The organism is Blastococcus deserti, assembly GCF_042682525.1.
GTDB lineage: Bacteria > Actinomycetota > Actinomycetes > Mycobacteriales > Geodermatophilaceae > Blastococcus_B > Blastococcus_B deserti.
This window is the reverse complement of sequence record NZ_JBHUHP010000002.1, coordinates 59,845-143,396: the sequence shown is the minus strand read 5'-3', so window position 1 is coordinate 143,396 and position 83,552 is coordinate 59,845. Positions and strand designations below refer to the sequence as shown.

91 protein-coding genes and 1 other RNA gene are annotated in these 83,552 nt (G+C 73.2%); 76 read left to right on the top strand and 16 right to left on the bottom strand.

Features of this window, described 5'->3' with window-relative positions:
- Positions 1-15 precede the first annotated feature (15 nt).
- Positions 16-447, bottom strand: a complete 432-nt coding sequence (locus ACFSHS_RS04195; RefSeq protein ID WP_376872148.1) for a DUF4190 domain-containing protein — start codon at positions 445-447, stop codon at positions 16-18.
- Positions 448-591: 144 nt separating this feature from the next.
- Here ACFSHS_RS04195 and ACFSHS_RS04190 point away from each other — a divergent pair, with 144 nt between their 5' ends.
- The 8 genes from ACFSHS_RS04190 to ACFSHS_RS04155 all read left to right on the top strand — a co-directional run bounded on the left by ACFSHS_RS04190 (position 592) and on the right by ACFSHS_RS04155 (position 9,598).
- Positions 592-1,791 carry an acyl-CoA dehydrogenase family protein gene (locus ACFSHS_RS04190; protein ID WP_376872145.1) on the top strand — a complete coding sequence of 400 codons (1,200 nt, stop codon included), beginning with the start codon at positions 592-594 and terminating at the stop codon, positions 1,789-1,791.
- Between the two features lie 138 nt (positions 1,792-1,929).
- Positions 1,930-2,865, top strand: coding sequence for an NADP-dependent oxidoreductase (locus ACFSHS_RS04185; protein ID WP_376872142.1), 936 nt, complete (start codon positions 1,930-1,932; stop codon positions 2,863-2,865).
- Between the two features lie 82 nt (positions 2,866-2,947).
- Positions 2,948-3,259 carry an EthD family reductase gene (locus tag ACFSHS_RS04180; protein WP_376872140.1) on the top strand — a complete coding sequence of 104 codons (312 nt, stop codon included), beginning with the start codon at positions 2,948-2,950 and terminating at the stop codon, positions 3,257-3,259.
- A gap of 5 nt (positions 3,260-3,264) precedes the next feature.
- Positions 3,265-4,818 carry an acetolactate synthase large subunit gene (locus ACFSHS_RS04175; protein WP_376872138.1) on the top strand — a complete coding sequence of 518 codons (1,554 nt, stop codon included), beginning with the start codon at positions 3,265-3,267 and terminating at the stop codon, positions 4,816-4,818.
- 35 nt (positions 4,819-4,853) lie between these two features.
- Positions 4,854-6,974 carry an acyltransferase family protein gene (locus ACFSHS_RS04170; protein ID WP_376872136.1) on the top strand — a complete coding sequence of 707 codons (2,121 nt, stop codon included), beginning with the start codon at positions 4,854-4,856 and terminating at the stop codon, positions 6,972-6,974.
- A gap of 105 nt (positions 6,975-7,079) precedes the next feature.
- Positions 7,080-7,772: a hypothetical protein gene (locus ACFSHS_RS04165; protein ID WP_376872133.1), complete on the top strand. Its 693-nt coding sequence runs from the start codon at positions 7,080-7,082 to the stop codon at positions 7,770-7,772.
- Between the two features lie 21 nt (positions 7,773-7,793).
- Complete coding sequence (locus ACFSHS_RS04160; protein WP_376872131.1) at positions 7,794-8,930, top strand: sensor histidine kinase; 1,137 nt, start codon at positions 7,794-7,796, stop codon at positions 8,928-8,930.
- Positions 8,927-9,598, top strand: a complete 672-nt coding sequence (locus ACFSHS_RS04155; RefSeq protein ID WP_376872129.1) for a response regulator — start codon at positions 8,927-8,929, stop codon at positions 9,596-9,598. The genes ACFSHS_RS04160 and ACFSHS_RS04155 overlap by 4 nt, the downstream gene beginning before the upstream one ends.
- Before the next feature lie 13 nt (positions 9,599-9,611).
- On the opposite strand, the gene ACFSHS_RS04150 is transcribed toward ACFSHS_RS04155, so the two are convergent.
- The 3 genes from ACFSHS_RS04150 to ACFSHS_RS04140 all read right to left on the bottom strand — a co-directional run bounded on the left by ACFSHS_RS04150 (position 9,612) and on the right by ACFSHS_RS04140 (position 11,800).
- On the bottom strand, positions 9,612-9,758 hold the full coding sequence (locus ACFSHS_RS04150; protein WP_376872127.1) for a hypothetical protein: 147 nt from the start codon (positions 9,756-9,758) through the stop codon (positions 9,612-9,614).
- Positions 9,759-9,908: 150 nt separating this feature from the next.
- Positions 9,909-10,904 carry a MaoC family dehydratase gene (locus tag ACFSHS_RS04145; RefSeq protein WP_376872124.1) on the bottom strand — a complete coding sequence of 332 codons (996 nt, stop codon included), beginning with the start codon at positions 10,902-10,904 and terminating at the stop codon, positions 9,909-9,911.
- A complete protein-coding gene (locus tag ACFSHS_RS04140; protein WP_376872122.1) occupies positions 10,901-11,800 on the bottom strand; it encodes an HpcH/HpaI aldolase/citrate lyase family protein in 900 nt (299 codons plus the stop codon). Before ACFSHS_RS04140 ends, ACFSHS_RS04145 begins: the two co-directional genes overlap by 4 nt.
- A gap of 18 nt (positions 11,801-11,818) precedes the next feature.
- On the opposite strand from ACFSHS_RS04140, the gene ACFSHS_RS04135 reads away from it, so the two are divergent.
- From ACFSHS_RS04135 to ACFSHS_RS04120, 4 genes are read left to right on the top strand one after another with little or no spacing between them, the layout of a single operon-like run.
- Positions 11,819-12,646: a GntR family transcriptional regulator gene (locus ACFSHS_RS04135; RefSeq protein WP_376872120.1), complete on the top strand. Its 828-nt coding sequence runs from the start codon at positions 11,819-11,821 to the stop codon at positions 12,644-12,646.
- A 25-nt stretch (positions 12,647-12,671) separates the two neighbouring features.
- Entirely contained in the window at positions 12,672-12,854 is a 183-nt protein-coding gene (locus tag ACFSHS_RS04130) for a hypothetical protein (RefSeq protein WP_376872118.1), read from the top strand.
- Positions 12,851-14,038: a CaiB/BaiF CoA transferase family protein gene (locus ACFSHS_RS04125; protein ID WP_376872115.1), complete on the top strand. Its 1,188-nt coding sequence runs from the start codon at positions 12,851-12,853 to the stop codon at positions 14,036-14,038. Before ACFSHS_RS04130 ends, ACFSHS_RS04125 begins: the two co-directional genes overlap by 4 nt.
- A gap of 14 nt (positions 14,039-14,052) precedes the next feature.
- Positions 14,053-15,204 (top strand): acyl-CoA dehydrogenase family protein, encoded by a 1,152-nt coding sequence (locus tag ACFSHS_RS04120; protein WP_376872112.1) that lies wholly within the window; start codon positions 14,053-14,055, stop codon positions 15,202-15,204.
- Positions 15,205-15,251: 47 nt separating this feature from the next.
- Here the strand turns inward: ACFSHS_RS04120 and ACFSHS_RS04115 are convergent, their stop codons facing one another.
- The 3 genes from ACFSHS_RS04115 to ACFSHS_RS04105 all read right to left on the bottom strand — a co-directional run bounded on the left by ACFSHS_RS04115 (position 15,252) and on the right by ACFSHS_RS04105 (position 17,638).
- Entirely contained in the window at positions 15,252-15,863 is a 612-nt protein-coding gene (locus tag ACFSHS_RS04115) for a TetR/AcrR family transcriptional regulator (RefSeq protein WP_376872109.1), read from the bottom strand.
- Positions 15,864-15,983: 120 nt separating this feature from the next.
- Positions 15,984-16,826: an alpha/beta fold hydrolase gene (locus ACFSHS_RS04110; RefSeq protein ID WP_376872106.1), complete on the bottom strand. Its 843-nt coding sequence runs from the start codon at positions 16,824-16,826 to the stop codon at positions 15,984-15,986.
- A complete protein-coding gene (locus tag ACFSHS_RS04105) occupies positions 16,823-17,638 on the bottom strand; it encodes a hypothetical protein (RefSeq protein ID WP_376872104.1) in 816 nt (271 codons plus the stop codon). Before ACFSHS_RS04105 ends, ACFSHS_RS04110 begins: the two co-directional genes overlap by 4 nt.
- Before the next feature lie 303 nt (positions 17,639-17,941).
- Here ACFSHS_RS04105 and ACFSHS_RS04100 point away from each other — a divergent pair, with 303 nt between their 5' ends.
- The 17 genes from ACFSHS_RS04100 to ACFSHS_RS04020 all read left to right on the top strand — a co-directional run bounded on the left by ACFSHS_RS04100 (position 17,942) and on the right by ACFSHS_RS04020 (position 33,977).
- Positions 17,942-19,123: an ABC transporter substrate-binding protein gene (locus tag ACFSHS_RS04100; RefSeq protein WP_376872102.1), complete on the top strand. Its 1,182-nt coding sequence runs from the start codon at positions 17,942-17,944 to the stop codon at positions 19,121-19,123.
- A 48-nt stretch (positions 19,124-19,171) separates the two neighbouring features.
- Complete coding sequence (locus ACFSHS_RS04095) at positions 19,172-20,059, top strand: branched-chain amino acid ABC transporter permease (protein ID WP_376872099.1); 888 nt, start codon at positions 19,172-19,174, stop codon at positions 20,057-20,059.
- The gene (locus tag ACFSHS_RS04090) at positions 20,056-20,985 is read left to right on the top strand and encodes a branched-chain amino acid ABC transporter permease (protein ID WP_376872096.1); all 930 of its coding nucleotides are present in this window, start codon (positions 20,056-20,058) and stop codon (positions 20,983-20,985) included. Before ACFSHS_RS04095 ends, ACFSHS_RS04090 begins: the two co-directional genes overlap by 4 nt.
- Positions 20,975-21,730: an ABC transporter ATP-binding protein gene (locus ACFSHS_RS04085; protein WP_376872093.1), complete on the top strand. Its 756-nt coding sequence runs from the start codon at positions 20,975-20,977 to the stop codon at positions 21,728-21,730. Before ACFSHS_RS04090 ends, ACFSHS_RS04085 begins: the two co-directional genes overlap by 11 nt.
- Positions 21,711-22,454 (top strand): ABC transporter ATP-binding protein, encoded by a 744-nt coding sequence (locus ACFSHS_RS04080; protein WP_376872090.1) that lies wholly within the window; start codon positions 21,711-21,713, stop codon positions 22,452-22,454. The genes ACFSHS_RS04085 and ACFSHS_RS04080 overlap by 20 nt, the downstream gene beginning before the upstream one ends.
- A 41-nt stretch (positions 22,455-22,495) precedes the next feature.
- Positions 22,496-24,094, top strand: coding sequence for an AMP-binding protein (locus tag ACFSHS_RS04075; RefSeq protein ID WP_376872087.1), 1,599 nt, complete (start codon positions 22,496-22,498; stop codon positions 24,092-24,094).
- 5 nt (positions 24,095-24,099) lie between these two features.
- A complete protein-coding gene (locus ACFSHS_RS04070) occupies positions 24,100-25,137 on the top strand; it encodes an alcohol dehydrogenase catalytic domain-containing protein (RefSeq protein ID WP_376872238.1) in 1,038 nt (345 codons plus the stop codon).
- Complete coding sequence (locus ACFSHS_RS04065) at positions 25,130-25,519, top strand: Zn-ribbon domain-containing OB-fold protein (RefSeq protein ID WP_376872084.1); 390 nt, start codon at positions 25,130-25,132, stop codon at positions 25,517-25,519. The genes ACFSHS_RS04070 and ACFSHS_RS04065 overlap by 8 nt, the downstream gene beginning before the upstream one ends.
- Positions 25,516-26,664 carry an acetyl-CoA acetyltransferase gene (locus ACFSHS_RS04060; RefSeq protein ID WP_376872081.1) on the top strand — a complete coding sequence of 383 codons (1,149 nt, stop codon included), beginning with the start codon at positions 25,516-25,518 and terminating at the stop codon, positions 26,662-26,664. Before ACFSHS_RS04065 ends, ACFSHS_RS04060 begins: the two co-directional genes overlap by 4 nt.
- Before the next feature lie 16 nt (positions 26,665-26,680).
- Complete coding sequence (locus ACFSHS_RS04055) at positions 26,681-27,136, top strand: MaoC/PaaZ C-terminal domain-containing protein (RefSeq protein WP_376872078.1); 456 nt, start codon at positions 26,681-26,683, stop codon at positions 27,134-27,136.
- Positions 27,133-27,864: a 3-oxoacyl-ACP reductase FabG gene (gene fabG, locus ACFSHS_RS04050; RefSeq protein WP_376872075.1), complete on the top strand. Its 732-nt coding sequence runs from the start codon at positions 27,133-27,135 to the stop codon at positions 27,862-27,864. The genes ACFSHS_RS04055 and fabG overlap by 4 nt, the downstream gene beginning before the upstream one ends.
- Complete coding sequence (locus tag ACFSHS_RS04045; protein WP_376872072.1) at positions 27,861-29,048, top strand: acyl-CoA dehydrogenase family protein; 1,188 nt, start codon at positions 27,861-27,863, stop codon at positions 29,046-29,048. The genes fabG and ACFSHS_RS04045 overlap by 4 nt, the downstream gene beginning before the upstream one ends.
- Complete coding sequence (locus ACFSHS_RS04040; RefSeq protein ID WP_376872069.1) at positions 29,045-29,818, top strand: enoyl-CoA hydratase/isomerase family protein; 774 nt, start codon at positions 29,045-29,047, stop codon at positions 29,816-29,818. The genes ACFSHS_RS04045 and ACFSHS_RS04040 overlap by 4 nt, the downstream gene beginning before the upstream one ends.
- Positions 29,819-29,846: 28 nt before the next feature.
- Positions 29,847-31,079, top strand: a complete 1,233-nt coding sequence (locus tag ACFSHS_RS04035; protein ID WP_376872066.1) for a CoA transferase — start codon at positions 29,847-29,849, stop codon at positions 31,077-31,079.
- A 52-nt stretch (positions 31,080-31,131) separates the two neighbouring features.
- Positions 31,132-32,346, top strand: a complete 1,215-nt coding sequence (locus ACFSHS_RS04030; protein ID WP_376872063.1) for an acetyl-CoA C-acetyltransferase — start codon at positions 31,132-31,134, stop codon at positions 32,344-32,346.
- Positions 32,347-32,420: 74 nt separating this feature from the next.
- A complete protein-coding gene (locus ACFSHS_RS04025) occupies positions 32,421-33,077 on the top strand; it encodes a flavin reductase family protein (protein WP_376872060.1) in 657 nt (218 codons plus the stop codon).
- Positions 33,078-33,167: 90 nt separating this feature from the next.
- A complete protein-coding gene (locus ACFSHS_RS04020) occupies positions 33,168-33,977 on the top strand; it encodes an alpha/beta hydrolase (protein WP_376872057.1) in 810 nt (269 codons plus the stop codon).
- Between the two features lie 7 nt (positions 33,978-33,984).
- Here ACFSHS_RS04020 and codB read toward each other — a convergent pair whose 3' ends face one another.
- Positions 33,985-35,283 (bottom strand): cytosine permease, encoded by a 1,299-nt coding sequence (gene codB, locus ACFSHS_RS04015; protein WP_376872055.1) that lies wholly within the window; start codon positions 35,281-35,283, stop codon positions 33,985-33,987.
- Complete coding sequence (locus tag ACFSHS_RS04010; protein ID WP_376872052.1) at positions 35,280-35,768, bottom strand: nucleoside deaminase; 489 nt, start codon at positions 35,766-35,768, stop codon at positions 35,280-35,282. Before ACFSHS_RS04010 ends, codB begins: the two co-directional genes overlap by 4 nt.
- Positions 35,769-35,930: 162 nt before the next feature.
- Between ACFSHS_RS04010 and ACFSHS_RS04005 the strand changes: the two genes are divergently transcribed.
- The 3 genes from ACFSHS_RS04005 (at position 35,931) to ACFSHS_RS03995 (ending at position 37,582) form a co-directional block, all read left to right on the top strand.
- A complete protein-coding gene (locus ACFSHS_RS04005; RefSeq protein WP_376872049.1) occupies positions 35,931-36,293 on the top strand; it encodes a hypothetical protein in 363 nt (120 codons plus the stop codon).
- A gap of 78 nt (positions 36,294-36,371) precedes the next feature.
- On the top strand, positions 36,372-37,022 hold the full coding sequence (locus ACFSHS_RS04000) for a hypothetical protein (RefSeq protein ID WP_376872046.1): 651 nt from the start codon (positions 36,372-36,374) through the stop codon (positions 37,020-37,022).
- Positions 37,019-37,582, top strand: a complete 564-nt coding sequence (locus ACFSHS_RS03995) for a hypothetical protein (RefSeq protein ID WP_376872043.1) — start codon at positions 37,019-37,021, stop codon at positions 37,580-37,582. Before ACFSHS_RS04000 ends, ACFSHS_RS03995 begins: the two co-directional genes overlap by 4 nt.
- Here ACFSHS_RS03995 and ACFSHS_RS03990 read toward each other — a convergent pair.
- The gene (locus tag ACFSHS_RS03990) at positions 37,579-38,253 is read right to left on the bottom strand and encodes a hypothetical protein (RefSeq protein WP_376872040.1); all 675 of its coding nucleotides are present in this window, start codon (positions 38,251-38,253) and stop codon (positions 37,579-37,581) included. The two genes, ACFSHS_RS03995 and ACFSHS_RS03990, sit on opposite strands and share 4 nt — an antisense overlap.
- A gap of 177 nt (positions 38,254-38,430) precedes the next feature.
- Positions 38,431-38,940: a MarR family winged helix-turn-helix transcriptional regulator gene (locus ACFSHS_RS03985; RefSeq protein WP_376872037.1), complete on the bottom strand. Its 510-nt coding sequence runs from the start codon at positions 38,938-38,940 to the stop codon at positions 38,431-38,433.
- A gap of 75 nt (positions 38,941-39,015) precedes the next feature.
- Here ACFSHS_RS03985 and ACFSHS_RS03980 point away from each other — a divergent pair, with 75 nt between their 5' ends.
- Positions 39,016-39,579 (top strand): NADPH-dependent FMN reductase, encoded by a 564-nt coding sequence (locus ACFSHS_RS03980; protein WP_376872034.1) that lies wholly within the window; start codon positions 39,016-39,018, stop codon positions 39,577-39,579.
- 30 nt (positions 39,580-39,609) lie between these two features.
- Positions 39,610-39,918 (top strand): hypothetical protein, encoded by a 309-nt coding sequence (locus ACFSHS_RS03975; protein ID WP_376872031.1) that lies wholly within the window; start codon positions 39,610-39,612, stop codon positions 39,916-39,918.
- Between the two features lie 623 nt (positions 39,919-40,541).
- Here the strand turns inward: ACFSHS_RS03975 and ACFSHS_RS03970 are convergent.
- Both ACFSHS_RS03970 and ACFSHS_RS03965 read right to left on the bottom strand, forming a co-directional pair.
- Positions 40,542-41,186, bottom strand: a complete 645-nt coding sequence (locus ACFSHS_RS03970; RefSeq protein WP_376872028.1) for a hypothetical protein — start codon at positions 41,184-41,186, stop codon at positions 40,542-40,544.
- 1,112 nt (positions 41,187-42,298) lie between these two features.
- A complete protein-coding gene (locus ACFSHS_RS03965) occupies positions 42,299-42,679 on the bottom strand; it encodes a hypothetical protein (RefSeq protein ID WP_376872026.1) in 381 nt (126 codons plus the stop codon).
- 495 nt (positions 42,680-43,174) lie between these two features.
- On the opposite strand from ACFSHS_RS03965, the gene ACFSHS_RS03960 reads away from it, so the two are divergent.
- From ACFSHS_RS03960 to ACFSHS_RS03860, 21 genes are all read left to right on the top strand, one after another.
- Positions 43,175-44,395 carry a CpaF family protein gene (locus ACFSHS_RS03960; protein WP_376872023.1) on the top strand — a complete coding sequence of 407 codons (1,221 nt, stop codon included), beginning with the start codon at positions 43,175-43,177 and terminating at the stop codon, positions 44,393-44,395.
- Complete coding sequence (locus tag ACFSHS_RS03955) at positions 44,392-45,255, top strand: type II secretion system F family protein (protein WP_376872020.1); 864 nt, start codon at positions 44,392-44,394, stop codon at positions 45,253-45,255. The genes ACFSHS_RS03960 and ACFSHS_RS03955 overlap by 4 nt, the downstream gene beginning before the upstream one ends.
- A complete protein-coding gene (locus ACFSHS_RS03950; RefSeq protein ID WP_376872018.1) occupies positions 45,252-46,193 on the top strand; it encodes a type II secretion system F family protein in 942 nt (313 codons plus the stop codon). Before ACFSHS_RS03955 ends, ACFSHS_RS03950 begins: the two co-directional genes overlap by 4 nt.
- Before the next feature lie 23 nt (positions 46,194-46,216).
- Positions 46,217-46,423 carry a hypothetical protein gene (locus ACFSHS_RS03945; RefSeq protein ID WP_376872016.1) on the top strand — a complete coding sequence of 69 codons (207 nt, stop codon included), beginning with the start codon at positions 46,217-46,219 and terminating at the stop codon, positions 46,421-46,423.
- The gene (locus ACFSHS_RS03940) at positions 46,416-46,829 is read left to right on the top strand and encodes a TadE family protein (RefSeq protein ID WP_376872014.1); all 414 of its coding nucleotides are present in this window, start codon (positions 46,416-46,418) and stop codon (positions 46,827-46,829) included. Before ACFSHS_RS03945 ends, ACFSHS_RS03940 begins: the two co-directional genes overlap by 8 nt.
- Positions 46,826-47,287 carry a hypothetical protein gene (locus tag ACFSHS_RS03935; protein WP_376872012.1) on the top strand — a complete coding sequence of 154 codons (462 nt, stop codon included), beginning with the start codon at positions 46,826-46,828 and terminating at the stop codon, positions 47,285-47,287. The genes ACFSHS_RS03940 and ACFSHS_RS03935 overlap by 4 nt, the downstream gene beginning before the upstream one ends.
- A 189-nt stretch (positions 47,288-47,476) precedes the next feature.
- Positions 47,477-48,484 (top strand): DUF2278 family protein, encoded by a 1,008-nt coding sequence (locus ACFSHS_RS03930; protein WP_376872009.1) that lies wholly within the window; start codon positions 47,477-47,479, stop codon positions 48,482-48,484.
- A gap of 100 nt (positions 48,485-48,584) precedes the next feature.
- Positions 48,585-49,400 carry an SRPBCC family protein gene (locus ACFSHS_RS03925; protein ID WP_376872006.1) on the top strand — a complete coding sequence of 272 codons (816 nt, stop codon included), beginning with the start codon at positions 48,585-48,587 and terminating at the stop codon, positions 49,398-49,400.
- A 163-nt stretch (positions 49,401-49,563) separates the two neighbouring features.
- Positions 49,564-50,292 carry a hypothetical protein gene (locus ACFSHS_RS03920; RefSeq protein ID WP_376872004.1) on the top strand — a complete coding sequence of 243 codons (729 nt, stop codon included), beginning with the start codon at positions 49,564-49,566 and terminating at the stop codon, positions 50,290-50,292.
- Between the two features lie 75 nt (positions 50,293-50,367).
- Positions 50,368-50,826 (top strand): hypothetical protein, encoded by a 459-nt coding sequence (locus tag ACFSHS_RS03915; protein WP_376872002.1) that lies wholly within the window; start codon positions 50,368-50,370, stop codon positions 50,824-50,826.
- Positions 50,827-50,963: 137 nt separating this feature from the next.
- Positions 50,964-51,626 (top strand): DUF4142 domain-containing protein, encoded by a 663-nt coding sequence (locus ACFSHS_RS03910; RefSeq protein ID WP_376871999.1) that lies wholly within the window; start codon positions 50,964-50,966, stop codon positions 51,624-51,626.
- 7 nt (positions 51,627-51,633) lie between these two features.
- A complete protein-coding gene (locus ACFSHS_RS03905) occupies positions 51,634-52,311 on the top strand; it encodes a class F sortase (protein WP_376871997.1) in 678 nt (225 codons plus the stop codon).
- A 407-nt stretch (positions 52,312-52,718) separates the two neighbouring features.
- On the top strand, positions 52,719-53,513 hold the full coding sequence (locus ACFSHS_RS03900; protein WP_376871994.1) for a CHRD domain-containing protein: 795 nt from the start codon (positions 52,719-52,721) through the stop codon (positions 53,511-53,513).
- Positions 53,513-54,259, top strand: coding sequence for a class F sortase (locus ACFSHS_RS03895; RefSeq protein ID WP_376871992.1), 747 nt, complete (start codon positions 53,513-53,515; stop codon positions 54,257-54,259). Before ACFSHS_RS03900 ends, ACFSHS_RS03895 begins: the two co-directional genes overlap by 1 nt.
- Positions 54,260-54,372: 113 nt before the next feature.
- Positions 54,373-55,860 (top strand): ferritin-like domain-containing protein, encoded by a 1,488-nt coding sequence (locus ACFSHS_RS03890; protein WP_376871988.1) that lies wholly within the window; start codon positions 54,373-54,375, stop codon positions 55,858-55,860.
- Positions 55,857-57,191 (top strand): hypothetical protein, encoded by a 1,335-nt coding sequence (locus ACFSHS_RS03885; RefSeq protein ID WP_376871985.1) that lies wholly within the window; start codon positions 55,857-55,859, stop codon positions 57,189-57,191. Before ACFSHS_RS03890 ends, ACFSHS_RS03885 begins: the two co-directional genes overlap by 4 nt.
- The gene (locus ACFSHS_RS03880) at positions 57,188-57,934 is read left to right on the top strand and encodes a hypothetical protein (RefSeq protein WP_376871983.1); all 747 of its coding nucleotides are present in this window, start codon (positions 57,188-57,190) and stop codon (positions 57,932-57,934) included. The genes ACFSHS_RS03885 and ACFSHS_RS03880 overlap by 4 nt, the downstream gene beginning before the upstream one ends.
- Positions 57,927-59,243, top strand: a complete 1,317-nt coding sequence (locus ACFSHS_RS03875; RefSeq protein ID WP_376871981.1) for a radical SAM protein — start codon at positions 57,927-57,929, stop codon at positions 59,241-59,243. The genes ACFSHS_RS03880 and ACFSHS_RS03875 overlap by 8 nt, the downstream gene beginning before the upstream one ends.
- Positions 59,240-60,652: a flavin-dependent monooxygenase QhpG gene (gene qhpG / locus ACFSHS_RS03870; RefSeq protein ID WP_376871979.1), complete on the top strand. Its 1,413-nt coding sequence runs from the start codon at positions 59,240-59,242 to the stop codon at positions 60,650-60,652. The genes ACFSHS_RS03875 and qhpG overlap by 4 nt, the downstream gene beginning before the upstream one ends.
- Positions 60,653-60,759: 107 nt before the next feature.
- On the top strand, positions 60,760-61,218 hold the full coding sequence (locus ACFSHS_RS03865; RefSeq protein ID WP_376871977.1) for a hypothetical protein: 459 nt from the start codon (positions 60,760-60,762) through the stop codon (positions 61,216-61,218).
- Positions 61,215-62,297, top strand: coding sequence for a hypothetical protein (locus tag ACFSHS_RS03860; protein ID WP_376871975.1), 1,083 nt, complete (start codon positions 61,215-61,217; stop codon positions 62,295-62,297). The genes ACFSHS_RS03865 and ACFSHS_RS03860 overlap by 4 nt, the downstream gene beginning before the upstream one ends.
- Before the next feature lie 104 nt (positions 62,298-62,401).
- On the opposite strand, the gene ACFSHS_RS03855 is transcribed toward ACFSHS_RS03860, so the two are convergent.
- On the bottom strand, positions 62,402-62,638 hold the full coding sequence (locus tag ACFSHS_RS03855; RefSeq protein ID WP_376871972.1) for a hypothetical protein: 237 nt from the start codon (positions 62,636-62,638) through the stop codon (positions 62,402-62,404).
- Positions 62,639-62,694: 56 nt separating this feature from the next.
- Here ACFSHS_RS03855 and cutA point away from each other — a divergent pair, with 56 nt between their 5' ends.
- Positions 62,695-63,030 (top strand): divalent-cation tolerance protein CutA, encoded by a 336-nt coding sequence (cutA, locus tag ACFSHS_RS03850; RefSeq protein WP_376871970.1) that lies wholly within the window; start codon positions 62,695-62,697, stop codon positions 63,028-63,030.
- A 104-nt stretch (positions 63,031-63,134) separates the two neighbouring features.
- Complete coding sequence (locus ACFSHS_RS03845) at positions 63,135-64,922, top strand: putative bifunctional diguanylate cyclase/phosphodiesterase (RefSeq protein ID WP_376871967.1); 1,788 nt, start codon at positions 63,135-63,137, stop codon at positions 64,920-64,922.
- 70 nt (positions 64,923-64,992) lie between these two features.
- On the opposite strand, the gene ACFSHS_RS03840 is transcribed toward ACFSHS_RS03845, so the two are convergent.
- Positions 64,993-65,280, bottom strand: coding sequence for a DUF6343 family protein (locus tag ACFSHS_RS03840; RefSeq protein ID WP_376871964.1), 288 nt, complete (start codon positions 65,278-65,280; stop codon positions 64,993-64,995).
- Between the two features lie 46 nt (positions 65,281-65,326).
- Here ACFSHS_RS03840 and prfB point away from each other — a divergent pair, with 46 nt between their 5' ends.
- The 13 genes from prfB to ssrA all read left to right on the top strand — a co-directional run bounded on the left by prfB (position 65,327) and on the right by ssrA (position 77,079).
- Entirely contained in the window at positions 65,327-66,439 is a 1,113-nt protein-coding gene (gene prfB / locus ACFSHS_RS03835; RefSeq protein ID WP_376871962.1) for a peptide chain release factor 2, read from the top strand.
- Positions 66,440-66,634: 195 nt separating this feature from the next.
- Entirely contained in the window at positions 66,635-67,324 is a 690-nt protein-coding gene (gene ftsE, locus ACFSHS_RS03830; RefSeq protein ID WP_376871960.1) for a cell division ATP-binding protein FtsE, read from the top strand.
- A 60-nt stretch (positions 67,325-67,384) separates the two neighbouring features.
- Positions 67,385-68,269, top strand: coding sequence for a permease-like cell division protein FtsX (gene ftsX / locus ACFSHS_RS03825; RefSeq protein WP_376871957.1), 885 nt, complete (start codon positions 67,385-67,387; stop codon positions 68,267-68,269).
- A 105-nt stretch (positions 68,270-68,374) separates the two neighbouring features.
- Positions 68,375-68,851: an SsrA-binding protein SmpB gene (gene smpB / locus ACFSHS_RS03820; protein ID WP_376871954.1), complete on the top strand. Its 477-nt coding sequence runs from the start codon at positions 68,375-68,377 to the stop codon at positions 68,849-68,851.
- Between the two features lie 49 nt (positions 68,852-68,900).
- Positions 68,901-69,824 carry an NADP-dependent oxidoreductase gene (locus tag ACFSHS_RS03815; RefSeq protein ID WP_376871951.1) on the top strand — a complete coding sequence of 308 codons (924 nt, stop codon included), beginning with the start codon at positions 68,901-68,903 and terminating at the stop codon, positions 69,822-69,824.
- On the top strand, positions 69,821-70,720 hold the full coding sequence (locus ACFSHS_RS03810) for an amidohydrolase family protein (protein WP_376871948.1): 900 nt from the start codon (positions 69,821-69,823) through the stop codon (positions 70,718-70,720). Before ACFSHS_RS03815 ends, ACFSHS_RS03810 begins: the two co-directional genes overlap by 4 nt.
- Positions 70,717-71,097, top strand: coding sequence for a VOC family protein (locus ACFSHS_RS03805; RefSeq protein WP_376871945.1), 381 nt, complete (start codon positions 70,717-70,719; stop codon positions 71,095-71,097). The genes ACFSHS_RS03810 and ACFSHS_RS03805 overlap by 4 nt, the downstream gene beginning before the upstream one ends.
- Positions 71,098-71,141: 44 nt before the next feature.
- Positions 71,142-72,149, top strand: a complete 1,008-nt coding sequence (locus ACFSHS_RS03800) for a GNAT family N-acetyltransferase (RefSeq protein ID WP_376871942.1) — start codon at positions 71,142-71,144, stop codon at positions 72,147-72,149.
- Positions 72,150-72,159: 10 nt separating this feature from the next.
- A complete protein-coding gene (locus tag ACFSHS_RS03795) occupies positions 72,160-73,029 on the top strand; it encodes an SCO6745 family protein (RefSeq protein ID WP_376871939.1) in 870 nt (289 codons plus the stop codon).
- 89 nt (positions 73,030-73,118) lie between these two features.
- Positions 73,119-74,738, top strand: coding sequence for an SLC13 family permease (locus ACFSHS_RS03790; RefSeq protein WP_376871936.1), 1,620 nt, complete (start codon positions 73,119-73,121; stop codon positions 74,736-74,738).
- 258 nt (positions 74,739-74,996) lie between these two features.
- The gene (locus tag ACFSHS_RS03785) at positions 74,997-76,136 is read left to right on the top strand and encodes a magnesium and cobalt transport protein CorA (protein ID WP_376871933.1); all 1,140 of its coding nucleotides are present in this window, start codon (positions 74,997-74,999) and stop codon (positions 76,134-76,136) included.
- Between the two features lie 81 nt (positions 76,137-76,217).
- Entirely contained in the window at positions 76,218-76,634 is a 417-nt protein-coding gene (locus ACFSHS_RS03780) for a protein-tyrosine phosphatase family protein (protein ID WP_376871931.1), read from the top strand.
- Positions 76,635-76,704: 70 nt separating this feature from the next.
- Positions 76,705-77,079: a transfer-messenger RNA gene (gene ssrA / locus ACFSHS_RS03775) on the top strand.
- A 373-nt stretch (positions 77,080-77,452) separates the two neighbouring features.
- On the opposite strand, the gene ACFSHS_RS03770 is transcribed toward ssrA, so the two are convergent.
- Positions 77,453-77,638, bottom strand: coding sequence for a hypothetical protein (locus tag ACFSHS_RS03770; protein WP_376871929.1), 186 nt, complete (start codon positions 77,636-77,638; stop codon positions 77,453-77,455).
- A gap of 221 nt (positions 77,639-77,859) precedes the next feature.
- Between ACFSHS_RS03770 and ACFSHS_RS03765 the strand changes: the two genes are divergently transcribed.
- The 6 genes from ACFSHS_RS03765 to ACFSHS_RS03740 all read left to right on the top strand — a co-directional run bounded on the left by ACFSHS_RS03765 (position 77,860) and on the right by ACFSHS_RS03740 (position 83,499).
- Positions 77,860-79,098 (top strand): four-carbon acid sugar kinase family protein, encoded by a 1,239-nt coding sequence (locus ACFSHS_RS03765; protein WP_376871927.1) that lies wholly within the window; start codon positions 77,860-77,862, stop codon positions 79,096-79,098.
- Between the two features lie 35 nt (positions 79,099-79,133).
- Positions 79,134-80,177, top strand: coding sequence for a 4-hydroxythreonine-4-phosphate dehydrogenase PdxA (pdxA, locus tag ACFSHS_RS03760; protein ID WP_376871924.1), 1,044 nt, complete (start codon positions 79,134-79,136; stop codon positions 80,175-80,177).
- 28 nt (positions 80,178-80,205) lie between these two features.
- Positions 80,206-81,045, top strand: coding sequence for a DeoR/GlpR family DNA-binding transcription regulator (locus ACFSHS_RS03755; protein WP_376871922.1), 840 nt, complete (start codon positions 80,206-80,208; stop codon positions 81,043-81,045).
- A 326-nt stretch (positions 81,046-81,371) separates the two neighbouring features.
- Complete coding sequence (locus ACFSHS_RS03750; protein ID WP_376871920.1) at positions 81,372-81,881, top strand: LysR family transcriptional regulator; 510 nt, start codon at positions 81,372-81,374, stop codon at positions 81,879-81,881.
- A gap of 68 nt (positions 81,882-81,949) precedes the next feature.
- Entirely contained in the window at positions 81,950-82,315 is a 366-nt protein-coding gene (locus ACFSHS_RS03745) for a LysR substrate-binding domain-containing protein (RefSeq protein ID WP_376871917.1), read from the top strand.
- 65 nt (positions 82,316-82,380) lie between these two features.
- Positions 82,381-83,499, top strand: a complete 1,119-nt coding sequence (locus ACFSHS_RS03740) for a tartrate dehydrogenase (protein WP_376871915.1) — start codon at positions 82,381-82,383, stop codon at positions 83,497-83,499.
- Positions 83,500-83,552: the final 53 nt, after the last annotated feature.

Below are 83,552 nucleotides of genomic sequence, written 5' to 3'. Positions count from 1 at the left end.
CGTGGTGAGCGGAGGTCAGTAGCCGTAGCTCGAGGCGGCGCCGAACGCCGCGATCATGAGCACGAGCATGAGGACGAACAGCGCCGTCGCGATGCCGCCGACGATGATCCCGGCCAGCGCCAGGCCCTCGCCGTCCTCACCGGTCTGACGGATCTGCCGACGGGCGACGATGCCGAGCACCAGGCCGGCCGGGGGGAAGACGAAGGCCAGCACGAGGGCGAGGATCGCCATCGTGTTGGTCGGCCGGCCGTAGACCGGTGGATATCCCGGCGGGCCGTAACCGGCCGGCGGATATCCGGGGTGCCCGTGACCGGGCGGCGCGTAGCCCGGTCCCGGGGGATACGGGGCGACCGGCTGACCCGGTGCACCCGGGCCGGCCGGAGGCCCCCACGGCGGCGGAGCCGAGGGGGGCTCGCCCCGGTAGAGGTTCTCGTCACTGCTGCTCATGCGTTCCTCCTGTCCGGCGCGCGCCGGTCGCAGAACTCCACCATGCGCGCGCCGGCGGAGTGACCAGGCACACGCCGGACGTCGCCCGACCGTGGCTCATACTCACCGGCAACTCGGACACCGGAGTCCCGAAGGAGTGGACCGTTGACCCGCTTGGCCCAGACCGCCGATCTGACCGACGTCCAGCGCGAGATCCTGTCGACGGTCAGGAGCTTCGTCGACAAGGAGATCATCCCGCACGCGCAGGAGCTCGAGCACGGCGACATCTATCCGCAGGAGATCGTCGACGGGCTCAGGGAGCTGGGGATCTTCGGGCTGATGATCCCCGAGGAGTACGGCGGCCTGGGGGAGTCGCTGCTGACCTACGCGCTGGTGGTCGAGGAGATCGCCCGCGGGTGGATGAGCGTCTCAGGCGTCATCAACACCCACTTCATCGTCGCCTACATGCTGCTCCAGCACGGCACGGCCGAGCAGAAGGAGCGCCTGCTGCCGCGCATGGCCACCGGCGAGGTCCGCGGCGCCTTCTCGATGTCCGAGCCGGGCCTGGGGTCCGACGTCGCCGGCATCCGCACCAAGGCCACCCGCCAGGCCGACGGCACCTACGTCATCGACGGCCAGAAGATGTGGCTGACCAACGGCGGCAGCTCGACGCTGGTCGCCGCGCTGGTGCGCACCGACGAGGGCGCCGAGAAGGCCCACCAGAACCTCACGACCTTCCTGGTCGAGAAGCCGGCCGGCTTCGGCGAGGTCGTTCCCGGGGTCACGATCCCCGGAAAGATCGACAAGATGGGCTACAAGGGCGTCGACACCACCGAGCTGGTGTTCGACGGCTACCGGGCGAAGGCCGAGGACATCCTCGGCGGCGCGCCGGGCCGCGGCTTCGCGCAGATGATGGACGGCGTCGAGGTCGGCCGGGTGAACGTGGCGGCGCGCGGCTGCGGCATCGCCATCCGCGCCTTCGAGCTGGCCATCGCCTACGCGCAGCAGCGGGAGACCTTCGGCAAGCCCATCGCCGCGCACCAGGCGATCGCCTTCAAGCTCGCCGAGATGGCCACCAAGGTCGAGGCCGCCCACGCGATGATGGTGCGGGCCGCGCGGCTGAAGGACGCAGGCTCGCGCAACGACGTCGAGGCCGGCATGGCCAAGCTGCTGGCCAGCGAGTTCGCCGCCGAGGTGACGCAGGACTCGTTCCGCATCCACGGCGGCTACGGCTACTCCAAGGAGTACGAGATCGAGCGGCTCATGCGCGAGGCGCCGTTCCTGCTCATCGGCGAGGGCACCAGCGAGATCCAGAAGACGATCATCAGCCGCGGCCTGCTCAAGACCTACGAGCTCAAGCGCTGACGTCGTCGCCCGGCCGCGTCCCCTGGGCGTGACGGGGGTGTCCGGACGCTCCGCCTCTGCCCTCCACGGTGGGCAGAGGCAGAGCGTCCGGAACAGGGCCTCGGCAGGAGCCGGTGACCGGCCGTGTAGGCAGGAGCCATGCGCGCTGTCGGAGTGACCGAGTTCGGCGGGCCGGAGGCCCTGCACGTCGTCGACGTCCCGCCGGAACCGCTCGGCCCGGGTCAGGTGCGGTTGCGGGTGCAGGCGGCCGCGATCAGCCCGACCGACACCCACCTGCGATCCGGTGCCTACGCCGGGCGGGACCCGGTCAAGACCCCGCCCTGGGTCCCGGGCATGGACGTCGCCGGCGTCGTCACGGAGGTCGGCGAGGGCGTCGACCACCTCACGGTGAGGGACACCGCGATGGGGATCGTCCTCCCGTTCGGCTCCCACGGGGCCTACCGCGAGGACAAGGTGCTGCCGGGCGACTCCGTCGTCCGCGCACCCGAGGGCGCCGACGCCGTGGCCGCCTGCACCCTGCCGATGAACGGGCTCACCGCCCGGCTCGCCCTCGACCTGATAGGTCTGTCCGCCGGGCAGGTGCTGGCGGTGACGGGCGCCGCGGGCGCGTTCGGCGGCTACGTCGTGCAACTGGCCAAGGCCGACGGGCTCACCGTGGTCGCGGACGCCTCCGAGGCCGACGAGCAGCTGGTCCGCGACCTGGGCGCCGACGTGGTGGTCCGGCGGGGGGACGACGTCGCCGACCGCGTCCGGGAGCACTTCCCGGACGGCGTCGACGGGCTGGCCGACGGATCCGTGCAGGACGCGCTCGTCCTGCCCGCGGTGAAGGACGGCGGCGCCGTGGCGACCGTCCGCGGCTATCGCGGCGACGGGCAGCGCGGACTGCGGGTGCACCCCACGCTGGTGCGGCGGGTCGCCGAGGACCGCCCGGCGCTCGACCGCCTCCGCCGGCAGGCCGAGGAGGGCGTGCTGACGCTGCGGGTCGCGCGGACGTTCCCCGCCGAGGAGGCGGCCGAGGCGCATCGGGTGCTGGAGCGGGGCGGGGTGCGCGGCCGGCTGGTGCTCACCTTCTGAGGTCGCGGCGCCCACCGCACACCTGATTGGGTGCAGGGACGGTTGCGGGCAGTGGAGCCCGCCGATGCGGGAGGTCGGCCAGATGGTGCACAGGCTCGTGGTCAGCTACGGACAGCCGGAGGATCCCGCCGCGTTCGACGCCCACTACCGCGACACCCATGCCGCGCTGGCCCGGCAGATGCCCGGGTTGGTGCGCTACACCTACGGCCACGCGCGGAGCACGGACCCGGCGCAACCGGCCCCCTACCTCGTCGCGGAGCTGGACTTCGACTCGGAACAGGCCATGACCGAGGCGTTCGGCTCCGCTCAGGGGCAGGCCGCCGCCGCCGACGTCGCCACGTTCGCCAGCGGTGGCGCGACCATGGCCCACTTCGACGTGCGAACGGTGAGCTGACCCCGGTGAACGGCGCGCAGGCACTGATCCGCACCCTCGTCGGGGCGGGCGTCGACGTCTGCTTCGCCAACCCCGGCACCTCCGAGATGCACTTCGTCGCGGCCCTCGACGACGTCCCGGAGATGCGCGCGGTGCTCACGCTCTTCGAGGGCGTCGCCACCGGCGCGGCCGACGGCTACGCCCGCATGGCCGGCCGCCCGGCCGCGACGCTGCTGCACCTCGGCCCGGGCATGGGCAACGGCCTGGCGAACCTGCACAACGCCCGGCGGGCGCGGACGCCGATGGTCAACGTCGTCGGTGACCACGCGCGGTCGCACAAGCGGCTCGACGCCCCGTTGGAGTCCGACATCGACGCCCTCGCCGGCACCTTCTCCGGCTGGGTGCGGCGGTCCCTGTCGCCGGCCGACGTCGCCGCCGATGCCGCCGTCGCGGTGGCGGCCGCCGCGTCGTCGCCGGGCTCGATCGCGACGCTGATCCTGCCGGCGGACGTGTCCTGGGAGGACGGCGCCGACGTGGCCGCGCCGGTGCGGGTACGGCCGGCCCCGCGTGTGCCCTCGTCGGTGGTGGACGACGTGGCGGCGGTCCTGTCCTCCGGCGAGCCGGCCGTGCTGTTCCTCGGCGGCGACGCCATGGGGGAGGAGGGGCAGTTGGCCGCGGCCCGGGTGGCCGCCGGTACCGGCGCCCGGCTGATGTCGGAGACCTTCCCCGCCCGGGCTGCCCGCGGCGCCGGTCTGCCCGACCTCACCCGCCTCCCGTACCCGCCGGAGATGGCCCTGGCGGCGCTGGCCGGCACCCGGCACCTGTTGCTCGCAGGCGCCGAGGCCCCCGTGCACTTCTTCGGCTATCCGGGCCTGCCCGGGCACCCGGTGCCCGACGGCTGCACCGTGCACGTGCTCAGCGCACCGGGGGAGGACGCCGTCACCGCGCTGCGGGACCTGGCCCAGCGGGCCGCCGCCGACGCCGAGCCGGAGCTGCTGGAGGCGTCCCGCCCGGAGCTGCCGACCGGTGAGCTGACCCCGCGCGCGATGGCGGCGGTGATCGGCGCCCTGCTGCCCGAGCGGGCCATCGTCGTCGACGAGGCGCTCACCTCCGGCGTCGGGCTGATGGAACTGACCTCGGGCTCTCCGCGCCACGACTGGCTGGCGTTGACCGGTGGGGCGATCGGCGACGGGCTGCCGATGGCGCTCGGCGCGGCGGTGGCGTGCCCGGACCGCCCGGTCATCGGCATCCAGGCCGACGGCAGCGCCATGTACACGATCTCGGCGCTGTGGAGCCACGCCCGCGAGCAGCTCGACATCACCACGATCGTCTGCGACAACGGCTCGTACGCGATCCTCGAGCACGAGTTGTCGCGGGTCGGGGCGCAGGGGGACGGCAAGCGCGCCGCCCGGTTGCTCGACCTCGGCGGGCCCGGCCTCGACTTCGTGGCCATCGCCTCGGGCATGGGCGTGCCGGCGACCCGGGCGACCACGGCCGAGGAGCTGGCCGACCAGCTGGGGCGAGCCCTCGTCGAGCCGGGCCCGCACCTGATCGACGCCGTGCTGCCACGGCGAGGTTGACCGGCGCGACGGCGGTGCCTTCGTAACCTGGGCGGGTGACGGAGACGGGCACGCGGACCGGTTTCCGGCCTGACATCGAGGGGCTGCGCGCGGTCGCCGTGCTGGCCGTCGTCCTCTTCCACGCGGGGGTGCCGGGCCTGCCCGGCGGCTTCGTCGGCGTGGACGTCTTCTTCGTCGTCTCGGGCTTCCTCATCACCGGCCTGCTGTGGCGCGAGGTCCAGGCCACCGGCACGGTCCGGCTCGCGCGGTTCTACGGCGCACGGGCCCGGCGTCTCCTGCCCGCGGGCATCGTCGTGCTGCTCGCGACCGCGGCCGCGTCGGCGTGGCTGTTGCCACCGCTGCAGGCGCGGGCGGTCCTGGGCGACGCGGTGGCCAGCGCCCTCTACGCGGGCAACTACCGCTTCGCGGTCCAGGGGACCGACTACCTGGCGTCGGACACCCCGCCCTCGCCCTTCCAGCACTACTGGTCCCTCGGCGTGGAGGAGCAGTTCTACCTGGTGTGGCCGGCGCTGCTCATCCTGACCGCCTGGGCCCTGGTCCGGCGGCGCAGGGGCGCTCCGTCGTCCGTGGTCCCGTTCGTCGTGGTGCTCGGCCTGGTGGCGGCGGCGTCGTTCGCGGTCTCCTACCTCTGGACGGCGACCCTCCCGTCCTGGGCCTTCTTCTCCCTGCCCTCGCGGGCCTGGGAGCTCGCCGTCGGCGGGCTGGTCGCCCTCACCGTCGGCCGGTGGCGTCGGCTGCCCTCGTGGGCGGCGGCCGCGGCGGGCTGGACCGGCCTCGGGCTGGTCGTCGTGGGCTGCGTCCGGCTGGGGGAGTCCACCGCCTATCCCGGCACGGCCGCGCTGCTGCCGGTGCTCGGCACGGCCCTGGTGGTGGGTGCCGGCGCCGGCGGGTCCCGCTGGGGTGCCGGTGCCCTGCTCTCGGTGGCCCCGATGCGGGCGGTCGGGCGGCTCTCCTACTCCTGGTACCTGTGGCACTGGCCGGTGCTGCTGCTGGCTCCGTACGTGGTCGAGGGGTCCCTCGGCCTGGCCGGCCGGCTGGCGACCGCCGTCCTCGCCGCGGGGCTGGCGATGCTGACCCTGCAGTTCGTGGAGAACCCCGTCCGGTTCGCCGCTCCGCTCCGGCGCTCGGCCGGCCGCAGCCTGATCCTGGGCGGGAGCGTGACGGCGGCCGGGGTCGCCGCCGGGCTGGTCCTGCTGGCGGTGGTCCCGGTCCCGGTCGGGCGGGGCGCGGCCGCCGCCGAGCCGACGATCGAGGTCGCCGAGCCCCCGGCCGCGCCGGTCGTGGATCCGCAGGAGGCGGCCGTCCAGGCCCTCACCGCGCAGGTCCAGGCCGCCGTCGCCGCGGCCGCGGGCGTGCGGGCGGTGCCCTCCAACCTGAGCCCTCCGCTGGCCGAGGCGCCGGCAGCCAAGCCGGCCGTGTTCGTCAACGGGTGCACGCGGTCGTGGCTGGGCACCGGGCAGGACGAGTGCGCCTCCGGCGACCTCGCGGCGGGCCGCACCATGGCGCTCGTCGGCGACTCGCACGCGGCCATGTGGCAGCCGGGGCTGGAGACGGTCGCGGCCCAGCAGGGCTGGCGGCTGGAGACCATGGCCAAGGTGCTGTGCCCGATGCTGGACCTGCCGACGCAGAGCCCGTACCTGGGCCGCGAGTACACCGAGTGCCACCAGTGGCGGGCCGAGATCATGGACCGGCTGCGCGCGGAGCGCCCGGCGCTGATCGTCGTCGACATGGTCCGCCGGTACACGCCCGACTACGGCTTCACCGTCTACGGCCCGGAGTGGCTGGCCGCCGTGACCCGGACGGTCGCGGAGCTGCGGTCGACCGGCGCCGTCGTCCTCGTGCTCGGGCCGGTGCCCGATCCGCACGGGAACGTGCCGACCTGCCTGTCCGACCACCTCGACTCCGCCATGGCCTGTGCACCGGCGCGCGCCGTCGGGATGGACGACGCCGGCATCGCGGCCGAGGCGGAGGCCACCGCGGCCGGCGGTGGTCAGTACGCCACCGTCACCGACCTCTTCTGCACGCCGGCGGTGTGCCCGGTCGTCGTCGGCAACCAGCTGGTGTTCCGCGACGACAACCACCTGTCGATCGACTACGCGCGGTTCCTCGCGCCCGTGCTCGCCGCTCTGGTCGACCGGGCCATGACGGGGGCCTGAGCCGCGATCACCCGCTCGGCCGAGGCGCGGATCGTCGGATCGGCCGATGCGGCGGGCGCGGTCACCGCGGGACGCTGCAACCCCGTCCCGAAGGAGGCAGTTCCCGTGACCGAGACCAGTACCGCAGCACCCCTCCACAGCGGTCCGGTGGTCGGTGACCACGAGGTGGGGCGCTCGGCGCGCGCCGTGCGCCGGTGGGTCCTGATCGTTGCCCCGACCGCGGCCGGCGTCCTCGCCATCGGAGGCGCGATCGCCGATCCGGCCGTCGGCCTGGAGGGCCGCGAGGTCTACGAGCTGTACGCGGCGAATCCCGAACCGCTGCAGTGGAAGTCGGTGCTCTACCACTTCTCGTACGCCCTCTGGGGGCTGGCCGCCCTCATGCTCGCCGGCCTCGTCCGCCGACGGGGCAGCTGGCCGGCCAACGTCGCCGGTCTGCTCGGGCTGCTGGGTATCAGCAGCGTCCCGGGGTTCCTGATGTTCGACTTCTACGACTCGGCGGTCGGGCAGGTGCACGGCGTGGACGGTCTGCTCGCCGTCAACGAGGCCATGGAGCCCATGTGGGGTGTCGGCGTCATGGGTGCCACCGGCTTGGTCGGCTTCCTGCTGTGCCTCCCGGTGGCGGTACTGGCCGCCTGGCGCGCCGGTCTGCTGCGCTGGTGGGGGGCCCTGACGCCGATCACGGGGCTGGCTGTCGGCCTGATGCTGATCGGCGCCACCGTGCCCGGATGGGCCGTGGTAACCGTCGGGTACGCCGTCCTCTCCGTCGACCTGGCTCGCGGCGTCCCGCACGACGCCTGATCAGCGCTACCGTCCGCGGACATGGCCACCGTTCTCGGGCGCCACCCCCGGCTGCTGGACGTCGGCATCGCCGCCACGCTGGTGGCCGGGGGGCTCGTCGAGGGCGTCGTCGGTGAGATCAGCCGGCCGCTCTGGCTGCACCAGACGCTCGTCGTCCTGGTGATGGGGGCGGTCGCGTTCCGGCGCGTCGTCCCGCTGGCCACCCTCGGGTTCGTCGTGGTCGGCATGATGGTCGTCAACCTGGACGGCCAGCTGTCGGTCTTCGCCGCCCTGGTCATCGTCAGCTTCACCGCCGGCCTCGAGCTCGACCCGCCGCGGTCGTACTGGGGCCTCTTCCTCGCGACGGTGCCGTTCTACGTCGGGTTCGCCTTCCACGATCCGCTGGTCAGCGACTACATCGCGATCACGGTGCTGTACGGCGGCAGCTGGGCCGTGGGGCAGATGGTCCGCCAGCGCACCCGCGAGGCGGCCGAGCACGCCGCTCGGGCCGACCGGGCCGAACGCGAGCGGGAGGAGCGGGCGGCGCGCGCGGTCGCCGAGGAGCGCGCCCGGATCGCCCGGGAGCTGCACGACGTGGTCGCGCACTCGATCAGCGTCATCGCCGTCCAGACGCAGGCCGTCCGGCGCCGGCTCGGGCCCGACTCCGCGCGCGAGGCCGACGACCTGCGGGCCGTGGAATCGACCGCGCGGCAGGCGATGGCCGAGATGCGCCGGCTGTTCGGCGTGCTGCGGGCCGACGGCGAACGGGCGTCGCTGGCCCCGCAGCCGGGCCTCGACCAGCTCGACTCCCTGATCGAGGACACCCGCGGCGCGGCGGTCGACGTGTCGCTGGCCGTGGAGGGGGAGCGGTGCCCCCTGCCGCCGGGGCTCGACCTCACGGCCTACCGCATCGTGCAGGAGGCGCTGACCAACACGCGCAAGCACGCACCGGGCGGGCAGGTGACGGTGCGCCTGCGGTACGGCGACCGCGACCTCGACGTCCTGGTCGAGGACAGCGGGGGAGCGCGGGACGGCGCGGCCGACGGCGGCGGCTACGGCCTGGTCGGCATGCGGGAGCGGGTGACCCTCTACGGCGGCACCCTCGAGGCCGGGCCCCGGCCGGGCGGAGGCTTCGCCGTCCGGGCGCGGCTGCCCTTCCGCGAGGCGGCCCCGGCGTGAGCACGACGGTGGTGATCGCCGACGACCAGCCGATGGTGCGCGCCGGGCTGCGCTCCCTGATCGAGGGCGAGGAGGGGATCGTCGTCCTCGCCGAGGCGGTCGACGGCCGGGAGGCCCTCGACGCCGTCCGCAGCCACCGGCCCGACGTCGTCCTCATGGACATCCGGATGCCGAACCTCGACGGCCTGGAGGCGACCCGGCGGCTCGTCGCGGAGGGCTCTCCGGCCCGGGTGCTGGTGCTGACCACGTTCGACCTGGACGAGTACGTCTTCGCCGCCCTGCGGGCCGGGGCGAGCGGCTTCCTGCTCAAGGACGCCACGGCGGAGGAGCTGGTCTCCGCCGTCCGGACCCTGGCCGCCGGCGACGCCGTGCTGTCGCCGGGCGTCACCCGGCGGGTGATCGAGGCGTTCGGCGCGGTTCCCGCGGCGGACCCGGAGGCAGCGCGGCGGCTGGCGGCGCTGAGCGCCCGGGAGGTCGAGGTGCTCCGGCTGCTGGCCCGAGGGCGGTCGAACGCCGAGATCGCCCGCGAGCTGTTCGTCAGCGACGCGACGGCCAAGACGCACGTGAGCAACCTGCTCACCAAGCTGGGCCTGCGCGACCGGGTGCAGGCGGTGATCTTCGCCTTCGAGAGCGGCCTCGTCCGGCCCGGTGACCGACCGTCGGGCTAGGCGTCGCGACAGCTCAGGACCGGGACTTGCGCTCGGCCGTCAGCCGGGCCATCTGCGACTCCGTCATCTGTTCCTTCGCCTTGCGCTCGGCCCGCTTCTCCTTGATCGACTTGGCCGACTTCTTGGAGTGGTGGTTGTCGTGCGGTGACTTGTCGCCCATGGCGACCTCCCTCGTCGAGGGCGGACCGGCTCGATGCCCGGACGTTACGCCGGTGAGGGTGTCTGCGGGAGGCCCGATCCGCGGCGAGGACGTCGGTCGACCTGGGGGACCTCGCCCTGGGTCGACGGAGCGACCTCCCGGCCTGCCGGCTCACGGCAGCAGAACGACGTAGCGCCAGTCGAGCACGCCCCGGGATTCGTCGCCCGGGCCACTGCGGGCCGTCACCAGGGAGCGGAGGTGCGCCAGCCGGCTGCCGTCCGGTCCGGGTTCGACGCCCTGGGCTTCGACCGTGCTCGTGAGCGTGTCACCCTCCCGTACCGGCCCGGTGTGATCGCATCCGTGCCAGGCCAGCACCGTCAGCATCTCGGGCAGGACGCGTACCGCCTGGGTCAGCGCCAGTCCGATCGTGTGGCCTCCGTAGACCAGGCGGGTCCCGGCTTCGTCGTCGTGGTGGGTGCGGGCGATGTTGAGCGTGAGCCTCGCCAGCTCCGGGGCGCTGGAGACCACGTCCCCTCCCACCAGGCGCCAGCGGGTGTCCGCGACGAGGTTTCTCCTCAGCGAGGGCGGGAGCGACTCCCGGAACGGCTCCAGCCGCCACCCGGCCACCAGGGCGGCGGGGTCCTCGATGCCCCGGCCCACGCGGCTCAGGTCGTCGGCATGGCCGGTCCGCGCCGAGGGATCGCGCATCGGCAGCATGGCGCAGCGCCAGAAGTCGAGCACCGTGCGGTCGGCCTGGTCGACGGTCGTGATCCGCAGGGCGACGAGCCCGGTCGGCGCGCGGTCCGGCCGGGGCGCGTTCTGCCGGAGCCCCACCACCTCGGTGCGGGTCCGGAGGGTGTCGCCGAGGGCGGGGGCGCGACGAAACGCCAGGCCCCGGTAGAAGAGATTGGCCCGGACGTGGTGGGTCACCGGCGTCGACTGCCCGATGGCCAGATCCCACACCAGCGACGGCGGGGCCAGCGGCGCCGCCTCACCGGTCACCCGTCGGCTCAGGTCATGGTCGAGCGCCAGCCGTAGGCGTTCACCGACGATGGCGCCGTGAACGGCCGCCGCTGCCTCGGTCAGGGTGGCCGGGGGCGCGGTGTCGAAGACGTCACCGAGGGAGAGGTCGTCGAAGTACGGCCCTTCGGCCAGCAGCTCGTTCACAGGTCCAGCCCTGCCCGTGCGAGGACGCGACGAGCGGCGACGGCCACTGCCTCGTCGAGCATCTGACCGTCCAGAGCCACTGCGCCGGCCGCGTGCTCCCGGGCCGCCCGGGCCAGCGCAGCGAGGACGTCGCGGGCGTGTCGGACCTGGTCGTCGGTGGGCGTGAACGTCGCGTTGAGCTCCTCGACCTGTCGCGGGTGGATCGCCCATTTCCCGTCGTAGCCGACGTCCCGTGCGCGCGCGGCGCCGGCCAGGAAGCCCTCGTCGACGTGCACGCCGAGGTGTGGTCCGTCGAGTGCCTGCAGCCCCGCGTCGCGGGCCGCGACGAGGACGGCGGACTGGGCAGGGAGCCACAGGTCCAGGTGCGCGCCCACCGGGGCGGCGCGGCCGAGCGAGGCCGCGAGGTCGGCGTAGCCGAGGACGAGCGCTTCCAGGCGCCGGCTGCTGCGTGCGATGTCGGCGATCCGGGTGAGCCCCGCGGCCGTCTCGATGAGGGCGTGGACGGAGAGCGGACGCGTGCGGCCCGATCGCGCCTCCACGCCGTCGAGCAGCCGGTCGAGGAAGGCGAGGTCCTCGGGGCCGTCGACCTTCGGGAGGACGACCGCGCCTGGGGCGACGGGCAGGTCGGTCAGCGCCGCGACGTCGAGGTGGCACCACGGCGAGCCGGGCGGATTGACCCGGACGGCGACGCGTTCGGCGTCCGCCTCCGCCACGTCGCGGAGCACCTCGGCCAGCAGGGCACGGGCTCGGTCCTTGCTGGAGGGGTCCACCGCGTCCTCGAGATCTATGACGACGGCATCCGCGCGGCTGCCCAGGGCCTTGGCCATCTTGCGTGCGTCGCTTGCTGGCGCGACGAGTACCGAGCGCCGGCGGAGGGCAGAGGCGTTGTCGGACACGAGCGCTCCCGTCGTCGCTTGACCTGGACCGGCCAAAGTCCCAATATTGGCCGTACTAATGGGGGGACCGTACTCGGCCCTGGTCGAGGAGACACCATCTCTGTTCCGCGGGCGTCCGAGGAGAGCGCGTACCGCGCGCTGGCTCGGGAGCTGCGCACCGCGGTGCGCGCGGGTCGCTACGGCGCGGACAACCGCTTGCCGACCGACGCCGAACTCGCCGCCACCCGGGGCTTGAGCCGGCAGACCGTGCGTCGGGCCATGCAGGAGCTGGTCAACGAGGGGCTGGTGTTCCGGGTCCCCGGCCGCGGCACGTTCCCCGTCGCCCGGGACAGCCGCTACCTGCGGCAGTTCGGCTCGATCGAGGATCTCATCGGGTTGTCGCAGGACACCCTGCTGGAGCTGGTGGAGCCGCTGCAGCGACGGCTCGACCTGGCCGCGGCCGGCCGACTGGGCCTGGACACCGATGTCGTCTCCAGCGTCAGCTTCCGGCGGCTGCACGAGGGGCTACCGCTCTGCTTCACGACCGTGGCGCTGCCGCCGGCTGCCGGGCGGTTGCTCGCCGACGTCCCCGAGCTGCACGAGACCGGCGCGACCACGACGGCCACCGTCCTCGGTCTGCTCGATGCGCGCATGGACGTGGATGTGGTCGAGGCCGACCAGAGCATCAGCGTGGCGCCGCTGCCGGCCGGTGGCGCAGTACCGCTCCGGCTCGAGCCCGGACGACCAGTGCTGCGCATCGACCGCCTCTACTCCGACGTCCACCGCCGCCCGGTCGAGCTGGCGGTCAACTGGTTCCACCCGGACCACTACTCCTACCGCGTCCGCCTCCGCCGCTCCGGCAGCTGAGCTCCCCTGTCCCGAACGGAGACCCGTGCCGCCTCCCGCACTCGACGTCGCCCCCTGGGCCGTCGTCCTCTTCCCGACGGACGACGGCCGGGCCCTCACCGGGTGGGCGCTGACCGCCCCCCTGGCCGTCGCCGTGGCGGCCGTGCATCACGAGCGGGCGCCGAAGGTCGCCGCCCGCCTCGAGGCCACGCGGGCGGCCGCCCCATGACACCGCTCCGGCCGCTGGAGGGCATCACGGTCGTCAGCGTCGAGCAGGCGGTGGCGGCCCCCTTCGCCACCCGCCAGCTCGCCGACCTGGGCGCCCGCGTCATCAAGGTCGAGCGCCCCGGGGACGGTGACTTCGCCCGCGGCTACGACGAGTCGATCCAGGGACAGTCCAGCTACTTCGTGTGGCTCAACCGCTCGAAGGAGTCGCTCACCTGCGACCTGAAGTCGCCCGAGGGCCGGGAGGTGGTCGACCAGCTGCTGGGGGGAGCCGACGTGTTCGTCCAGAACCTGGCCCCGGGCGCGGCCGATCGTCTGGGTCTCGACGCTGCCACGCTCCAGCGCCGCCACCCCCGGCTGATCGTCTGCAGCGTCACGGGGTTCGGCAGCACCGGACCGTGGTCGGACCAGAAGGCCTACGACCTGCTCGTGCAGTGCGAAGCCGGCCTCGTGTCGCTGACCGGCACGCCCGAGGTCTCGGCCAAGGCCGGCATCTCAGTCGCCGACATCGCCGCGGGGATGTACGCCTTCTCCGGAATCCTCACCGCGCTCCTGCAACGAGCCACGACCGGGGTAGCGCCGGCGCTCGAGGTCTCGCTCTTCGAGGCGCTCGCCGAGTGGATGGGGTCGCCGATGTACTACACGGCGGGCCTGGGGCGTCAACCCGCCAGGGCCGGCATCGAGCACGCCACCATCGCTCCCTATGGTCCCTACTCGACCCAGGAGGGCACCGTCGTCCTCGTCGCCGTCCAGAACGACCGCGAGTGGCGCGCCTTCTGCCGGACCGTCCTGGCAGCCGCAGAGGTGGCCGACGATCCACGCTTCGTGCGGAACTCCGACCGCGTGGCACATCGCGGCGAGCTCAACGAACTCATCTCCGCCCGGTTCGGCCACCTGAGCCAGGAGGAGGCGAGGCGCCTGCTTGCCGAAGCTGACATCGCCCACGCCCGGATCAACCAGGTACAGGGCCTGCTCGACCACGAGGTCCTGGCCGGACGCGACCGCTGGCGGCACGTGCAGACGCCCGGTGGGCCGGTCCCGGCCCTGCTCCCTCCGTTCTCGATCAGCGGCGTGGAGCCGCGCATGGACCCCGTGCCCGCCGTGGGCGAGCACACCGACGCCATCCTCGCCGCCCTCGGGCACGGCGAGGCACGGATTGCCGAGCTGCGCCGCACGGGCGCGGTGTGAACCCGGGAGAGACCATGACGCAGCTGAGCACCGAGGAGCAAGCGATCGTCGACCTGGTCCGCGACTTCGTCGACCGCGAGGTCAAGCCGGTCGCCCGCGAGCTCGAGCACGCCAACGAATACCCTGAGGCCCTCATCGAGCAGATGAAGGAGCTCGGTGTCTTCGGGTTGGCCATCCCGGAGCCGTACGGCGACGCGGCCGTCTCGACGCCGTGCTACGCCAAGGTCACCGAGGAGCTCGCCCGGGGCTGGATGAGCCTCGCGGGGGCCATGGGCGGACACACCGTCGTGGCCAAGCTGCTGCTCGCGCACGGCACAGCGGAGCAGAAGGACCGGTACCTGCCCGGGATGGCGACCGGACGGATCCGGGCGACCATGGCCCTCACCGAGCCCGGGGGCGGGTCGGACCTGCAGGCGCTGCGCACGACCGCCCGCGCGGACGGGGACGAGTACGTCGTCAACGGAACGAAGACCTGGATCACGAACGCGCGTCGCTCGCAAGTGATCGCGCTGCTGGTGCGCACCGATCCGGATGCGCGCCCGGCGCACCGCGGCATGAGCATCCTGCTGTGCGAGAAGGGCCCGGGCCTCGAGGTCTCGCGCGACCTGCCCAAGCTCGGTTACAAGGGGGTCGAGAGCTGCGAGCTGTCCTTCAGCGACTACCGGACGCCCCGGTCGTCGATCCTCGGCGGCGAGGAAGGCAGAGGCTTCGGCCAGTTCATGCAAGGGCTGGAGGTCGGCCGGATCCAGGTCGCGTCGCGCGCCACCGGCGTGGCGCGTGCCGCTCTCGAGGACGCCCTCCGGTACGCACAGGAACGGGAGAGCTTCGGCAAGCCGATCTGGCAGCACCAGTCGGTCGGCAACCTGCTCGCGGACATGGCAACGAAGCTGTCGGCGGCGCAGCAGCTGGTCCAGCACGCGGCCCGCACCTACGACTCCGGCGTCCGGTCGGACATGGAGGCCGGCATGGCCAAACTGTTCGCCTCCGAGGCGGCTGCCCAGATCACCCTCGACGCGATCCGGGTGCACGGCGGATACGGCTACTCGACCGAGTTCGACGTCGAGCGCTACTTCCGCGATGCGCCGCTCATGATCGTGGGGGAGGGCACGAACGAGATCCAGCGCAACGTCATCGCGGCTCAGTTGGTGAAGCGGGGCGGCTTGTAACGTCCGCCGGCCGGCTGCTCCCGTCGACGGCGGCCCTCAGCGGCCGCTCACGCGGGCATGGCGGTAGACGCCGGCTGCTGCGCCGTGACCGTGGCCGCCTCGAGCATCGCGAGGACGTACCGGACGTGGACGTCGGCGAGTTCGGACAGGGACAGCGGGCCGTCGGGTCGGTACCACGTCGGGACCGCAGCGCAGATGGAGACGATCGCCCGGGTCGCCCCGTCCGGGTAGGGGGTGCGGAACTCCCCGGTGCCGACCCCGTCGGCGATGACGCCGCGGAAGATGCTCTCGGTGGTGTCGCGCGCCTGCACGACCGCTTCGCGGCCCTCGCCGCGCAGATAGCGGAACTCGCTCAAGGACAGCACCGCCGCCGTCTGGCACTCTCCGGAGAACGTCACGTAGGCGCGGACGGCGGCGGCCATGCGTTCGGTCGCGCTCGGACCTGCCGTGTCGAGTTCCGCGCGGATCCGGCGCAGCAAGTCGTCGTTGGCGTCGCGCAGGAGGGCGACGAGGACGTCGGACTTGGACGCGAAATGGTTGTAGAGGTTGGACAGGCTCGTCTCGGCGGCACGAGCGATGTCCCGCATCGAGGTCCCGTTGAAGCCGTCGGCGGCCATGAGGTCCAGTGCCGCGGCCAGGTAGCGCGTGCGGGCGCTCACGTGCGCACCGTCGCTCGTCCGCCGCGGAGGTGCCGCGGTGACCGGCCGGCCCGCCTCATCGCGCCGGCCTGTCGTGCCTGAAGATCAAGATCCCGCGCGTGCCGCGCCGTGCCATCCTGCTCACTCCTCTGCGCGCGTGCTGCCATGCCCCGATGTGGCGGTCCGGCCGACAGCGAGCTCCACCAGCCAGCCGTGGAGGAGGTCCGCGAAGTCCTCGATCTCCTCCATCGGGTAGTGCCCGATGCCCTCCAGCACGGTCACTGCGCCGTGCGGGATCTGCTGTGCAGTCCACACCACGTCGGCCACATCGAGCCACAGATCGTCGTCACCGACGACGAGGTGCGTCGGGCAGGCGATCCGGTGCACCGACGCGCGCAGGTCGTGCGTCGCCCAGCCGAGCAGGTCGGAGGTGGACACCAGGGGGTCCTCGCGCCGATGCATCGTCGCGATGAGCTCGGCGCGCTCCGGCGGCACGCTGCGTCCGACGACGGCGAGGGTGCCGAAGTACGTGCGGTCGCTCCGGCTGGGCGCGGCGGCATCCTCCAGTTCGCGCCGCAGACCCGACACGCTCGTCCGGCTGTTCCGGGCGTCGGCCGCCATGGCGACGACTCCGGCCAGCCCTTCGCCAGCCCGTACACCGACGTCCAGTGCGATCTTGCCGCCGATCGAGCAGCCCACGACGAACGGCTCGTGCACGTCGAGGAGCTCCAGCAGCTCGAGGCACCACTGGGCGTAGTCCCCCAGGTCGCGTACCGGGCCCCCGGTGGCCGGTTCCGACCGTCCGTGGCCGGGAAGGTCGGGCACGATCACCCGGTAGCCGAGCCCAGCGAGTCGTTCCGTCGTCTGCCGCCACTGCACTCCGCTCTGGCCGGCGGTGTGCAGGCAGAGAACCGGGCGACCGCTTCCGCTCTGCTCGACGTAGGCCAGGGCGCCTCGGACGGTGAGGTAGCCGGCCTGGATCATGCTCGGGTTCCTGTGGCCAGTGCGCGAGCGGCGTCGATGAGCGCCATCAGCGCCTTGGACATCCGCAGGTACTCGTAGGCGTTGCCGGTCACGGTGAACGAATCCCCGCTCATGGCCCGCCGGAAGAAATCGTTGGACGGCCCGGTCATCAAGTCCGTCCAGACCTGCCCGGGGGCCTCGAGCGTGAAGGTCGCCCCGAGGGGGGTGCGTCCGGCGACCTCGATGACGCGTCCCCGGTAGACGCGCAGCTGGACCTGGTCCGTCCCGGCACGCAGGCCGATGGTCCCGTCCCAGGTCGCCGTCGCCGACCGGAATGCCTCGTCGTCGGCCAGTCGTCGGGCCAGGGCTTCCCCCCAGGGACGGCTGCAGAAGGCACGCTCCGTCGGGTCGGCCGCCCCGTCGGCTCCCGACCGCGCGGGCAGGAGGACCTCGATGCTCCCCTCCTGGACCGTGCGCCCCTGTCGGTCACGCACCTGCGCGTGCCACTGCACCGAGCCCGCATGCTCGGCGAGGACCCGCCGGCAGCCGATCACCGTGAACGTGGCTTCGACGGGTCCGTCGGTCGGCACGGGGGCGAAGTTCTGCCACCGGGTCTCCAGCACACGCAGCAACGAGGCGGGAAGCAGGCCACCGTCCGTGACGAGCCCGAGGAAGGTGGTCGCGCCGGCCGTGGCCGTTGCCGTGCCGGAGCCGTCCGGCTCCAGAGGCCGGCGCGCCGCCGTGGCGATGCGCTGACCGACCGAGAAGTCCTCGAAGTGCGGGCCCGATGGCGGCGCGCCTGAGCTGTCGCGCTGCTGCGCCTCCACGCTCATGTGCAACCTCTCCCCTGGAAGTGCGTCGCCCGGCGTTGCCGGGCGGCGAGGGTGTGGGGCGCCCCGGTCGCGTGCCTGCCGAGACGGACGCCGGGACGCGTACGAACGATCGTTCACCCCAGGAAAGCGTCCGGGCTCCGCCTCGTCAAGGGGTGCTGAGTCGTCGTGGGAGAACCTGCGAGGACCCCTTGACGTGTGACTGCCCTCACTCGTACGTTCCGGCGGAACGAACGATCGTTCGTGCGGTGACGTCGCTCGCCGACCGGTCGAGAGCCGGGACACCGATCCAGGACGGAGAAGCACATGCGGGTGCAGACGAGGAACCGACTGGTCGCCACGGTGGCCACTGCCACGGCCGCGGTCGTCATGACCGGTTGCGGGACGAGCAGCGGATCCGGTGGAGGGTCGGCGGCGGGCGGCGGTGGGACCGGGGAGGGCTACGCCTGCGACGCCGACGAGGTGACCATCGGTGGCCTCTGGGCCCAGAGCGGTCCCCAGGCGGCCTACGGCGAGTGGTTCGCCAACGGCACCGAGATGGCCGTCGAGCACATCAACGCCGACGGCGGGATCGGTGGGCGGACCCAGATCCGGCTGCAGGTCGAGGACACCCGCGCGCTCCCGGAGCCCGCCGTGGTGGCCTTCCAGGGCATGGTCTCCGACGGCATCCAGTACGTGCTGAGCTCCTTCTCCAGCCAGACGCTCGCGCTCGCGCCGATCGCGGCCAACGAGGAGGTCGTCCTCATCAACGGGGGCGCGCAGAGCGACGCCCTCGGCGAGCAGGGCCCCTTCCTGTTCAACACCATCCCGCTCCTCCGGAACGAGAGCGTGGCCCTGGCCGAGAAGCTCTACGAGGACGGCGTCCAGAGTGCGGCGATCATCTACACCAGCGACGACGGTGGAGAGGCGGCCCGCGAGAACTTCGAGGAGGCCTTCACCGAGCTGGGCGGTGAGATCACCGGGGTCGAGAGCGGCGAGTTCGGCGGGACGGACTTCCGCTCCCAGCTGACGAAGCTGCGCTCGACCGATCCCGAGGTCCTGCTCCTCGGCGCCTTCGGCCAGGACTCGGCCAACATCATCAACCAGGTTCGCGAGATCGGCTGGGACGTCCCGCTGGCCAACACCTCCTGGGTGGCGATCCCGGCCGTGCTGGAGAACCCGGCGGCCGAGGGCCTGCGGCTGACCACCATCCCGTTCGAGCCGAGCGAGGAGTTCCAGCAGGAGTACCAGCAGAAGTACGGCGAGGCCCCGACGAGCGCCTTCATCGGCAACTACTACGACGGCGTCAAGATCTTCGCCGAGGCCTTCGAGCACGTCTGCGACTCCGGTGCCGAGACGGTGAGCGGTGCTGCGCTGGCCGACGCCATCCGGGAGATCGAGACGTTCGACTCCGTGTACGGCTCGGAGCTGACCTTCGAGGAGGGCACGGCCAGCCGCCCGATCGATCTCGCCGTCATCCGGGGTGGCGCCGTCACGCCCGTCGAGTAACCGGGCAACGGCCGGCCGGGTCGCCGCACTCATCACCGAAGGATTCGCATGGACCTCTTCGTCCAGTTGCTGCTCAACGGGCTCGTCGCTGGCAGCCTGTACGCGCTCGTGGCGGTCGGCTTCGCGCTGATCTTCGCGGCGACCCGGCACTTCCACATCGCACACGCCGCGGTCTTCGCCGCGGGCGGCTACTTCGCCTACTTCCTGGCCGACCTGCTCCCCGTAGGGTCGGCCATCGCCGCCGCGGTGCTGCTGTCCGTGGTGCTGGGTGTGCTGCTCGTGGTGTTCCTCTACCGGCCGCTGGAACGGCGAGGCGGCGCAGGGTTCGTCCTGTTCCTGGTCTCCCTCGGCGCGCTGATCGTGATCGACAACATCTTCACGGTGGGGCTCGGGGCCCGGCCGGCCCGCCTCGACGCGGGCGGCTGGTTCTCGACCACGGTCGACATCGGGCGATGGTCGCTGATCGCCGGCCAGGTGGCGCTCATCGTGGTCGCCTTCGTGCTCTTCGGCGGGCTGGTCACCCTCCTCGCCAGGACGCGGATGGGCAAGCTCGTCCAGGCGTTCTCCGGCAATCCGGAGTTCGTCCAGATCGTCGGCCGCAAGCCGCAGGTGGTCCTGGTCGTGGTCTACGCGCTGGGGTCGCTGCTCGCCGCGGTCGCCGGGGTCTACGTCGCGGCCGACACGGGGATGCAGCCGGGGCTCGGCGAGACGTTCTTCATCGTCTCGGTCATGGCGGTCATCATCGGCGGGATCGGCAGCATCACCGGAGCGTTCGTCGCCGCGATGCTCCTGGGACTGCTGGAGAACATCCTGCTCCTGGTCATGGGCGCGGAGTGGACGCTCGCAGCGATCTTCGTCCTCTTCCTGGTCCTCATCACGGTGAGCCCGGAGGGGCTGGCCAAGATCAACCTCCGGAGGGCTCGGGCCTCGGCATGAGCGAATACATCCTCTCCGTCGCGACGCTCATCGCGATCTACGCGATCCTGTCCGTGTCGCTGAGCCTGCTCGTGGGCCACACCGGCATCTTCTCGATGGCGCACGCCGCGCTGTTCGGCGTCGGGGCCTACACCTACGCGGTGCTGACCGTCCAGTTCGGCTGGGGGCCCGGTCCGGCGCTGATCGTGGCGCTGCTGGCCGCCGCGCTGGCCGGCGCGGTGATGGCCATCCCGTCGCTCCGGGTGTCCGGCGACTACTTCCTGGTGGCGTCCTTCGCACTACAGGTCGTGGCCGCCAGTGTGTTCGAGAACTGGACGTCGGTCACCGGTGGCACCGGGGGAATACCCGGGATCCAGCGGCCCACCATGGGGCCGCTCGACTTCGGCGACAGCACCGCCTTCCTCGGGCTCGCGGTGGGCGTGGCGGTGCTCGTCGTCGCCGTCTCCCTGTGGATCGTCCGCTCGCCGTACGGACGGATGCTGCACGTGGTCCGGGACGACGAGGTCGTCGCCGCCACGCTGGGCAAGCCGGTCCGCTTCGCCAAGGTCTCGATCACCGTCCTGTCAGGCGCTTTCGCCGGGCTGGCGGGCGTCCTCTACGCCCAGTACCTCCTGTACCTCAGCCCCGGCACCTTCGAGGTGGCCACGTCCGTGTCGGTCATCACGATGGTGGTCCTGGGCGGCATGACCTCGGTGCTGGGCTCGGTGATCGGAGCCGCGGTCATCGTCCTCATCCCGCAGGGCCTGCGGCAGCTCGACATCGCCAGTTCGGCGGCCGGCCCGCTCGAGCAGGTCTTCTTCGGCCTGCTGCTCATCCTGCTGATGTTCGTGCGGCCCCAAGGCCTGCTGGGCGGGTCGCGGCGCCCGGCCGCGGCGAGAGGCGACGTCGGCGACGCCGCGAAGGGGGCGACGGTCCATGCTGCTTGAGGTAGAGAACGTCTCGAAGAGCTTCGGCGGCCTGCAGGCGGTCAAGAACGCCACGTTCGAGGTCCCGGAGGCCCAAGTCACCGGGCTCGTCGGCCCGAACGGCGCCGGCAAGACGACGTTGTTCAACATGATCTCCGGGACCATCCGGGCCGACGCCGGGGCCATCAGGTACCGCGACATGGAGATCACCGGGCTCACTCCCCAGGCCCGGATCGGCCGAGGGATCGCCCGGTCCTTCCAGGACGTGCGCCTGCTGCCCAGGCTCACCGTCCTGGAGAACGTCGTGGTCGGCGTGCAGGGTCAGCCGGGCGAGCGGTTGCGCAACGTCTTCACCCGCCCGCGGCACGCCGTCCGGAGCGAGAAGGAGAACCTCCGACGGGCGGCCGAGTGCCTGGACTACGTGGGCATGCCGGTGTCGGTCCACCACGAGCTCGCGGGTGGCCTGTCCTACGGGGAGCAGAAGCTCGTCTCCATCGCCCGGCTGCTCGCCACGGGTGCCGATCTGCTCCTGCTAGACGAGCCGACCTCCGGCCTGGACGAAGGGTCCCTGGACGAGTTCCGGACGGTGCTGCGGCGGCTCATCGCCGAGGGCCGCACCGTCCTGCTCGTCGAGCACAACATGCTGCTGGTGCGAGAGCTGTGCGACCGGGCGGTGTTCCTCAGCACCGGCGAGGTGCTGGCGATCGACACCCCCGGCCGGCTGATGGAGAACGAGGAGCTGCGCAATGTCTACTTCGGTGCCTGACAGCGGCGTGGCCCCGGCCGCGCGACCGTCGTCCACACCGGCGTTGCTGCGTCTCGACGGGGTCCACGCCGAAGTCGCCGGCCAGCCGGTCCTGCGCGGGATCACCCTGGACGTGGCGGAGGGCGAGTTCGTCGCCGTCCTCGGCCACAACGGTGCGGGCAAGAGCACGCTGCTGCGCACCGTCCTCGGTCTCGTGCCGGTGCGCCGCGGTCAGGTCCGGTTCAGCGGGGACGACATCACCCGCTCCCCGACGCCGCAGATCGTGCGCAAGGGGGTGAGCCTGGTCCCGCAGCAGCGCGGCTACTTCGAGAACCTGTCCGTCGCCGACAACCTGGCCTTCGGGGCCCGCACCGACGGCCGGATCGGACTGGACGAGATCTACGAGCTCTTCCCGATCCTGCGCGAGCGGCGGGGGCAGCTGGTCGGCACGATGAGCGGCGGCCAGCGGCAGATGGTCGCCATCTCGATCGCGCTCATGTCCAGCCCGCGCCTGCTGATGCTCGACGAGCCGTCCGTCGGGTTGCAGCCGAACCTCGTCGCGCGGGTCATGGAGGTCGCGACGCAGGTCAACACGGAGTTCGGCATCACGGTGATCCTCGTGGAGCAGAACATCGAGAAGGTGCTGCAGGTGGCCCGGCGGGTAGTCGTCATCAACCAGGGCCTCGTCCAGTTGGACGAACCCGTGGCCGAGGTGACCGCGGACCACATCTGGCAGTTGCTGTGACGGCCGCGTCGACGAACGGTGCGGGCGCGATCCCGCACGAGATGACTCTCCCCGCCATGCTGGAGTGGCTCGCCGCCGAGCACGGGGACGCCACCTGCCTCGTCGACGGCGACCTCCAGACGTCCTTCGCCGAGCTCGACGACAGGTCACGGCGGCTGGCGGCCGGGCTGGCCCGGCTCGGTGTGCGGCGTGGCGACGTGGTCGCCATCTGGCTGCCCAACACCACCGCGTGGGTCGAGCTGGAGTTCGCGGCCGGGCGCCTGGGAGCTCTCGTGCTGAGCGTGAACACCAAGCTCCGCTCGCACGACGTGCGTCAGTTGCTGACCCAGGGCCGGGCGAACGTCCTGGTGCTCTGGCCCTCGTTCCACGGGATCGACTTCCTGGGCATGCTCGGCCACCTCGCGGAGGACCCCCCCGACTCACTGCGGCACGTGCTCCTGGTCGGCGACCCTGTCGAACCCGACCGCGTCCCGCCGGGGCTCCGGGGCCTGACCCGGCCGTACGCGGAGCTGTTCGGGCCCGAGCGGCACGAGGAGTCGTCAGCCGCGCCGGACTTGTTGTCCAACGCGTTCTCGTCCTCGGGCACCACGTCGGCTCCCAAGCTCGTCGGTCATGTCCAGCAAGCACTGGTCGGCCACGCGCACGCGGTGGCGGACGCCTTCGGGTACCGGTCGCCTGACGCCGTGGTGCTCGGCATGCTGCCGTTCTGCGGGGTCTTCGGGTTCAACACGCTGATCGCGACCATGGCGGCCGGCCGCCCACTCGTCGTCCAGGCGGTGTTCGACGGCGTGGAGGCCGCGGGGCTCATCGAGCGCCATGGGGTCACGCACACCACCGGAGCCGACGAGATGCTGCGCCGGATCCTGGCGGCGGGGGATCCTCCCGCCCGCATCGGCTCTCTGCGCGAGGCCGCGTTCGCGAGCTTCGGCGGCGACCCGCAGGCCCTCGTCAGCGCGGCCGAGGCGCGGGGGATGACCTTCTTCCAGACCTACGGGTCCAGCGAGGTGCAGGCCCTGATGTCGTATCCGCCGCCCGGTGCGGACGTCGCGCGGCGCAGTCTCGGCGGCGGCGTCCCGGTGAACCCGGACATCTCCGTGCGGATCCGCGACACCGCCACCGGGGAGCTGGTCGCCGAGGGGCAGGGCGAGGGCGAGATCGAGATCGCCGGGCCCAACGTGAGCGTCGGTTACCTGCACCAGCCCGACGCCACCGCCGCCAGCCGCACCGATGACGGCTACTTCCGGACCGGGGATCTCGGCCGGCTGCAGCCGGGACGGGACATGGTCTACCTCGCCCGCATGGGCGACGCCCTGCGACTGGGCGGCTACCTGGTGGCGCCGGGGGAGATCGAGTCCTACCTGGAGACGCTGCCCGGCGTCGGGACGGCGCAGGTGGTCGGGGTGCGCCGTCCGGAGGGCGACGTCGCGGTCGCCTTCGTCCTCGCCGACGGGTCCCGCGACCTCGTCGAGGACGAGCTGCTCGCCTCCTGCCGGGCCGAGTTGGCCCGGTTCAAGGTGCCTCGGCGAGTGCTCGTCGTGGACGAGTTCCCGACCACCCGCAGCGCCAACGGCGACAAGATCCAGCGCGTGCGCCTGCGGGAGACCGCGGCTGCCGTGCTCGACGAGGAGGTATCGCAGTGACGCTGATGCGCGCCATCCGCATGCACCAGTTCGGGGGCCCCGACGTGCTGGCCGAGGAACAGGTCCCCGTCCCGACGCCGGAGCCGGGTCAGCTGCTGATCGAGGTCGCCTACTGCGGCATCTGCCGGCACGACCTGCTCACCCGCGCGGGTGCGTTCCCCTCCATCTCGCTGCCACTGACGCTCGGGCACCAGGTGAGCGGCCGGGTGGTCGAGATGGGCCCGGCGGCGGACGGCTTCGCCGTCGGCGACCGTGTCATGACCATGATCTACACCGGCTGCGGCGGCTGTCCGAGCTGCCAGGAGGGCAACGACGCGCTCTGCACCCGGACCCGGCCGCAGTTCCTGGGGGAGGACCGCGACGGGGGTTACGCCCAGTTCGTGGCCGTGGACGCCCGGGTGACCGTGCCGCTGCCCGACGCCGTTTCGCTGCCCGAGGCCGCCATCGCCACCTGCACCCTGGGCACCGCCTACCACGCGATCGCCACCCGCGGCGCGCTGCAGTCCGGTGAGACCGTCGCGATCACCGGTGCCAGCGGCGGGGTGGGCGTCCACGCCGTCCGGATCGCCCGCATGCTCGGCGCGACGGTCGTCGGCATCGTGTCGAGCGAGGAGAAGGCCCGGTCGGTCGAGGAGGCCGGCGCGGACCACGTCCTGGTGTCCCCGACGCGCACCTTCGCGCGGGAACTGCGCAGCCGGCTCGGCCGGCAGGTCGACCTGGTGGCGGACGTCGTCGGCGCGCCCACCCTCCGCGAGTCGCTGCACGCCGTCCGGCCCGGTGGCCGGGTCGTCGTCGTGGGCAACGTCGAGGGCAAGGAGGTCTCGATCCCGCCCGCGTACCTGATCCTCAAGGAGGTCGCGCTGCTCGGGACGAAGTCCTGCACGACCGGGGAGATGACCGCGCTGCTCGACGCCGTGGCGAGCGGGAAGCTCACCGCCGAGGTGACCGAGATCGTCCCGCTCGCCGGTGCACGTGAGGTGCACGAGGACATGGAGGCCGGGCGCGGGAGCGGCCGCTCCATCCTGGAGGTGGCCGGTGGCTGACCCGGCCGCGACCGAAGACGTCGGCCCGACCCGTCGTTACCTGGAGGCGCTGCGCGAGGGCCGGTTGGTCTACCAGCGGTGCGGGCAGTGCACCGCGGCGGTCTTCCCGCCCCGGGTGCTCTGCTCGGTGTGCAGTGCCGACGCGCTGGACTGGCAGCCGAGCGAGGGCGCGGGGACCGTCTACTCCGCCAGCACGCTGACCCCGCGCGACGAGGATCCCTACACCGTCGTCCTCGTCGACCTGGACGAGGGTTTCCGGGTCATGAGCGCGGTGGCGGGGACCAGCGCACCGCTCGGTTCGAGGGTGCAGTTGGTCCCCCAGCCGGCGGACGACCCCGCGGGTGAGCCGCGGCTCGTCGCCGTCCTCGAGGGTGCCGGATGAGCGAGCTGCGGGGCCGCACCGCGGTCGTCGGTGTCGGGGAGGACGGCGTCGGCGTGGCGGTGCCCGGGAGCACGCCTCTGGACCTGGTGGCCAGGTCCACCCGGGCGGCCTTGGACGACGCGGGGCTGGCCATGTCCGACGTCGACGGGCTGTTCACCGCCTCCGCGTACTACCAGCTGCCGGCGTTGAACGTCGGCGAGTACCTCGGGGTACGGCCGCGCTACACCGACACCACGGCACTGGGCGGCAGCTCGTCCGTGGCCCACGTCGGGCACGCGGCCGCCGCCATCGACGCGGGACTGTGCGATGTCGCGCTGGTCGTCTACGGCAGCACGCAGCGGTCGGACTCAGGCCGGCTGGTCTCGCAGTCGGAGGCATCCCCGCACGAGCGCCCGTACCGGCCGCGGTATCCGGTGACGTCGTACGCACTGGCCGCCGCCCGGCACATGCACGAGTACGGGACCACCCGTGAGCAGCTGGCCGCCGTCGCAGTGGCGGCCCGTCAGTGGGCGCAGTTGAACCCGGCGGCGTTCGCGCGTGATCCGCTGACGGTGGACGACGTGCTCTCGTCGAGGATGGTGTCCTCGCCGCTGACCGTGCGCGACTGCTGCCTGGTCACCGACGGGGGCGGCGCCCTGATCGTCACGTCGGCGGAGCGCGCCGCGGACCTGCGCCGGCCGCCGGTGTACCTGCTCGGGTACGGCGAGGCGCAGTGGCACCGGAACATCACCCACATGCCCGACCTCACGGTCACCGCTGCCGTGGACTCAGGTCGCCGGGCCTACGACCAGGCCGGTCTGTCGCCGACGGACGTCGACCTGATCGAGCTCTACGACGCCTTCACCATCAACCCCGTCCTCTTCCTGGAGGACCTCGGCTTCTGCGCGAAGGGGGAGGGCGGCGAGTTCGTCGCCTCCGGCGCCATCGCGCCGGGCGGCCGGCTCCCCGTGAACACCAACGGCGGGGGCCTCTCCTACTGCCATCCGGGCATGTACGGGATCTTCGCGCTCGTCGAGGCGGTGCGGCAGCTCCGCGGCGAGGCGGGGGAGCGGCAGGTGCCCGGCGACGTGGCCCTCGTCCACGGCAACGGCGGCGTCCTGTCCAGCCAGGTGACCGCCATCTTCGGCACGTCCGCGACCCGATGAGAGGGAAGGATCCCCAGTGAGCCTGTTCTACGACGACCTCGAGGTCGGTCAGGTGTTCCGCACGCCGGCCCGGACGGTGACCGAGACGGATCTGGTCACCTTCTCCATGGTGTCGGGTGACTGGGCCGCCATCCACAGCGATGCGGAGTTCGCCCGGGACACCTTCTACGGCCAGCGCGTCGTCCACGGGCTGTTCGGCCTCTCGATGCTGACCGGGCTCATGGAACGCGCCGGGTGGTTCTCCGAGTCGGCGCTGGCGATGCTCGACATCGAGCGGTGGGCCTTCCGGAAGCCGATCTTCGTGGGCGACACGCTGCGCGGGGAGATGGAGATCGTCTCCAAGCGGGTCACCAGCGCCGGCGACCGCGGGATCGTGGGACGTCGCTTCACGCTGCTCAACCAGCGGGACGAGGTCGTCCAGACAGGCGACCTGGGGATGATGATCAAGATGTCGCCGGAGGTGGCGGCATGAAGCTGCTCGAGGGGCGCAACGCGATCGTCACGGGCGGCGCACAGGGCATCGGCCGGGCCACCGCTCTGATGCTCGCCGAACACGGAGCCCGGGTGGTCGTCGCCGATCTCGACGAGCGGACCGCGCAGGCCGTGGTCGACGGACTGCCGCAGGGCGGCGCGGCGGTGCGCTGCGACGTCCGCGACCCGGACGACGCCCGTGCAGCGGTGGCCGCCTGCCAGGACCTGGGGTCCGTCGACGTGGTCGTCAACAACGCCGGCATCACGCGGGACGCGACGCTGCGCAAGCTGACCATGGCGGACTGGGACGCCGTCCTGGACGTGCACCTCAAGGGTGCGTTCCTGATGAGCCAGGCCGCCGCGGCCGTCATGCGGGAGCAGGGCAGGGGGGCGATCGTCAACATCTCCTCGATCTCGGGCAAGGTCGGGATGATCGGCCAGGCCAACTACAGCGCCGCCAAGGCCGGGATGGTCGGGCTGACGAAGGCGACCGCCAAGGAACTGGCCCACCGCGGGGTGCGGGTCAACGCCGTGCAGCCCGGCCTGATCCGGACAGCGATGACCGAGGCGCTTCGGCAGGACGTGTGGGACCAGAAGATGTCGGAGATCCCGATGGGGCGCGCAGGGGAGCCCGAGGAGGTCGCCAAGGTCGTTCTCTTCCTGGCCAGCGACCTGTCCAGCTACCTGACGGGCACGGTCCTCGAGGTCACCGGCGGGCGGTTCATGTGATCGGCTTCGACCTCGACGACGAGCAGCGCGAGCTGCAGGAGCAGGCCCGCAGGGTGGGCCAGGCCGTCCGGCCCATGGCCCGGCGCTGGGACGAGGAGGAGACCTTCCCGGAGGCCTCGTTCGACGTGCTCCGCTCCTCGGGCCTGCTGGATCTCACGGTGCCGGTCGAGCACGGGGGGCGCGGAAAGGGCGTCTTCGAGGCCTGCCTGGTGCTCGAGGAGATCGCGGCCGGGTGCATGGCGACCGCGATCGTGGCGCAGATGTTCTTCAACGGTCCACCGCGTGCCATCGCCGTCCTCGGCACCGACGAGCAGCGTGCCCGGCTGCTGCCCGAGGTGGCCCGCGGCGAGCGGTACTTCGCCATCGCCATGACCGAGCCCGGCGCCGGATCCAGCGGGACCGAGCTCACCACTCAGCTCGCCCGTGGGGCCGACGGCGTGCTGCGGCTGAACGGGACCAAGTGCTACATCACCGGCGGCGACCGGGCCGACACCCTGCTCGTCTTCTGCCGTGCGGCCGGCACGTCGGGCTCCCGCGGCATCGGTGCCGTCGTGGTGCAGCGCGGTCAGCCGGGTTTCGACGTCGTCGACACGTCGCCGAAGATGGGCAGCCGCGGCGTCGCGGAGGCCACCCTCCGCTTCGAGGACGTCGAGATCGACGACGACCAGGTGGTGATCCCGCCGGACTCGGAGTCGAGCGCCGGCGCAAGGCTCCTGCTGCGCCAGTTCAATCCCGAGCGTTGCGGCAACGCGGCGATGTGCATCGGGGTGGCGCGCGCCGCCCTGGAGGACTCCATCGCGTACACCGCACAGCGGGAGCAGTTCGGCCGTCCGATCGTGGAATTCCAGGGCCTGCAGTGGAAGCTCGCCGACATGGCGGTCCGGCTCGAGAGCGCCCGGCTGCTGCTGTGGCGTGCGGCGATGTCGTCGGAGGACGGCTTCCCCGTGCTGCGGGACACGGCGATGGCCAAGCTCGTCGCGAACGAGACGGCGCAGTACGTGACCAACGAGGCGATCCAGCTGCACGGCCACCGGGGCTACACCCGCGACGTGCCCGTGGAGCGGTACTTCCGGGACGTCCGCGGCATGGCCCTGGGCGGTGGCACGTCGGAGATCCTGCGCAACGTCATCGCCGAGGACGTCGCCGGAAGACGGTTCGAGCAGCGGCCACGGAGCGCCCGGTGACCGGTGTGCGCACCCGCGTCGACGGCGGGGTCGCCGTCGTGACCCTCGACCGGCCGGAGGTGCGCAACGCGCTGGACTGGGCGGCCTGGGAGGCGCTGGGGCGCGCGGTGGAGGAGTGCGATCGCGACGACGTGCGCGCGGTGGTGCTCACCGGCGGCGACCGCTGGTTCTCCGCCGGCGGCGACGTCTCGTCCATGGGGCAGGGGGCGGACGGCGGGGTCGCCGCACCGGCGGCCCGGGTGCGGGTCGCCCACCGCGCCGTCCGGGCGCTCACGCGGTGCCGCGTGCCGGTCGTGGCGGCGGTCGAGGGGTTCGCCGTCGGGGCCGCGTGGGGGCTGGTGCTCGCCTGCGACCTGGTCGTCGCCAGCCGGGAGGCGTTCTTCGCCGCCCCCTTCAACGAGCGTGGCCTCGTCGCTGACGCCGGCCTGGCCTGGTCGCTGCCCCGGCACCTGGGCCACCAGCGGGCGGCGGAGCTGCTGCTGCTCGGTGAGCGGTTGCCGGCGCCGAGGGCGCACGAGTTGGGCCTGGTCACCCGGCTGGCGGAGCCGGGTCAGGCCGGGAACCAGGCGCTGGCGCTGGCCGCTCGTCTGGCGGCGGGGCCCGCGGACGCGGTCCGACTGACCAAGGGGCTGCTCAACCGGGCCCCGACCTCGTCGCTGGACGCCTTCCTGGACGACGAGTACGTGCACGTGGCGCTCAACGGCCACAGTCCCGACGTCGCTGAAGGACGGCAGGCGTTCCTCGACAAGCGACCGCCCCGCTTCCGGTGACGGCGCCGACCCGCAGGAGGAGCACCCGATGACCGGCTCCGACCCGGCCGCCCGCCGGCCACTGGGCGATCTGTGCGTCGTCGAGTTCGCCTCGTTCGTCGCCGGCCCGTCCGCGGGCATGGGACTGGCCCAGCTCGGTGCCGAGGTGGTCCGCATCGACCCCCTGGGCGGGGGCAACGACCACCTCCGCTGGCCCGTGGCAGCCAACGGGGCGAGCCTCTACTGGGCGTCCCTGAACAAGGGCAAGCGCTCGGTGACCGTGGACGTCCGCTCGGCAGCCGGGCGGGAGCTGGTGACCGCACTGGCGACCGCGGGCAGCGGGATCTTCCTCGACAACGCCGTGGGCCAGCGGTGGCTGTCCTACGAGGTGCTCTCGGCTCGACGTCCCGACCTGGTCCACGTCCGTGTGCAGGGGCACCGGGACGGACGTCCGGCCGTCGACTACACGGTGAATGCCGAGGTGGGCGTGCCCCAACTGACCGGGCCGGAGTCGATGGAGGCGCCGGTGAACCACGTGCTGCCCGCGTGGGATCTGCTCACCGGGGCGACGGCGGCGGTCGGGCTCCTGTCCGCCGTGCACGAGCGGTCGGTCACCGGCCGCGGCGCCCACCTGGAGATCGCGCTCGCCGACGTGGCGCTGGCCGGGGTGGCCAACCTGGGCTGGCTGGCGGACGCGGAGCTGACCGGCCGGGACCGGCCGCGACTGGGCAATCACGTCTACGGCAGCTTCGGCACCGACTTCGCCACGGCCGACGGCCAACGGCTCATGGTGGTCGCGCTCACCGAGAAGCAGTGGCGCGCTCTGTGCCGCGTGACCGCCACCGAGGAGGTGTTCCGGGCGCTGGAGGTCGCTCTGGACGCCGACCTGGACAGCGAGTCGGAGCGCTACCGGCTGCGCGAGACGATCGTCGCGGTGCTGCGCCCGTGGTTCGCCGCCCGCACGCTGGACGAGCTGGCCGACCAGCTCGACGTCGCCCGCGTGCTGTGGAGCCCTTACCGCACCATGCGCCAGGCCGCGGCCCGGTTCGCCTCGGACGAGGACGAGGTCGTGCGGCACGTCGACCAGCCCGGCATCGGGCGGATGCTGGCCGCCGGCTCGCCGCTGCGCTGGTCGGGCGGTGGCCTGCCGCCGCAGGCAGCGCCTCGGCTGGGAGCGGACACGGCGGAGGTCCTGTCCTCGCTCCTCGGACTCACCGATGCCGATCTCGGCCGGCTGCACGACGAGGGGGTCATCCGGCTCGAGAACCGGATGACCGCATGAACGGCGGGATCCGACCGATTCCCGCGCCCGCGGGGGGCGAAGAGAGGGAAACATGCGCGAGGCAGTGATCTGTGAACCGGTCCGGACGCCCGTGGGGCGGTACGGCGGCGTGTTCCGGGATGTTCCGGTCCACGACCTCGGGTCGACGGTGGTCCGCGGCCTGCTCGAGCGGACCGGTCTGGCGCCGGAGCGGGTCCAGGAGGTGATCTTCGGCAACGTGTACCCGACCAGCGAGGCGCCGGCCCTGGGACGCTTGGTGGCGCTCGACGCCGGACTGCCCGTCGAGGTCACGGGCTACCAGATCGACCGGCGGTGCGGTTCGGGCCTGCAGGCGGTGATCGACGCGGCGATGCAGGTGCAGACCGGCGCCCGGGACGTCGTCGTCGCCGGGGGCGCGGAGAGCATGAGCGGTGCCGTCTACTACTCGACCGACATGCGGTGGGGGGCGCGTGGCGAGGCGTCGGCGATGCACGACGCGCTGGCCCGTGGTCGGGTCACCGCCGGCGGGAAGGACTACCCCGTTCCGGGCGGCATGCTGGAGACCGCGGAGAACCTCCGCCGCGAGTACGCCATCCCGCGCGAGGAGCAGGACCGCCTCGCCGTCCTCTCGCACCAGCGCGCCGTCCAGGCGCAGGAGGCCGGCGTGTTCGCCGAGGAGATCATCCCGGTGACCGTGCGGACCCGGAAGGGCAAGCAGGTCGTGGGCACCGACGAGCACCCCCGTGCCGACGCCTCCATGGCGAGCCTGGGGCGGCTCCGGCCCATCAGGCAGTCCGTCGACCCGGAGGCCACCGTGACCGCCGGCAACGCCAGCGGCCAGAACGACGGCGCCTCGGCGTGCATCGTCACGACTCCCGAGGAAGCCGAGCGGCTGGGGCTGCGCCCGCTCGTGCGGCTGGTCTCCTGGGCCGCGGCCGGTGTGCCTCCGCGAACCATGGGCATCGGCCCGGTGCCGTCCACCACGAGCGCGCTCGACCGAGCCGGGCTGCGGCTCGCGGACATGGACCTCATCGAGCTCAACGAGGCCTTCGCCGCGCAGGCGCTGGCGGTGACCCGCGAGTGGGGCTTCGGCGAGGGCGACTTCGAGCGGCTCAACGTCCACGGCTCGGGCATCTCGCTCGGGCACCCGGTGGGCGCCACCGGGGGCCGGATCCTCGCCACGCTGGCTCGGGAGATGGACCGGCGCGAGGCCCGGTACGGCCTGGAGACGATGTGCATCGGCGGGGGACAGGGCCTGACGGCGGTGTTCGAGCGCTGGGCGTCGTAGCAGCTCCTGCGATCCCCTGCAGCAGGCGCAGCGGGGCACGTCGCCTGTCTCCGACCACGACGGTGAGGACCGGGATGTACTACGACAGCGAGCGGCGCGTCGGCGGCGACGGGGATCCGGGGTTGCCCTGGAACCCGTTCAAGGCACTGGTCGCCCCCCGGCCGATAGGCTGGATCTCGAGCCTCACGCGGACCGGTGTCGTCAACCTCGCCCCGTTCAGCTTCTTCCAGGCGGTGGCTGACCGGCCCGATGTGGTCATGTTCAGCACGGAGGTGGAGACGCCGGCGTCGAGCGGGCCCGGCGGACCGGACGGGGAACGGAAGGACTCGCACGAGAACGCCACCGTGCTGGGTGAGTTCGTCTGCAACCTCGTCTCCTGGAACATGCGCGAGGCCATGAACACCACCTCCCTGCGGCTGCCCCCCGATCAGAGCGAGGCGGAGCACGCGGGGCTCCAGCTGGCGCCGTCGCGGCGGGTCGGCCCTCCGCGCGTGGTCGGGGCGCCGGCCGCCCTCGAGTGCCTGGTGGTCGACAGCCGGCAGGTCGTCCACCGCCACGGCCTGCACCGGTTCCACATGATCTTCGGTGAGGTCGTCGGCATCCACATCGACGACCGGTTCGTCCGGGAGGGCCGCGTCGACACCGTCGCGATGCAGTTGATCGGCCGGCTCGGCTACGACGAGTACTCGGTGCTGGACCGGACGTTCCGGATGACCCGGCCCGACGTCTGATCCCGCCTGACGGCCCGTTCTCCGGGGTGCTCCAGATCTCGATCTCGGGGTGCCAGCATGTGCGCCCGTTCCCGGGGAAGGACTCGTCATGTGGTGCGTGCGGTGGCCGTCAGCGCCGGAGTCGCCGTCCTGCTGCTCGCCGCTGTGACCGGGCTGCTGTGGGCGTTCCAGCGGTCGCTGATCTACCTGCCCGGCGGGGCCCCCCACCAGCCGGCGGGCTCGGTGCTCCCGGGGGCGCGGGACGTCGTCCTCCGGACCGGCGACGGCCTCGAGCTCGCCGCGTGGTTCCTCCCCGGCCCCGGGCCGGAGGCGCCCGCGGTCCTGGTGGCCAACGGCAACGCCGGGCACCGCGGGCTCCGGGCACCGCTCGCCCGCGCGGTGAACGAGGCAGGTCTGGCGGTACTGCTCTTCGACTACCGCGGCTACGCCGGCAACCCCGGCAGCCCCACCGAGGCCGGCCTGGCGCTGGACGTGCGCGCCGCGCGCGAGTTCCTGGTCTCCGAGGCGGCGGTGCCGCCCGATCGCCTGGTCTACTTCGGCGAGAGCCTGGGTGCCGCCGTCGTGACCGAGCTGGCGACCGAGCACCCGCCGGCCGGGCTGGTGCTGCGCTCGCCGTTCGTCGACCTCGCCTCGGTCGCGCGCGTCCACTACCCACTGGTGCCGGCGCGGGCGCTGCTGCGCGACCGGTTCCCGGTGGCCGAGCGGGTGGCGCGCGTCGACGTGCCGACGACGGTGGTCTACGGCAGCGCCGACTCCATCGTGCCGCCCGGCCAGAGCCGCGCGGTGGCGGAGGCCGCGGCCCGGCTGCACCGGCTGGTCGAGGTGCCCGGCGCCGACCACAACGACCGGGTCCTGCTCGACGGCGACGCGCTCGTGAAGGCCGTCGTCGAGCTGGCCTGACCCGTCCTCAGGAGGCGACCGCGGCGGGACGCCGTCCCCACTGCAGCGCGAGCACCCCGGCGACGGCGACCACGACGCCGACCACCGGCGGGATGGACCACCCGGCCTCGCTGCTCCACCAGGCGGCGACGGACGCGACCACGTAGACGGCCAGGTTGCGCCACTCGACGGCCGGCAGCGCCGACGTCCCCGGCATGCCGCCGCGCCAGCGGGCCAGGAAGTCGCCGATGACGACGCCGCCCAGCGGCGGGATGAGGATGCCCAGCCACACCAGGTACTCGATGAGGTTGTCGTAGATACCGGTGATCGCGAGCAGGGTCCCGAGGATCACCCCGCCGATGACGAACGGCTTCTTCGACCGCGAGTTCGCGATCTCGGCGCCGGCGACGCCGAAGTTGTAGGCGGTGTTGTCGTTGGTGGTCCAGAGGTTGGCGACGAGGAAGACCAGGCCCCAGCCGACCAGGCCCAGCTGGTAGAGGACGAGGACGAAGTCGCCCTCGCCGAAGGCCAGGGCGCCGATGGCACCGAAGCCGAGCATGAGCAGCTCGCCGACGAGGAAGGCCACGACGCAGGCCCAGAAGCCGGTCGAGGGGGTGCGGGAGAAGCGGGTCCAGTTCGGCGCCTGCGTGCCGCCGGAGGCGAAGGTGCCGACCACGATCGTCACCGCGACGGCGATCGGCATCGTCTCGGTGGGCTCGATGGCGGTCAGGCCGCTCCACCCGCCGACCTCCTCCAGCGAGCGCCAGGTGACCCAGCCGGCCAGCACGAGCAGCAGCGGCACGGAGACGACCGAGAGCGCGTACATGCCCTTGTAGCCGTAGTAGGCGGTGACGCCCATGACGGCGCCGCCGGCGACCATGAGCGCGATCTCGGTGCCCCGGCCGGACCAGTCCAGCGCGCCGGCGGTGAGGCCGGCGAGGGTGGCGACGGTGACGCCGTACCAGCCGATCTGCGTGCCGCCCAGCAGCACCGAGGCCAGCTTCGCGCCGCGCGTGCCCAGCGCGTAGCGGCACATCATCACCGTGGTGAGCCCGGTGATGGCCCCGATGCCGCCGATGATCGCGACGTACACGCCGAGGACGGCGCTGCCCAGGAGCAGCACCCACAGCAGCGTCGTGACGTCGAAGGCCGCGCCGATCTGCGCGCCGGCCAGCATGGTGGGGGTGAAGAAGGTGAAGCCCAGGAGCACGATCGCCACGGAGAACAGCGACTGCCGGGCGTGCGGCGGAACCGGGTCGATCGGGTAGTCCGGATCGACGTCGGCCGGCGTGAGCGGAACGTCCTGACGACTGCTGGTGCTGCTCATCTGCCCGCCTCCGCGGTCTCGTCGTCCTCGCCGATGTCCTCGTTCCAGATCTCGGGGTGGGCGGCGATGAACTGCTCCATCAGCCGCACCCCCTCGGCGTCGTCGAGCACCAGCACCTCGACGCCGTTCTCGGCCAGCCAGTCGTGCCCGCCGTGGAAGGTGCGCGCCTCGCCGATGACCAGGCGGGAGATGCCGAACTGGCGGACGAGGCCGCTGCAGTACCAGCAGGGCGAGAGGGTGGTGACCATCGTGGTGCCGCGGTAGGTGCGCTGGCGGCCGGCGTTGCGGAAGGCGTCGGTCTCCCCGTGCACGGAGGGGTCGTCGTCCTGCACCCGTCGGTTGCGCCCGCGGCCGAGCACCGTGCCGTCCGGGCCGATGAGCGCGGCCCCGATCGGGATGCCCCCCTCGGCGAGCCCGGCGCGGGCCTCCTCCAGCGCGATGGCCAGCCATTCCCGGGCTGTCGACTCGTCCAGCGGCACCGTCATCCGGCGTCCTCTCCCCGTCGAGCACTGCGTATGGCGCTCCTGCGCCGACCCTGGCAGAGATCGTTCCGCCGCGTCGATCCCCGGTGCGTCTCCGTCCGGTCACGTTTCCGCGTCCCGACGGCACACTGGTGTCTCCCGACGCGGCTGTCGAGCCTCTCTCCGGTGACGAACGGTCCGGCGCCGGCCGGACCGCCCTCCCGGGAGGTGATCGTCATGGCCGGTGGCAGCGCACCGACGTACGGGCAGCTGTTGCAGGAGGCGCTCGAACTGGGCCGCGCCGACGGTCTGTTCGCCGCCGCGTTCGAGTCCCCGGGGGCCACGTCGGGACGGCCCGACCGCTGTCTCGGCCGGACTCCCGCCGAGTTCGCCCGAATGCTGTGGGGGCCCTCGGGAACACCGCCGATCGGTCTCGAGGTGAATGCGCCGCTCTGGTACGCGACCGGCTACCGGGAGGGGCTCCGGGCGGGTGCCGCGACGGGCCGGGGGACGACGGCGACCCTGCTGCTGCGCCGGGTGTTCACCTGAGCAGGCCCTGGCCGTGATGGCCGTGATCGGCCACACTCCCGGGTCGACAGCGACCCGAGGAGTGAGGGGATCGAACCGTTGACCAGGGTGTCAGTCGCGACAGCAGCACTGCTGGGCGGCGCGGTGTGGACGGTCCATGCGCTGGTCCTCGCCGGCAGGCCGACGGGGTGCGTGCGCGATGCGTGCTTCGTCGCCGGGGCGTCGAGCCGGCCGAGCGAGGACCTGGCGCCGGTGTTCCTGCTGGCCGTCGTCCTGCTGGCCGTGGCGGCCACGACGCTGGGACGCGGGGACCGGCAGCGGGGCCGGGGTCTCACGCGGACCGGAGCGCTCCTGCTCTGGGCGGGCGCCGCGCTCCTGGTCCTGGGCCTGGTGGTCAACGCGGCGATCGACGGGGACTCTCCGCTGTGGTGGCTGCACGACACGGACTCGCTCGGGCGGCTGGCTCCGGTGACCGGGTCCTTCCTCGTCGGCATGGGCCTGTTGTGGCGGAGGTCGGACCCGTCCTGGCTGGGGCCGGCGCTGGCCGTGGCCGCCCTGGTGTCCGTGCCGTTCAACGCCCAGGACGACCGGGTCCTGCTGAACGTGCCGCTCGGTCTGGTGTGGGCGGTCGCCGGCTCCTGGTGGCTCCTGCAGTGGAGGAGGGCGCAGAACGTGTCCCTGGCGACCGCGTCGCCGAGGACGTCCCCGCTGCACGCACCGTCGGACCGGACGGGACGAGGCGCATCGTGACCGCCGGCACGGGCGTGTCCGCCGAACGGGCGGCGGATCGCGGACGGCTCCGCGCCGCGACCGCCGGTGGACTGTGCGGGCTGGTGGCCGGGGCCTGCTGGATCGGCAAGGGCGCTGCCGTGCTCGTGACCGGCTGGCAGCCGCCGGTGCTGTTCGAGGTGGCGCCGCTGCTCATGGCGATGGCGGTGTGGGGCCTGGCGCGGCAGCTGCCGCCGTCCCGGGGACGGACCCTGGGCTCCGCCGCGGGCGCGCTGGGGGTGGCGGCTGCCCTTCCCGTCGTCGTCGGGGAGGTGACGTCCGTGCCCACGGCCGTCACCGGGACCGGGATGGCCGTCGCGCACCTCGCGGTCCTCGCCGGGCTGACCAGGGTGGGGGTGGAGCTGCGTCGGCAGCGGGGCGACGTGCTGCCGCTCGTGCTGGCGGTGGTGACCGTTCCGGCGGTCGCAGCCGGGGGAGCGCTGTCGGCGCTCGCCGGTGAGCGCGCCCTGGAGGTGCCGATCGTGGCGCTGGGGTTCTGCTGGGCCGTGCTCGGCGTCCGCCTGCTACGGCAGACCTCCTAGCGGGCGGGCGCCTCGCTCGCGATGAGGCTCGCGATGAGGAGGGAGGCCACCAGAACCCACAGCCCGCCGAAGAGGAAGCCCAGCAACCCTGACGGCCCGACGGGAGTGAGGGCGACGACCAGGGGCACCAGCATCGCCACGCTGAACCAGCGGAACCAGCGGGGGAAGAGCCCGTAGCCGAAGCCGGCGATCACCGCCGCGGTGACCATGACCAGCGACGGCACGGCGGCGATCCGTGCGCTCTCCCAGCCGGTGGTCAGGAGCACCTGCGCCGTGACGCCGTCATCGAGGTCTGCCGCCGTGGCGAGACCGATGCCGTCGGCGGCGAAGGAGAGCCACTGGGCGGCGGCCAGGACGGCCCCCGCCGCCCCGATGACGGCGACCCAGTCGGAGGCCCCCCGCAACCGGCGCCAGAGCGGGCCGGCGAAGACGGCGGCGAGCACGGCGCCCAGGGAGATCAACGCCGCTCCCGCGCGCAGCGCGCCGGCGTGCTCCTGGATTCCTCGGACGATCGCCTCGGGGGCCATGGTGGGGTCGATGCCCTTGCCGCCCAGGTCGCCCAGCGAGACGCCCGCGTAGGCGACGACGATGGAGGCGGCGCCCGCCAGTGCCGCGACGCGTTCCAGGACGCCGGTCCGGGGGCTCTGGGCCCGGACGCTTCCCATGGTCATGCCGGCTCCCGGTTCTCGTGTCCACTCGGTCGGCAGCACTGTGGAGCACCGGTCAGCGCTCCACAAGGATCGCGGGCACCTCCCCTCGCCGGTGTGTCGACCGTCGGGTCGCTTCCAGAGGGGAGGGCGGCCGGACGGACGCCGGTCGGTTGACCGGGAAGTCGACCGGTGGCCCCGTCAGCCGATGGGGCGCTCGTCGGCCAGGACGCGGGACGTGAGGTCGCCGAGCAGGACCAGCTCGTCGTGCGTGAGTCGCGAGAACAACCGCTCCTCCAGGCCCCGGTGATGGGTGGGCTGCGCCTGCCGCAGCACCTGCAACCCCTCGTCGGTGAGGGACACGACCACGACCCGGGAGTCCCGCTCGTCGCCGGTCCGCCGCACCAGACCGCGCGTCTCGAGCTCGGCCACCAGCCGCGAGAGCCGGCTCTGACTCAAGGGCGTCTGGCGGGTCAGGGTCGTCATCGTCGTGTGGCGGTCCTGTGCGAAAGCGGCCAGGTGGAGCAGCACCTCGTAGCCCCGCAGACCGATCCCGTGCGCTGCCCGCAGGTCTGCGTCCAGGAGCCGGTCGAGCTGCTCACCGGCCCGGATCAGGCCCAGGAAGGCGCGGGCGTAGGTCTTCGACGGGAAGGCGATGCCCGAGGGCAGCGAGACGAACACCGGTTCCCGGTCTGACTCGTCCGTCCGCACGGGCAGAGTCTACCGGAATATCTATGCGGAAGCATGGTTCTGATGTATGCTCACGCATAGATCGAGGAGGCGGACATGGAACTGCTGGTGATCTCGGGCTCGACCCGACGGGGTTCGTTCAACACGCGGCTGGCGCGGCTCGTCCGCGACGTCCGTCCCGACGATCAGGTGACCGTCGTCAGCGACCTGGCAGCTCTGCCGTTCTACGACGCCGACGTGGAGGCGACGGGCATCCCCTCGGCCGTGACCGCCCTGCGAGGTGCCGTGGCTGTCGCGGACGTGGTGGTGTTCGTGACGCCCGAGTACAACGGCACGGTGCCGGGCGTACTCGGCAATGCCGTCGACTGGCTCTCCCGCCCGCACGGGGAGTCGGTGCTGCAGCGCAAGCCGGTGCTGGTCCTGTCGGCGTCGCCCAGTCGATTCGGCGCCGTCCGGGCCGCCGACCACCTGCGCACGGTGCTCCACCGGATCGGTGCCCAGGTTCTGCCGGCCGGGCTGTCCGTCGCCGGGGCGCACCGGCGCCTGGCCGAGCCGGTGGACCCGGAGGTCGTGGGGCAGCTCGCCGACGTGCTCGGCTCCGTGCTCGACGTCCGCACCGCACCTTCGGGATCGGCGGAGCCCGACCTGCTGCCGGCCTGACCCGCCGACCGATCAGGAGAGGAGACAGCGATGTACGCAATCCTGCGGGTCAACACCTACGACCCCGAGAAGCTCGCCGCCGCGGCCGACCGCCTGGAGGAGTTCGACCAGTTGCACGCCGCCCAGCCCGGAGCGGAGGGGAGCATCGGCGTCGACCTCGGTGAGGGGCGGCGATTCGTGCTGAACCTCTGGGACGGCGTCGAGTCCAGCCGCGCGGGCCAACGGGTGCTGGTCCCGCACCTGCAGCGGCTGCTCGTGCCGCTGATGTCCCAGCCCTCCCAGTTCCTCGGCGCGGGCCCGGTCATCACCTGGCAGATGGCACCGTCTGTCGGCGGCTGAGAAAGCGGGACAGGCTCCCCAGGGCGTGGGAACCGGGCCAGGACGACGGTCGCTCCGCCGCGGCCTTCAACCGCGGGTGCGGATGCCGGGCGCAGCGGGGGCGGCGGCGCTCCGGCGTGGCGGTCCACGTGCACGTGTGGAACGTGGTGACGGCCGGCGCCCGGACCAGTTCCCGCTGCGCCGCCAGTGCCGACGTCCGATCGCGCTGGGTTCTGCTGGGCCGTGCTCGGCGTCCGCCTGTTACGGCAGACCTCCTACCGGGCGGGAAGCCCAGCCACCCTGACGGCCCGACGGGAGTGAGGGCGACGACCAGGGGCACAGCATCGCCGCGCTGAACCAGCGGAACCAGCGGGGGAAGGAGCCCGTAGCCGATGCCGGCGATCACCGCCGCAGTGACCATGACCAGCGAAGGCACGGCGGCGCTCCGTTCACCCCCGCCGTCGACCCGCATCCGGGAAAGAACGCGGAGGCGATGTCGGCGAGGGCCGACCGCGCCACACCAGGCAGCGCCCCGGAGGACGTCGTCGTCCACCGGGGCGCTGCCCGTGCCAGCCCGCCGCACGCGCCGGTCCCCCCGTTGCAGGAAGTTGATCCGTGCGATCGGCACTGAGGCGGCTGGGCTGTCAGTGGCCCACGAAACGTCCGTCCAGTTCGCCGCAGGCGACCGGCAGTTCGGCCTCGATCGGCACGCCCAGGGCCGTGGTGCGCCCGCCGTACTGCCCGTCACCGTCGACGTCGGCACCGTGGACGACGATGTGCAGGTCGTCCAGGTTCTGCCGAACGTCCGTGGGGATCGGGATGTTGCGGGAGTAGACGAGGGTCCCCCCCTGGTTGGCCACCGGGGCACGGTCCAGTGCGAGGGCCGAGGCCGGGCTGGTGTCACCTCGGGTGCTGAAGGTGACATCGATCGGCCCGTAGTCGTCCAGGCCTTCGGCCGTCTCGATCAGCCCGTCGGCGACCAGGTCGTCCCTGGCCTCCGGGCCGGGGCACTCGTTGTGCGCCTGCAGGTCACCGTGGATGTGCATGACATGCGGGAGGTTGGGGCTGAGTCCCCGGGCGGTCACGACGACCGTGGCCCGGTCGTCCACCGTGATCACCCGGGCATGGCCGCTGACCTCGGAGCCGGCGTCGGCCGATGGGTCGTGGGGTACCGGGGCGAGTACCGCTCCGAAGTTCCCGATGGTGGGCGCTGCACCGAGCGCTGGGGTGGCGAAGGCCGGCAGCAGCGCTGCACCGGCCAGTGTGACGAGGAGGGTTCGGGTCCGCATGGTGTGCTCCTACGAGAGGTGGACGTTCGTCCGGAGGGCCACACACCTGGGCTCGATGTGCACCATCCGTTCGGCGTCCACCGGATTGCGGTTCACCCATTCGGATAATCTTTCGAGACTTCGGCGTGTCCGTCTCCCAGTGCGGTCGCGTCCTCTCTGCACGTCGAGTGCGTCGTACCCGTCGGGCGGCGACGATCCGCCCACACGGCTGCAGGGAGCGACGGCGTCCCTTCCGCATTCCGGAGGCGGTGCTGGTGCGCGACGTCGTCGTCGACTGCTCCGAGCGCTCGCTGATTTCGGTGCTGCCGCCGATCGCTGATCCGGAGTCCGTCGTCCGCAGCAGGGCGATGCCGTGGTCGCCCAGTGGTCTCGAACTGCCGGCCGTGCAATGCCGGTCGGCGCACGCTTATCTCGTCATAGGACAGCGGCGGTTCGTCGAGCGGCAGCAGGAGCAGGTTCCGCTGTCGATCCGTCAGCTCGGCCAGGGCCGCGAGCAGCGCGTCCCGCCGCTCCGCCTCCAGGAGGTCGCTGTCCAGAGCGGCGTCCGCGCCCCCCCGGGCGGAGCCATCTCGTTGCGATCGGTGGGGGAGAACAGCCGGCGGGCCTTGAGCAGGTGCGGGCACTCGCGGCGCGTCGTCGTCACTGTCCAGCCGGGAGGTGCTGCCTGTGGGCGTCGCTGCGGCCGTGACCGCTCGAGCCTCGGCTGGGCAGTTCCGCCAGCCGCCGTATCCGCCGACGACGCCGACCGTGGGTCCTCGCGACCTGCCGTGAGCTCGCCCGCTACTGCGCCGTCGGCGAGGGGACCGGTCGCTCTGTCCGGTCGAGCACGGCGTCTGCAGTCATCCGCGTTAGCTGCGGCGGCGGATCCGGCGGTGGAGTCCAGCCGGAGGTCGATGTCACCGACCTCCGGCCGGCCTGCGCGCCGGCCGGTGCCGAGTGCGAGACCAGCGGTGGCTGCCCGCCGACGCTGGCACCGGGGGAGGAGCGCCACCGTGACCGCGTGGATCCCGCTGCTCCCGGAGTTCGTCGACGCCAACACCGCGACCGGACGGTTCGTCGTCGAGCGCGACCACTACGTCGACGGCTGAGCGCCCGACGGCCGAGACGAGGACTCAGTCCTCCAGCGAGCGGACGGCGAAGGCCAGGGCGGCGAAGACGCCGCTGGTCGCCGCGGCCCGACCCGCGGTGGTCATACCCGTGGCGCGCGCCGCTGCGAGTGCGGTCAGCACGTCGACGAGGTTCACCGCCGCCGCGACGGTCAGCACCCGGTCGGTCTCCTCCTTCGTCCGCGCGGTGAAGGACCACGCGGCGATGGCCAGCATCCGGCTGCCGAACAGGCGCAGCAGCTGCGTGGTGTACGGCGACGGGGGGACGGCGTAGGTCACCTCCAGGGCCCGAGGCGCCAGGAGGCCGGTGACCCCGAACAGGGCAGCGCTCCCGGTCAGCACGTTCACCAGCGCCTGCTTCGACATCCCCAGCGCGGCCTTGGCCATATCCGTCTCCTCGCAACGCAGCGTCCGGCTCTGTGCATGCGGCAGGGTCCTCTGGACGGCGCCGGTCGTACAGATGCTCCGTTGCGAGGCCGGAGGGCGCTGGTCGCGCGAGCCCGGCGTCGGAAGTAGCCGGCTCCGGGGAGTAGCTCGCCCGGCGTGCTATCAATCCCGGGACACCGCCTCGTCGACGTAGGCGCCGATGACGGGCGCAGCCGCCGGTCCCCCCTCCGGGATCCGCGCGGCAACGTGACCGTCGGCCCGCGTGTCGACATGCCCTGGCGTCGGGAGGTGACGTCATGTCGCCGCGGGCGTCGGTCGTCCCTGTTCCTGGGCTGGGCCGTCGCGCCGGGTGGGTGTTCACCCGACCGAGTGGTCGTGGTGGTCACGCAGGGTCGCGTTGTCCACAGAAGGGCTGTTCCGGGCTTCGCGGACCCCTCCGTTTCCTTACAGTCGCCAGCGATCTGCCGATCATGAACCGGGCTCGACGGGGGTGCTGTGCCGACCGCTCTGGACGTCGTGGACGGCGAGGTCCGTGAGCTCATCCGGCGTCGGGGTCTGGATCCGTTCACCGATCCCGGGCCGGTTCGGGTGCTGGTGCGCGACGTCGTCGCCGACTACTCCGAGCGCTCGCTGACCTCGGCGCTGCCGCCGATCGCCGACCCCGAGTCCGTCGTCCGCGACGTGCTCGCCCGGGTGGCCGGGTTCGGTCCGCTGCAGCGCTACCTCGACGACCCGGAGATCGAGGAGATCTGGGTGAACGAGCCGGGCCGGGTGTTCGTCGCCCGGCGCGGCCGGTCGGAGCTGACCACGACGATCCTCGCGCCCGGCGAGCTGGCCGACCTGGTGGAGCGGATGCTGCGCACGTCGGGACGGCGGATCGACATGTCCACCCCGTTCGTCGACGCGACGCTGCCCGACGGGTCCCGGCTGCACGTCGTCATCCCCGACATCACCCGCCGCCACATGGCGGTCAACATCCGCAAGTTCGTGCTGCAGGCGCACTCGCTCGACGAGCTCGTGGGCCTCGGCACGATCACCGCCCAGGCGGCCCGCTTCCTGGAGGCCGCGGTCGCCTCCGGGCTCAACGTGCTGGTCTCCGGCGGCACCCAGGCCGGGAAGACCACGCTGCTGAACTGCCTGTGCGCGGCGGTCCCGGCGCGCGAGCGGGTCATCACCTGCGAGGAGGTCTTCGAGCTGCGGGTGCCGCTGCCCGACGTCGTCTCGATGCAGACCCGGCAGGCCAACCTGGAGGGCGCCGGCGAGATACCGCTGCGCCGGCTCGTCAAGGAGGCGCTGCGGATGCGGCCCTCGCGCATCGTGGTGGGCGAGGTGCGCCAGGAGGAGTGCCTGGACCTGCTCATCGCGCTGAACTCCGGGCTGCCGGGCATGTGCACGCTGCACGCCAACAGCGCCCGCGAGGCCGTGGTGAAGATGTGCACCCTGCCGCTGCTGGCCGGCGAGAACATCGGCACCGCGTTCGTCGTCCCGACGGTGGCCGCCAGCGTCGACCTCGTCGTGCACGTGGGCACCGACGCCGACGGCCGGCGGCGCGTGCGCGAGATCGTGGCGCTGCCGGGCCGCGCGGAGAACGGCGTCATCGAGACCGCCGACGTGTTCACCACCCATGAGGGGCGGCTGGTGCGGGCCGAGGGCTATCCGCCCCACCCCGACCGGTTCGCCGCCGCCGGCTTCGACCTCGCCGGGCTGCTGTCGTGATCGGTTCGGGTGCGCTGCTGGGACTGCTCCTGGGCGTGGGTCTGCTGCTGATCTGGCGCAGCGGGTCGCGGGCGCCCCGGCGGCGGACCGATCCCCGGCGCCCGGGGCGACGCGCGCTCCTGCTGGCCGAGGCGGGGCTGACCGGCATCAACGCCGCGCAGCTGCTGGCCCTGCAGGTCGGGCTCGGGCTGCTCGTGCTGGTCGTCGTCCTGCTCAGCACGAGCACGGTCACGGTGAGCCTGGTCTTCGGGCTGTTCGGCTTCGCCCTGCCCCACGTGCAGGTGCGCCGGCTGGCCGCCCGCCGCAAGGCCGACCTCCGCGAGGTGTGGCCGGAGGTGGTCGACAACCTGGCGTCGGCCGTCCGCGCGGGCATGTCGCTGCCCGAGGCGCTGTCGACGCTGTCCACCCGGGGACCGGACGTGCTGCGGCCGCCTTTCGCCCGGTTCGCCGCCGAGTACCGTTCCACCGGCCGGTTCAGCGCCTGTCTCGACCGGCTCAAGGACGACCTCGCCGACCCGGTCGGCGACCGGATCGTCGAGACGCTGCGGGTCGCGCGCGAGGTGGGCGGCACCGACCTGGGGCGGGTGCTGCGGACGCTCGCGACCTTCCTCCGCGAGGACGCCCGCGCGCGGGCCGAGCTGGAGACCCGGCAGGGCTGGGTCGTGTCCGCGGCGCGGCTGGCCGTTGCGGCGCCATGGGTGGTCCTGCTCCTGCTGGCCACGCAGTCGACGACGCTGGCCGCCTACGACTCGCCGCTCGGCACCGCGATCCTGCTCGTCGGGGGAGCGGTCTGCGTGGTCGCCTACCGGCTCATGCTGCGGATCGGGCGGCTGCCCGAGGACGTGCGGGTGCTGCAGTGAGTGCCGGGCTGACGGGGATGCTGCTCGGGCTGGTCGCGGCGACCGGTCTGGTGCTGGTGCTGACCTACGCGCCGCCGTTTCGCTCAGTGCGGCTGGTCGACCGGCTCGCCCCCTACGTCCACGACACCCCACCGCCGTCGCGGCTGCTGGGCACGGCGACCGAGCCCGGCCTGCTGGCCGCCGTCCGCCGCGTGTTCGGGCCGGCGATGGGCGACGGCGCGCGGCTGGTCGACCGGATGCTCGGCGGGCGGGCCGCCGTCCGTCGGCGGCTGGACGCGCTGGGCGGCGACGCCACGGTCGAGGACTTCCGCGTCGAGCAGGTGGTGTGGGGCGGGCTCGGGCTGCTCGGCGCCGCGGTGGTGGCGGCGGTCGGCTCGGTCGCCGCAGGCGGCGTGAACGTGCTGTCGGCCGGGTTGCTGTGCGTGGCCGGTCTGCTGGGCGGCGTGCTCGGGCGGGACTGGTGGCTCACCCAGCAGGTGCAGCGCCGTGAGGAGCTGCTGCTGGCCGAGTTCCCCGTCGTCGCCGAGCTGCTCGCCCTCGCCGTCACCGCGGGGGAGAGCCCCACCGCCGCGATCGCCCGGGTGACACGGCTCTCCGGCGGTGAGCTGGCCGGCGAGCTCGGCGACGCGCTGGGCCGCGCCCGCGCGGGCGTGCCGCTGGTCGACGCGCTCCAGGAGGTCGCCGACCGGACGTCGCTGGACGCCCTGGCCCGGTTCGTCGACGGCCTCCTGGTCGCCATCGAGCGCGGCACGCCACTGGCCGAGGTGCTGCGCGCCCAGGCCGCCGACGTCCGCGAGGCCGGCAAGCGCCGGCTGCTGGAGGCCGGCGGCCGGAAGGAGATCGCCATGATGGTGCCGGTCGTCTTCCTGGTCCTCCCGGTCACCGTTCTCTTCGCCCTGTTCCCGGGGCTGATCAGCATCGTCTCGCTGGCGCAGTGAGACGACCGATGGAAGGACGATCGATGCGCGGGTTCGCGTACCTGACCGCCGCACTGGCGGCCTTCGCGGCGCGGGTGCGCGGCGAGGATCCGGAACGGGGCGACGTCCCCGGCTGGGTGATGATCACGGTGATGACGGCGGCCCTCGTGCTGGCCATCTTGATCCCGTTCCGTGAGGCGATCGTGGCCGCGGTGACCAACGCCCTCACCTCCGTCACGAGCGGTGGCTAGACGACCGGTCCGGATCGACGACGACAGCGAGCGGGGCAGCGCCGTCGTCGACTTCGTCCTGGTGTCGGTGCTGATCGTGACGCTCCTGCTGGCGGTGCTGCAGGTGGCGGTCTACGTGCACGTGCGCAACGTGGTGACGGCGAGCGCGCAGGCCGGCGCGCGGTACGCCGCCAACGCCGATGTCGACTCCGCGGCCGGGGCGGGGCACACGGTGGAGATCGTCGCCCGGGCGACCTCGGTGCAGACCGCCGAGGGGCTGGCGTGCAGCTCGGCCGAGGAGGTCGACGCCACCGGGCTGACGCTGGTCGTGGTGCGCTGCACCGGCGCGGTGCCCGCGCTGCTGGCGGCGCTGGGCAACCTGCTGCCGCTGGAGGTCACCGGCCGCGCGGTGAAGGAGGCCGCGTGAGCTGGCTGCGGACCCGGTTGGGCGGCGACGAGCGGGGTTCGGCGCTGGTGGAGTTCGTGTTCGTCGCGCTGGTCGTCTTCGTGCCGCTGGTCTACATCGTCGCGGGCTTCTCGGCGGTGCAGCGCGGTGTGTTCGCCTCCACGGCCGCAGCCCGGGAGGCCGGGCGAGCGATCGCCACCGCCCCGGACCCGGTGATCGGTCAGGAGCGGGCGCTGAGGGCGGCGGAGCTGGCGGTGGAGGACCAGTCGGTCGACGTCGCCGACCTGCGGCTGGCCTACGCGCCGGCCGGTGCGGACTGCGAGACCGCGGACGGCTATTCGCCGACGCTGGCGCCGGGGGAGGAGTTCTCCGTGTGCGTCACCGTGACCGTGCGGATACCGCTGCTCCCGGAGTTCGTCGACGCCAACACCGCCACGGGCCAGTACGTCGTCGAAAGGGACCGCTACACCGACAGCTGACGTCGACGCCCGTCGGTGCAGCGCCGAAGACGCCGCCCCGCGGTGACGCCGCGGTGACGCCCGGGTGACCCGCGCCCGCCGACACTGACCGCCGCGGCCGCCTGCGCTTTCCAGCCGAGTTGCATCCTGTGCGCTCACGCTGATCTTCCGGTGACCGCGAAGGCCAGCCGAGGGGAAGGGATCGCTGCGATGCCGCTGCGTTCGTACGGCGTCCTGTCCGGCCAGGTGCGTGACACTCGCCGGGAAGGGGCGACCGACACCCCGCACTACCAGATCCACCTCGTCGACGACGCCGGCACGAGCTATCGCGCGGCGGTGAACGTGCAGTCCCAGCAGTCCCCGTCGGAGCTGCTCTTCCTGGTGGTGGAGGACTTCCGCCATCCGCTGACCGACGCACTGCCCGCGCCCGGCTCGGGATGGACGCCGCTCGCGTCGCGACCCGGCGGGCCGAGCCTCGACTACATCCGGGCCAACCTGTTCGACCCGTCGGCGATGCGGCTCCTGCCGCCCGACGTCACGGGCCCGGACAACGACCTCGCCGACCTCTTCGACCACTACGTGCGCCGGGCCGCGGGGGACCCGCAGGTCGTCGGCTTCGTGTTCGGCGAACGGTGGGGCCCCGAGCCCGCGACCCCGGACGAGGTCTTCGGATTCCTCCCCGGCAACGGCGTGCACGACGTGCACATGAATCAGGGCAACAGTGCCCGGTTCCGCCCTGACGACGGCGTGTGGCAGGACGGCGGTCTGCTGCTGCACTTCCCGGCGGAGTCGCGGTGGGTGGCCATCTTCCTGGCGTTCCAGAGCCAGGCGTGGCACACCGACGACACGACCGGACACGCGATCGAAGCTGCACAGGCCCGGCCGGAGCGCGGACTCGAAGCCGTGCGCATCGTCGCCGCTCTGGTCAACCCCGTCGGTCCCGCACCGGAGGCCGAGACCATCACGTTGCTGAACGCCTCACCGGCGCCGGTCGACCTCACCGGATGGCAGATCGCCGACCGCGCGAAACGGACGTGCCCGGTGCCCGCCGGACCGCTCGACGCCGGCGCCACCCTGGTGATGACGCCCAGCAACGGTGTCGTCCTCGGCAACGACGGCGGGGCCATCACCCTCCTCGATCCACAGGGCCTGAAGGTGCACGGGGTCTCCTACACCGCCGAGCAGGCCCGCGAGGAGGGCCGCTCCGTCGTGTTCTGACCACCGCGTGCGCGTGCGTGGTGTGCATCGCAGGACGGGAGCCGGGGTAGCGCGCGGGATGCGCCACTCAGCGGGTGTCCTGTGACGAGGGAGAGAAGCGATGACCACCAAGGTGGAGAAGTCGATCCAGGTCGACGTGCCGGTGAACCAGGCCTACAACCAGTGGACCCAGTTCGAGGACTTCCCGCACTTCATGGGCGGGGTCAAGGAGGTCCACCAGCACGACGACCAGCGCCTGCACTGGACGGCCGAGATCGCGGGTGTGCGGCGCGAGTGGGAGGCCGCCATCCTCGAGCAGGTGCCCGACCAGAAGATCGCGTGGGCGGCCACGGAGGGGGCGACGAACGCCGGAGCCGTCCGGTTCGAGCCGGTGGGGCCGTCGTCGACGCTGGTCTACCTGACGCTCGAGTACGAGCCGGAGGGCCTCGTCGAACAGGCCGGCGACAAGCTCGGCATCGTGGAGCGGCAGGTGACGTCGGACCTGCAGCGGTTCAAGGAGCTCATCGAGAGCGAGGGCTACGCCACCGGCGCGTGGCGGGGCTCCATCAACGAGGGACTGAACGTCGGCACCCCGGGCGTGGAGACCGCGCAGATGACCCGCGGCGACAGCGGCAAGGCGGGCGTGTCCGCGACGACCGTCGCCGCCGGTGCCGCGGCCGCCGTCGCGGGCGTCGCGGCGGCCGCCGGCGCTGCCGTCGCCGCGTCGAAGAGCGGACAGGAGACCGAGCAGGCCCAGCCGGAGCAGGAGGTCGCCGTCGTGCCGCAGCCACCGGCGGGCGAGGTCCGGCAGGACGTGCTCGTCGAGGGGACGAACCCCGAGGGCTACGCCGCGAGGCCGTCCACGGAGGGTGTCGAGACCGGCATGACCGACCCCGAGGGCGGCGACGACCCCATGATCGGGGGCGGCAACCGCTGACCTGCAGCGATCGGCGGAGGAGGCCCCTGCCTCCTCCGCCGACGACCACGCCGCCACCGGTAGGACACGCTCCGGAACAGCTGGCCCACGGTCCGACGATGCCCTAACGTCCGCCCCCTGCGCGGCTCACGGGGGGCCGACGGGGGGCCGGAGGAGCGGGGTCATGCGCGGACGACGACCCGCTGGCGTTGCGCTGGGCGTCCTGGCCACCGCTTCGGTGCTGGCCGCCTGCTCGTCGGGCGACACGGCGGGATCGGGAAGGGCGTCCGACACGCCTGCGGACAGCGCTCCGGCGACGTCGCCGGCCGGTCCGCCGCCCGTGGGCCAGCTCGTCCTCGCCGACGAGATGGACGACGACCGCAACGGCTGGGGCACCGGCCTGGGGCTGTCCTTCGCCGCGGGCGACTACGTCGTCGCGGGTGTCACGCCGATCGGCGTCGTGACCTACCCCGATGCGCTCATGGATCCGCCGGAGTCCGCCGTCGTGACCGCCCGGTTCAGCGCGCCGGTGGGCACCCCGTTCGTCGCCGTGACGTGCAGCATCTCCCCGGACGGCGGATCGTTCTACGCGCTCGGTGTGGGACGGGACGTGATGGCGATCAGCCGGGTCTCGGGCAACGCGGAGACGCCCCTGGACGCGGGGGTCCTCGCGCGCGCCGACACCGGTGTCGACCTCACCGCGCCGCACGACGTGCAGGGGACGTGCGTGCGCGGCCGCGACGGGATGGAGCTGTGGCTGAGCGTCGACGGCGCCGTGGTCCTGTCGGCGGTCGACCCCGAGCCCCTCGACGCCGGGCGGCCCGGCCTCCTGATGGTGCCGGCGCCCGGCACCCCCGAGGGCAGCGAACTGCAGGCGCGGGTCGCCAGCTGGTCCGTGGCCCGCCTGGGCTGACTCCCGGACCGGCCGGGGTGCCGCGCCGCGCGCGGAGACGCCACACGGAGCGCCCAGCCGGCGCATCGTTGCGGCATGGCCCGGCTGCCGCCCGACGACCTGCCGCCCGAGCGCGGACCCACCTCCGAGGTGGATGCCCTCGTCGCGGCCGGTCCGCCCGGCCCCGACAACCCGGTGACCGTCGGGGCCGTCTTCTGGACGGCGGTCACCGAGCCCGAGGGCCCCGACCTGACCATCCTCGACATCGTCGTCACGCCCGAGAGCTGGCCGGGGTGGGGCGGCTTCCGCCGGGCCGCCGCACTCCTGCCGGACTACGGCATGGCCCATCAGGCGACACCGTCGGTCGACGACCCCGACGTCGTCTACGTGCGGTTCCTGCGGGACACGGGTGAGACCCACCGCGCCCCCTCCGACGCGGTCCTCGTCGGCGACATCGTCATCGCGACCTTGGTGCGCCGACCGCGCCTCGGCGGCTGGCGCGTCCACGCCCTCGGCGACTACGTGCGGCCCGAGCACGTGCCGCACGACCGGTGACCGGGCGACGCCGGCCGCCCGGTCACGCGCGACCGGATGGCATGGTCTCGTATCCCGGGGGTAGAGGGGCGCTACCTGCAACGGCGCCGGGAAGCAGCCCCCGGGGTCTGCACCCGCACGACCTCCGGAGTTCCCGCATGCGCATGCTGTCCCGGCTCGCCCTCGTCCCGGCCGCGGTGCTCGCCACCGTCGCCCTCACCGCCGCCCCCGCCCTCGCCGCGCCGTCCAGCCAGGACGTCGCCTGGATGCAGGCCGCCCACCAGAGCAACCTCGCCGAGATCGCCGCGGGCAACGCCGCGCAGCAGGCGGCCACCACGCCGGAGGTGAAGAACCTCGGGGCGATGTTCGTGCAGATGCACACCGAGCTCGACACCGCCCTCACCCAGGCGGCGCAGCAGCTCGGCGTCCAGCTGCCCGGCGGCCCCAGCCCGGAACAGCAGCAGCAGCTGGCCGCCGTGCAGGCCAACCAGGGGCGCGCGTTCGACACCGCCTGGATCGCCCAGCAGATCGGTTCCCACGCGACCTCCCTCGCGGCGACCCAGAAGGAGCTGGCCTCCGGCTCCGACCCGACCGTGCTGAACCTGGCCCGCACGGCCACGCCCGTCATCGAGCAGCACCTCGCCGAGCTCCGGGCCGTGGCCCGTCAGTACGGCGTCCCCACGTCGGTGCCGGGCGGCACGGGCGGTCAGGTCGCCGACGGCGGGCTCGGGACGCTGGGCTGGGGTCTCGCCGGGCTCGGCGCGCTCGCGGTGGTCGCCGGCACGGCCGGGCTGATCCGCCGCCGCGCGACCGCTGCGTGAGACATCCGTGAAGGCCCCGCGCGTCCGGCACCTCCTGGTGCTGGTCGTCGCGGGGCTGCTCCTCGTCGGCTCGGGGCTCGCGCTGGCACTCGCGACGCCCCGGGCCGACGCCGACGACATCGGCCGGCCGCCGGCCGTGACGACGCCGTCGGACGTCCCCGACCCGCCGTCCCCGTCGTCGGCCGCGACGCCGACCGCGCCGGCACCGTCACCGGCACCTCCGCCGCCGCCCGCGGGTCCGCCCGCGCCGGTGACCATCTCCCTGCCGGCCACCCCAGGCCCCGTGCCCCTGGTGCCGGTCGGCGTCCTCGACTCGGGAGCGCTGCAGCTCCCGGAGCGGCCGACGGAACTCGGCTGGTACGCCGCCGGGGCGATACCGGGTGATCCGGCCGGCACCGCGGTGATCGCCGGTCACATCGACTCCGCGCAGTTCGGTGCCGGACCGCTGGAGACCCTGCTGGAGCTGCGCCTGGATGACGTCGTCGAGGTGACCGACGCAGCGGGCGGCCTCCACCGGTACACGGTCCGGTCGCGGACGTCCCACCCCAAGTCGGCCCTGCCGCCGGATTTGTTCCGCACCGACGGACCCGCGCAGCTGGCCCTGGTCACCTGCGGCGGCGCCTTCGACGAACGCACCGGCCAGTACGCCGACAACCTCGTGGTCATCGCCCTCCCCGTTCCTTGACACTCGGCGCCGCGGGAGTGCGCTCCGGCTGGCGACCGTGTGCCGCGACGCGTGACCCGTCGTCCGCACGGAGCATGTTCCGCACGACAGAGAGCGGCGGAACCGTGCGAGGCCGCCGTCCGCCTCCCCCCGAATCCGCGCAGGAAAAACCCGGGGCCTGGGCAATCCGTCCACCGGCCTGCATCCGAACGCCTGCTGCGAGCCCCTCGAACGAGGGATGCGTGAGCACGTCACTCCTCTGGGTGAACCCGCCGAATCGCGGTTGGTCCACCTCCGGCCGGGGCATGTGCCACGCAACCAGATTGCACCCAACCAATGCAGTCGGGCTCAGGGGGAGCGAAGAACCCTGACACGGCCCAGACCAGTGGCCCGCAGGGACAACCGATTGGGGAAAGACCTTGAGAACCATGACGCGCACCGCCGTCGCTGCGCCGGCTCTCGGCTTCGCGGCCCTGCTGGCCTTGGCCGGCCCCGCCGCAGCCGCGGACGGCTCCGTCCAGGGCAACCTGGCACCCGTCGCGGTCAACGGTGTGAACGGCTCCGGCCAGGCGATGGCCGAGATCTCCGGGACCACGCTGTCCTTCACCCTGGCGGCCCAGGGCCTGCTGAACGGTGCGCCCCACGCGGCGCACATCCACTTCGGCCAGGACGCACGCCACGAGTGCCCGACCGCTGCGGACAACAACGCCGCCCCGCTCAGTGGCGAGACCATGCCCGAGGAGCACCTCACCACGACCGAGGGCGCCCCGGCCTACGGCGAGATCGTCGTGTCGCTGACCAAGTCCGGGGACACCTCGCCCGAGTCCGGCCTGGCCGTCGACCGGTTCGCCTCCGAGGGCAGCTTCGAGTACTCCCGCGGTGACGTCCAGGTGTCGGCGGAGGTCGCGCAGGCGATCCTCTCCGGCCAGTCGGTCGTCGTCGTCCACGGTGTGGACCACGACGGCAACGGCACCTACAACCCCGAGGGTCGTGGTGCGTCGGACCTCATGCCGGAACTGCCCGGGGAGGCCACCGACCCGGCTCTGTGCGGCGTGCTCGGCGCCTCTCAGATGGGCAGCATGCCGAAGGGCGGCGTCGAGACCGGTGCCGGTTCCACCGCCGGTGTCGAGAACGTCGGCCGGATCGGTGCCGGTGTGGGTGCGGTCGCCGCCGCCGGTGGGGTCGCGCTGTACGCCCGTCGTCGCTTCTCCACCGACAGCTGATGACCGGCGACGCCGGGCCCGGGAGCACCTCCCGGGCCCGGCGTCCTGGCCACCTGATCCTGCTCGTCGCCGCGGTCCTGCTGCTCCTCGGTGGCGGGACCGCGGTGGCGGTCGGGGTCGCCGGTCAGGACGCCGCTCCGCCCACGCCCGCCGCGTCGACGTCCGCCGGTGACGATGCGGACGCGGTTCCCGGACCCCGTACCGGCGCCGGCCCCGAGAACCGGTCCGAGGGCAGTGCAGCGCCCGGGAACTCCGCCCCGGCGCCGCCGACCAGCGCGGCCGCGGCGCCAGTCGCGCTGCCGGTGTCGGTGAGCATCCCGGCCATCGGCGTGCAGTCGGAGCTCATCACGCTGGGCCTCAACCCCGACGGCACGCTCGCGGTGCCCCAGCCCGGCCCGGACTACGACAAGGCCGCGTGGTTCGACGGCTCACCCCGCCCCGGCGACCCCGGTCCGGCCGTCATCGAGGGGCACGTCGACAGCGCCGCCAACGGCCCGTCGGTCTTCTACTCGCTGGGCGAGCTCGTGGCCGGTGACCGGATCGAGGTCACCCGCGAGGACGGCAGCGTGGTCGCGTTCCTCGTGGACGAGGTCCGCCTGGTGCCCAAGGACGACTTCCCGACCCTCGACGTCTACGGCAACACCGACGGCCCCGAGCTCCGGCTGATCACCTGCGGCGGCCCCTTCGACAGCGCCGCCCGCAGCTACGAGGACAACGTCGTGGTCTTCGCCAGCCTGTCGGCCTGACACCGGCGCGTCGCCGGGCGTCACGAGACGAGGGGGTTCCGGGCGGTCCGGCGCTGCGCTAGCTTGGCCGCCTCCTCGCTCGTCTGGCGCGGGCGACGGCGCTGGGGGACACCGTGCGCGCACGCATCAGCCGGCATCTCGGTCCTGTGCTCACCGCTCCACCGCGGGCGGTCGCGCCACCCTCGTTCGACGACGCCCTCGAGGTCGACCGCGTCCTCCCCGGGCGGGGGCCGTTCCTCGGCCCGGGTCCCGCCGACGCCTTCGGGGTCGAGGTGCCGCCGGAGTTCAACGGCCGCGACTACGTCGTGTTCCTGCTGCGGGTCGCCGCCGAGATCGAGCACTCCCTCATGGCGCAGTACCTCTTCGCCGCCTACTCCCTCGGCGGGCCGAACGTGCCGGCGGAGCGGGCCGCGGACGTGCGGGCCTGGCAGGAGACGATCCTCGGCGTCGCCAAGGAGGAGATGGGTCACCTCATCACCGTCCAGAACCTGCTCACCGTCCTGGGCGCCCCGCGGCAGTTCGACCGCGACGACTATCCCTACGTCAGCCCGCTGTACCCCTTCGGGTTCCGGCTGGAGCCGCTGACCCTCGACTCGCTGGCGACCTACGTCTGCGCGGAGAGCCCCGCCCAGTGGGACGACGACGAGGCCCGGCGGATCAAGGAGCGGGCGCAGGCCACCACCGGTGAGGTCGTCAACCGGGTGGGCGAGCTGTTCGACCAGCTGATCGGCCTGATGGACCGGCCGAACGTCGTGCCCGACTCGGCGTTCCAGGCGCGCACCGTGCCGTTCCAGGCCTCCTGGGACGAGTGGGGCCGCGGCTACCGGGAGGGCCAGCGGGGCGCCGAGGCGATGAGCATCCTCGACCTGCCGGCCCCCGAGCTGGTGATCCTGCGGGCCGGCTCGCGCGCCGAGGCGCTCACCGCGCTCCGGGCGGTCGCCGAGCAGGGCGAGGGGTTCGAGACCCCGCCCGACGAGAACGACTCGCACTTCCGCCGGTTCCTCACCGTCTACCGGGCGCTGGAGGCGCTCGGCGACGGCCTCGGCGACGTCGTCCGGCCCCTGGCGCGCAACCCCACCACCGGCGACGTCGACGGCGGCGACGCCGAGGACCCCGACACCCCCACGACGCTCACGCATCCGGAGGCGCGACTCTGGGCGCACCTGTTCAACGTGCGCTACCGCAAGCTGCTGACCAACCTCGCGCACGCCTTCGAGCTCGCCGACGACCCCAGCGACGCGACGACGCTGACGCCGCGCGGGGCGCTCATCCACCGGACGTTCTCCGAGATGTACAACCTGCGGGCCATCTCCGGCTTGCTCGTCCGGTTGCCCGCCTCCGCCGACGACCCGGACGGCCCCCGCGCCGGGCCGACGTTCCAGATGCCCTACACGCCGGCGCTGCCCTCGGCCGAGTCCGACCGGTGGCGGCTGCACCGCGATCTCCTCGACGCCTCCGGCCGGCTCATCGCCGCGCTGCGGGCCGTGCTGCTCGACGGAGACGGGCCCGACTACCTCGCCGCGCTGCAGCAGTGGGACGACATCGAGCGGGGCCATGTCGAGCAGCTCGTCGCCGCGCCGACCCCCGCTCCGGTGCCGTGATCCGCGAACTGCGGGTGCTGCCGCCGCTGGCCATCGCCCGCTTCGGCGCCGCACCCACCCCGATGGACAACTACGACGTCACGGTCGATCCGCAGCGGCCGCTCGGCTACCGGTTCCTGCGTCCGGCGGAGACGCTCGAGGTCGACCGGGCCACCGGCGAGATCACCCGCGCGTTCGTCCCGAACGCGGTGACCTTCACCGAGAACGGTCTCGTGCGACCGGTCGCGCCGTTCCTCGAGGCCTGGGCGCTCACCGACGACGACCAGCTCGAGCCGCTCACCCCCGAGCTGCTCGCTCCCGAGGGCGCCACGGTCTCCGACGTCACGTGGCGGGTCGAGGTCGCCAACCTCAAGGTGCTGCGCCGCACCGGGGACGACGCCGACCGGGTCACCGCCGACAGCGGCGACATCGGCGACCACGCCGTCCACCCGCTCCAGGGCAGGTGCGCCAACTTCTGGCCGGGCAAGGTGATCCCCTTCGGCTCCGTCCAGTTCATCCGGCCGACCGCCGCGCACCCGGCGATCCGGCTGCGGTTCACGCCCGGGCGCGGCTTCGTCTACGGGGCCAGCCGGACGCCGCCCCCCGCGGGGCCGCCGCCCGACGCCAGCGTCCGCGACGTCGTCTACGACGCGAGCCGCGGCCGGTGGCAGGGCTACCGCGACCGCGGGCCGCTGACCACCGTGCCCGGCCAGATCTACGCGCTGGACGCGCAGGGGGCCAGCCGCGGGTACCTCGACGACGGCTGCGACGGCCTGGTGCGCGTGACGCTGACGCTGGGGGACCGGACCCTGTCGGCCTTCGGGCGGGTCGGCGTCGGCCCGCCGACGTACGCCCCCGACGGCCTGCCGATCCGCACCGTCGCCGACGAGCTGGAGCAGGCGCTGTTCGGCCCCGACCCCGCGCCGGAGGAGGCGACGCTCGAGCACGTCGAGGAGATCGTCCGGCGCGCCTTCGAGAACGTCCGGCTGATGAACACCGCGGCGCAGAACGTCGGGGGCATGGCCGCGCACGACCAGGGGGAGGGCCGGCGGCGGGAACCGATCATGGCCCGGGCGCTGGTCGACACGGTGGCGCTCGAGCAGCTGCACATGAGCCTGCTGCTGGCCCTGCGCAGCGGCGCGGCGCCGTGGTTCGCCGACGTGCTGCGCGACCACGACGAGGTCGGCGACCTCACCGACCGCGGCCGCCGCAAGATGCCGGCCATGATGCGCGGCGCCGACGGCCGCCACCTCGCCCTCACCCGCCGGCAGGTCGCCCTCATCCGGGCCCTGGTCCGCGGGCCGGTCTTCCCCGACGCCGGCGGAGGGACTGACGGAGGAGCACAGCCGTGAGCATCGAGCCGCGCAACCTCACCGCCCAGCTGCACCACCGGGCCGCCGGCAACCCGCCCAGCACGCTGCCGGAGTCGGCGATCTCCAACTGCTTCCCGGGCCTGGAGTTCGACTTCCGCAACGTCTGGCGGCGGATCCTCGAGGGCATCGAGCTGCACGAGGCCAGCGGTCTCGTCGTCCGCGGCGCGGGCGAGCTGGCCCGGCTGGGGGGTCGGCTGCTCATTGAGGTCGGCGGCGTGCAGACCTGGACGCCGGTCTTCGGTCCGGACGTCCCCGACGACGGGTTCACCTGGCTGGAGTGGTCCAACGCCCTCGCCGGGGTGCTCGCGGCGTCCACCGGAGAGCTGGTGCCCTGCGTGTTCCTCGACGTCGACGCGGGGACGACGGAGACCGTCGAGCTGCGGGTGCGTTCCCTGTTCGTCCGCAGCGCCGAGACCGGCGAGGTCGTTCCGCTCCTCGACGAGCCGGTGGCCGAGCCGGGCGAGCTGACCCAGAGCCTCTGCTCGCCCTGGCAGAACGACTACCGCGAGTGCGGCTGCTACTACTGGGCGGCCAGCCGGCCCGACTACGTCAACGTCGACGCGACCCCCCAGGGCCCGAGCGTCGGCAACAACTGGCTGGCGCGCAGCCGGCAGCCCCGCCGCTACGACGTCCCGGACGCCCAGCAGATCTCCTACGACGAGCTGTTCCGCAACTGGCAGGGTCTGCTGCGGTTCGTCGTCGAGGGTCGCGACCGTGACTGAGCTGGCCGCCCGGGCGGCCCCGCGCAGCCCCGACGTCCACCTGGTCGACGGGCGGCACGTCTTCGTCCCCGACGGCAGCCGGCTCTACGACGTCGACGAGTCGACCTATGCCCTTCTCGACAGGGCGACCCGCGCCGGCGACGACGCCGCCGTGCGGGACCAGCTGGCGCGGCTGGGTCTCGACGGCACCCCGTACGTCGACGACGTCCCGCCCGCCCGGCCACCGGTGCGCGCGCTGTCGCTCGCGGTCGCGCAGAAGTGCAACCTGGGCTGCACCTACTGCTACGCCGACGGCGGCGGCTTCGGCGGCCCGGCGGCGGACATGCCGCTGGAGACCGCACTCGCGTCGGTCGACCTGCTGTTCGCGGAGGTGGGACCGGGGGACCGGGTCAACCTCGCCTTCCTCGGCGGGGAGCCGCTGCTCAACCGCCCGGTGATCCGGGCGGCGACCGCCCGGGCGGTCGAGGTCGCCGGGCGGCGCGGCGCCGAGGTCACGTTCTCGATCACCACCAACGGGACCCGGCTGACCGCGGACGACGGCGACTTCTTCGAGGAGCACGCGTTCGCCGTCACCGTCAGCCTCGACGGGCCGGCCCTGGTGCACGACCGGCTGCGGCCGTTCCTCGGCGGCCGCGGCAGCTACGAGCGGGTCCTCGAACGGGTCGCCCCGCTGCTGCAGCGCCAGCGCAGGATGCAGGTGTCGGCCCGGGTCACCGTCACCCCGGTCAACCTCGGTCTGGTGGACACGCTGGACACCTTCGTCGGGCTGGGCTTCCACGGCGTCGGGTTCTCGCCGCTGCTGCGCTCGCCGACGGGGCGCGACGAACTGGGCCGGGCCGAGCTGATGACGATGCTCGGCGAGATGGTGGCCTGCGGGCAGGAGTTCGAGCGCCGGGTGCTCGCCGGGGAGCGGTACCCGTTCACCAACGCCGTCACCGCGATGCGCGAGATCCACCGCGGCACCCACCGGCCCTATCCGTGCGGGGCGGGCGCCGGCTACCTCGGCGTCTCCGCCGACGGCGACCTCGCCGCCTGCCACCGCTTCGTCGGCGACCCGGCCGCCGCGTTCGGCTCGGTGACCGAGGGCATCGACCGCCGGCGGCAGCTGCGCTGGCTCGACGAGCGGCACGTGCACCGCCAGGAACCCTGCCGCGGCTGCTGGGCGCGCTACCTCTGCGGCGGAGGCTGCCACCACGAGGTGATCGCCCGCGGCCGGCCGGCCTGCGACTACATCCGGGGTTGGCTGCACTGGTCGATCGGCGCCTACGCGCGGCTGTCGGCGCAGCGGCCGGACTGGTTCGCCGGGTGACCGCCTGGGACGTCTGCGTCCTGGGCGGCGGGCCCGCCGGAGCCACGGTGGCCGCCCGGCTCGCCCGCCTCGGGCACCGGGTCGTGGTGCTCGAGCGGCGGCCGTTTCCCCGACAGCACGTGGGGGAGTCGCTGAGCCCCGCGGCCTGGCCCGTGCTGGACGCGGCGGGGATACCGCGCGCCGCCGCCCGGGCCACGGGCGTGCCGGTGCGCACGGCCGGTGTCCGATGGCGCACCGACGAGGAGGAGCAGCTGCTCCTGGGCGAGGGGCTGACCGTCGACCGCGGCGCCTTCGACACTCTCCTGCTGGACCGCGCGCGGGCAGCCGGCGCGGTCGTGCGGGCACCGCTCCGCGCGGATCGTCCCGAACGGGTCGCCGGGGGCTGGCGGGTGCCGACTCCCGACGGCGCGGTCCACGCCCGCTTCCTCGCCGACGCCACCGGGCGTCGGCGGCTGCTGGGGGGACGGCGCGAGGCCACCTCGCCGCGCACCGTGGCCGTCCACGCCCGGTGGGCGGGCGCCTGGCCCGCCGACGGCCCGCAGACCCGGATCGCCGCGGTCGCGGACGGCTGGCTGTGGGCCGCCGCCCTTCCCGGCGGTCACGTGCGGACCCTCGCCGTCACCGATCCCGAGGTCCTCGCCGCCGAGGGCGGCGGCTCCCTCCTCGAAAGGTTCGCTGGAGCCGCGCCGGGCGTCGGCGCGCCGCCCGAGGGCGCTCCGGTCCGGGTGTGCGACGCGACGAGCTACCGGGTGCGGCCGCCGGTCGAGGCCGACGCCGTCCGGGTGGGGGAGGCGGCGTTCGCCATCGACCCGCTGTCGTCCTCCGGCGTCCAGACGGCGGTCCAGAGCGGGCTGGCCGCCGCCGCGACCGCCGCCACGCTGCTCGGCGGCGGGAACGGCGCGGCCGCCCTCGAGTACTACGGCGACCTGGTGCGCGCCGCCGCGGACGTGCACGCGCGCACGGCGTCGGCGCTGTACCGGGAGCACCAGCGGCACGCCGGGGAGCGGTTCTGGCAGCGGCGCGCCGCTCCGCCGGCGGTCGCGACCCGGTCCCCGGGGCCGGCGCTCGCCGACCTGCTCCCGCGGCGTACCCGCCTGGTCCCGTCCGCTGCTCTGCGGCCGACGGCGTGCCTGGTCGGCGACGCGGTCGACCACCGGCCGGCACTGCACGCTCCCGGCCTGGACCGGCCGGTCGCCTTCGTCGGCGGCCACCCGGTCGCGCCGGTCCTCGAGCAGCTCCGGGCGGCACCGACCCTCGCCGCGGCGGTCGCGCACTGGGACCGGGCCTGGCCGGGCCGCGGCCTGCAGCTCGCCGAGTGGCTGCACCGGCACGCGCTCCTGGAGGTCGCCGATCCGGAACGTGCCACGGCCCCGACCGCAGGGTGCCCGCCGAGCCCCCGCGGCCGCTGAGGCGCGCGCCGACCGCCACGGGGGGTGAGGCGGTCACCCGATCAGGTGACCCCTGACCGGGCGCCGATCGGTGTCCGGATCACTCAGCGCAGCTTACGTTCGAGGCCATGGGGATCAGGGGCACCGGCGTGCTGGCCGTGGCCCTCCTGCTCGGTGGCCTGACCGCCTGCACCGACGACGAGGACACCGCCGCTCCCGCTGCCCGCGACGACGTGGCCGTGCCCTCCTACCAGGCGCCGCCCAGAGCGCCGGACTTCTGCGCACGCCTGGCCGGCTCCCGGTACGTCGACGCCATCCCGACCGCGGTCGGCACGCTGCTGCTCGAGCCGCGGGACGACCGGGCCCGGCGCGAGCTCTCCGGAGCGGTGGCCGAGCTGGAGGCCGTCCTCGACGAGGTGTGGCGCGAACCCCGGTCCGACGACCTGAGCGCCGGCATGGAGGACCTGCTGGCGGCCCTCTACTCGGCGACGGCCAACCCGGTCGACGAGCAGCTCGCCATCCGCATCGCCGACCGCCTCGACGTCGTCGGCGAGCGGGTCCAGCCGGTCTGCGAGTTCCCGGTATGAGGGCGGCCGCGTTCGTCACCGGTGCGGTGCTGGCGCTGTCGCTGCAGGCCGTGCCGGCGTCGGCGGAGCCGCTGCCGAGGTCCTGCGCGGCGAACCCCGACCGGGTGCCCGTGGCCACGAACTTCCCGCTGGAGGCGTGCGTCGGAGTGGACGGCGTCTCGGTGCGCAATCCGCTCGACGTCCCCGTCCGCGTCTCCGTGTCGGGGTCGCCCGGCGGTCCCGTGCCGGTCGGCGTCGAGGACGGTCCGGTCACCACGGTCACCCGGTCGGTGCTCGGTGGGGACGGCGTCCTGCTCCCCGGCGACGTCGTGAGCTGGCCGCTGGGGCCGGAGCGGATCGAGGTGACCGCCGTCGACGTCGCCCCCGCACCGGCGGCGATCGCCGCCGACCTGGAGGGCGTCCTGCCGGAGCGGGACGGGACCGAGGCGCTCCGGCCCTACGCCTCGCTCATCGGTGACCTCCTGCCCGTGATGGACCGGCGGCGGGACTGCCTGCGGGGCGAGAACTTCCTCGGCCGGGCCGCCTGCGACGTCGGCACAGCCACCGCGATCGGCCGCGCGGTCAGCGCCCGGCTCCCGGCGGAGACCGCCGGAGACGCCGGCGAGGTACTGCTCGACCGCGCCCGGTGGGCGCGATGGTCGTCTCTGCGCGCCCCCAGGTTCCGCGGCACGCTCCTCGTCCCGGCGGCCGTGCCGCCGCCCGGGGCCGTACCCGGCGGCGGTGTCCCGGGTGACGTCGTCCCGAGGGAGGGTGCGACCCCGGGTGCCGCGGCCGTGGCCGTGGGACCCCCGGCTCCGGCCGCGGCTACCCCACCCGCAGCCGGTGCGCGCCCGCCGGCTCCACCGCAGAGCCCGCCCCCGCCGGGCCCACGCCCGGCTCCTGCCCCTGCCCCGGCCCCGGCTCCTGCTCGGCCGAACCCGCCCCCGCCCGCTCCGCCGGCGCAACCCGCCCCCGTCGAGGACGACGAGGACGACGACGGGAACGGCAAGGGCAACGGGAACGGCAAGGGCAACGGCAAGGGCAACGGCAACGGCAACGGCAACGGCAACGGCAAGGGCAACGGGCAGAAGGACGACTGACCCCGAGCCGCTGACGGCCCGCCGGCCGGGCGGCCCGCCGAGGGGGACGGAGGTGGGGAGCGCGGGTGCCCCCTCCGCCGAGGACGCGCGCTCTCCGGCGACGGTCAGCCGCCGCGCTCGATCTCGGCCTGGGTGACGCCGCGCAAGGCCGTCATCAGGGACTCGTCGGACATGTCGCCGCGGTCGAGCGCCTCGCGGGCCGGCCCGGGCAGCAACTCGATCTCGACCGTGTCCAACCACGCCACGTCGGTCCCGTTGCGGCGACCCACCTGGAGCCCCTCGCCGTCCTGCCGCAGGACGTACTCCTCGCTGTCGATCCGGATCGTCATGTCGTCGGTCATGACCGGCCCCTACCCGCGGGGACCGGCGTTCCACGCCCGCATCGGTGGAGGAGAGGATGACGGGCGTGGACGAGGAGTACTGCGAGGTCGTCGTCACCGCCGGCGACGCCGACTGGCTCGCCCGCTTCACCCGCACGCTGGTCGAGGAGCGGCTCGCCGCCTGCGGGCACCAGCTGGCCGCGATCCGGTCGGTCTACCGGTGGCAGGGTTCGGTGCACGACGAGCCCGAGGCGCGCGTGGCGCTGCACACCCGGCGTTCCCTCGTGCCGGCCATCGTCGCCCGCACCGCCGAGCTGCATCCCTACGACGTCCCCTGCGTGATCGCCCTCCCGCTGGTCGGTGGCAATCCGGCCTACCTCCGGTGGATCGCCGAGGAGACCCGCCCGGCCTGAACCCGGTGGTGGCGTCCCACTCCTCTCGGGTACCGGAGCGCCGAGGTGTCGTGCCCCGGTCACGCCTGCCGATGGAGTGATGAAGGGCCGCCACAGGTGTGTCCGTGGCCGACGGGGGAGACGTGCGAGAAGGATCGGGCAAGGCGGAGCTGCCGCTCGACGTGGGCCGACGCGAGGGCGCGGCCACGGCCGACGCCGTCGTCGTCGAGGCCGTGCTCGACGCCCTTCCCTCCCCGACGGTCCTGCTCGATCCCGACGGCACGGTGGTCATGGGGAACCGGGCCTGGCGGGCGGCGGGAGAGGAGCTCGGGGAGCACATCACCGAGGGCGCCGACTACTACGCCGATGCGCTCCGGCTGCACGACGACGCCGATGCCCGCGCCCTCGTGCACGCCCTCCGGGAGCTGGCGCAGGGCCGGCGCTCCGAGGTGTCGGTCGACCGCGCACTGCCCAGTCCCGCGGACGGTGACCTCCGCTGGTTCCACGTGCAGGCCACACGGGTCGACGAGGCCGGCCACGTCGTCGTCACGCACACCGACGTGACCGCGCGCGTCCGCGCCGAGCAGGCGTCGCACTGGCAGGCCCGGCACGACCACCTCACCGAACTCCCCAACCGGGCGCACCTGCACGAGCTGATCGAGACCGAGCTGCGCAGGGCGCAGCGCTCGATCGCGGTGCTGTTCCTGGACGTCGACGGGTTCAAGGACGTCAACGACTCACTGGGGCACGAGGTCGGGGACGAGCTGCTCCGGCAGGTCGCCGCTCGCCTGATGGCCGGCACCCGGGCCGAGGACACCGTGGGCCGCCTCGGCGGGGACGAGTTCGTCGTCCTGTGCCGGGACTGCGACGCCGACGGCGCGGAACTGCTGGCGCGCCGGTTCCAGACCGCCTTCGCGGCGCCGTTCGGCGTGGCCGGCCGCGCCCTGCGGCTCTCGGCGAGCATCGGCATCGCCGCCGCGGCCCCGGGCGGGTCCACCGCCCTGCGCTCCACCGACCTGCGCTCCACCGACCTCGTCCGCGACGCAGACCTGGCCATGTACGCCGCCAAGGCGGCGGGCCGCAACCGGGTCCGGGTGTTCAGCCCCGACCTGCGGCACGCCGTGCAGCAGAGGGTCCGGCTGGCCGCCGAGCTGGCCGAGGCGATCGACGACGGCCAGCTGGTCCTGCACTACCAGCCCGTGCTGCACCTGCCGAGCGGACAGGTCGCGGGGGCCGAGGCCCTCGTCCGCTGGCGGCACCCCGAGCGCGGCATGGTGCCACCCGGCGACTTCGTCCCGGTGGCCGAGCAGGGCGAGCTGATCGGCCCGCTGACCCGCTGGGTGCTCGGCGAGGCGACCCGCCAGACCGCCGAGTGGGTCCGGCAGGGCCTGCCCTTCCTGGTCGGCGTCAACGTGAGCCCGGCGATGCTGGCCGCCGGCACCGTGGTGGACGACGTCGCCGAGGCACTGGCGGCCTCGGGGCTGGCGCCCGGGCACCTGATGGTCGAGCTGACGGAGACCTCCGTGGCCGAGGACGCCGAACGCGCCGCCGCCCAGTTCGCGGCCTTGCGGGTGTCCGGCGTCGAGATCGCGATCGACGACTTCGGCTCCGGCTACAGCTCCCTGGGCCAGCTGGTCAACATCCCGGCCGGGGTGCTGAAGATCGACCGCAGCCTCGTCACCGGCGCCACGGACCGGCCGAGCCAGTCGGCGGCGGCCATCGCTGCGGTCGTCGGCCTGGCGACGGCGTGCGGCATGCGCAGCCTCGCCGAGGGAGTGGAGACCCCGGAGCAGCTCGCGCTCGCAGCGGAGCTGGGTTGCACCTTCGCGCAGGGCTTCCACATCGCCCCGCCGATGCCGGCCGAGGAGCTGACCCGCTGGCTCACGGAGCGACCGGCGGCCGTCGTGCGCTGAAGGAGGGGAGCCGCGGGCGGCCTCCCCGCAGGATCCCGCCGCGAGCAGCGGGCGGCAGGGAAGTCCCTCCTCAGCCGGGTTCGCCGCGGGCCTTGCGCCGGACGATGACCACGATGTCGACCAGCGCGATGGCACCCAGCACGAGCAGTGCCACGCCGGGCCACGTGGGCAGGTCGGTGGCCAGCCAGCCCAGGCCGCCGAGCACGCTGACCACCAGACCGAACACCGCCAGCACGAGCCGCAACGTCAGGGCCGACTGTGCCGGGGGCGCGCCGGCGAAACCGGCCGTCGGGTCGTGGTAGTCGGGAAGCCCCCGCTGGTAGTCCGCGCGGGAGCGGGGTTCGCGGGGCTCGTTCATGCCGGAAATGACTACCCCTCGTCGGCGCGCACTACCCTGGCAAGACGTGGCTGCTGACTTCTCCGTCGTCCTGGACGAACTGAACACGACCCTGAAGTCGATCGAGGCCGTCCTGCGGGTCGACGACCTGCGCAGCGAGATCGCCGACCTCGAGCAGCAGGCGGCCGCGCCCGACCTCTGGAACGACGTCGAAGCCGCCCAGGCCCTGACCTCGCGCCTGTCCTACCTGCAGGGCGACCTGCGCCGGGTGGAGGAACTCCGCAGCCGGCTGGAGGACGTGGCGCTGCTGCACGAGTTGGCCGTCGAGGAGGGCGACGACGCGACGCTGGCCGAGGCCGAGCGGGAGCTGGCCGGCATCCGCACCGCCATCGACGAGCTCGAGGTCCGCACCCTCCTGTCGGGCGAGTACGACTCCCGCGAGGCCCTGGTGACCATCCGCTCGGAGGCCGGAGGCGTCGACGCAGCCGACTTCGCCGAGATGCTCATGCGCATGTACCTGCGCTGGGCCGAGCGGCACAAGTACCCGACCGAGGTCCTCGACGTCAGCTACGCGGAGGAGGCCGGCATCAAGTCGGCGACCTTCGCCGTCAAGGTGCCCTACGCCTACGGCACCCTCTCGGTCGAGCAGGGCACGCACCGCCTGGTCCGCATCTCGCCGTTCGACAACCAGGGGCGTCGCCAGACCTCCTTCGCCGGGGTGGAGGTGCTGCCGGTGGTCGAGCAGACCGACCACGTCGACATCCCGGAGAACGAGATCCGCATCGACGTCTTCCGCTCCTCGGGCCCCGGTGGGCAGAGCGTCAACACCACCGACTCCGCCGTCCGCATCACCCACCTGCCCACGGGCATCGTGGTGTCCTGCCAGAACGAGAAGAGCCAGATCCAGAACCGCGCCGCCGCCATGCGGGTGCTCCAGGCCCGGCTGCTGGCCAAGCGGCAGGAGGAGCAGCGCGCCGAGATGGACGCGCTCAAGGGGGAGGGGAGCAGCTGGGGCAACCAGATGCGCTCCTACGTGCTGCACCCGTACCAGATGGTCAAGGACCTGCGGACCGAGCAGGAGACCGGCAACACCACCGCGGTGCTCGACGGTGACATCGACGCCTTCATCGAGGCCGGCATCCGGTGGCGTCGTCAGCAGGAGACCGGCGACGCGGCCTGAGCGGGGACCCCGCAGGGGGCCTCCGGCGGGACGTCGGCGACGTCACACTTCCGGCCCCGCCCGAGGCGGACGCCACCGTCCGTGAGCGCCGACCTGGGACTTGCGGGACGCCGGTGACAGTGCGCGAGAACGAGCCCCGGGAGTTCCGTGGCGAACGGGGCATCGTCATAGGCGCGGCAGGTACCGTGGCGCCTCGTGATCGAATTGCAACACGTCACCAAGCTGTACCCGGCGAGTGCCCGGCCGGCCCTCGAGGACGTGTCCACGGAGATCGACAAGGGTGAGTTCGTCTTCCTCATCGGGTCCTCCGGTTCGGGGAAGTCGACGTTCCTCCGGCTGCTGCTCAAGGAGGACACGCCGACCTCCGGCACGATCATCGTCAACGGCAAGAACCTCAACACGATGAGCAAGTGGCAGGTGCCCAAGCTCCGCCGCACCATGGGCTGCGTCTTCCAGGACTTCCGCCTGCTCCGTGACCGCACGGTCGGCCAGAACGTCGCCTTCGCGCTCGAGGTCATCAACAAGCCGCAGCGCACGATCAAGCGTGTCGTGCCCGAGGTGCTGGAGATGGTTGGCCTCGAGGGCAAGGCCAACCGGCTGCCCAGCGAGCTCTCCGGTGGCGAGCAGCAGCGGGTGGCCATCGCCCGCGCGTTCGTGAACCGGCCGCTCGTGCTGCTCGCCGACGAGCCCACCGGGAACCTCGACCCCGAGACCAGCGAGGGCATCATGCTGCTGCTCGAGCGGATCAACCGCACGGGCACCACGGTGATCATGGCGACGCACGACTACCACATCGTCGACTCGATGCGGCGCCGCGTGATCGAGCTCAACGGGGGAGTCCTCACCCGCGACCAGTCGCGCGGCGTGTACGGCGTGGGCCGCTAGTCCGGCTGAGCCCCGGCCGTACCGAGTCTTCCGACTGCCGAACTCCACGACAGGGAATCCATGCGCGTCAACTTCGTCCTCTCCGAGGTGGCCACCGGGCTGCGTCGCAACCTGACCATGACGGTCGCGATGATCCTGACGACCGCCATCTCGCTCGGGCTCATGGGCACCGGCCTGCTGATCGCCGGGATGATCTCCGACATGAAGGAGATCTACTACGACAAGGTGCAGGTCTCCATCTTCCTGGCCGACGACGTCACCGAGGAGCAGCGGGCGGCCATCGAGGCCCGGCTGGAGTCGTCGCCGGAGGTCAAGAACTACATCTACGAGTCCAAGGAAGAGGCCTTCGAGCGCTTCCAGCAGCAGTTCAGCCAGCAGCCGGAGCTGGTCGAGAACACCCCCGCGGACGCCCTGCCCGAGAGCTTCCGGGTCGAGCTGGTCAACCCGGAGCGCTACGAGGTCATCAAGGCCGAGTTCCCGGCGGGCGCCGAGGGTGTGGACCAGGTCCGCGACGAGGGCGACTTCCTCGACCGGTTGTTCAGCCTGCTCAACGGGGCCCGCAACGCGACGATCGCCGTGGCGGTGATCCAGGCGCTGGCGGCGCTGCTGCTGATCTCCAACACCATCCAGCTGGCCGCGTTCAACCGCCGCAACGAGACCAACATCATGCGGCTGGTCGGTGCCTCCCGCTGGTACACGCAGCTGCCGTTCATCCTCGAGGCCGCCGTCGCCGGGCTGATCGGTGCGCTGCTGGCCGTCGGCGGCCTGGTGCTCACCAAGCTGCTGTTCGTCGACCGCACGCTGGCGGGCCCGATCAAGGCGGGGATCATCCCGCCGGTCGACTGGGGCGCCATCGCCGTCATCAGCCCGATCATCGCCGGGGCCGGTGTCGGCCTGGCCGGGATCGCCGCCTACGTCACCCTGCGCCTCTACGTGCGCCTGTAGTTCCCCGCCAGATCTGCACACTCGCGGCCATCAGCAGGCTGATGGCCGCGAGTGTGCAGATCTCGCTGCGTTCGGGGGGAAAGGCGCCCGCAGTAGCCTGGGGTCATGCCGCGTGAGACCGGGCGCAAGCTCATCGCCCAGAACAAGAAGGCGCGGCACGACTACGCCATCCTCGACACCTACGAGGTGGGCCTGGTGCTCACCGGCACCGAGGTGAAGAGCCTGCGCGCCGGCCGCGCCTCTCTGGTCGACGGCTTCGCCTCCGTGGACGACGGTGAGGTGTGGCTGCAGCACGTGCACATCCCCGAGTACACGCAGGGCACCTGGACCAACCACGCGCCGCGGCGCAAGCGCAAGGTGCTCATGCACCGCGCCGAGATCGAGAAGCTGATCGGCAAGACCAAGGAGGGCGGGCTCACGCTCGTCCCCCTCGACCTGTACTTCAAGGACGGCAAGGTCAAGGCCACCCTTGCGCTCGCCCGGGGCAAGAAGTCCTACGACAAGCGGCAGGACCTCGCCGAGCGGGACTCGCGGCGGGAGATGCAGAAGGCCTTCGGCCGGTACGTGAAGGGACGGCGCTGACCGCCGCCTGAGCGAGCCGGCCCCTCCGCGCCCGCATACGGTGATCCGCATGCGCGGAATGGCCTACGACCGGTTCGGCGACGACGGCGTCCTGCAGCTGCGGAACGACCTGGCCGACCCGCCGGTCGGGCCGGACACCGTCCTGGTGCGGGTGCGCGCCGCCGGGGTCAACCCGGTCGACATGGCCATCCGCGCCGGCAACCTGGCCGGGGCCTACCCGCACCACTTCCCGATCGTCCCCGGCTGGGACGTCGCCGGGACCGTCGAGGCGGTGGGCCCCGCGGTCGTCACGTTCACGGCCGGTGACGAGGTGTTCGGCTACGTCCGCCGGGACGACGTGCAGTGGGGGACGGCGGCCGAACTGGTGCCCGCCCCTCAGCGGTGCCTCTGGCACAAGCCGCGGTCGCTGTCCTTCGCCGAGGCCGGCGCCCTCCCGCTCGCCGGGCTGACCGCCTACCAGGCGCTCACCGAGGCGCTCGACGTCGGCGAGGGCGACCGCGTGCTGGTGCACCGCGCCGCGGGCGGGGTCGGCTTCAACGCCGTCCAGATCGCCGTGGCGCTCGGCGCGCACGTCATCGGGACGGCCAGCCCGCGCAACCACGGTTTCCTCAGGGACGCCGGGGCCGCCGAGGTGCTCGACTACTCCGCCGGCCCGATCAGCGCCCAGCTGGGCGAGCCCGTCGACGCCGTCCTCGACCTCGTGGGCGGCGACGCCCTCGCCGACGCACCGAAGCAGGTGCGCGACGTCTCCCGGATCTGCTCGGTGGTGGACCCGGCCGTCAACGAGATGGGCGGGCGCTACGTGTTCGTCCGCCCCGAGCAGCACGACCTCGAGGAGCTCGGCCGCATGGCCGACGCCGGCCAGCTGCGGGTTCCGATCGCGAAGGCGTTCCCGCTGGAGGAGCTGGTCGCGGCGCACCGCCTGGTGGCCGAGGGCCACGTGCGCGGCAAGGTCGTCGTCACGCTGTCGTGAGCTCCATCCCTCCGCCGGCGGACGACGCCGACGTCCCGCGGTACTGGCGCGAGCTGGGCCTGCCCGGCCTGGTGGACGTGCACGTGCACTTCCTGCCCGAGCGGGTGCAGGCCAAGGTCTGGCAGTACTTCGCGCAGGCCGAGAACCACTACGGCACCGGCTGGCCGATCACCTACGCGCTGCCCGACGAGGAGCGGCTGGCCGTCCTCGACCGCCTCGGCGTGCGCGCGTTCCCCACGCTGCCCTATCCGCACAGGCCCGGGATGGCCGCCTGGCTCAACGACTGGTCCGCCGGGTTCGCCGCCGCTCGCCCGCAGGTGCTGCAGTCGGCGACCTTCTACCCCGAGCCCGGGGTCGCCGGGTACGTCGCCGAGGCCCTCGACCGGGGGGCCCGCGTGTTCAAGGTGCACGTGCAGGTCGGGTCGTTCGACCCGCGCGACCCGTTGCTCGCCCCGGTCTGGTCGCTGCTGGAGGAGACCGGCACGCCCGTCGTCATCCACTGCGGCTCCGGGCCGCTCGCGGGGGAGCACACCGGGCCGGTACCGGTGAGCGGCCTGCTCGAGCGCTTCCCACGGCTGCAGCTGGTCATCGCCCATCTCGGCATGCCCGAGTACCGGGAGTTCCTCGATCTGGCTGAGCGGTATAAGCGGGTGCACCTGGACACCACGATGTTCGCCACCGACTTCACCGAGCGGCTGATGCCGTTCGACCCGGCCGACCGCCCGAGACTGTCCCGCCTGCGTGACAAGGTCCTGCTCGGCAGCGACTTCCCCTCCATCCCGTATCCGTACGCCCACCAGCTCGCGGCGCTGCACCGGTTGGAGCTGGGGGAGGAGTGGCTGCGCGCCGTCCTCTGGGAGAACGGCGCCCGCCTGTTCGGCCTGGAGGCGACATGACGCCACGCTTCGCGCTCAGCGCCACGGTGCTGGGCACCCCCGATCCGCGCGGCCTCGCGCGCTTCTACCAGCGGCTGCTCGGCTGGCCACTGCGGGACGACACCGACGAGTGGGCCACCCTCCGGCCGGCCGACGGGAGCACCGGCCTGTCGTTCCAGCAGGAGGTCGATCACATCCCCCCGGTCTGGCCTCCGGAGCCGGGACGTCAGCAGATGCAGCTGCACCTCGACATCGAGGTCGACGACCTGACCGCGGCCTGCGCGCTCGCCGAGGACGCAGGCGCGGAGCACGTGGGCGGCCACGAGGACGACGACGAGATCGTGCGGGTCTACCGCGACCCGGCAGGGCACCCGTTCTGCCTCTTCGTCCGCCGCTGAAAACGAGTGGCCCGGGCGCGGCGGGCTGCCTAGCCTCCGTCGTCGTGGCCGCTCTCCCTGCGCTCCCGGAGGGGCTGACTGTTCGACCCCTCACCGCCGACGACGTCGCCGACGCCGCCGCGCTGCTCGCGGCGGCCGAGGCCGTCGACGACACCGGTGAGCACGAGGACGTCGACGACCTCACCGAGTGGTGGGTCAACGACCTGTTCGACCTGGCGCGGGACGGCGTCGCCGTCCGGACGGCCGAGGGGGAACTGGTCGCCTGGGCGACGGTCCTGGCGCTGCCGACGTTCCGCACCGCCTTCCGGATCACCCTGGAGGCACGGGTCCACCCGGCCTGGCGGAACCGGGGCATCGGCCGCGCGCTGCTGGCCTGGCAGCTGAGCCGCGGGCGGGAGGTGCACGCCGCTCGCCATCCCGAGGCGCCGGCCGTGCTGGAGGTCGGGGCCTACCCGTCCATGCCGTCGCTCGAGTCGCTGCTGCGGCGGACCGGGCTCGTGCAGGAACGCTGGTACTTCGCCATGGAGCGCCCGCTGACCGACCTGCCGGAACTCCCGGCTGTCGACGGCGTCGAGCTGGTCCCCTTCACCTGGGACCGGGACGACGAGGTCCGGCAGGCGCACAACGCCGCCTTCACGCAGCACCACGGCTCCGCGGAGCGGGACGCGACCACCTGGCAGACGCTCTTCACCGGCCAGCGGGCGTTCCGCCCCGACCTGTCGGTCCTGGCCGTGGCCGACGGCGCGGTGGTGGCCTACGTGCTGGCCTACGTCTTCGCCGCCGACACCGCGGCCAACGGCTACGAGCAGGTCGACCTGGGCCAGATCGGCGTCCTCCCCTCGGCGCGAGGGCGCGGACTGGCGAAGGCGACCATCGCCGCGGTGCTGCGCCGGGCGGCGGAGCAGGGCTGCCGCAGTGCCGCACTGCAGGTCGACAGCGAGAACGTCACCGGCGCGCTCGGGCTCTACGAGGGGCTGGGCTTCACCCGGCGGCGGACCCAGGTCACGTGGACGCTCGCACTGCCTCCGGTGGCCGCGGAGCCGCCTCAGTAGGGTGCGGCGCATGGTCAGCGTCGATCAGCCCTCTTTCGACCCCGCGCTCATCGGCCGCGCCCACCGCGCGATCGACCCGCTGCACTCGCAGCTGTACTTCGCGCCCGAGCACGACGAGCACCTGAGCGCGACCGGCCTGCGACCCGGGCGGATGTCGTACTTCGCCGGCCGGGCCGCCCCGATGGGCGCCGTCGGCGCCGGCGTGGTGACGGCGACCTTCTACAACTTCTCCCCGTCCCTGGTCGCGCACATGATCCCGCGCGCGTGGACGCTCGCCTCGCCCGAGCAGGTGCTGGCCGCCCGCCTCGACGCCGCCCGTGCCTCCCTCACCCGGCTGCTCGGCGAGGCGGCCGGCTCCGACGAGGTCGCGGAGCTGGCCGGCCTGCTGCGTGAGGCGTGCGGCGGGCTGACCGCCGAGGGGCGTCCCCTGTTCGCGGGGCACGCCGACCTGCCCTGGCCCGAGGAGCCGCTGCTGGCCGCCTGGCACGGGGCGACCCTGCTGCGCGAGCACCGCGGCGACGGGCACGTCGCCGTCCTGCTGCACGCCGGGCTCACCGGCCTGGAGGCGCTGATCACGCACTCGGCCACCGGGCGCGGGTTCACCGAGGCCGCCGCCAAGGCCACGCGGGGATGGCGGGACGAGGAGTGGGCCGCCGCCTGTGCGGCGCTGGCCGATCGCGGCCTGCTCGACGACGCCGGCCTGACCAGCGAGGGGGAGGAGCTGCGGGCACGGATCGAGCTGCAGACCGACGCGCTGGCCGCCGACCCGTGGCTGTCGCTGGGCGCGGAGAGGACCGCGCGGGTGGTGGAGCTGGGCAAGGGCCTGTCCCGCCGGATCACCGCGGCGGGCGCCTTCGGCCAGGGCATCTTCGGCCGCTGACGGGGACATGCCGGACGGCGCGTCCGCACGGGTCGCTGACCGGCTGCTCCGCTCCTATCGTCAAGGCACATCCCGACACGGGGGGCGCCATGACCGCGACCGAGCGGCAGCAGGGGCAGGTCCAGCGAACCGACGTCGACGCGGCCTTCCGGGGCAGCGCCACCTACCGAAGTCTCGGCGAGCAGGAGCTCAGCCCGGCCGAGGAGCGTTTCGAGAAGGGCCGCCGCACCGTCGGGCTGTTCCTCGCCCCGGCGGTGACGATCGTCTTCGCGCTGCTGCCGGTCGACCTGCCCCGCGACCAGCACCTGCTGGCCGCGATCCTGCTCGGCGTCATCATCCTGTGGATCACCGAGCCGGTGCCGATCCCGATCGGCGGGCTCATCGGCATCGGGGCGATCGTCGTCCTGGGGGTGGTGCCCGCCGCCGACGCCGTCGCCCCGTTCGGGTCGACGACCGTATTCACCTTCATCGGCGCGTTCATCCTGGCCGCCGCCATGCTCAAGCACGGCCTGGCCCGCCGCTTCGCCATGTTCGTGCTGTCCCTGAAGTTCGTGGGCACGTCGACCTACCGCGTGGTCATCGCGTTCGGGGCGATCACGGCGCTGCTGTCGGCCTTCGTCTCCAACACCGCGACCGTCGCCATGCTGCTGCCGACGGCGCTGGGCATCCTGTCGGTGATCGCCAAGCTGCTGCAGGACAAGGAGCTGGTGCGGCCGGACTTCGACCCGCTCCGGCTGCGGGTGGGTGTCGCCCTGATGCTGATGCTGGCCTACGGCGCCAGCGTGGGCGGGCTGCTCACCCCGGTCGGCACGCCGCCCAACCTGATCGGCCGCGGGTTGATCGAGGAGGCGACGGGGGAGCGCATCGGGTTCCTGCAGTGGATGCTCATGGCGCTGCCCATCTGCGCGCTGATGTTCGTGGCGCTGGCCGCGGTGCTGCTGCTCCTCAACCGGCCGGAGATCCGTCGCATCGAGGGCGTCAGCGAGTACGTGCGGGCCGAACGCTCGCACCTGGGGAAGTTCTCGCGGGCCGAGCGCAACACGCTCATCGCCTTCGGGGTCACCGTGTCGCTGTGGATCTTCCCCGGCATCATCGCGCTCGCCGCGGGCACCGACTCGTCCCTCTACGAGACGGTCAGCGGGCGGCTCAACGAGGGCATCGTCGCCGTCATGGGTGCCTCGCTGCTGTTCCTGCTGCCCACCGACTGGAAGTCGCGGGAGTTCACGCTCAACTGGAGCGACGCGGCCACGATCGACTGGGGCACGGTCCTGCTGTTCGGCACCGGCATCATCTTCGGCTCGCTGCTCGACAGCACGGGACTCGCGCTGACCATCGGTGAGGGTTCGGCGGCCACGCTCGGCCTGACCAGCACCTTCGCGATCACGATCTTCGCGGTGATCCTGGCGATCATCATCTCCGAGACCACGAGCAACACCGCGTCGGCGGCCGTCGTCGTCCCGATCATCATCCCGGTCGCCATCGCCGCGGGGGTCAACCCGTTCGTCCCCGCGCTCGCCGCGACGTTCGCCGCGTCCTTCGGTTTCATGCTGCCCGTCTCCACGCCGCAGAACGCGATCGTCTACGGGTCCGGTGTCGTGCCGATCACCAAGATGATCCGGTCGGGGATCTCCTTCGACGTGCTCGGCGCGCTGTTGATCGTGCTGTTCCTCCCGCTGATGGTGGGCCTGGTGCTCGGCAGCCCCGGCTGAGCGGTTCATCCGGGCGGGGGACGCGTGCTGGACAGGCCGTGACACCATGGACGACGGCCTGCGGACGGACGCGGCCTCGACCAGGAGGGAGGAAGCGCATGCGCAGCGAACCTCCCAGTACCGGTCCCGAGGTCCTCCCCGCCTGAAGGACCCCGTCCTCCCCGCCCTTCGCACGCTCAGGGTGGGACCCGGGACGGGGCCGGGCGCGCGAGGACCTCCCGGTGCCCCTCGCCGTCCCTGCCTCCCCGGGAGTCCGTCATGACCGAGCGCCGTCTCGCGCCGCTGACTGCCCTCACCACGCTCACCCGCCGTCCGGTGCGGTCGAACGGGACCGCGTCCGTGACCAAGGTGGCCCCCTCTCCCGCGCCCGTCGGCCGGTCGCGGGTGGTCGACAACGCCGTCTATTCCGAGGGCCGGCGGGTGGCCACGCCGGCCACGGCCGCCGAGAGCCGGGAGGAGCTGGCCGCGGGGGAGGACCGCCTCGCGTGGCTGGGGCTCTACCGGCCCGAGCCGGCCGAGCTCGGTGAGCTGGCCGAGCTGTTCCACCTGCCCGAGCTCGCCGTCGAGGACGCGATCAAGGCGCACCAGCGGCCCAAGTTCGAGCGCTACGGCGGCACGCTGTTCGTCGTCCTCAAGGCGGCCCGGTACCTGGACGAGGCCGAGGAGGTGGAGTTCGGCGAACTCCACCTGTTCCTCGGTGCGGACTTCGCCATCACCGTGCGGCACAGCGAGTCGCCGGACCTCTCCCGGGTGCGGCGCCGGCTGGAGAGCGAGCCCGCGCTGCTGGCCAAGGGCAGCGAGGCGGTGCTCTACGCGACCTTGGACGCCGTCGTCGACGGGTACCGGCCGGTGGTCGACGGGCTGGCCACCGACATCGACGAGATCGAGACCGAGGTCTTCCGCGGTGACCCCGGGGTGTCGCGGCGCATCTACGAGCTCTCCCAGGAGGTGCTGGAGTTCCAGCGCGCCGCCGCGCCCCTGACCGGCATCCTGGCCGCGATCACCGCCGGGTTCGACAAGTACGGCGTCGACGAGGAGCTGCGCAGCTACCTCCGTGACGTCGCCGACCACGTCACCCAGGTGAACGAGCGGGTCGAGGCCTTCCGGTTGCAGCTGCGCGACATCCTGACCGTGAACGCCACCCTGGTCGCGCAGCGGCAGAACGACGAGATCCGCGAGCTCACCGAGGCCAGCATCGCGCAGGGCGAGGAGGTCAAGAAGATCTCCGCGTGGGCGGCCATCCTGTTCGCGCCGACCCTGGTCGGGACCGTCTACGGGATGAACTTCGAGACCATGCCCGAGCTGGGCTGGCAGTTCGGCTATCCGCTGGCGCTGCTGCTGATGGCCGCGGTGAGCCTGGTGCTCTACGTCGTGTTCAAGCGGCGCGACTGGATCTGAGCGGAGCGCGCCGACTCCCGGAGGAGGGCGTTCCGGACGCCAGAATGTCCTTCTGCGGGACGACGCCGACCGTGGAGGCGCATGGCGGACGTCGGGTGGGCCGACGCGCCGGGGGTGCTGCTGCTCCCCGGCGGAGCCCGCGTGCGCGGACGGCGGCTCGGATCCCTCGTGTCACCGGCCGACTTCGCCCTGGTGCTGGCGGCCGGACCGCCGCCGGCCTGGCCGCACCGGCGCGTCCGCTGGCCGGACTTCTGGGTCCCGGTCGACCCGGACGACGCGCTCGACGCGCTGCGGGAGGCCCACCGCCGGGCGCTGACGGGGGAGCGGGTGGAGGTGACCTGCCGGGGCGGGGTCGGGCGCACCGGGACGGCGCTGGCCGCCCTCGCCGTCCTCGACGGTCTGCTGCCGGCCGACGCGGTCGCCTGGGTGCGCCGCGGGTACCACCCGCGGGCGGTCGAGACGCCGTGGCAGCGGCGCTGGCTCGCGCGCGTGCACTGACCCTGGAACACCCCCGGCCCGGGGAACACAGACGCGCCCGGAGCCGTTACGCTTCTCGCACAACTACACAGGGGGTGAATGGTCTCGACTTCGGTCGGGTGACCAGGGGAAGCGAGCCGAGGAAGGCAACGATGAGCTCGTTAACCATCCGTTGCAACCACACAAGCGCCGACTACGATCAGCGCGCGTACGGCCTCGCTGCCTGACGGCAGCTAGGCGTCGCTGTCAGCCCGGGTTCGTCATCGGCCCGGTGCCTGGCATCAGCTAGATGACTCACTGCGCGTGCCGGTCGCGGGCGCGTGCGGGACATCCAACAGCGACTGGGCCCGTCACACCGACTCGTCTGCGTGATCGGTGGGGCCGAGCAGAGGCAACGCAGACTGCGCTCGGAGAAGCCCTGGTGATGCGTCGAAGGACGCGGGTTCGATTCCCGCCACCTCCACCCACCCCGGGGTCTTCGCAGATTGTGCGGAGGCCCTTCGCAGGATGACGAACCGCCCCGGACCTGGAGGTCCGGGGCGGTTCGTCGTCTCGCGCAGGTGCCAGGGGGCCTCGAGGACCGGCCGCAGGCGGCCGCCGCGGAGGTCGCGCAGGTGCTCGGCGTCGACGGCCCTCGCCTACTCCTTCGTCAGGTCACGGAAGCCCCAGTTCGGCGGGTCGGGCTGCAGCAGCGGGCCGGCGGCGGTTCGCTGTTGTGCGGGACGGTCGGCCAGACGTCGCCGGGTCGAGGAGCTCACTCGACGCTTGGGGCCTTGCACGCCGGACGGGTCGCGAAGCCCATCCGGCGGTGAGGCCGGCTCGGCGTCTGGGGGCTGCGATCAGAAGCCGCCGGGACCGCCACCGCCGCCGAGGACGGCGCCCGGCACGTTCCCGAACGGGGTGCCGGTGCGCTTCCCGCACTGCCGGCAGATCTTGTCGTCCGGTCTCGAGGGCTGGTCGCCGTCCGGATGTCGCTGGACGTAGGAGTGAAACCCGAACCGGCACCGCAGTGGCTTCCGCGTCATGAACCGACGCTAGGAGTCGCCGATCCCCCCGAGAAGGGGCGTACGGCCCTGCGCGCCAGGCCTGCGCCGCCCTCCCGGTCGAGAGTCATCCTGCTGCGCGTTTCGCGCGAGCGATGGCGCGGAACGCGCACGGTGTGGCACGCTGCACACCAGGGAGCGCGGCCGCACTGGGCTCGGCGGGCGTCGGAGGACCCGGCGGTGCCGAGCGAAGGAGGCGATCGGTGGTACGAGACGGCGCACCGAGGGTGCTCGTCCTGGCCGACGACCTCTCCGGCGCGGCGGAGACGGCAGCCGTGCTGATGTCGCGCACAACGCGCAGCGAGCTGGTCCTCGCACCGGCAGCCGAGGCGTGGCCGGCCGACGCCGACGTGCTCGTCGTCGACCTCGACGACCGCCAGCTTCCCTCTGACCAGGCCGCCGCCCGAGCGGTGGCCGCGCTGCGTACGCGGCCGGCCGGCCCACCGTCGCGGCAGGTCCTCGCGAAGTTCGACTCCCTGCTGCGTGGTCCCGTGGCGGCCCACGTCGGCGTGCTCCGCGCCCGGGGCGGTGTGGTCGTCGCTCCCGCGCTGCCGGCGCTGCATCGCGTCGTTCACGACGGCGTGCTGACCGTCGACGGCGCGCCCCTGTCGGCGACTGCGGCATGGGCGACCCAGGGGACGACTGCGCCGGACAGCGTCGCCGCCGTGCTCGCGCCGCTGCCCACCGTGCTGCTGGACCTGTCGACCGTGCGATCAGCGACCCTGCCCGATGCCGTCGCGCGAGCGGTCCGGGACGGTCGCGTCCCGGTGTGCGACGGGGACGGTGAGGACGACCTCGACGCGGTGGTCTCCGCGGTGACGGCGTTGTCCGACCAGCTTCCCCTCCTCGCCCTCGCCGGCTCCGCCGGGCTGGCGGCAGCGCTCGGGCGGACGTGGTCCGCGGCACCCGCTGCACCGCCGCCGCCGCATCCTGGGCGGCCGGGCCCCCTCGTCGTCGTCGGCACCGCCGAACCCGTCGCGGCCCGGCAGGTCGCCCGGCTGACCGAGTCCGGTGTCGCCGAGGTCCGTCTCCCGGCTGCCACCCTCCTGGACGGCGAACGGGCGGACGGCTGGCCCGATCGCCTGGCTGCCGGCGTGGGCGTCGGGCCGCTGGTCGTCCGCATCGACCCGGACACGCCGGTGGCGCCGTCGGACTCCCGGAAGCTCGCGGCGGAACTCGGCGAGCTGGTGGGCCGCACGCTGGCCCGGACCGGTCCCCTCGACCTCGTGCTCACGGGGGGTGAGACCGCCCGCAGGGTCCTCGACGCCCTGGGGGTCACGCGGCTCACGCCGGTGGGGCAGGTGCATCACGGGGCCGTCCTGAGCCGGCTGCCCGACGGATCCTCCGTCGTCACCCGCCCCGGCAGCTTCGGTGGCCCTGACTCCCTGCTCATGATCCTCGCGGCGTTGCGTCCCTCAGCCGCGTTGCCGTCCCGACACTGACGACCGCCTCACCGAGGCTCGACGAAAGGCATGCCATGACGACGACTGCTCCTCCCGCCGACACTCCGACCGACGCCCTCACCGCCACCCCCTTCGTCGCCGTCACCATGGGCGACGGCGCGGGCGTGGGGCCGGAGGTCGTCGTGGGCGCTCTGGTGCAGCCCGAGATCGCCGCGCTCTGCCGGCCCGTCGTCATCGGGGACGCGCAGCGCCTGCGGGCGGCCGCCGAGATCCTCGGCGTCGACGCGGAGATCGTCCCCGTCGAGTCGGTCGAGGACGCCGTGTTCGCCCCCGGACGGGTCAACGTCATCGACCTGGGCCTGCTGCCCGCCGACCTGCCGTGGGGCAAGCTGTCCCCGGTCGCCGGCCATGCCGCCTACGAGTACATCCGCGTGGCCAGTGAGCTGGCCATGGAGGGCCGGGTGCAGGCGATCTGCACCGCGCCGCTGAACAAGGAAGCGCTGCACGCGGGCGGGCACGTCTTCCCCGGGCACACCGAGCTGCTGGCACACCTCACCGGCACCGAGGAGGTGTCGATGATGCTCAACTCCCCGCGGATCCGGGTCATCCACGTGACCACGCACATCGGGCTGATCGACGCGGTCGCGAAGATCGAGCCGGGGCTCGTGGAGCGGACGGTTCGCCGCGGCCACGAGGCCCTGCAGCGGGCGGGGATCCCCGCGCCGCGGATCGCCGTCTGCGGCATCAACCCGCACGCCGGTGAGAACGGCCTGTTCGGCTACGGCGAGGAGGAGGAGAAGATCGTCCCGGCGATCGAGCGGCTGCAGGCCGACGGGATCGACGCCCGCGGGCCGCTGCCGGCCGACACGGTCTTCTTCGTCGCCGGCCGCGGCGACTACGACCTCGTCGTGGCGATGTACCACGACCAGGGGCACGGTCCGGTGAAGGTCCTGGGCATCGAGGCCGGCGTCAACATCACCGTCGGGCTGCCGGTCATCCGGACGTCGGTCGACCACGGCACCGCCTTCGACATCGCAGGCACCGGGAAGGTCGAGGTCGGCAGCATGGTCGAGGCCCTGCGTCAGGCGGCGCAGATGGCGCCGAGCCCCGGCGCCTGACCCGCCTCGGCATCCTCCGGGGGACGTCGTGCACCCGACCGGCACCAGGGCAGCGCACCACGCGCCCGGCAACGCCCGTCAGCTCGGATCGCGCCACCGCCGGGAGGAGATTTACCGCCTGGCGACCACGAGTGGGCTGACGTCGGTCGAGGAGCTGGCGGCGACCTTCGACGTGACCGCGTCGACGATCCGTCGCGACCTCGCGACGCTCACCGCCGAGGGCCGGCTGGCGCGCACCTACGGGGGTGCCATGGCGCTGCTCGCCCACCCGGAGTCGTCGCTGCGCCAGCGCCTCGGCGAGGCCTACGACGCCAAGCGCGCCATCGCCCGCTGGGCGGCCGGTCAGGTCCGGGCGGGGGAGACCGTCCTGCTCGACGCCGGCTCGACGGTGGGGGTGCTGGCGCACGAGCTGCGCACGGTCACCCCCCTCACCGTGGCCACCACCGGCCTGACCTCGCTCGAGGCCCTCGCCGGCCTCGACCAGATCCACGTCGAATGCCTGGGCGGCACGCTGCGCCACCTCTCCCGGGGCTTCGTCGGACCGCTCACCGAGGCGGCGCTCGAGCGGATGACCTTCGACCGGGCCTTCCTCGGTGCCGATGGGGTGACGGCGGACGGCGGCATCTGCGAGGCGGGCCTCGACCAGACCCGCCTCAAGGAGCTGATGGCGCGTCGCGCGGACGCCGTCTACGTCCTCGCCCATGCGGCCAAGCTGGGGCACCGCCCCTTCCATTCGTGGGCGCGACTGCCGGCGCCCTGGACGCTGGTCACCGACGACGACGTCCGACCCGAGGCCGTGGCGCCCTTCGTCGCGGCCGGGGTCGACGTGGTGGTCGTCGATCCGAGCGGTCGCGCCGAGCGGGCGTAGGAGGCGTCCGGTCGGTCCGGCGGCCCGGTGCACGCCGCGGCTCGTGTGAGTCACCCCCCGACTGTCGCCGAGCCGACCCGTCGGCCGATGCGTTCCCCGGCGACCGCGGCGAGACGCTGCGACAGGCCGGGGTCCCGGCTCGGATCGCCGTCGGAGGAACTGGGTTCCGGGCACCCGCCGCGCACTGACCCACCGGCCGGCGGAACCGAGCCCGCCCGCCGCGCCGGCCCCGGGCTCGCCCGCCGGGCCGGCGTCGCCGCCGCGCCCCTCCTGCGCGCGCCGCCCCGCCGTTAGGTTGCGCCTATCGGTTCCCCGGAGGTGACGCGGTGGACGCCAGGCAGCTGACCTACTTCCTGGCCGTCGTCGACACCATGAACTTCGGCCGCGCCGCGGAGCAGCTCTACATCGCGCAGCCGTCGCTGTCCCAGGCGATCAGCACGCTGGAGCGGGAGCTCGGGGTACCGCTGTTCCACCGGGTCGGGCGCGGCATCGTGCTGAGCGACGCCGGCGCCCAGCTGATCGAGCCGGCCCGCCAGGTGGTCCGCGACCTGGAGGCCGCACGCGCGGCGGCCCGGTCCGCCCGGGGCCTCCAGCGCGGCCGGGTCGAGCTGATCGCGATGCCCAGCCCCGGCATGGAGCCGTTGTCGACCCTGGTCCGCGACTTCACCGCCGATCACCCGGCGATGACGGTCACGGCGGATGCGGCCTTCACCCCCGAGGAGGTGGTCCAGGCGGTCAAGGCCGGCCGGAGCGAACTCGGGCTGCTCGGCGCGGCGTCGCCGCCGCACACCGGCGGGCTGAACGTCCTGCCGATCGAGGACAGCCGCTGGTCCTGATCTCCCCGCCGGAGGACGGCCCGGCGCAGCGGCCGCGGCAGCACGGGGACGAGCCGGCCACCTCGACGGTGGAGCGGGAGGCGCTCGCCGGCGCGCGGCTCATCGTGAGCAAGCAGGGCAGCCTCATGCGGCGGCTGGTGGACGACGTCCTGGCCAGCGGCGTCGACGCGCAGGTCGTCGTCGAGGTGGAGCACCGCACGTCGATCCTGCCGATGGTGCTGGCCGGGGTGGGGCACGCGGTCCTGCCGTCGTCCTGGACCCCGCTGGCGCAACGCTCCGGCGCGCGCGTCCGGCGGATCGAGCCCGCCGTCCTGCTGCGCATCGCCCTCGTGTCCCGGACCGGCACCCTCACACCGGCGGCACAGGCCTTCGTCCACTGCGTCGAGCGGTACTTGTCCACGAGGGGGGAGACGGCCGGGCTCGCGCAACGATAGGCCGGGGCTATGGAGGGGATCCACGATCCGTCTTGGACGCGGGGGGACGTGGCGCCGTTTCCTCGATGACGACCCCAGCAGTCGTCCCCACGGAGACCGTCATGACCGCCCAGCGCACGTTCCGCATCGCCGCCATCCCCGCCGACGGAGTCGGAGTCGAGGTCGTCGCGGCCGGCCGCGCCGTCCTCGACGCCCTCGCCGAGGCCTCCCGCGGCCGTTTCGCCTTCGCCTGGCAGGAGTTCCCCTGGGGCGCGGACCACTACGCCCGGCACGGCCGGATGATGGACGAGGACGGCCTCGACCAGCTCGAGGCGTTCGACGCCATCTACTTCGGCGCCGTCGGGTGGCCGACCGTCCCCGACCACATCAGCCTGTGGGGCCTGCGCCTCGAGATCTGCCAGAACTTCGACCAGTGGGCCAACGTCCGCCCCGTCGAGTTCCTGCCCGGCATCCAGAGCCCGCTCCGCAAGGCCGACGACACCGACCTGAGCTGGGTCGTCGTCCGGGAGAACTCGGAGGGCGAGTACGCCGGCTTCGGCGGCCGCAACTTCGCCGGCCGCGACGGCCGCGGTGAGGTCGCCGTCCAGTCCGCGGTGTTCACCGAGGTCGGCTGCGAGCGGATCATCCGCTTCGCCTTCGACCTGGCCCGTACCCGGCCCCGCAAGAAGGTCTCCAGCGTCACCAAGAGCAACGCCCAGCAGTACGGCATGGTGCTCTGGGACGACGTGTTCAAGCGGGTCGCCGCCGAGTACCCCGACGTCGAGACCGAGAGCGTGCTGGTCGACGCCATGGCCGCGAAGTTCGTCCTCCGCCCCGAGGACCTCTCCGTCGTCGTCGCGTCCAACCTCAACGCCGACATCCTCTCCGACCTCGGCAGCGCCCTGGCCGGCAGCCTCGGCCTCGCGGCGAGCGCCAACCTCAACCCGGAGCGGCGCTTCCCGTCCATGTTCGAGCCGGTCCACGGATCCGCGCCCGACATCGCCGGTCAGGGCATCTGCAACCCGGTCGGCGCCATCGGCAGCGCCGCGCTGATGCTCGAGCACTTCGGCCTGCACGACGAGGCCAAGGCCGTCCAGCACGCGATCGAGGTCACCACGGGTCAGGGCATCCGCACCCGGGACGTCGGCGGCACGGCCAGCACGCAGGACGTCACCGCAGCGATCATCGGCAAGCTGCTCGCCTGACGGGGCCTCCGCGAAGGGCTCCGGCCAGGCTCGCGGGGTTCTTGCCGAGGCGA

Bases quoted from the DNA above. Each gene is read 5' to 3' on its own strand.
- ACFSHS_RS03795 (WP_376871939.1), top strand. From the start codon at position 72,160: ATGGTCAGCGTCGATCAGCCCTCTTTCGACCCCGCGCTCATCGGCCGC.
- ACFSHS_RS03865 (WP_376871977.1), top strand. From the start codon at position 60,760: ATGGGGATCAGGGGCACCGGCGTGCTGGCCGTGGCCCTCCTGCTCGGT.
- ACFSHS_RS04110 (WP_376872106.1), bottom strand. From the start codon at position 16,826: ATGATCCAGGCCGGCTACCTCACCGTCCGAGGCGCCCTGGCCTACGTC.
- ACFSHS_RS03895 (WP_376871992.1), top strand. From the start codon at position 53,513: ATGACCGGCGACGCCGGGCCCGGGAGCACCTCCCGGGCCCGGCGTCCT.
- ACFSHS_RS03925 (WP_376872006.1), top strand. From the start codon at position 48,585: ATGACCACCAAGGTGGAGAAGTCGATCCAGGTCGACGTGCCGGTGAAC.
- ACFSHS_RS03805 (WP_376871945.1), top strand. From the start codon at position 70,717: ATGACGCCACGCTTCGCGCTCAGCGCCACGGTGCTGGGCACCCCCGAT.
- ACFSHS_RS03910 (WP_376871999.1), top strand. From the start codon at position 50,964: ATGCGCATGCTGTCCCGGCTCGCCCTCGTCCCGGCCGCGGTGCTCGCC.
- ACFSHS_RS03900 (WP_376871994.1), top strand. From the start codon at position 52,719: ATGACGCGCACCGCCGTCGCTGCGCCGGCTCTCGGCTTCGCGGCCCTG.
- ACFSHS_RS04105 (WP_376872104.1), bottom strand. From the start codon at position 17,638: ATGAGCGTGGAGGCGCAGCAGCGCGACAGCTCAGGCGCGCCGCCATCG.
- ACFSHS_RS04160 (WP_376872131.1), top strand. From the start codon at position 7,794: ATGGCCACCGTTCTCGGGCGCCACCCCCGGCTGCTGGACGTCGGCATC.
- fabG (WP_376872075.1), top strand. From the start codon at position 27,133: ATGAAGCTGCTCGAGGGGCGCAACGCGATCGTCACGGGCGGCGCACAG.
- ACFSHS_RS04085 (WP_376872093.1), top strand. From the start codon at position 20,975: ATGCTGCTTGAGGTAGAGAACGTCTCGAAGAGCTTCGGCGGCCTGCAG.
- ACFSHS_RS03975 (WP_376872031.1), top strand. From the start codon at position 39,610: ATGTACGCAATCCTGCGGGTCAACACCTACGACCCCGAGAAGCTCGCC.
- ACFSHS_RS03980 (WP_376872034.1), top strand. From the start codon at position 39,016: ATGGAACTGCTGGTGATCTCGGGCTCGACCCGACGGGGTTCGTTCAAC.
- ACFSHS_RS03740 (WP_376871915.1), top strand. From the start codon at position 82,381: ATGACGACCCCAGCAGTCGTCCCCACGGAGACCGTCATGACCGCCCAG.
- ACFSHS_RS04080 (WP_376872090.1), top strand. From the start codon at position 21,711: ATGTCTACTTCGGTGCCTGACAGCGGCGTGGCCCCGGCCGCGCGACCG.
- ACFSHS_RS04030 (WP_376872063.1), top strand. From the start codon at position 31,132: ATGCGCGAGGCAGTGATCTGTGAACCGGTCCGGACGCCCGTGGGGCGG.
- ACFSHS_RS04195 (WP_376872148.1), bottom strand. From the start codon at position 447: ATGAGCAGCAGTGACGAGAACCTCTACCGGGGCGAGCCCCCCTCGGCT.
- ACFSHS_RS04120 (WP_376872112.1), top strand. From the start codon at position 14,053: ATGACGCAGCTGAGCACCGAGGAGCAAGCGATCGTCGACCTGGTCCGC.
- ACFSHS_RS03970 (WP_376872028.1), bottom strand. From the start codon at position 41,186: ATGCGGACCCGAACCCTCCTCGTCACACTGGCCGGTGCAGCGCTGCTG.
- ACFSHS_RS03990 (WP_376872040.1), bottom strand. From the start codon at position 38,253: ATGACCATGGGAAGCGTCCGGGCCCAGAGCCCCCGGACCGGCGTCCTG.
- ACFSHS_RS04010 (WP_376872052.1), bottom strand. From the start codon at position 35,768: ATGACGGTGCCGCTGGACGAGTCGACAGCCCGGGAATGGCTGGCCATC.
- ACFSHS_RS04150 (WP_376872127.1), bottom strand. From the start codon at position 9,758: ATGGGCGACAAGTCACCGCACGACAACCACCACTCCAAGAAGTCGGCC.
- pdxA (WP_376871924.1), top strand. From the start codon at position 79,134: ATGACGACGACTGCTCCTCCCGCCGACACTCCGACCGACGCCCTCACC.
- ACFSHS_RS04035 (WP_376872066.1), top strand. From the start codon at position 29,847: ATGACCGGCTCCGACCCGGCCGCCCGCCGGCCACTGGGCGATCTGTGC.
- ACFSHS_RS04075 (WP_376872087.1), top strand. From the start codon at position 22,496: ATGACTCTCCCCGCCATGCTGGAGTGGCTCGCCGCCGAGCACGGGGAC.
- ACFSHS_RS03815 (WP_376871951.1), top strand. From the start codon at position 68,901: ATGCGCGGAATGGCCTACGACCGGTTCGGCGACGACGGCGTCCTGCAG.
- ACFSHS_RS04025 (WP_376872060.1), top strand. From the start codon at position 32,421: ATGTACTACGACAGCGAGCGGCGCGTCGGCGGCGACGGGGATCCGGGG.
- ACFSHS_RS03855 (WP_376871972.1), bottom strand. From the start codon at position 62,638: ATGACCGACGACATGACGATCCGGATCGACAGCGAGGAGTACGTCCTG.
- ACFSHS_RS03930 (WP_376872009.1), top strand. From the start codon at position 47,477: ATGCCGCTGCGTTCGTACGGCGTCCTGTCCGGCCAGGTGCGTGACACT.
- ACFSHS_RS04100 (WP_376872102.1), top strand. From the start codon at position 17,942: ATGCGGGTGCAGACGAGGAACCGACTGGTCGCCACGGTGGCCACTGCC.
- ACFSHS_RS03915 (WP_376872002.1), top strand. From the start codon at position 50,368: ATGGCCCGGCTGCCGCCCGACGACCTGCCGCCCGAGCGCGGACCCACC.
- ACFSHS_RS04185 (WP_376872142.1), top strand. From the start codon at position 1,930: ATGCGCGCTGTCGGAGTGACCGAGTTCGGCGGGCCGGAGGCCCTGCAC.
- ACFSHS_RS03780 (WP_376871931.1), top strand. From the start codon at position 76,218: ATGGCGGACGTCGGGTGGGCCGACGCGCCGGGGGTGCTGCTGCTCCCC.
- ACFSHS_RS03965 (WP_376872026.1), bottom strand. From the start codon at position 42,679: ATGGCCAAGGCCGCGCTGGGGATGTCGAAGCAGGCGCTGGTGAACGTG.
- ACFSHS_RS03790 (WP_376871936.1), top strand. From the start codon at position 73,119: ATGACCGCGACCGAGCGGCAGCAGGGGCAGGTCCAGCGAACCGACGTC.
- codB (WP_376872055.1), bottom strand. From the start codon at position 35,283: ATGAGCAGCACCAGCAGTCGTCAGGACGTTCCGCTCACGCCGGCCGAC.
- ACFSHS_RS03860 (WP_376871975.1), top strand. From the start codon at position 61,215: ATGAGGGCGGCCGCGTTCGTCACCGGTGCGGTGCTGGCGCTGTCGCTG.
- ACFSHS_RS04125 (WP_376872115.1), top strand. From the start codon at position 12,851: ATGACACCGCTCCGGCCGCTGGAGGGCATCACGGTCGTCAGCGTCGAG.
- ACFSHS_RS04070 (WP_376872238.1), top strand. From the start codon at position 24,100: ATGCGCGCCATCCGCATGCACCAGTTCGGGGGCCCCGACGTGCTGGCC.
- cutA (WP_376871970.1), top strand. From the start codon at position 62,695: ATGACGGGCGTGGACGAGGAGTACTGCGAGGTCGTCGTCACCGCCGGC.
- ftsX (WP_376871957.1), top strand. From the start codon at position 67,385: ATGCGCGTCAACTTCGTCCTCTCCGAGGTGGCCACCGGGCTGCGTCGC.
- ACFSHS_RS03770 (WP_376871929.1), bottom strand. From the start codon at position 77,638: ATGACGCGGAAGCCACTGCGGTGCCGGTTCGGGTTTCACTCCTACGTC.
- ACFSHS_RS04095 (WP_376872099.1), top strand. From the start codon at position 19,172: ATGGACCTCTTCGTCCAGTTGCTGCTCAACGGGCTCGTCGCTGGCAGC.
- ACFSHS_RS04090 (WP_376872096.1), top strand. From the start codon at position 20,056: ATGAGCGAATACATCCTCTCCGTCGCGACGCTCATCGCGATCTACGCG.
- ACFSHS_RS03920 (WP_376872004.1), top strand. From the start codon at position 49,564: ATGCGCGGACGACGACCCGCTGGCGTTGCGCTGGGCGTCCTGGCCACC.
- ACFSHS_RS03785 (WP_376871933.1), top strand. From the start codon at position 74,997: ATGACCGAGCGCCGTCTCGCGCCGCTGACTGCCCTCACCACGCTCACC.
- ACFSHS_RS04180 (WP_376872140.1), top strand. From the start codon at position 2,948: ATGGTGCACAGGCTCGTGGTCAGCTACGGACAGCCGGAGGATCCCGCC.
- ACFSHS_RS03840 (WP_376871964.1), bottom strand. From the start codon at position 65,280: ATGAACGAGCCCCGCGAACCCCGCTCCCGCGCGGACTACCAGCGGGGG.
- ACFSHS_RS04060 (WP_376872081.1), top strand. From the start codon at position 25,516: ATGAGCGAGCTGCGGGGCCGCACCGCGGTCGTCGGTGTCGGGGAGGAC.
- smpB (WP_376871954.1), top strand. From the start codon at position 68,375: ATGCCGCGTGAGACCGGGCGCAAGCTCATCGCCCAGAACAAGAAGGCG.
- ACFSHS_RS03945 (WP_376872016.1), top strand. From the start codon at position 46,217: ATGCGCGGGTTCGCGTACCTGACCGCCGCACTGGCGGCCTTCGCGGCG.